Source organism: Roseivivax sp. THAF197b (assembly GCF_009363255.1).
Classification (GTDB): domain Bacteria; phylum Pseudomonadota; class Alphaproteobacteria; order Rhodobacterales; family Rhodobacteraceae; genus Roseivivax.
This window is the reverse complement of the sequence record NZ_CP045318.1, coordinates 3,284,404-3,396,371: the sequence shown is the minus strand read 5'-3', so window position 1 is coordinate 3,396,371 and position 111,968 is coordinate 3,284,404. Positions and strand designations below refer to the sequence as shown.

General features: G+C 65.8%; 108 protein-coding genes and 1 tRNA gene (1 of these 109 running past the window's edge). 57 read left to right on the top strand and 52 right to left on the bottom strand.

The window, feature by feature from the left end:
* Positions 1 to 126: 126 nt before the first annotated feature.
* Complete coding sequence (locus tag FIV09_RS16335) at positions 127 to 1,521, top strand: aspartate aminotransferase family protein (RefSeq protein ID WP_152451594.1); 1,395 nt, start codon at positions 127 to 129, stop codon at positions 1,519 to 1,521.
* A 222-nt stretch (positions 1,522 to 1,743) separates the two neighbouring features.
* Here the strand turns inward: FIV09_RS16335 and FIV09_RS16330 are convergent, their stop codons facing one another.
* Genes FIV09_RS16330 through recO form a run of 4 tightly spaced genes read right to left on the bottom strand, consistent with a single transcriptional unit; the run spans position 1,744 to position 3,878 of the window.
* Entirely contained in the window at positions 1,744 to 2,187 is a 444-nt protein-coding gene (locus FIV09_RS16330; RefSeq protein WP_152451592.1) for a molybdenum cofactor biosynthesis protein MoaE, read from the bottom strand.
* Positions 2,187 to 2,432 (bottom strand): molybdopterin converting factor subunit 1, encoded by a 246-nt coding sequence (gene moaD, locus FIV09_RS16325; protein WP_152451590.1) that lies wholly within the window; start codon positions 2,430 to 2,432, stop codon positions 2,187 to 2,189. Before moaD ends, FIV09_RS16330 begins: the two co-directional genes overlap by 1 nt.
* Positions 2,432 to 3,097, bottom strand: a complete 666-nt coding sequence (pgsA, locus tag FIV09_RS16320) for a CDP-diacylglycerol--glycerol-3-phosphate 3-phosphatidyltransferase (protein WP_152451588.1) — start codon at positions 3,095 to 3,097, stop codon at positions 2,432 to 2,434. The genes moaD and pgsA overlap by 1 nt, the downstream gene beginning before the upstream one ends.
* Before the next feature lie 43 nt (positions 3,098 to 3,140).
* The gene (gene recO / locus FIV09_RS16315; protein ID WP_152451586.1) at positions 3,141 to 3,878 is read right to left on the bottom strand and encodes a DNA repair protein RecO; all 738 of its coding nucleotides are present in this window, start codon (positions 3,876 to 3,878) and stop codon (positions 3,141 to 3,143) included.
* A 54-nt stretch (positions 3,879 to 3,932) separates the two neighbouring features.
* On the opposite strand from recO, the gene FIV09_RS16310 reads away from it, so the two are divergent.
* The gene (locus tag FIV09_RS16310) at positions 3,933 to 4,577 is read left to right on the top strand and encodes a Pr6Pr family membrane protein (protein WP_152451584.1); all 645 of its coding nucleotides are present in this window, start codon (positions 3,933 to 3,935) and stop codon (positions 4,575 to 4,577) included.
* On the opposite strand, the gene FIV09_RS16305 is transcribed toward FIV09_RS16310, so the two are convergent.
* The 5 genes from FIV09_RS16305 to FIV09_RS16285 all read right to left on the bottom strand — a co-directional run bounded on the left by FIV09_RS16305 (position 4,519) and on the right by FIV09_RS16285 (position 8,338).
* Positions 4,519 to 4,854, bottom strand: a complete 336-nt coding sequence (locus FIV09_RS16305) for a DUF1491 family protein (protein ID WP_152451582.1) — start codon at positions 4,852 to 4,854, stop codon at positions 4,519 to 4,521. The genes FIV09_RS16310 and FIV09_RS16305 overlap by 59 nt on opposite strands.
* Entirely contained in the window at positions 4,847 to 5,755 is a 909-nt protein-coding gene (gene era, locus FIV09_RS16300; protein WP_152451580.1) for a GTPase Era, read from the bottom strand. The genes FIV09_RS16305 and era overlap by 8 nt, the downstream gene beginning before the upstream one ends.
* A gap of 168 nt (positions 5,756 to 5,923) precedes the next feature.
* Positions 5,924 to 6,613, bottom strand: coding sequence for a ribonuclease III (gene rnc, locus FIV09_RS16295; RefSeq protein WP_152451578.1), 690 nt, complete (start codon positions 6,611 to 6,613; stop codon positions 5,924 to 5,926).
* Positions 6,610 to 7,443: a signal peptidase I gene (gene lepB / locus FIV09_RS16290; protein WP_152451576.1), complete on the bottom strand. Its 834-nt coding sequence runs from the start codon at positions 7,441 to 7,443 to the stop codon at positions 6,610 to 6,612. The genes rnc and lepB overlap by 4 nt, the downstream gene beginning before the upstream one ends.
* Before the next feature lie 175 nt (positions 7,444 to 7,618).
* A complete protein-coding gene (locus tag FIV09_RS16285) occupies positions 7,619 to 8,338 on the bottom strand; it encodes a YafY family protein (protein ID WP_152451574.1) in 720 nt (239 codons plus the stop codon).
* An 86-nt stretch (positions 8,339 to 8,424) separates the two neighbouring features.
* Here FIV09_RS16285 and FIV09_RS16280 point away from each other — a divergent pair, with 86 nt between their 5' ends.
* Positions 8,425 to 8,820: a RidA family protein gene (locus FIV09_RS16280; protein WP_152451572.1), complete on the top strand. Its 396-nt coding sequence runs from the start codon at positions 8,425 to 8,427 to the stop codon at positions 8,818 to 8,820.
* 140 nt (positions 8,821 to 8,960) lie between these two features.
* On the opposite strand, the gene acpS is transcribed toward FIV09_RS16280, so the two are convergent.
* From acpS to folK, 7 genes are all read right to left on the bottom strand, one after another.
* Entirely contained in the window at positions 8,961 to 9,362 is a 402-nt protein-coding gene (gene acpS, locus FIV09_RS16275; protein ID WP_152451570.1) for a holo-ACP synthase, read from the bottom strand.
* Entirely contained in the window at positions 9,359 to 9,820 is a 462-nt protein-coding gene (locus FIV09_RS16270) for a nucleoside deaminase (RefSeq protein ID WP_152451568.1), read from the bottom strand. Before FIV09_RS16270 ends, acpS begins: the two co-directional genes overlap by 4 nt.
* Positions 9,817 to 10,569 carry a pyridoxine 5'-phosphate synthase gene (locus FIV09_RS16265; protein WP_152451566.1) on the bottom strand — a complete coding sequence of 251 codons (753 nt, stop codon included), beginning with the start codon at positions 10,567 to 10,569 and terminating at the stop codon, positions 9,817 to 9,819. Before FIV09_RS16265 ends, FIV09_RS16270 begins: the two co-directional genes overlap by 4 nt.
* An 80-nt stretch (positions 10,570 to 10,649) precedes the next feature.
* Complete coding sequence (locus FIV09_RS16260; protein WP_152451564.1) at positions 10,650 to 11,309, bottom strand: DUF2062 domain-containing protein; 660 nt, start codon at positions 11,307 to 11,309, stop codon at positions 10,650 to 10,652.
* 23 nt (positions 11,310 to 11,332) lie between these two features.
* On the bottom strand, positions 11,333 to 13,480 hold the full coding sequence (locus FIV09_RS16255; RefSeq protein WP_152451562.1) for a bifunctional (p)ppGpp synthetase/guanosine-3',5'-bis(diphosphate) 3'-pyrophosphohydrolase: 2,148 nt from the start codon (positions 13,478 to 13,480) through the stop codon (positions 11,333 to 11,335).
* Between the two features lie 39 nt (positions 13,481 to 13,519).
* The gene (rpoZ, locus tag FIV09_RS16250; RefSeq protein ID WP_152451560.1) at positions 13,520 to 13,873 is read right to left on the bottom strand and encodes a DNA-directed RNA polymerase subunit omega; all 354 of its coding nucleotides are present in this window, start codon (positions 13,871 to 13,873) and stop codon (positions 13,520 to 13,522) included.
* A gap of 80 nt (positions 13,874 to 13,953) precedes the next feature.
* On the bottom strand, positions 13,954 to 14,526 hold the full coding sequence (folK, locus tag FIV09_RS16245) for a 2-amino-4-hydroxy-6-hydroxymethyldihydropteridine diphosphokinase (RefSeq protein WP_152451558.1): 573 nt from the start codon (positions 14,524 to 14,526) through the stop codon (positions 13,954 to 13,956).
* 180 nt (positions 14,527 to 14,706) lie between these two features.
* On the opposite strand from folK, the gene FIV09_RS16240 reads away from it, so the two are divergent.
* Together FIV09_RS16240 and FIV09_RS16235 are read left to right on the top strand one after the other, a co-directional pair.
* Positions 14,707 to 15,279, top strand: a complete 573-nt coding sequence (locus tag FIV09_RS16240; RefSeq protein WP_152451556.1) for an NYN domain-containing protein — start codon at positions 14,707 to 14,709, stop codon at positions 15,277 to 15,279.
* 15 nt (positions 15,280 to 15,294) lie between these two features.
* Positions 15,295 to 15,735, top strand: coding sequence for a YqaA family protein (locus FIV09_RS16235; protein WP_152451554.1), 441 nt, complete (start codon positions 15,295 to 15,297; stop codon positions 15,733 to 15,735).
* A gap of 4 nt (positions 15,736 to 15,739) precedes the next feature.
* On the opposite strand, the gene FIV09_RS16230 is transcribed toward FIV09_RS16235, so the two are convergent.
* Together FIV09_RS16230 and FIV09_RS16225 are read right to left on the bottom strand one after the other, a co-directional pair.
* Complete coding sequence (locus FIV09_RS16230; RefSeq protein ID WP_152451552.1) at positions 15,740 to 16,192, bottom strand: DUF3429 domain-containing protein; 453 nt, start codon at positions 16,190 to 16,192, stop codon at positions 15,740 to 15,742.
* 60 nt (positions 16,193 to 16,252) lie between these two features.
* Complete coding sequence (locus FIV09_RS16225; protein ID WP_152451550.1) at positions 16,253 to 16,870, bottom strand: LysE family translocator; 618 nt, start codon at positions 16,868 to 16,870, stop codon at positions 16,253 to 16,255.
* Positions 16,871 to 17,034: 164 nt separating this feature from the next.
* Between FIV09_RS16225 and FIV09_RS16220 the strand changes: the two genes are divergently transcribed.
* The 6 genes from FIV09_RS16220 (at position 17,035) to truB (ending at position 22,445) form a co-directional block, all read left to right on the top strand.
* Positions 17,035 to 17,823 (top strand): exodeoxyribonuclease III, encoded by a 789-nt coding sequence (locus FIV09_RS16220; RefSeq protein ID WP_152451548.1) that lies wholly within the window; start codon positions 17,035 to 17,037, stop codon positions 17,821 to 17,823.
* Positions 17,824 to 18,264: 441 nt separating this feature from the next.
* On the top strand, positions 18,265 to 19,176 hold the full coding sequence (trxA, locus tag FIV09_RS16215; RefSeq protein WP_152452683.1) for a thioredoxin: 912 nt from the start codon (positions 18,265 to 18,267) through the stop codon (positions 19,174 to 19,176).
* Between the two features lie 27 nt (positions 19,177 to 19,203).
* A complete protein-coding gene (locus tag FIV09_RS16210) occupies positions 19,204 to 19,854 on the top strand; it encodes an LON peptidase substrate-binding domain-containing protein (protein WP_152451546.1) in 651 nt (216 codons plus the stop codon).
* Positions 19,851 to 20,051 (top strand): Trm112 family protein, encoded by a 201-nt coding sequence (locus FIV09_RS16205; protein ID WP_152451544.1) that lies wholly within the window; start codon positions 19,851 to 19,853, stop codon positions 20,049 to 20,051. The genes FIV09_RS16210 and FIV09_RS16205 overlap by 4 nt, the downstream gene beginning before the upstream one ends.
* Positions 20,052 to 20,089: 38 nt before the next feature.
* Positions 20,090 to 21,481: an MATE family efflux transporter gene (locus FIV09_RS16200; RefSeq protein ID WP_254702439.1), complete on the top strand. Its 1,392-nt coding sequence runs from the start codon at positions 20,090 to 20,092 to the stop codon at positions 21,479 to 21,481.
* Between the two features lie 52 nt (positions 21,482 to 21,533).
* Positions 21,534 to 22,445, top strand: a complete 912-nt coding sequence (gene truB / locus FIV09_RS16195) for a tRNA pseudouridine(55) synthase TruB (RefSeq protein ID WP_152451542.1) — start codon at positions 21,534 to 21,536, stop codon at positions 22,443 to 22,445.
* A gap of 137 nt (positions 22,446 to 22,582) precedes the next feature.
* Here truB and FIV09_RS16190 read toward each other — a convergent pair whose 3' ends face one another.
* From FIV09_RS16190 to FIV09_RS16165, 6 genes are read right to left on the bottom strand one after another with little or no spacing between them, the layout of a single operon-like run.
* Positions 22,583 to 23,242, bottom strand: a complete 660-nt coding sequence (locus FIV09_RS16190) for an RluA family pseudouridine synthase (RefSeq protein ID WP_254702253.1) — start codon at positions 23,240 to 23,242, stop codon at positions 22,583 to 22,585.
* Positions 23,235 to 24,131, bottom strand: a complete 897-nt coding sequence (locus FIV09_RS16185) for a homocysteine S-methyltransferase family protein (protein ID WP_152451538.1) — start codon at positions 24,129 to 24,131, stop codon at positions 23,235 to 23,237. Before FIV09_RS16185 ends, FIV09_RS16190 begins: the two co-directional genes overlap by 8 nt.
* Positions 24,132 to 24,159: 28 nt before the next feature.
* Positions 24,160 to 24,771 (bottom strand): LysE family translocator, encoded by a 612-nt coding sequence (locus tag FIV09_RS16180; RefSeq protein ID WP_172975755.1) that lies wholly within the window; start codon positions 24,769 to 24,771, stop codon positions 24,160 to 24,162.
* Positions 24,768 to 25,139, bottom strand: a complete 372-nt coding sequence (locus FIV09_RS16175; RefSeq protein WP_152451536.1) for a GFA family protein — start codon at positions 25,137 to 25,139, stop codon at positions 24,768 to 24,770. The genes FIV09_RS16180 and FIV09_RS16175 overlap by 4 nt, the downstream gene beginning before the upstream one ends.
* Before the next feature lie 13 nt (positions 25,140 to 25,152).
* Positions 25,153 to 25,764: a LysE family translocator gene (locus FIV09_RS16170; RefSeq protein ID WP_152451534.1), complete on the bottom strand. Its 612-nt coding sequence runs from the start codon at positions 25,762 to 25,764 to the stop codon at positions 25,153 to 25,155.
* A complete protein-coding gene (locus FIV09_RS16165) occupies positions 25,761 to 26,219 on the bottom strand; it encodes a GAF domain-containing protein (RefSeq protein ID WP_152451532.1) in 459 nt (152 codons plus the stop codon). Before FIV09_RS16165 ends, FIV09_RS16170 begins: the two co-directional genes overlap by 4 nt.
* A gap of 95 nt (positions 26,220 to 26,314) precedes the next feature.
* On the opposite strand from FIV09_RS16165, the gene FIV09_RS16160 reads away from it, so the two are divergent.
* Positions 26,315 to 26,920, top strand: coding sequence for a LysE family translocator (locus tag FIV09_RS16160; RefSeq protein WP_152451530.1), 606 nt, complete (start codon positions 26,315 to 26,317; stop codon positions 26,918 to 26,920).
* Between the two features lie 71 nt (positions 26,921 to 26,991).
* Complete coding sequence (locus tag FIV09_RS16155) at positions 26,992 to 27,954, top strand: acetyl-CoA carboxylase carboxyltransferase subunit alpha (RefSeq protein ID WP_152451528.1); 963 nt, start codon at positions 26,992 to 26,994, stop codon at positions 27,952 to 27,954.
* A gap of 170 nt (positions 27,955 to 28,124) precedes the next feature.
* On the opposite strand, the gene FIV09_RS16150 is transcribed toward FIV09_RS16155, so the two are convergent.
* Genes FIV09_RS16150 through FIV09_RS16140 form a run of 3 tightly spaced genes read right to left on the bottom strand, consistent with a single transcriptional unit; the run spans position 28,125 to position 30,715 of the window.
* Positions 28,125 to 29,315: a cation:proton antiporter gene (locus FIV09_RS16150; protein ID WP_152451526.1), complete on the bottom strand. Its 1,191-nt coding sequence runs from the start codon at positions 29,313 to 29,315 to the stop codon at positions 28,125 to 28,127.
* 1 nt (position 29,316) lies between these two features.
* The gene (locus FIV09_RS16145) at positions 29,317 to 29,991 is read right to left on the bottom strand and encodes a GntR family transcriptional regulator (RefSeq protein WP_152451524.1); all 675 of its coding nucleotides are present in this window, start codon (positions 29,989 to 29,991) and stop codon (positions 29,317 to 29,319) included.
* A gap of 31 nt (positions 29,992 to 30,022) precedes the next feature.
* Complete coding sequence (locus tag FIV09_RS16140; RefSeq protein ID WP_152451522.1) at positions 30,023 to 30,715, bottom strand: M48 family metallopeptidase; 693 nt, start codon at positions 30,713 to 30,715, stop codon at positions 30,023 to 30,025.
* 117 nt (positions 30,716 to 30,832) lie between these two features.
* Here FIV09_RS16140 and FIV09_RS16135 point away from each other — a divergent pair, with 117 nt between their 5' ends.
* The 4 genes from FIV09_RS16135 (at position 30,833) to FIV09_RS16120 (ending at position 34,507) form a co-directional block, all read left to right on the top strand.
* A complete protein-coding gene (locus FIV09_RS16135; RefSeq protein WP_152451520.1) occupies positions 30,833 to 31,156 on the top strand; it encodes a TIGR02300 family protein in 324 nt (107 codons plus the stop codon).
* Positions 31,157 to 31,257: 101 nt separating this feature from the next.
* Positions 31,258 to 31,333, top strand: a tRNA-Ala gene (locus FIV09_RS16130).
* 264 nt (positions 31,334 to 31,597) lie between these two features.
* Positions 31,598 to 34,105: a mechanosensitive ion channel domain-containing protein gene (locus FIV09_RS16125; RefSeq protein ID WP_254702252.1), complete on the top strand. Its 2,508-nt coding sequence runs from the start codon at positions 31,598 to 31,600 to the stop codon at positions 34,103 to 34,105.
* A gap of 174 nt (positions 34,106 to 34,279) precedes the next feature.
* Complete coding sequence (locus tag FIV09_RS16120) at positions 34,280 to 34,507, top strand: hypothetical protein (RefSeq protein ID WP_152451519.1); 228 nt, start codon at positions 34,280 to 34,282, stop codon at positions 34,505 to 34,507.
* 93 nt (positions 34,508 to 34,600) lie between these two features.
* On the opposite strand, the gene FIV09_RS16115 is transcribed toward FIV09_RS16120, so the two are convergent.
* Together FIV09_RS16115 and FIV09_RS16110 are read right to left on the bottom strand one after the other, a co-directional pair.
* Positions 34,601 to 35,158 (bottom strand): histidine phosphatase family protein, encoded by a 558-nt coding sequence (locus tag FIV09_RS16115; protein WP_152451517.1) that lies wholly within the window; start codon positions 35,156 to 35,158, stop codon positions 34,601 to 34,603.
* Positions 35,158 to 35,910 (bottom strand): dienelactone hydrolase family protein, encoded by a 753-nt coding sequence (locus tag FIV09_RS16110; RefSeq protein ID WP_152451515.1) that lies wholly within the window; start codon positions 35,908 to 35,910, stop codon positions 35,158 to 35,160. Before FIV09_RS16110 ends, FIV09_RS16115 begins: the two co-directional genes overlap by 1 nt.
* Positions 35,911 to 36,194: 284 nt before the next feature.
* Between FIV09_RS16110 and FIV09_RS16105 the strand changes: the two genes are divergently transcribed.
* From FIV09_RS16105 to FIV09_RS16080, 6 genes are all read left to right on the top strand, one after another.
* Positions 36,195 to 36,728, top strand: coding sequence for a DUF1643 domain-containing protein (locus tag FIV09_RS16105; RefSeq protein ID WP_152451513.1), 534 nt, complete (start codon positions 36,195 to 36,197; stop codon positions 36,726 to 36,728).
* Between the two features lie 87 nt (positions 36,729 to 36,815).
* A complete protein-coding gene (locus FIV09_RS16100; protein ID WP_152451511.1) occupies positions 36,816 to 37,892 on the top strand; it encodes a calcium-binding protein in 1,077 nt (358 codons plus the stop codon).
* A gap of 230 nt (positions 37,893 to 38,122) precedes the next feature.
* Positions 38,123 to 38,392, top strand: a complete 270-nt coding sequence (gene rpsO, locus FIV09_RS16095; RefSeq protein ID WP_152451509.1) for a 30S ribosomal protein S15 — start codon at positions 38,123 to 38,125, stop codon at positions 38,390 to 38,392.
* 92 nt (positions 38,393 to 38,484) lie between these two features.
* Positions 38,485 to 39,594: a class I SAM-dependent RNA methyltransferase gene (locus FIV09_RS16090; protein ID WP_152451507.1), complete on the top strand. Its 1,110-nt coding sequence runs from the start codon at positions 38,485 to 38,487 to the stop codon at positions 39,592 to 39,594.
* 169 nt (positions 39,595 to 39,763) lie between these two features.
* Positions 39,764 to 41,905 (top strand): polyribonucleotide nucleotidyltransferase, encoded by a 2,142-nt coding sequence (gene pnp, locus FIV09_RS16085; RefSeq protein ID WP_152451505.1) that lies wholly within the window; start codon positions 39,764 to 39,766, stop codon positions 41,903 to 41,905.
* 134 nt (positions 41,906 to 42,039) lie between these two features.
* On the top strand, positions 42,040 to 43,251 hold the full coding sequence (locus FIV09_RS16080; RefSeq protein ID WP_152451503.1) for an MFS transporter: 1,212 nt from the start codon (positions 42,040 to 42,042) through the stop codon (positions 43,249 to 43,251).
* 206 nt (positions 43,252 to 43,457) lie between these two features.
* Here the strand turns inward: FIV09_RS16080 and FIV09_RS16075 are convergent, their stop codons facing one another.
* Entirely contained in the window at positions 43,458 to 44,144 is a 687-nt protein-coding gene (locus FIV09_RS16075; protein ID WP_152451501.1) for a response regulator transcription factor, read from the bottom strand.
* Between the two features lie 119 nt (positions 44,145 to 44,263).
* Here FIV09_RS16075 and ribA point away from each other — a divergent pair, with 119 nt between their 5' ends.
* The 7 genes from ribA (at position 44,264) to FIV09_RS16040 (ending at position 52,170) form a co-directional block, all read left to right on the top strand.
* Entirely contained in the window at positions 44,264 to 45,358 is a 1,095-nt protein-coding gene (ribA, locus tag FIV09_RS16070; protein WP_152451499.1) for a GTP cyclohydrolase II, read from the top strand.
* 215 nt (positions 45,359 to 45,573) lie between these two features.
* Positions 45,574 to 46,089, top strand: coding sequence for a L,D-transpeptidase (locus tag FIV09_RS16065; RefSeq protein WP_152451497.1), 516 nt, complete (start codon positions 45,574 to 45,576; stop codon positions 46,087 to 46,089).
* A 38-nt stretch (positions 46,090 to 46,127) separates the two neighbouring features.
* On the top strand, positions 46,128 to 46,709 hold the full coding sequence (locus tag FIV09_RS16060) for a uracil-DNA glycosylase family protein (protein WP_152451495.1): 582 nt from the start codon (positions 46,128 to 46,130) through the stop codon (positions 46,707 to 46,709).
* Positions 46,710 to 46,778: 69 nt separating this feature from the next.
* Positions 46,779 to 48,950: an AAA family ATPase gene (locus FIV09_RS16055; RefSeq protein ID WP_152451493.1), complete on the top strand. Its 2,172-nt coding sequence runs from the start codon at positions 46,779 to 46,781 to the stop codon at positions 48,948 to 48,950.
* The gene (locus FIV09_RS16050) at positions 48,950 to 49,924 is read left to right on the top strand and encodes an endonuclease (protein WP_152451491.1); all 975 of its coding nucleotides are present in this window, start codon (positions 48,950 to 48,952) and stop codon (positions 49,922 to 49,924) included. Before FIV09_RS16055 ends, FIV09_RS16050 begins: the two co-directional genes overlap by 1 nt.
* A gap of 16 nt (positions 49,925 to 49,940) precedes the next feature.
* Positions 49,941 to 51,134, top strand: coding sequence for a DUF2235 domain-containing protein (locus FIV09_RS16045; protein ID WP_152451489.1), 1,194 nt, complete (start codon positions 49,941 to 49,943; stop codon positions 51,132 to 51,134).
* 244 nt (positions 51,135 to 51,378) lie between these two features.
* Positions 51,379 to 52,170, top strand: a complete 792-nt coding sequence (locus tag FIV09_RS16040) for an SseB family protein (protein ID WP_152451487.1) — start codon at positions 51,379 to 51,381, stop codon at positions 52,168 to 52,170.
* A 210-nt stretch (positions 52,171 to 52,380) separates the two neighbouring features.
* On the opposite strand, the gene panC is transcribed toward FIV09_RS16040, so the two are convergent.
* The 3 genes from panC to FIV09_RS16025 form a co-directional block, all read right to left on the bottom strand.
* The gene (panC, locus tag FIV09_RS16035) at positions 52,381 to 53,223 is read right to left on the bottom strand and encodes a pantoate--beta-alanine ligase (RefSeq protein WP_371417780.1); all 843 of its coding nucleotides are present in this window, start codon (positions 53,221 to 53,223) and stop codon (positions 52,381 to 52,383) included.
* Positions 53,220 to 54,050, bottom strand: a complete 831-nt coding sequence (panB, locus tag FIV09_RS16030; RefSeq protein WP_152451483.1) for a 3-methyl-2-oxobutanoate hydroxymethyltransferase — start codon at positions 54,048 to 54,050, stop codon at positions 53,220 to 53,222. Before panB ends, panC begins: the two co-directional genes overlap by 4 nt.
* Positions 54,051 to 54,177: 127 nt before the next feature.
* Positions 54,178 to 55,674 carry an amidohydrolase family protein gene (locus FIV09_RS16025; protein WP_152451481.1) on the bottom strand — a complete coding sequence of 499 codons (1,497 nt, stop codon included), beginning with the start codon at positions 55,672 to 55,674 and terminating at the stop codon, positions 54,178 to 54,180.
* 136 nt (positions 55,675 to 55,810) lie between these two features.
* On the opposite strand from FIV09_RS16025, the gene FIV09_RS16020 reads away from it, so the two are divergent.
* The 12 genes from FIV09_RS16020 to FIV09_RS15965 all read left to right on the top strand — a co-directional run bounded on the left by FIV09_RS16020 (position 55,811) and on the right by FIV09_RS15965 (position 68,810).
* Complete coding sequence (locus tag FIV09_RS16020; RefSeq protein WP_254702251.1) at positions 55,811 to 56,134, top strand: helix-turn-helix domain-containing protein; 324 nt, start codon at positions 55,811 to 55,813, stop codon at positions 56,132 to 56,134.
* 224 nt (positions 56,135 to 56,358) lie between these two features.
* On the top strand, positions 56,359 to 57,036 hold the full coding sequence (locus tag FIV09_RS16015; RefSeq protein ID WP_152455840.1) for a hypothetical protein: 678 nt from the start codon (positions 56,359 to 56,361) through the stop codon (positions 57,034 to 57,036).
* 245 nt (positions 57,037 to 57,281) lie between these two features.
* Complete coding sequence (locus FIV09_RS16010; protein ID WP_152451475.1) at positions 57,282 to 58,748, top strand: ABC transporter substrate-binding protein; 1,467 nt, start codon at positions 57,282 to 57,284, stop codon at positions 58,746 to 58,748.
* A 241-nt stretch (positions 58,749 to 58,989) separates the two neighbouring features.
* Positions 58,990 to 59,307 (top strand): antibiotic biosynthesis monooxygenase, encoded by a 318-nt coding sequence (locus tag FIV09_RS16005; protein ID WP_152451473.1) that lies wholly within the window; start codon positions 58,990 to 58,992, stop codon positions 59,305 to 59,307.
* Positions 59,308 to 59,395: 88 nt separating this feature from the next.
* Positions 59,396 to 60,340: an ABC transporter permease gene (locus FIV09_RS16000; protein ID WP_152451471.1), complete on the top strand. Its 945-nt coding sequence runs from the start codon at positions 59,396 to 59,398 to the stop codon at positions 60,338 to 60,340.
* Positions 60,337 to 61,152: an ABC transporter permease gene (locus FIV09_RS15995; RefSeq protein ID WP_152451469.1), complete on the top strand. Its 816-nt coding sequence runs from the start codon at positions 60,337 to 60,339 to the stop codon at positions 61,150 to 61,152. The genes FIV09_RS16000 and FIV09_RS15995 overlap by 4 nt, the downstream gene beginning before the upstream one ends.
* On the top strand, positions 61,149 to 62,756 hold the full coding sequence (locus FIV09_RS15990) for an ABC transporter ATP-binding protein (protein ID WP_152451467.1): 1,608 nt from the start codon (positions 61,149 to 61,151) through the stop codon (positions 62,754 to 62,756). The genes FIV09_RS15995 and FIV09_RS15990 overlap by 4 nt, the downstream gene beginning before the upstream one ends.
* A gap of 14 nt (positions 62,757 to 62,770) precedes the next feature.
* Complete coding sequence (locus tag FIV09_RS15985) at positions 62,771 to 63,766, top strand: P1 family peptidase (protein ID WP_152452675.1); 996 nt, start codon at positions 62,771 to 62,773, stop codon at positions 63,764 to 63,766.
* An 82-nt stretch (positions 63,767 to 63,848) separates the two neighbouring features.
* Positions 63,849 to 66,770, top strand: coding sequence for an error-prone DNA polymerase (locus FIV09_RS15980; protein ID WP_152451465.1), 2,922 nt, complete (start codon positions 63,849 to 63,851; stop codon positions 66,768 to 66,770).
* Positions 66,771 to 66,887: 117 nt separating this feature from the next.
* Positions 66,888 to 67,076, top strand: coding sequence for a hypothetical protein (locus FIV09_RS15975; protein WP_152455836.1), 189 nt, complete (start codon positions 66,888 to 66,890; stop codon positions 67,074 to 67,076).
* Positions 67,073 to 68,347, top strand: a complete 1,275-nt coding sequence (locus tag FIV09_RS15970) for a DUF2254 domain-containing protein (protein WP_152451460.1) — start codon at positions 67,073 to 67,075, stop codon at positions 68,345 to 68,347. The genes FIV09_RS15975 and FIV09_RS15970 overlap by 4 nt, the downstream gene beginning before the upstream one ends.
* A 115-nt stretch (positions 68,348 to 68,462) precedes the next feature.
* Positions 68,463 to 68,810, top strand: a complete 348-nt coding sequence (locus FIV09_RS15965; RefSeq protein WP_152451459.1) for an antibiotic biosynthesis monooxygenase — start codon at positions 68,463 to 68,465, stop codon at positions 68,808 to 68,810.
* On the opposite strand, the gene FIV09_RS15960 is transcribed toward FIV09_RS15965, so the two are convergent.
* Entirely contained in the window at positions 68,801 to 69,604 is an 804-nt protein-coding gene (locus FIV09_RS15960) for an undecaprenyl-diphosphate phosphatase (RefSeq protein WP_152451457.1), read from the bottom strand. The two genes, FIV09_RS15965 and FIV09_RS15960, sit on opposite strands and share 10 nt — an antisense overlap.
* 227 nt (positions 69,605 to 69,831) lie before the next feature.
* Here FIV09_RS15960 and FIV09_RS15955 point away from each other — a divergent pair, with 227 nt between their 5' ends.
* The 9 genes from FIV09_RS15955 (at position 69,832) to radC (ending at position 81,953) form a co-directional block, all read left to right on the top strand.
* Positions 69,832 to 71,265 carry an NAD(P)-dependent oxidoreductase gene (locus FIV09_RS15955; protein ID WP_152451455.1) on the top strand — a complete coding sequence of 478 codons (1,434 nt, stop codon included), beginning with the start codon at positions 69,832 to 69,834 and terminating at the stop codon, positions 71,263 to 71,265.
* A gap of 91 nt (positions 71,266 to 71,356) precedes the next feature.
* A complete protein-coding gene (gene gltB, locus FIV09_RS15950) occupies positions 71,357 to 75,895 on the top strand; it encodes a glutamate synthase large subunit (protein ID WP_152451453.1) in 4,539 nt (1,512 codons plus the stop codon).
* 132 nt (positions 75,896 to 76,027) lie between these two features.
* Positions 76,028 to 77,188: a sialidase family protein gene (locus FIV09_RS15945; RefSeq protein WP_152451451.1), complete on the top strand. Its 1,161-nt coding sequence runs from the start codon at positions 76,028 to 76,030 to the stop codon at positions 77,186 to 77,188.
* Positions 77,189 to 77,403: 215 nt separating this feature from the next.
* Complete coding sequence (mtgA, locus tag FIV09_RS15940) at positions 77,404 to 78,123, top strand: monofunctional biosynthetic peptidoglycan transglycosylase (RefSeq protein WP_152451449.1); 720 nt, start codon at positions 77,404 to 77,406, stop codon at positions 78,121 to 78,123.
* A 98-nt stretch (positions 78,124 to 78,221) separates the two neighbouring features.
* Complete coding sequence (locus FIV09_RS15935; protein WP_152451447.1) at positions 78,222 to 78,887, top strand: glutathione S-transferase family protein; 666 nt, start codon at positions 78,222 to 78,224, stop codon at positions 78,885 to 78,887.
* 24 nt (positions 78,888 to 78,911) lie between these two features.
* Complete coding sequence (gene queG / locus FIV09_RS15930) at positions 78,912 to 79,964, top strand: tRNA epoxyqueuosine(34) reductase QueG (RefSeq protein WP_254702250.1); 1,053 nt, start codon at positions 78,912 to 78,914, stop codon at positions 79,962 to 79,964.
* A gap of 76 nt (positions 79,965 to 80,040) precedes the next feature.
* Positions 80,041 to 80,490, top strand: coding sequence for a peptide-methionine (R)-S-oxide reductase MsrB (gene msrB / locus FIV09_RS15925; protein ID WP_152451445.1), 450 nt, complete (start codon positions 80,041 to 80,043; stop codon positions 80,488 to 80,490).
* Positions 80,487 to 80,999, top strand: a complete 513-nt coding sequence (gene msrA, locus FIV09_RS15920) for a peptide-methionine (S)-S-oxide reductase MsrA (RefSeq protein WP_152451443.1) — start codon at positions 80,487 to 80,489, stop codon at positions 80,997 to 80,999. The genes msrB and msrA overlap by 4 nt, the downstream gene beginning before the upstream one ends.
* Before the next feature lie 204 nt (positions 81,000 to 81,203).
* Positions 81,204 to 81,953: a DNA repair protein RadC gene (gene radC / locus FIV09_RS15915; RefSeq protein WP_152451441.1), complete on the top strand. Its 750-nt coding sequence runs from the start codon at positions 81,204 to 81,206 to the stop codon at positions 81,951 to 81,953.
* Between the two features lie 16 nt (positions 81,954 to 81,969).
* Here radC and FIV09_RS15910 read toward each other — a convergent pair whose 3' ends face one another.
* The 4 genes from FIV09_RS15910 to secA form a co-directional block, all read right to left on the bottom strand.
* The gene (locus FIV09_RS15910) at positions 81,970 to 83,484 is read right to left on the bottom strand and encodes a phosphate ABC transporter substrate-binding/OmpA family protein (RefSeq protein WP_254702249.1); all 1,515 of its coding nucleotides are present in this window, start codon (positions 83,482 to 83,484) and stop codon (positions 81,970 to 81,972) included.
* A 144-nt stretch (positions 83,485 to 83,628) separates the two neighbouring features.
* Positions 83,629 to 84,648: a translocase gene (locus FIV09_RS15905; RefSeq protein WP_152451439.1), complete on the bottom strand. Its 1,020-nt coding sequence runs from the start codon at positions 84,646 to 84,648 to the stop codon at positions 83,629 to 83,631.
* Between the two features lie 214 nt (positions 84,649 to 84,862).
* Entirely contained in the window at positions 84,863 to 85,753 is an 891-nt protein-coding gene (locus FIV09_RS15900) for a hypothetical protein (RefSeq protein WP_152451437.1), read from the bottom strand.
* Positions 85,754 to 85,796: 43 nt separating this feature from the next.
* Complete coding sequence (gene secA / locus FIV09_RS15895; RefSeq protein WP_152451435.1) at positions 85,797 to 88,532, bottom strand: preprotein translocase subunit SecA; 2,736 nt, start codon at positions 88,530 to 88,532, stop codon at positions 85,797 to 85,799.
* A gap of 177 nt (positions 88,533 to 88,709) precedes the next feature.
* Between secA and FIV09_RS15890 the strand changes: the two genes are divergently transcribed.
* Both FIV09_RS15890 and argJ read left to right on the top strand, forming a co-directional pair.
* On the top strand, positions 88,710 to 89,555 hold the full coding sequence (locus FIV09_RS15890; RefSeq protein WP_152451433.1) for a peptidylprolyl isomerase: 846 nt from the start codon (positions 88,710 to 88,712) through the stop codon (positions 89,553 to 89,555).
* Position 89,556: 1 nt separating this feature from the next.
* Positions 89,557 to 90,792, top strand: coding sequence for a bifunctional glutamate N-acetyltransferase/amino-acid acetyltransferase ArgJ (gene argJ, locus FIV09_RS15885; protein WP_152451431.1), 1,236 nt, complete (start codon positions 89,557 to 89,559; stop codon positions 90,790 to 90,792).
* A gap of 327 nt (positions 90,793 to 91,119) precedes the next feature.
* On the opposite strand, the gene FIV09_RS15880 is transcribed toward argJ, so the two are convergent.
* Positions 91,120 to 92,565 (bottom strand): aldehyde dehydrogenase family protein, encoded by a 1,446-nt coding sequence (locus tag FIV09_RS15880; RefSeq protein ID WP_152451429.1) that lies wholly within the window; start codon positions 92,563 to 92,565, stop codon positions 91,120 to 91,122.
* Between the two features lie 153 nt (positions 92,566 to 92,718).
* Between FIV09_RS15880 and FIV09_RS15875 the strand changes: the two genes are divergently transcribed.
* The 3 genes from FIV09_RS15875 (at position 92,719) to FIV09_RS15865 (ending at position 95,918) form a co-directional block, all read left to right on the top strand.
* Positions 92,719 to 93,372, top strand: coding sequence for a peroxiredoxin (locus tag FIV09_RS15875; protein ID WP_152451427.1), 654 nt, complete (start codon positions 92,719 to 92,721; stop codon positions 93,370 to 93,372).
* Positions 93,373 to 93,535: 163 nt separating this feature from the next.
* Positions 93,536 to 94,810: a multidrug effflux MFS transporter gene (locus tag FIV09_RS15870; RefSeq protein ID WP_172975753.1), complete on the top strand. Its 1,275-nt coding sequence runs from the start codon at positions 93,536 to 93,538 to the stop codon at positions 94,808 to 94,810.
* A gap of 79 nt (positions 94,811 to 94,889) precedes the next feature.
* Positions 94,890 to 95,918, top strand: coding sequence for a succinylglutamate desuccinylase/aspartoacylase family protein (locus tag FIV09_RS15865; RefSeq protein ID WP_152451423.1), 1,029 nt, complete (start codon positions 94,890 to 94,892; stop codon positions 95,916 to 95,918).
* Between the two features lie 6 nt (positions 95,919 to 95,924).
* Here the strand turns inward: FIV09_RS15865 and rlmH are convergent, their stop codons facing one another.
* The 12 genes from rlmH to FIV09_RS15805 form a co-directional block, all read right to left on the bottom strand.
* Positions 95,925 to 96,395, bottom strand: a complete 471-nt coding sequence (gene rlmH, locus FIV09_RS15860; RefSeq protein WP_152451421.1) for a 23S rRNA (pseudouridine(1915)-N(3))-methyltransferase RlmH — start codon at positions 96,393 to 96,395, stop codon at positions 95,925 to 95,927.
* Positions 96,396 to 96,764, bottom strand: coding sequence for a ribosome silencing factor (gene rsfS, locus FIV09_RS15855; RefSeq protein ID WP_152451419.1), 369 nt, complete (start codon positions 96,762 to 96,764; stop codon positions 96,396 to 96,398).
* Positions 96,765 to 97,023: 259 nt separating this feature from the next.
* A complete protein-coding gene (locus tag FIV09_RS15850) occupies positions 97,024 to 99,360 on the bottom strand; it encodes an aldehyde dehydrogenase family protein (RefSeq protein WP_152451417.1) in 2,337 nt (778 codons plus the stop codon).
* A 9-nt stretch (positions 99,361 to 99,369) separates the two neighbouring features.
* Positions 99,370 to 100,359: a deoxyribose-phosphate aldolase gene (deoC, locus tag FIV09_RS15845; protein WP_152451415.1), complete on the bottom strand. Its 990-nt coding sequence runs from the start codon at positions 100,357 to 100,359 to the stop codon at positions 99,370 to 99,372.
* 482 nt (positions 100,360 to 100,841) lie between these two features.
* Positions 100,842 to 102,026 carry an amino acid aminotransferase gene (locus FIV09_RS15840; RefSeq protein ID WP_152451413.1) on the bottom strand — a complete coding sequence of 395 codons (1,185 nt, stop codon included), beginning with the start codon at positions 102,024 to 102,026 and terminating at the stop codon, positions 100,842 to 100,844.
* A complete protein-coding gene (gene sseA, locus FIV09_RS15835; protein ID WP_152451411.1) occupies positions 102,026 to 102,883 on the bottom strand; it encodes a 3-mercaptopyruvate sulfurtransferase in 858 nt (285 codons plus the stop codon). The genes FIV09_RS15840 and sseA overlap by 1 nt, the downstream gene beginning before the upstream one ends.
* Positions 102,884 to 102,951: 68 nt before the next feature.
* Positions 102,952 to 103,425, bottom strand: coding sequence for an SsrA-binding protein SmpB (gene smpB / locus FIV09_RS15830; protein ID WP_152451408.1), 474 nt, complete (start codon positions 103,423 to 103,425; stop codon positions 102,952 to 102,954).
* Between the two features lie 69 nt (positions 103,426 to 103,494).
* Positions 103,495 to 106,008 carry a cation:proton antiporter gene (locus FIV09_RS15825; RefSeq protein WP_152451406.1) on the bottom strand — a complete coding sequence of 838 codons (2,514 nt, stop codon included), beginning with the start codon at positions 106,006 to 106,008 and terminating at the stop codon, positions 103,495 to 103,497.
* 145 nt (positions 106,009 to 106,153) lie between these two features.
* Entirely contained in the window at positions 106,154 to 106,777 is a 624-nt protein-coding gene (locus FIV09_RS15820) for an EF-hand domain-containing protein (RefSeq protein WP_152451404.1), read from the bottom strand.
* Between the two features lie 215 nt (positions 106,778 to 106,992).
* Entirely contained in the window at positions 106,993 to 107,772 is a 780-nt protein-coding gene (locus tag FIV09_RS15815) for an ATP-binding cassette domain-containing protein (protein WP_172975752.1), read from the bottom strand.
* Between the two features lie 61 nt (positions 107,773 to 107,833).
* The gene (locus FIV09_RS15810) at positions 107,834 to 108,928 is read right to left on the bottom strand and encodes an ABC transporter permease (protein ID WP_152451400.1); all 1,095 of its coding nucleotides are present in this window, start codon (positions 108,926 to 108,928) and stop codon (positions 107,834 to 107,836) included.
* Between the two features lie 111 nt (positions 108,929 to 109,039).
* The gene (locus FIV09_RS15805; protein ID WP_152452669.1) at positions 109,040 to 110,071 is read right to left on the bottom strand and encodes a sugar ABC transporter substrate-binding protein; all 1,032 of its coding nucleotides are present in this window, start codon (positions 110,069 to 110,071) and stop codon (positions 109,040 to 109,042) included.
* A 206-nt stretch (positions 110,072 to 110,277) separates the two neighbouring features.
* Between FIV09_RS15805 and FIV09_RS15800 the strand changes: the two genes are divergently transcribed.
* Positions 110,278 to 111,507 (top strand): ROK family transcriptional regulator, encoded by a 1,230-nt coding sequence (locus tag FIV09_RS15800; protein WP_254702248.1) that lies wholly within the window; start codon positions 110,278 to 110,280, stop codon positions 111,505 to 111,507.
* A 130-nt stretch (positions 111,508 to 111,637) separates the two neighbouring features.
* Here FIV09_RS15800 and FIV09_RS15795 read toward each other — a convergent pair whose 3' ends face one another.
* Positions 111,638 to 111,968, bottom strand: the end of a protein-coding gene (locus FIV09_RS15795; protein ID WP_152451398.1) for an ammonium transporter. The gene runs 980 nt beyond the window's last position; only the last 331 of its 1,311 coding nucleotides appear in the window; its start codon lies beyond the right edge, outside the window; its stop codon occupies positions 111,638 to 111,640.

Sequence of the window (111,968 nt, the reverse complement as noted above, 5' to 3'; positions counted from 1 at the left end):
CCGCAAGGCGTGATCGCGGGCGGAATGCCCCCGCTGGCGCTTGGTCTCATTGACCCACGGATAATTTGATCATATTTGCGAAGTATACGACCCGAAGCCCGTCACCCCCTGTCGAAAGGTCCGCTCATGGCCCAGATTTCCAACCCGCTGCCCACGGCCGATCTGCAGGCGCTGGATGCCGCGCATCACATGCATCCCTTCACCCATGGGGCCGATCTGGGGCGCAAGGGCGCGCGGATCATCACCCGCGCCGAAGGCGTCTGGCTGACCGATTCGGACGGCAACCGCATCCTCGACGGCATGGCGGGGCTCTGGTGCGTGAACCTGGGCTACGGGCGGCAGGAACTGGTCGATGCGGCCACCCGCCAGATGTCCGAACTGCCCTTCTACAACACCTTCTTCCAGACCTCGCATACGCCCGCGATCCAGCTGGCCGCGCATCTCGCGGAGCTGGCGCCGGGCGATCTGAACCACGTCTTCTTCGCGGGTTCGGGCTCCGAGGCCAATGACACCAATCTGCGCATGGTACGCACCTATTGGGAGCTGAAGGGCCAGCCGCAGCGCAAGGCGGTGATCTCGCGTTGGAACGCTTATCACGGCTCGTCGGTGGGGTCGGGCTCGCTTGGCGGCATGAAGGGCATGCACGCACAGGGCGGCATGCCGATCCCGGACATTCATCACATCGACCAGCCCAATTGGTGGGCCGAAGGCGGCGATCTGAGCCCCGAGGAATTCGGCCTCGCCCGCGCCCGGCAGCTTGAGGAGAAGATCCTCGAACTTGGCCCCGAGCATGTCGCGGCCTTCATCGCGGAGCCTTTGCAGGGTGCGGGCGGCGTCATCATCCCGCCCGAGACCTACTGGCCCGAGATCATGCGCATCGTGCGCGAATACGGCATCCTGCTGATCGCGGACGAGGTGATCTGCGGCTTCGGGCGCACGGGCAACTGGTTCGGCAGCCAGACGCTTGGCATCCAGCCCGACATCATGACCATCGCGAAGGGCCTGTCCTCGGGCTATCTGCCCATCGGTGGCTCGATCGTGTCGTCGGAGATCGCGCAAGTGATCGGGGACGCGGAATTCAACCACGGCTACACCTATTCGGGCCATCCCGTGGCGGCGGCCGTCGCGCTGGAGAACCTGCGCATCCTCGACGAGGAGGGCATCGTCACCCGCGTGCGCGAGGAGATCGGGCCTTACCTGAAAGAGAAGTTCGAGAGCCTGACCGAGCATCCGATGGTGGGCGAGGCGAAGATCGTGGGCATGATGGGCTCCATCGCGCTGACGCCGCAGAAGGACACCCGTGCGCCCTTCAAGGGTGAGGAAGGCCAGATCGGCCTGATGACGCGGGAGCGGTGCTTCGCCAACAACCTCGTGATGCGTCATGTGGGCGACCGGATGATCATCTCGCCGCCGCTGGTGATCACGCAGGACGAGGTCGACGTGCTGATCGCGCGGGCCTGGAAGAGCCTCGACGAGGCCATGGCGCAGGCGAAATCCGAAGGTCTTTTCGTGCCTGCGTGATCGCTTGGTCTGGCGGTTGCGCAAGGCGGGGCCTTGCGCGGCATGTCATGTCGCTGGCGGCCTAGGGCCGCCATCTCCGGGTTTTTTGCGTTTTTCGGGAAAGGTGAAGGGCAAGGAGCGTCTGCGTTCTTGCCCGAAGGCGGCGCGAGCGCCTGATTGCGGGGTCCCCCGGTTCGAAACGAGGGCGCGTCGGGTCCAGCGATCCGCGTGGGGGATGTGGGCCTACCAGCGCTTGAGCGCGTCTTCGTCCTCGTCGCGGGCGGCGACCCATTCGGTGGCCTCGCCGCTGAATTCCTTCTTCCAGAATGGCGCACGGGATTTGAGGTAATCCATCAGGTATTCCGCGGCCTCGAACGCATCCTTGCGGTGCCGCGACGCGGTAGCGACCATCATGATCTTTTCGCCCGGTGTCAGCGGCCCGAAACGGTGAATCACCAGCACATCGCCCAGGGACCAGCGCGTCTGCGCCTCCTCGGCGATCTTGGTCAGGGCCTTTTCAGTCATGCCCGGGTAATGCTCGATCTCCATCCGGTCGCGGGCCGCATCGCCGGTGTCGCGCACAATGCCGGTGAAGGTCACGACCGCGCCGAGATCGCTGCGACCTGAGGCGAAGGCCTCGGCCTCGGCGCCGAAATCGAAGGGGGCTTCCTGGACGACGATCCGCATCAGCCGCCCGTCATCGGGGGGAAGAAGGCAACTTCCCGGGCGCCCGTGATGGAGGCGTCGAAATCGGTCAGTTCCTGGTCGACCGCCACGCGCAGGGCCGAGAGGTCGGCGAAGGCGGCCTCGTAGCGTTCCTCACGGGCCCGCAATTCGGCGACGAGGTCGTTCACCGTCGCGGCCTCGGTCTCGATGCGGTCCTTGGGGCGGCCGATCCGTTCGCGGACCCAGGCGAAATAGAGCACATCCATCAGCGATCCTCCGTCAGGTGGGGCCGGGCCTTGATAAAGTAGTCCCAGCCGGTGATTGCGGTCAGCAGGGCCGCGACCCATAGCAGCACGATACCCGCATTCCCGGTCCAGACCATGCCGATGCGTTTCCAGCCGAGGCCCAGATCGTCCTCGATATTGCCCGCCATGATATCGGCCACGATGCCCGCATCCATGCCGATGGTCGAGACCACGAGGAAATGTTCGAAAATGCCTTGCGCGAAGAGGACCGCGATGGCGACCATCTGCAGCGTCGTCTTCCACTTCGCAAGCCGCGTGACCTTGAGCGTGCCGGACAGGTGGCCGAGATATTCGCGCAGGCCCGAGACGAAAACCTCGCGGAAGAGGATCATCGTGGCGGGCAGGACGAGCCAGGGCGACATCGACGAATAGCCCACGATCACCATCAGCGCGATCACCACCATCGCCTTGTCGGCAATGGGGTCGAGCATCGCGCCGATCTTCGTCTCCTCGCCCCAGGCGCGGGCCAGGTAGCCATCGAACCAGTCGGTGATGGCCGCGCCGAGGAAGAGGATCAGCGCGCACCAATCGGCAAAGGGCCGCGAGAAATAGAGAAACATGACCGCAACGCCGGGGGCCGCCAGAAGGCGGATCAGGGTCAGGATATTGGGCAGGGTCCAGCGCATGTCGCATACCTAACGCGGGGCGGTGGCGGCGGAAAGCGCGATTTCACGCCCCGGCACGCGCCCGCCGCGCCAGCCGGTCGAGAAACAGCGCGCGGGCGGGGGGCAGGGGCTTGTCGCCCAGCGATGGCGCAAGATGCGAAGACATGAAATGCCCCGTCGTGCCGAGCGCCTCCAGAACCTCTGCATCCGCGCCTTCCCCGGCGCCCAGCATGACCTCGGGCAGGGGCAGGAGCCGGGGCGCCCAGTCGCCCGCGCCTGACCGCGACACCGCGCGGCCCGTCCGGGGCGAAACATAGGCCAGATCGTTGGCCTTGCCGGTCGCCGCACAGGTCGTCAGATCGAGGCCGAAGCCCATCTCCTCGAGGAGTGCCATCTCCCAGCGCAGATAGGCCAAGGGCCAGAGATCGGGTGCTTTGAGCAGCTCCAGAAGGGTCGTGGTGCGGGTATAGAGATCGGGATGCGCCTCCCGCTCGGGCAGGGTGAAGCCGAGGATCGCCACCAGCGCATTGAGCCCCGACAGGGCCACCCGGTCGGCCATGGCCTGCGCCGCGCGGGAGCGTTTCAGTTCGACCGTATAGGTGCCGATATGATCCTCGAGCCGCGCCCGCCAGGCCACGTCGAGCTCCGCACCCGGTTGCAGGAGCGGCGCCATCTTGCGGCTCGTGGCCCCGCGCAGCACGCCCGCATGGCGCCCGTGGCCTTCGGTGAAGACCTCGAGGATCGCCGAGGTTTCTCCGTGCCGCCTTGTGGACAGGAGGATGCCAGTATCGCGCCATTCCATTTCGTGACTATCGGGACGCTTGAAGCCATCCGCAAGGGCTGCACATTGGCCTCCATGACGACACATGCCCGCATCTTCGCCGCCCTGATCGCGGTCCTCGCCTTCGCCGCCGTCGCCCTGCAGCTTTACGTGGGGCTGGAGCGGCGTCCGGACCGGACCGTGCTTGAGGAAATGTGGCGCATGGCACGGTTCTTCACCATCCTCACGACGCTCATCGTCGTGGCGCGCTACGGGCGTATCGCGGTGCTGGGCCGGGCGAGCGCGGGATGGACCGGGGCGATCACGCTTTGGGCGGTCATCGTGGGTGCGGTCTATCACGGACTTCTGGCGCGCGACCTTGTCGGGTTGCGCATGGTCGCGGATCAGCTTCTGCACAGCGCGGTGCCGCTGGCCGTGGCGCTATGGTGGCTGGTCTTCGGGCCGAAAGCCGCGCTCAGGGCCGCCCACGCGGCATGGTGGCTCCTCTGGCCCGCGATCTACGCCGCCTATGCCCTGTGGCGGGGCACTTTCGTCGATCGCTACCCGTATTTCTTCGTCGATCCGACGCGGCAGGGCTGGGATGGCGTGGCGCTATGGCTCGCGGGGCTCGGCGCGGTGTTCTGGATTGCGGGGCTTGGACTCGTGGCGCTGGGCCGTTGGCTCAGCCGAGACCGTCCTCGTCCAGACAATGCCGCCCCTGGCGATCCTCGACCTCGATAACCCAGAGATCCGGGTCGAAACCGCGTTGCTTGGCGATGGAGGCGTCGACCTCTGCCTCGTCCCCCGCGGCAAGTTCCTGCCAGACACGGTCGCCGGTCTTGAGATCGAAACTGCGGGTGAAGGCGCGCGCCTGCCCGTCGAGCGTGGCGCATTTCACCAGCACCGCGCCTGCCGTGTCATCGCCGTGATGCACCACGAAACAGGGAATGTCGTACAGGGCGAGGCGCCGCCTGTAGGCATCGACCCAGAAACGGGCGGTCAGGCGGGGCTCACCCATCGCCGTCGCGGAAATCGAGGCCCATCTCGGAATAGCGCTCGGCCTCTTCAAGCCATTTCTCGCGGACCTTCACCTGCAGGAACAGATGGACCTTGCGGCCAAGGAATTCCGACAGCTCTTCACGCGCGGCCTTGGAGACGGCCTTGATCGTCTCGCCCTTGTGACCCAGCAGGATCCCCTTGTGCCCGTCGCGGGCGACATAGACGACCTGATCGACGCGGGCGGAGCCGTCCTTGCGCTCCTCCCAGTTCTCGGTCTCGACCGTCAGCTGGTAGGGCAGTTCCTGATGCAGGCGCAGGGTCAGCTTCTCGCGCGTCATCTCGGCGGCAATCATGCGCATGGGCAGATCGGCGATCTGATCCTCCGGATAAAGCCACGGACCTTCTGGCAGGGTATTCGCGAGCCACGCGCGCAGATCGTCGACGCCATACCCTTTCTCGGCGGAGATCATGAAGGTCTCGGCGAAGGTGAAGCGCGCGTTCATGTCCTCGGTCAGTTTCAGCAGCGTCTCGGCCTTCACGCGGTCGATCTTGTTGATGGCGAGTGCCACTGGGCGGCCATGGCCCACCGTATCGAGCTGCTCGAGGATCGATTCCACACCCTCGGTGATGCCGCGATGCGCCTCTATCAGGAGGACCACGACGTCGGCATCGGCAGCCCCGCCCCAGGCCGCGGCGACCATCGCGCGGTCAAGGCGGCGGCGCGGTTTGAAAAGGCCGGGCGTGTCCACGAAGACAAGCTGTGCATCGCCCTCCATCGCCACGCCCCGGATGCGCGCACGCGTGGTCTGCACCTTGTGCGTCACGATCGACACCTTGGCGCCCACCATGCGGTTGAGCAGTGTCGATTTTCCGGCATTGGGCTCGCCGATCAGGGCGATGAAACCTGCGCGTGTGGTCATGCTTTGGGTCCTTTGGGTCCGAACCGGGGCTTTACTGCAGAATGCGGGAAGGGGCCAGCTTTTCCGGTGCCGGGGTGGCGACCAGTCTGGTACCCCGGCGCTGTGCGGGCCGGGCGCGCTACAAAGCGTACCGAAAACCGGCGGATGTTTTTTGCGACGCGTCCGGGCCTACTCCACCGCCCCACTCACATCTGCGAGCAGCGCCTCCGCGGCCTTCTGCTCCGCCTGCCGCTTGGAGCCTGCTGCAGCCGAAGCCGTCTGGCCGCTTTCCAGCCGGGCCTCGATGGTGAAGACCGGCGCGTGATCCGGGCCGGAGCGCGCCGTCTCGACGTAGGCCGGGGGCGGCAGGCCGCGCGCCTGGGCCCATTCCTGCAGCGCTGTCTTGGCGTCGCGCGCATCCTTCTCGACCCCGTCGATCCGCGCGCCCCAGAGCCGCAGCACCATGGCCTTCGCGGTCTCGAAACCCTGGTCGACATAGACTGCGGCGATCACCGCTTCCATCGCGTCGCCCAGAAGCGCCATCTTGCGCCGTCCGCCCGACAGGCGCTCGGAGCGGCCAAGCTTCAGCGCGTCGCCGATCCCGGCCTCACGCGCCACGTCCGCGCAGGTCTCCTTGCGCACGAGCGCGTTGTAGCGCGGGGCAAGCTGCCCTTCGGAGGCCGCGCGATCCCGCTCCAGCAGCGCCTCGGACATCACGAGGCCCAGAACCCGGTCGCCCAGGAATTCCAGCCGCTGGTTGTCGTTGCGTGTCGGGCTCGACATCGAGGCGTGGGTCAGGGCCTCGCGCAGCAGGCCCGGATCGCGGAAGCGTATGCCAAGCCGCGTCTCGAGCTCTGCGATCTCGGCGGAGCGTTTCAATCCAGCGCCTCGAAGAACCGATCTCCCCGCCAGGTCCAGAAGAACAGCATCGAGCTGCCCGCGGAGGAGAAGATCACCCGGTCGGCGCGGCCCACGAGGTTCTCATAGGGCACGAAGCCCACGCCGCCCGCGACGCTCGGCACGCGGCTGTCGGAGGAATTGTCGCGGTTGTCGCCCATGAAGAAGAAATGCCCCTCAGGCACGGTATAGACGGGCGTGTTGTCCGCGCCCTGCATGCCGATATTGAGGATCGAGTGGCTGGTGCCGCCGGGCAGGGTCTCGACGAACTTTTCCTTGATGCAGGTGCCGCCATCGCCCACGGGACCGTTGGCGCAGCGCGGGCGAATGCCGTGCGGTCCCTGCGGTTCGGCCACTTCCTCGAACTGGCCATCGGGCGCGACCTCGACGGGGGTGTCGTTGATGATGACGCGACCCTCGCGGACCTGCACCGTGTCTCCGGGCAGGCCGATCACGCGCTTGATGAAGTCGGTGCCGTTGACCGGGTGACGGAAGACGGCGATGTCGCCGCGCTCGGGCTCCGCGCCGAGAAGGCGGGTATTGTCGCCATCTGCCCAGCCGCAGATATCGGCCGCGTCGATGTCGAGGCCCACGGCAGGAATACGCACCGAGGGGCAGGAGGCGTAGGAATAGCCGTAAGCCATCTTGTTGACGAACAGGAAGTCGCCGATCAGCAGCGTGTCCTTCATCGAGCCCGACGGAATCCAGAACGGCTGGAAGAACAGCGTGCGGAAAATGCCCGCGATCAGCAACGCGTAGACGACGGTCTTGATCGTGTCGAGAATGCCGCCGGAGCGCGCCTTGTCTGCCATGTCCTGCCTCTTTGCCTGCTGCCTGCTAAGTGCCGCCCGAGGATGGGCAAGTCAAGGCGCGCAGGTCGGCGCGACCGCTTGGCGCCCACGGCCGGGCCTGATCCGCGAGGGCCTGGCGGGGCGGCAATTGTCCCACACGGTCGCAGCACCCTATGGCTGATGCCCACGCGCGCGCTTATCGCACCAATTCCCGAAATGGGCAGACATCGTCTTCGAATGGCACATGGCGCCTGCGGAACGTGGCCTCCGGGATGATCTCGGGTGCGCTGATCCGGTCCATGCGGAAATGCCGGAAATCATCGCGCGCGGGATCCCAGGCGACGAGATACCACAAGGGCTGCAGGATCAGCATGGCCTGAGGCTCGACCACGCGGTGTGTCCGGTTGCCCTTCGCGTCGCGGTAATCGAACCGCAATTGCAGCGTTTGCAGGAACGCCGTCTCGAAGGCGGGCAAGAGCGCTGAAACCATCGGTCCGATATCCGAGATGTCCTGCAGCGGCGACAATTGCCCGATATGCAGACAATCGAGAAACCGACGCAAGTCGCGTACCTTGTCAGAGGGCAGGGCGCGCTCGATCTTGGCGAGCCCGGCATCCGCGAGATCCGAGAACGGCAGGCTCTGCGCCGCGCGCATGGCCGCCACGCTGATCAGCAGCGCGAAAACCTCCGCCACCGATAACCGCGCCGTGGTCTGCATCGATTGCGGATCCAGCTGCAGACCGCCGCCGCGCCCGCTTTCGGAATGGATGACAAAGCCCTCGTCGCGCAGGGTCGAGATGTCGCGCAGGATGGTCCGCCGCGAGGCTCCGACCTCCTGCGCAAGTTCGTCCACCGTGGCGGTGCCGTTGCGGCGCAAGGTGCGAACCAGTGTGTCGTGACGGGTGCGAATGTTCATTTTTTCATTCTGGCTTTTTCGGTGACAAAATTTGGCACCAATTAATCCTATCCCGATTTCAGACACATCAAACAGGAGAATTCACGATGGAACGCATAGCTGTAAATCCTTGGGACTGGTCGCTGAAACTTGGCTACAATCAGGCGGAAATCATCACGGGCACCACGCGTCAGCTCATCTGCGCCGGACAGACTGCCGTGGACAATGAGGGCAACCCGCAGCATCCGGGCGATATGCGCGCCCAGATCGGACTGGCGCTCGACAATCTGGAGGCGGTCCTGGCTGCCGCGAACATGGATCTGACCAACATCATCCGCCTTGGCGTCTACGCCACGGATGTCGACGAGGCGTTGAAGAATTTCGATCTGATGGGCATGCGGTTCGGACCGCTCCGTTGCGCGCCGCCAATGACGCTTCTGGGGGTCAGCCGTCTCGCCATCCCGGGTCTTCTGTTCGAGATTGAAGCCACTGCTGCGGCCTAGACCGGGCCGATGAAAACGTCGCCTTTCAGGTGCATGATCTGGAGGGCGATGTGCTTCAATCGCTGCAATCTAGACTATCTGCGTTTGAACGAACGGATGGATTTGACCCCGTGCGCCTTTTCGAAACGCGCGCCGGCACGTCAGCCGAGCGGACGCGCCTCGATCACGACGAAAGCCTGCGCCCAGGGGTGATCGTCGGTCAGGGTGACATGGATGATCGCCTCGTGGCCCGGCGGGGTCATGGCGTCGAGCCGGTCCTTGGCCCAGCCCGTGACCTCCATCACCGGCTGGCCGGTGCGCAGGTTCGAGACCGCCATGTCCTTCCAGGCGATGCCCATGCGCAGACCGGTGCCCAAGGCCTTGGAGCAGGCCTCCTTCGCGGCCCAGCGCTTGGCATAGGTGCCGGGCGTGTCCGCGCGCCGTTCGGCCTTTTGCTGTTCGACATCGGTGAAGACGCGGTTGCGGAAGCGGTCGCCGAACCGCTCCAGCGTGTTCGCGATCCGCTCGATATTCGCCAGATCCGTGCCGACGCCGAGGATCATCCCGCGCTCTCGTAGATATGGCGCACGGCGTCCATCTGCACCCCGCCCACCCAATCGAAGGCGCCGTCCGAGGCGCGGGCGTAATCGTCGATCCCGAGCTTCGGGAACTGGAAGAAGGCAGGCGCCTCTTCCTGCGTCATCGCGAAGATCAGCCGGTCGATCCCGGCCCAGCGCATCGCGGCGAGGCACATTTCGCAGGGCTGCATGGACGCGATCAGCGTGGCGCCGGACAGATCGCTGCCGCCCAGCGCCTCGGAGGCGCGAGCCATCGCCACGATCTCGGCGTGCCGCGACGGATCGCAGGCCGTAGCGACCTCGTTGTGTTCGAGCGCGATCATGCGTTCATCCTTGACGATGGCCGCGGTGAAGACTGGCCCCTCGCCGGTGTAGCGCTCGCAGGCCATCGCAACGACGCGGTCCAGCGCATCGGTCTCGGCGCGGCTCGGCGTGACGCTCATGTCCGGGCCTCGTCCATCAGGCGGCGCATTTCGGCCATGGCGCCGTCGAGCCCGCGGAAGATCGATTCCGAGATCAGGAAATGCCCGATATTCAGCTCCATCACCTCGGGAAAGACCGCGATCGGAGCGACGGTGTCATAGGTCAGCCCGTGGCCCGCATGCACTTCGAGGCCGAGGCCGTCCGCAAAGGCCGACATCTCGCGCAGGCGCTCAAGCTCGGCGTCGCGGGCGGCGAAATCCCCCTCGTAATGGAGATCGCAATAGGCGCCTGTATGCAGTTCGATCACCTCGGCGCCCACGGCCTTGGAGGCTTCGATCTGCGCCGCATCGGGCGCCACGAAGAGCGACACGCGGCAGCCCGCCTCACGCAGGGGTGCGATGTAGTCGGTCAGCCGCTGGGCATCGCCTGCCACTTCCAACCCGCCTTCGGTGGTCCGCTCCTCGCGCTTTTCCGGCACGATGCAGACCGCATGCGGTTTGTGACGCAGCGCGATCGCGTGCATTTCCGCCGTCGCGGCCATCTCGAAATTGAGCGGGACCGACAGGCTCGCCATCAGCGCGTCGATATCGGCGTCACGGATGTGGCGGCGGTCTTCGCGCAGATGTGCGGTGATGCCGTCGGCACCTGCCGCTTCGGCCATCTTCGCCGCGCGCAGCGGGTCGGGATAGGCGCTGCCGCGCGCGTTACGGACGGTGGCGACGTGATCGATGTTCACGCCCAGCCTGAGCCGTCCCTTGAAGTCTGCCATGGTCTGTCTCCGCATCGCTTGTTCGCGTCACAAGCTAGGGCTGGGCCCGCCCGGTGAAAACCTCTTGCGCGCAGATGAGATCAATCCGCCGATGCCTGGCTGTTCGCGCCCTTGGATTTCTTCTTGGCCTTGAGCAGGGCGAGTTTCGCCGCCAACCGGCCCTTGCGGCGGTTCTGATAGGCCCGGATCAGCGGCAGCGAGATGTAATAGCACACGAGCCCGGTGATGATGCCCGGGATGATCCCGCCGACGAGATAGGGATAGAAGACCTCCGCGTAGAACTCGGACAGGTTCTGCCAATCCGCCTCTGCCGGGGTGAATATGGCGACCATGTTGTCCCACAGATCACGCCCCGCCGCGGTGAATTTCTGCCCGACCCAGCGGTGATCCTCGGGATCGCTTTCGACGCCCAGAAGCCAGTTGCCGGTCTGCAGGGAGATGACGGCGATGGGCACGTAGGTCAGCGGGTTGCCGAAAAAGGTGCCCAGCAACGCGGCCACGATATTGCCGCGCAGGATCCAGGCCAGAAGGGCGGCCAGGAAGAAATGCAGTCCGTAGAGCGGCGTGAAGGTCATGAAGACGCCCGCGAAGATGCCGCGCGCGATCCGGTCCGGCGGGTCCGGCAGGCGCTGCAGCCTGTGGCGGATATATTGCGCCGCACGGCCCCAGCCGCCTTTGGGCCAGAGCGTGCGCAGCAGCCGTTTCCACAGCGGTTGTTGATCGCGACGCCTGAACACCACCCGCGGTCTACCTCATCCCGTTTCTATTCGGCCGCGGCCTGCGACGCCGATGGTCCATCGCTGTCGCCGTACCGCCACCTTGTGACCTGGGCCACATCGCTTTCCGCTTCAAGCGCCGAGATCACAGAATGCAACTGCTCCGCGTCGCTCAGATCCACATCGACCCGCAGCCGATAGAAATCCGGCTTGCGGTCCTTGAACTGCAGATCAGAGATATTGGCGTTCCGCTCCCCGATCAATGTGCAAACGCGCCCCAGCACGCCGGCATCGTTGCCGATCGTCAGATCGAGCGACACCGCATAGACAGCCGGGTGATGCCCCTCGGCCCAGTGCAGATCGAGCCAGCGGTCGGGCTCATCCTCAACATCGGCAAGACGGGGGCAGTCAATGGCATGAACGACGACCCCATGCCCGCGCCGGGCGATGCCGACGATTCGCTCTCCGGGCAGGGGCTGGCAGCAGCCCGCGCGCTCGAAGGCCTGATCATGTTCGAGGCCGATCACGGCGCGGGCGGTATCCACCTCCGCGCTGGGCCGCGGCGTGAGGTCAGGATAGACCGCGGAGACCACGTCACGCGCCGACATGTCCGCCGAGCCGAGCCGCGCAAGCAATGTCTCCGCATCGGCCACGCGCAGCGTTTTCGCCGCCTTCTCCAGCACCTTGTCGGAGGCTTTCTTGCCCACATGCTCGAAGGCCGAGCGCGCGATCTCGCGGCCCAATTTGACGAAACGTTCCTTTCGCGCCTCGCGCAGGGCGCGCCGAATGGCCGACTTTGCCTTGCCGGTCTTGGCGATGTCGAGCCAGGTTGCCTGCGGTGCCTGGCCTTCAGCGGTGATGATCTCCACCGATTGCCCGTTCTTGAGCCGGGTCCAGAGCGGCACGCGCAGCCCGTCCACCTTGGCACCCACGCAGGCCGAACCGATTCGGGTGTGGATCGCATAGCCGAAATCCAGAGGCGTCGCGCCCTTGGGCAGTTTCACCACCTCGCCCTTGGGCGTGAAGCAGAAGACCTGGTCGGAATACATCTCGAGCTTCACCGCTTCGAGGAATTCGTCGTGATCCTCCTCGGCGGTGAATTGCTCGGTCAGGGACGCGATCCACTTCGCGGGATCGACCGCGAACGGGTTCTGCGCGCGCACGCCGTCGCGATAGGACCAATGCGCGGCCACGCCCGTCTCGGCCACTTCATGCATCTGGCGGGTGCGGATCTGCACCTCCACGCGCTTGCCGTCGCGGCCCGACACGGTGGTGTGAATCGAGCGGTAGCCGTTGGTCTTGGGTTGGCTCACGTAATCCTTGAAACGGCCCGGAACCGCGCGCCAGCGATGGTGGATCGCCCCCATTGCGCGATAACAATCCATCTCGGAGCGGGTGATGATCCGGAAGCCGTAGATGTCCGACAGGCGCGAGAAGGACAGATCCTTCTCCTGCATCTTGCGCCAGATCGAGTAGGGTTTCTTGGCGCGCCCGAAGACTTCGGCCTCGATGCCCACGGCCTTCAGCTCGTGGCGCATGTCGGCGGTGATGCGCGGGATTACGTCGCCGGTTTCGCGCTGCAGCATGATGAAGCGGCGGATGATCGAATTGCGCGCCTCGGGATTGATGACGCGGAAGGCCAGATCCTCGAGCTCTTCGCGCATCCATTGCATACCCATCCGACCCGCGAGCGGGGCGTAGATATCCATGGTTTCGCGCGCTTTCTGCAACTGCTTGTCCGCGCGCATCGCCTTGATGGTGCGCATGTTGTGCAGCCGGTCGGCGAGCTTCACGAGGATCACCCGCAGATCCTTTGACATCGCCATGAAGAGCTTGCGGAAATTTTCGGCCTGCTTGGTCTCGTTCGAGGACAGCTGCAGATTCGTGAGCTTCGTGACCCCGTCCACGAGCATCGCCACCTCGTCGCCGAAGCGCTTCTGCACCTCGGAATAGGTGGACTTGGTGTCTTCGATCGTGTCGTGAAGGATGGCCGTGACGATGGTCGCATCGTCGAGCTGCTGCTCGGTCAGAAGCGCCGCGACGGCCACGGGATGCGTGAAATAGGGCTCGCCCGATTGCCGGGTCTGCCCTTCATGCATCTCGCGGCCATACTCGTAGGCGGCGCGGATCAGCGCTTCGTTCGTCTTCGGATTATAATTGCGGACGAGCGCAATCAGGTCTTCGGCGGCGATCATGCGCCTTTCCTTTCGGCGCGCGCCCGCGGCTTGGGCAGCTTAACGCTCGCCCTGAGCCTCCATCAGCGCGCGCAGCAGTTTCTCTTCGGACATGTCGTCTTCCTGCGGCTTGTCGGGCTCGGAACCCATGAGAAGCGCCATCGCGTCCTCTTCGGGCTCATCGACCTCGATCTGGGTCTGGTTCGCCTCGATGATGCGCTCGCGCAGCTCGTCTGCGGACTGTGTTTCCTCAGCGATCTCGCGCAGGGCGACGACGGGGTTCTTGTCGTTGTCGCGGTCCACGGTGATCGCCCCACCGGCAGAAATCTCACGAGCGCGATGGGCCGACAGCAGAACCAGCTCGAAGCGGTTCGGGACTTTGTCGACGCAATCTTCAACCGTCACGCGGGCCATTGGTATCTCCAGTCTTCGGTCTGACGTCAGAAGAGTCGTACGTAACGCGCGACAAGAGACTTGACAAGACGCGACTTTCCTTACAGCGGCCTGATTTCCGCAACGGCGTCCGGGTGCAGCGCGGCGCGCATCTGGTGCAGTGTCTTGCCGGTCAGCGGGTGCGTCCAATCGCCCGCGATCTCCGCAAGCGGGACAAGAACGAAGCCGCGATCCTGCACGCGGGGATGCGGCAGAATAAGTGTATCTGGCGCACAGGTTTTTTGCGTCTCCAGAGGCAGGTTTCGCCACCTGGTTTGCGTAACGTCATCCGGAACAATTTCGTCGCCCAGCGCGATGAGATCGATGTCCAGCGTGCGCATCCCCCAGCGCTGCAAACGCTCTCGGCCAAATTCCGCCTCCACCGCATGCAGTTCGCCTAGAACGGTATTCGATGGCATACCTTCCGGCACCGCAAAAGCGGCCGCCGTATTGACGTAATCCGGACCGGAATTCACAGGAAAACAAGGTGTTGAGAAAAACCGGCTGACCGCCTGCAAGCGCAGCGGCCCGGCGGCCAGCCGCGTTAACGCCGCCTTAAGCGTTTCTACTGGAAGTTGTTGCTTATTCGGAAGATTCGCGCCGAGTGCGATAAGCGCGACTTGCTTGAATGCCATCAGAGGCATATCCTTATGGATATAGAACCATGCTTTTTAGTACGCGACTCAGGGTTGCAGCGGTCGCTACGCTCACTAATTACGCTCCGGTAGAGGGGATCTCAATTCCTGTCGTTTAGAGTCGGACCGACGTCCAGAGACGTACCGACCCCGCGACACAAAGCATTGAAGAGGCAGTTTATGTTTTACAAAGACGAACGGTTGGCGCTGTTCATCGACGGGTCGAACCTCTACGCGGCGGCGAAGGCCCTTGGTTTTGATATAGATTACAAGCTGTTGCGACAGGAATTCGTACGCCGTGGGCGGATGATCCGGGCGTTCTACTATACCGCCCTTCTCGAAAATGACGACTACTCGCCGATCCGTCCGCTGGTCGATTGGCTGCACTATAACGGCTTCACCATGGTGACAAAGCCCGCCAAGGAATACACCGACAGCCAGGGCCGCCGGAAAGTGAAGGGCAACATGGATATCGAGCTTGCGGTCGATGCCATGGAGCTTGCGCCGCGGGTCGACCACATCGTGCTGTTCTCGGGCGATGGCGACTTCAAGCCGCTGGTGGAAAGCCTGCAGCGTCAGGGCGTTCGCGTCTCGGTCGTCTCGACGATCCGCTCGCAGCCGCCGATGATCGCCGACGAATTGCGCCGTCAGGCCGACAACTTCATTGAGCTCGATGAATTGCGCGACGTGATCGGGCGCCCCCCGCGCGAAGTCGGTGCCGAGGCCGAGGGACGGACGACCAACGTCGCCTGATCCCGGTCAGACCTTGTGGAGGTCAGTCTTCTAGCCCTTGCGGGATTGTTTGCGGCGGCCTTCGGTGCCGCGACCATCCTGCCGTTTCAATCCGAAGTGGTCTTCGTCGGCCTGCAGCTGAACGGATCGGCGGCCATCTGGCTGCTGATCGTCGTGGCCAGTATCGGCAATATCCTCGGCGCAGTGGTCAATTACGTGCTGGGCCTCTGGGCCGAACGGCTGCGCGGCACCCGCTGGTTTCCGGCCTCCGACAAGCAGATGGATCGGGCACAGGCGTGGTGGCAGCGCTACGGCGTCTGGACGCTGCTCCTGTCATGGGCGCCCTTGGGCGACGCGTTCACCGTCATTGCCGGGATCGCCAAGGTCCGGCTTTGGGTGTTTCTTGCTCTGGTCAGCATCGCGAAGACGGGCCGCTATGCGGCGCTCGCTTGGGCCACGGCAGCGGCCTCCGCGTAAGGCGTCAGTAGAAGACGCCCACCGCCAGGCAGATCACCACGAGCGCTGTCAGCAGCACCCGCAGCTGCATCCACCACCGGGGAGCGAGACCCCAGCGCCAGAAGGCGAAATCCAGCACGAGCAGACCGAGATAGCCGAAGATCAGGTTGGTGCCCGCCGAAACCGGCCCGCCCCCGGTCATGAAGAAGGCCCAGAGCGCGGGGATCACCGACAGCGCGTAGCCCGTGGCGGCGCGGGCATCCTCGGCCTTGGTGGCAAAGCCCCAGAGCACGCCCGACATGAAGCTCAGGATCACCGCGCCGTAATAGAGTTGCACGTAAGGTCCGATGAAGCGCGGCCCGAGCGTGTCGAGCCCCCATTGCGCAAGCTCCGGCGACAGGAGCGTCAGCGCCCCCCAGAAAAACGGGATCACGCCCGCAACTCCGAGGATCAATGCGGACCGGGGGATATCGTTCATCGGGCAGGCTCCGTCTTGGCGTGGTCTCGACCCGTCAGGTAGTGCGGTCCGCGCCGGAAGTCACCCGGCCCGTTCGAGCGCCAGTCGGCCCGCCAGGGCCGCAAAGAGCGCGGCAAAGGACCGGTTCAGCCAGCGCATGATCGCCGCACTGCCCAGGAGCCTGTCGCGCGCCGCGGCAGCCATCAGCCCGTAAAGGACGAAGATCCCGAAGGTCAGCACCATGAAGATCGCGCCCATCAACGTCATCTCGAAGGTGGCGCTCTCGGGATTGCCGCTCAGGAAAGGCGGCAGCAGGGCCAGGAAGAAGACCGACAGCTTTGGGTTGAGGATGTTGATCAGCGCCCCGCGCCGCGCGATGCGATGCCCGGGATCGGCGCGCTTTTCCGCCGTGACCGACAGCGCACCGCCTGCGCCCAAAGACTGCCACGCCAGCCACAGCAGATAGGCAACACCCGCCCATTTCACGGCCGTGAACAGCAGTGCGCTCGTATGCAGCACCGCCGCCAGCCCGAGGATCGCGGCCGCGAGATGCGGCACGATCCCGATGGTGCAGCCAAGGGCCGCCCAAAGCGCGGCGCGCCGCCCCTGACCCAGAGAGATGGCGAGGGTGTAGAGCACACCCGTGCCCGGCGCGATGACGACCACGAAGGCGGTGAGGAGGAACTGAAGCGATATCATGGAGTCATTGGCGCAGCGGGGCTGGCTGCTGTCAAAGGCTTTGTCGCGGCGTTGCTCTCTGCGGCGCGACTGTCGCGTCCCGCCTGCGGCGCTCCGACCCTTGCGCGTACAATCCCGATGGGCGAGAGGTCGAGCACCGCATCTTTACCCGCAGGAGATCCGCCATGCCCTTCACGCTTGCCACCTGGAACATCAACTCCGTGCGCCTGCGCGAAGGTCTCGTCGCGCGGCTGTTGCAGGAAGAGGGGCCGGATGTCCTCTGCCTCCAGGAGTGCAAGAGCCCGGTCGAGAAGATCCCGACAGAGGCCTTTGCGGAGCTGGGCTACAGGCACATGGTCGCACGCGGACAGAAGGGCTATAACGGCGTGGCGATCCTGTCGAAACTGCCGATCGAGGATGCGGGCGATCGCGATTTTGCCGCCTTGGGGCATGCGCGGCACGTGGCCGCCCGGCTCGAGAACGGCGTGACGATCCACAATTTCTACGTGCCCGCAGGCGGCGACAAACCCGACCGCGCGGTGAACGAGAAATTCGGCCAGAAGCTCGATTACCTGACCGAGATGCGCGACTGGTTCCATGCCGAACGGCCCGAGAAGTCGATCCTCGTAGGGGATCTGAACATCGCCCCGCGTGAGGATGACGTCTGGTCGCACAAGCAGCTTCTGAAGGTCGTCTCGCATACGCCTGTCGAGGTCGAGCATCTGGGGGCTGCGCAGGATGCAGGCGGCTGGGTCGACGTGACCCGCGCCGACATCCCCGAGGGACAGCTTTATTCCTGGTGGTCCTACCGGTCTCCGGATTGGGACGCGGCGGACAAGGGCCGCAGGCTCGATCACGTCTGGGCGACGCCCGACATCTCGAATGCCGCCCATGGCAGCCGGGTCCTGCGCCATGTGCGCGGATGGGAACAGCCCTCCGATCACGCACCGGTCTTTGCGTCTTTCGATCTTTGAGCGGGCAAGGCCGCGTGCCGCGGCCTGCGAGAGACGCTGTCTCTCGCGCTCTCTGGAGGTATTTCCGGTCCGGTCGTGACAGGGCGGGGCGCGCCATTCCGGCTTGGGACGCATGGTCGGTGAGGGTGTCGGCGCGCGGTGTTTGATGTGCCCTTCGGCGGCGTGATGGCGGGTGCCGGATCTGCGCGTGTCGGCATTGGGTGGGCGCATGGCAGCGGTCTTGAGCGCACGGCAACGTGTCCGGTAGATCCGAGCCGGACGATTGCGTCGTACCGCGGCCCGGCGACTTCACCGATTGTCCGAACGTGTTGGCCGGGCGTGGGCGCGCGCCGGGTTGCAGCCTCCTGCGCGGGCCCCCGGATGGCACTGCTGCCCTTGCATCACGGGTTCGTGCGCGCCATCTACACGTCAACATACGCCATTCGCCAGACGGAGCCCGCCATGATCGAGCTTGGACAATCGACCCCGAACGACGCCGATATCATCAAGGATGTCGCTGAACAGGACTTCATGACGGATGTCATCGAGGCCAGCCAGGAGGTTCCGGTCATCGTCGATTTCTGGGCGCCCTGGTGCGGGCCGTGCAAGACGCTGGGCCCCCAGCTCGAAGCGGCCGTGCGCGCGCAGAAGGGCGCTGTGAAGATGGCCAAGGTCAATGTCGACGAAGCCCAGCAGATCGCGGGTCAGCTCCGCATCCAGTCGATCCCGACGGTCTATGCCTTCCACAAGGGCCAGCCGGTCGATGGCTTCCAGGGGGCGGTGCCCGAAAGCCAGATCAAGCAGTTCGTCGAGCAACTCGCCAAGATGGGCGGCGGCGATGCGTCGGGTGGCCTCGATGACGCCGTGGCCGCGGCGGAAGAGATGCTCGAGGCCGGGCAGGCGCAGGATGCCGCGCAGATCTTTCAGGCCATCCTCGGCGAGGAGCCGAACCATGCGGGCGCCTATGCCGGTCTCATCCGCGCGACGCTCGCCGGCGGCGATGTGGACCAGGCCGAGGCCATCCTCAACGGGGCCCCGGCCGAGATCACAGACGCGCCCGAGCTCGAGGCCGCGCGTGCCCAGATCGCCCTGGCCCATCAGGCCGAACAGGCGGGCCCCATCGCCGAGCTCGAGGCCAAGGTCGCCGCCGATCCCGCCGACCAGCAGGCGCGTTTCGACCTGGCCCAGGCGCTTCATGCGGGCGGGCGCACCGAGGAGGCCGTGAACCAGCTTCTGGAGATGTTCCGCCAGGATCGCGAGTGGAATGACGGGGCCGCGAAGCAGCAGCTGTTCACGATTTTCGACGCGCTTAAGCCCAATGATCCGATCGTGCTGAACGGGCGTCGGAAACTTAGCTCGATGATATTTGCCTGAGACCGGGAAGGGGCTAACTCGCAGCTTATGGCAAGGTACAAAGACCTCCCCGACACGATCGCGATCTTCCCGCTGCCCGGCGCCCTGTTGCTGCCGCGCGCGCATTTGCCGCTGCATCTCTTCGAGCCGCGGTACCTGCAGATGTTCGACGATACGCTGAAGACCGATGCGCGGCTCATCGGGATGGTGCAACCGAACCCGAACCCGGGCAACGAAAAGGCCCTGCACAAGATCGGCTGCGCGGGCCGGATCACCCAATTCTCTGAAACGGAGGACGGGCGCTACATGATCACGCTGACCGGTCTCTCCCGGTTCCGGCTGGAGGCGGAGGAGGACGGCTTCACCCCATATCGCCGCGCCCGTGTCAGCTGGTCGGATTTCGAGGCGGATCGCAACGCGCGTTCGGAGCACGATGACGAATTCGACCGCTCTGCCTTCCTGTCCATCCTCAACCGCTTCTTCGCCGCGCGCGATCTGTCCGCGGATTGGTCGTCGCTGAAGGAGGCCGATGACGAGCTGTTGATCAACTCCCTGTCGATGCTGCTCGATTTCGAGCCCGAGGAGAAACAGGCGCTTCTGGAAGCCCCCCGTCTCGCCAGCCGCCGGGAAACGCTGGTCACGCTGCTGGAATACGCGCTGCGGTCGGGCGGTCCCGATGGTGAGGACATCATGCAATGAACGACGACACCCCTTCGACCCAGTTTGACCGCCGCATGCTGGAGGCGCTGATCTGCCCGGAGACCCAGGCCACGCTGTCCTACGATCCGGAGCGTCAGGAGCTGGTCAGTGCGCGCGCGGGCCTGGCCTATCCGATCCGCGATGGCATCCCGGTGATGCTGGTCTCCGAGGCGCGCGTGCTGGACGATTCCGCCTAGCCCGCTAACTCCCTGCCATTGCGAACAGGAGCAGGCGCGTGGCGGGAAAACTCGATCTCAACGAAAAATCGGTTCCGGCCGCCCTCTGGCAGGTCTCGGCCCCCATGGCGATCGGCATCCTCGGGGTGCTGTCCGTGGGTCTGGCCGACAGCTTCTTTCTCGCGCGCGCCGGGCAGGATGAACTCGCCGCGATCGGTTTCATCTACCCGGTGATCGTCGCGATCACGTCGCTCTCCATCGGGTTGTCGGCGGGCACCAGCGCGGTGGTCAGCCAGGCGCTCGGGGCCAATGGCGGCGATGACAGCACCTCGGCGCGCCTTGCGATGCACGCGCTCATCGTCGCGGCGAGCCTCGCAACGCTCGTCGCCATCCTGCTATATTTCGTCGCCCCCTGGCTCTTCGGCCTGATGGGGGCGGAGGGCGCGGTGCTCGAGGGCATCCGCGCCTACATGCCGTGGTGGTGCCTGGGCTTTCCCTTCATCGTGGCCGGGCAGGCGCTGAATTCCGTCTTTCGCGCAGGCGGCGAGGCGCGGATCGCGGCATCGGTGATGCTGAGCCAGGCCATCATCAACATCGTGCTCGATCCGATCTTCATCTTCGGGCTCGGCCCGATCCCCGAACTTTGCATCGAGGGCGCGGGGATTGCCACGGCAACGGCCCGCATCCTGGCCTTCGCGGGTTGCCTCGCCTTCGCGATCCGCACCCGGCGGATCGACATCTCGAACTGCTCGCTCTCGGGCTTTGGTGCCTCGGCGCTGCGTATCGGCAAGGTCGGCGGTCCGGCCTCGCTGTCGAACGCGATCAACCCGGCGGGCATGGCGGCCGTGACCGCGGCCGTCGCGATCATCGGGGAAAGCGCGGTGGGCGGCTTCGGGGCCGCGACCCGCGTTCAGAACCTCCTCTTCGTGCCGATGCTGGCGCTGTCTGCGGGGATCGGCCCGGTGGTGGGGCAGGCCTGGGGATCGGGAGACAAGGCGCGAGCGCAACAGACGGTGCGGCTGACCTTCCTGCTGTGCCTGGGCTACGGCATCGCGGTCTCCACGCTGCTCTGGCTCACCGCGGAACCGGTCGCGCGAGTGATGACCAACGGGCTCGAAGCGGTCCCCTATGCGGCGCAATACCTCCGCTGGGTCTCGATCAGCTTTTTCGGCTACGGCATCCTTGTCACCGCCAATGCCGCGATGAATGCCCGCGAGAAGCCCATGCTGTCCCTGACGCTCAGCCTGGGCCGGATCGGGCTGATCTACGTGCCGCTGGCCTGGGCCGGAGCCTATGCGCTGGGCTATTCGGGCATTCTTGCCGCTGCGGTCGCGGCCAATCTCGGCGCGGTTCTGGGCGCCCTCGTCCTGTGCCGCCGGGCGGGCGTTCTGGGCGGTCTCGACCTCGGGGACGCCGCCCGCTCGGCCGCCGCCACCGCCCGGCCGAATTGACAGCCCTTCCGGCATCGCCTATCAGCCGCGCCTCAGCTTCAAGGAGGCTTTCATGGGACGCGCACGCAAGGGTCGGGATGTGGCGGGCTGGCTCGTCGTCGACAAGCCCGCCGGGCTGACATCGACAGCCGTGGTCAACAAGGTGCGCTGGGCGCTGTCGGCGAAAAAGGCGGGCCATGCGGGCACGCTGGATCCGGATGCGACAGGCGTGCTGGCCGTGGCCCTTGGCGAGGCCACCAAGACCGTCCCCTACATCACCGATGCGCTGAAGGCCTACCGCTTCACCGTCCGGCTGGGCCAGGCGACCAACACCGACGATGCCGAGGGCGAGGTGATCGCGACCTCCGATCTGCGCCCCTCCGATGCCGAGATCAAGGAAGCCCTGCACGGTTTCGTGGGCGAGATCATGCAGATCCCGCCGCAATATTCCGCGGTGAAGATCGACGGCGAACGCGCCTATAAACGCGCCCGAGACGGCGAGACGATGGAGATTGCCGCCCGCCCGCTCTGGGTCGAGGAGCTGGTGATGACCGGGCGCGAGGACGCCGATCACGTCACGCTCGAAATGACCTGCGGCAAGGGCGGCTATGTGCGCTCCGTGGCGCGCGATCTGGGCGCGGCGCTGGGCTGTCGCGGCCATGTTCGCGAGCTGCGGCGCCTCTGGTCCGGGCCCTTCGATGCCGCGGACGGCATAAGCCTTGAGGAGATCGAGCGCCTGGCGAAAGATCCTGCCCTCGACGCGCATCTCCTGCCCATTGAGGCAGGCCTCACCGATCTGCCGGAACTGCGCTGCGCCGCGGCCGAGGCCAATCGCATCCGCAACGGCAATCCCGGCGCGGTGGCGGCCTCCGATCTCGACTACGGCGAGGAATGCTGGGCCTCCTGCGACGGCGTTCCCGTGGCTGTCGGGCGCTACCGGGCCGGGACTTTCCACCCCGACCGGGTCTTCGTCACCCCGACCTGAGCCGCCCGCGCGTCCCACCTGCGGACGGCGCGCCCGCCCTGTCACGACCGGACCGAAAATACCTCCAGAGAGCGCGAGAGACAGCGTCTCTCGCAGGCCGCGGCACGCGGCCTTGCCCGGCCTGCCAAACGGGATCCTCAGAAAGGTGGCTTGGCGCGAAACTGCATGCCCCGCCCGCCATCGGGATGGCGCAGGCGCAATTCCTCCGCATGCAGCATCATGCGCGGAAACTCCGCAGCACTTTCGGGCGCGTAAAGCGGATCGCCCAGAATCGGATGGCCGAGCGCCAGCATATGCACCCTGAGCTGGTGCGACCGGCCGGTCTTCGGAAACAGCCGCACCCGCGTCTCGTCCTCCTGCGCCTTCATCACCCGCCAATTGGTCAGCGCGGGCTTGCCCGTCTCGTGATCGACCTTCTGCAAGGGCCGGTTCGGCCAGTCGACGATCAGCGGTAAATCGATCTCGCCCGTCTTTTCAGCGATGCGCCCGGCCACCCGCGCAAGATAGGTCTTCTTCATCTGCCGCTTTTCGAATTGCAGCCCAAGATGGCGCTGGGCATGGGGTGTCAGCGCGAAGACCATCACGCCCGACGTGTCCCGGTCGAGCCTGTGCACCAGCAGCACCTCCGGAAAGGCGATCTGCAGCCGCGCGATCAGGCAATCTGCCAGGCCTTCGCCCTTGCCCGGCACCGACAGGAGCCCCGCGGGCTTGTCCACGACGAGGATCTCGTGATCGGCATGCAGGACGGGAATTTCGCCCTGGGGCGGGTCGTAATCGGTGCCGGGGCCGTCAGACAATCTCGTGCCCCGCATTGCGCAGCCGCTCGGCGATGGCGGCGATATGCTCGGGCCCCGTCTCGCAGCAGCCGCCGACGATGGTCGCGCCTTGCGCCACCCAATCCATCGCGAAGCCCGCATAGCGCTGGGGGCCCATGTCGCGCCGGGCGGCCAGTGCATTGACCGTGGCCTCGGCGTCAAGGAAGTCCTTGGTGATCTGGGTGAAGGCATTGGCATAGGCGCCGAGCCGCAGACCGGAGGGCGCCATTTCCGCCAGTGCCGGACCCATCGCCTCGGGGGCGGAGCAATTGGCCAGAAGTGCGGCGCATCCGCCCTCGGCGGCAAGGGCGGCGGCTTCGGCCACAGGCTCGCCCGAGCGCAGTCGGGTGCCGTCCTGATCGTCCACCGTGATCGCGATCCAGACCGGCTTCGAGGTTTCCTGCCCCGCCGTCAGCGCCGCGCGCAGCGTGTCGAGCGTGGCCAGCGTCTCGAAGGCGATGAGATCGACCTCGGGCGCCATCTTGCGCACGATCTCGGAATAGGTCGCGACGGCCTGTTCCATGCCGGGGAACATGTCCGTGCGGTAGGAGCCGCCAAGCGGGCCGATACAGCCCGCGATCCGGCCCTTGCCATGGGCATCGCGCGCCGATTGCGCCTCCGCAATGGCCGCCGCGCGGAAGGTGTCGATCTGATCGAGAAGCCCCGCCCGCTCCAGCCTGTCGGGCAGAAGCGCGTAGGTATTCGCCATCGCCACGCTGGCGCCTGCCGCGAAAAAGTCCCGGTGCACCTGCTCCACGAGGCCGGGCCGGTCGATCATCACGCGGGTCGCCCAAAGCGGTGTCGGCTCGTCGCCCGAGCGCTTGATCAGTTCCTGACCCATGCCGCCATCGAGCAGCGTTATCTTGGCCATGAGGGCCCCCCATTCTTCCTGCGAAACGTCATCCCCAAGCCAACCTAACCGCCAGGGCGGCAAAGACCAGCGCCGCAACCCGGTTCATCGCGCGCGCCCGTGCGCGCAGCACCTCCGCCAGCGCGCCCGCCGCGGCACCGTAAGCCGCCGTGATGACGAAGCCGGTGGTCATGAACACGGCACCCAGCGCAAGAAGCTGGCTCCAGACCGGGCCACGGGCGGGATCGGCGAATTGCGGCAGGAAGGCCAGCACGAAAAGCGCCACCTTGGGATTGAGCAGGTTGGTCACGAAGCCCCGGCGGAAGGCGCCCGGCAGATCCGCCATGCCGCGTTCGCGGCTCGCAGGCGGCGCGCGCCACGTGCTGACCGCGAGATAGAGAAGGTACCCCGCTCCCGCCCACCGGATCACGTCAAAAGCGCCGGGCAGTGCGCGCAGCGCCGCCGCGACCCCGAAGGCCGTCAGCGCCACATGCACGAACGCCCCGGCGGCGATCCCGGCCGCTGCGGCAATGCCTGCGCGTCTGCCGCCCCGCGCGCCCGAGGCCAGCGCGAACATCACGTCCGATCCGGGCGTCAGGTTGAGCAGAATGCCTGCGCCCAGAAAAGCCAGGAAACTTGCCGGATCGGGCAGCGCGATCATGGCGTGCAGGGCACGTCATCCGGCAGATCGTAATAATCGCCGCGGCTGTCGGTGAAGATATGCTTGACGATACTCAGGTCGGTCGGCCCGTCGATCGCGCCCATGGCGAAGCTCATCGTGTCCTCGTCATGCGCCTTCCAGAACAGGAACGAGCCGCAGCGCGGGCAGAAGCCGCGCTTGGCGTTGTCGCTTGCCGCGAACCACTGCACCGGTCCGTCGATGGCGATATCGCCCTCGGGCACGTAGGAGGAGGACCACAGATGCCCCGACATCTTGCGGCATTGCGTGCAATGACAGACCGCAGCGCCCTTGGGCGTGCCCGAAACGGTGAAGGTGATATCGCCGCAGCAACAGCTTCCGGTCAGCATGGTCCTATCCTCCTCAGGCGAAAATGCTCGCACCCAGCGCCAGACCATAAAACACGAAACAGCCCGCGAGAACACGGCGCACGCGTCTGTCCGCCACAGCCCCCAGTGCCGCGCGTCCAAGCGCCGTGCCAAGGACCGTGTAGCCGATGTAGCTCATCGCGGTGATGCTCAGCGCCGTGGGCACGATCACCCCCATCTGCGAAAGGATCGGCACGTTCGGATCGACGAATTGCGAGAACGCCGCGAGGTAGCCCGCGACGCTCTTGGGATTGATCGTCGCGATCGCGAAGGCGCGCAGATAGATCGAGCCCGGTGCCGCCGCGACCTCGGTCAAGGGCTGGCCTGCGCGCCGCCAGCCGCGGATGCCGAGCCAGATCAGCACCGCAGCCCCGGCGATTTTCGCGGCAAGGAACGCCGTCGGCGCCGTGGTCAGAAGGGCGGTGATCCCCAAGGCCGAGAGCGTCAGAAACAACAGCGCCTGCGTCAGGATCGCGGCGACGCCCCAAAGCGCGCGCCAGAAGCCGTGCGTCATGCCGTTCTGGATGCAGTTGACCGCATTCGGTCCCGGCGATGTGACGAAGAGAACCCAGAAGCCCGCGAAGATCAGCCAGGCCTGTCCGCTCACGCGGCATGCTCGAAACTGCGGGCGAGGATCGCGGAGAGCGCCTCGGCATCTGCCTCATCGAAAGCCGCAGGCCGGTCGCTGTCGATGTCGAGCACACCCAGCAGCACGCCCGCGCCGTTCCAGACCGGCAGCACGATCTCGGACCGGGTGGAGGTCGCGCAGGCGATATGGCCCGGAAAGGCCTCCACATCGTCGACGAGCTGAACCTCGCCCGTACGCGCCGCCGCACCGCAGACCCCGCGCGCAAACGGAATGACGAGGCAGCCATGTCCGCCCTGATAGGGCCCGATCTTCAGCGTCTCGGGGGCCGTCACGCGGTAAAAGCCCGTCCAGTCGAAGCGATCATCGGCGTGGTGCAGCTCGCACACGATCGTGGCCATGAGGGCGACCGCGTCGGTCTCGCCCTCGGTGAGGGCCGCGATGGTCTTGGCAAGGTCGTCGTAATTCGCGCGCATGGGGCCTCCTGTCGATTGTCTGCCGTGTAATGCGGCAGGTGCCGCGCGACAAACGCATTTCCCATTCGGTTTCCGCGCGTTTAAAGCTCCGTCCCATGACACCTGATCTCTTCACAGCGCTCATCGCGTTTGCCTTCGTCACCGTGATGACGCCCGGCCCCAACAACTTCATGTTGATGGCTTCGGGGGCGAATTTCGGCTTCCGCCGGACGCTGCCGCATATGGCGGGCGTGGGTCTGGGCTTTCCGGCGATGTGTTTCTGCGTGGGGCTCGGGGTGATGCGGCTCTTCGATCTCTGGCCGCCGGCCTATGCGATCCTGACGGTGCTGTCGGTGGCCTACATGCTGTACCTGGCCTGGAAGATCGCCAATGCCGCCGCGCCTGCGCGGGGCGAGGAGGATGTGAGCGTTGATGGCACGCCCTTGTCCTTCCTGCAGGCGGCCGCCTTCCAATGGGTCAATCCGAAGGCCTGGTCGATGGCGCTGTCGGCGATCACGCTCTATGCGCCGGGCAAATCGCTGGGCGCTGTGCTGTGGGTGGTGGGCGCCTATATCGCCTGTTCCATGGTCTCCACCACAAGCTGGACCAGCATCGGCACGACCCTTCGGCGCTTTCTGCAGGAGCCGCGCCGCTTGCGGCTCTTCAACTGGACGATGGCGGGCCTTCTGGTGGCCTCGCTCATCCCGGTGATCCTCGGCTGATCTGGTCCGGTTCTGTTGCAACTGGCGCCGCGCGGCGGCATATAACCCGAAGCGAACAGGCAGGGGCGTCCATGACCCATTATCTCGATTTCGAAAAACCGCTGGCCGAGATTGAAGGCAAGGCGGAAGAGCTGCGCGCGATGGCCCGCAGCAACGAAGAGATGGATATCGAGGCCGAGGCCCGCGCGCTCGACAAGAAGGCCGCGGACATGCTGCGGGACCTCTACGGCAAGCTGACGCCCTGGCGGAAATGCCAGGTGGCGCGGCATCCGACCCGGCCGCATTGCCGCGATTATATCGAGGCGCTGTTCTCGGAATACACGCCGCTCGCGGGCGACCGGGCCTTCGGCGAAGACGACGCGGTGATGGGCGGGCTCGCGCGCTTTGGCGACCGGCCCGTCGTGGTGATCGGCCACGAGAAGGGCAACGACACGCAGTCGCGCCTGCACCACAATTTCGGCATGGCCCGGCCCGAGGGTTACCGCAAGGCGATCCGCCTGATGGACATGGCCGACCGCTTCGGCCTGCCGGTCATCACACTGGTGGACACGCCCGGCGCCTATCCCGGCAAGGGTGCCGAGGAGCGGGGCCAGTCCGAGGCCATCGCGCGCGCCACCGAGAAATGCCTGCAGATCGGCGTGCCGCTTCTGTCCGTCATCATCGGCGAAGGCGGATCGGGCGGGGCCGTGGCCTTCGCCAGCGCGAACCGCGTGGCGATGCTGGAGCATTCGGTCTATTCGGTGATCTCGCCCGAAGGCTGCGCGTCGATCCTGTGGAAGGATGCCGAGAAGATGCGCGAGGCGGCGGAAGCGCTGCGGCTCACGGCGCAAGACCTGCAGAAGTTGGGTGTCTGCGACCGAATCATCCCCGAACCCCTGGGCGGCGCGCATCGCGATGCGGACGCCACTATCGCCGCGGTAGGAGAGGCGATCTCCGCCATGCTGGGCGAGATGGGCGAGAGCGACCGCGCCGGATATATCGCGGCACGGCGGAAAAAGTTCCTCAGCATCGGCTCCAAGGGCCTCGCCGCCTGAGCGGGGCTGCCTGATCCGGCGGTCGCGCGGGGCAAAGCCCCACGCGGCATGATATCTCGAAAATGGCTTTGGCCATTTCCTCGGGATTGTGCGTTTTTCTGGAAAGGTGAAGGGCTGGCGGTGGCGCATGGCGCGGCGGTGTGGCCCAGGTCGCGACGGGGGCGCTGCGGTCAGCGTGGGGTTTCGGCATCCGGCACAGCACCCGCGCGCCGCAGGGCGAGTGTGGTCAGCAAAGGTCCCAGAAGTTCGAACAGGACCGTCGTGCCGATGGTCAGGCTCAGGATCGTCTCGCCGTGTTCGGGTAGCCGCTCCGCCGCGATCAGGCCCATGCCCACGGCCACGCCCGCCTGCGGCAGCAACGCAATGCCGATCCAGCGCCGTTCCATCGCGGGCAGGCCGCCTGCAAGCCCGCCGATCCAGCCGCCCAGCATCCGTGCCGCTACTCGCAGAGCCACGAAGCCCGCGCCCAGAAGTCCGAGCTCCGCAAGGCTCGACAGTTCCAGCGTCGCGCCCGCGAGCAGGAAAAACAGGATCAGGAACGGCCATTCGATATGCTCGATCTCGTGGAAGGCGTAATCGTGATGCCGGGCGCGGTTCACGATCACAGCACCCACGGTCATGCCTGTCAGCAGGAAGGACAGATCGAGCCAGAGCGCCAGCCCCGCCACCAGGAAGACGAGGCCCAGCGCCTCGGTCTGGAGCGGCTCTCCGGGGCTGAGCCGCCCGGTCAGATGCGCCGCGGGCAGCCCGATCGCGAGCCCCAGCGCGATGGAACCGCCGATCTCGTACGACGCGCCGAAGAGCGCCGCGGCCCCGCCCGATGTCGCGCCGCCTGCGAGGATCTGCGCGCCGACCATCGCCAAGGCGAAGGCCACCATGCCCCAGGCATCGTCGATGGCCACGACGCCTTCGACCGTTTCGGCGAAAGGGCCGGTCGCGCCGGTATCGTGCAGCACTGCCCGCGTCGTGGCGGGGGCCGTGGCGCAGGCGATGGCCCCAAGCAGCAGCGACACCGCAAGGGGCGCGCCCATGGCCCACAGCCCCATTGCCACAATGGTCTGCGTCACGAGCACGATGGACAGCGACACCGCAAGGATCGCGCGCCCGCGCCGCCGCAGCGTCTCGAGCCGGAGCGCGCCGCCCAGAAGGAAGGCCACCATGGTCAGCGCGACGATGGAGACAGGCTCGTAGAGGGCTGTGATCTCGGCGGGGACCAGATCCAGCCCGGAGCCGCCGATCAGGATCCCGAAGATCAGCAGGATCGTCACGCGGGGCAGGCGGGTGCGCCGCCCGAGCATATCCGCCGCGAGGCCGGTCAGGAACAGCGCTCCGATGGCGATCAGCGCGATGTCGCGGGACATTTCAGGTGGCCAGCATCTTCAGGCCCTGCGTCACGTCCGAGCGCACCGCGAGCCTGAGCGAGGGCTCGTCGCCCGCCTTGAGCGCGGCCACGATCAAGCGGTGGTATTGTGGGGCCTCCGACCTGCGCAGGCGGGCATAGAGCGCGCCCATGGTCGGGCCAAGCTGCAGCCAGACCGTTTCGGCCATGGCCAGCATCGCGGGCGCCTGGGCGCGCAGATAGAGCGTGCGGTGAAATTCGAGGTTTGTGCGGATATAGCCCACCGCGTCGCGGTTGGAGACGACGTCGGTCATCGCGCTGTTGATGCTTTGCAACCGTTCGATCAGCGCCATGTGGGCGCGCGGCAGGGCGCGCGAAGCCAGCTCCACCTCGATGAGAGCGCGCAGGGCGGCCAGCTCCTCGATCCGGTCGGGGGACAGTTCCGGCGTGGCCACGCGGCCCGAGGCGGACATCGACAGCGCCCCTTCGGCGACAAGGCGCTGCACCGCTTCGCGTGCGGGTGTCATGGAGACGCCGAATTCCCGGCCGATCCCGCGCAGGGTCAGTGCGGCGCCGGGGGCCATCTGGCCGAACATGATGCGCGACCTGAGGCCTCGGTACACCTTGTCATGCGCCGATGGCGTGACCTCGGCCACGCGGGGGGCAGTCACGGGGGCAGGGCGCGGTGGTGTCAACATGACCCGAATGTGATCACATGCATGTGCCGCGTCAATCGTCGAAGCGGTAGCGGTGCAATTCGGACCCGTTTTCGCGCAGCCAGCGGCGCGGTGTGCGCCAATCGCCGTAAAGCTGCGTGACCTGCCGCCAGAACCGATCGGAATGATCCATATGCGCCAAATGCGCGACCTCGTGCGCGGCCACGTAATCGAGGATCTCGGGCGGGGCGAGGATGAGCCGCCAGGAATAGCTCAGCCCGCCCTGGCTGGAACACGACCCCCAGCGCGAGCGGGTATCGCGCAGGGTGATCCGCGCGTAAGGACGCCCCAGCGCCGCGGCATAGCGGTCGGATGCCGCGGCAAGGCGGTCCCGCGCCAACCCCTTCAGATGGGCCTGAAGCCGGGCCGCGATGCGAGGCTCGGGGCCGGGCACTGCGATCCGGTCGGCCTCGAGAAGGAGCCTGCGCCCTGGTGCTGCCTCCACCCGGCGGGGCACGCCCTCCACCGGCAGCACGGCGCCTGCCGCCACCGACACGGGCTCTGCCCTGCGGTCCAGGTGATCGCGCAGCCAGGCTTCCTTTTCGCGCAGGAAGGCCAGGCCTTCGCGCTCAGGCACGAATCGGGGCAGGGTGAGCGTCACGCGCCCGTCGATTCCGGACATCCGCAGCGATATCCGCTTGGCCCGTGCGGAGCGGCGCAAGGTGACCGGGATCGGCGGGTTGCCATGCAGTTCGATGATGCCCATGTAGCCTCGTAACGGAGCGCGCGCGCATACCCGGCGTCAAAGGCTTTGACACCGCCCGGACCTTATGGCAGGTGCCCCGAATTGTCCGCAAGTGTGACCAGATGGAAAGGACCTCCCATGGCCAAGGAAGAATGGGGCGTCAAAAGGCTGTGCCCGACCACGGGCAAGCGATTCTACGACATGAACCGCGATCCGGTCGTCAGCCCCTATACGGGCGAAGTCGTCGAGATCGAGACCGGCAAGCGTTCGATGATCGCTGCTGACGCTGCCGACGGCGCCAGCCGCAAGGCCAAGAAGGCCGATACCGAGGAGACGGATGTCGTCGAAGATGACGATGTCGATGTGGATCTCGGTGATGATGACGTGCTCGATGACGACGATGACGATGAAAACGTCTCGCTCGACGAGATCGCGGACGTCGCGGACGACAGCGACGATTGATACGATGCACAAAGCGGGCGGGGTGAAGATTTTTGCCTTGAACCCGCTTTGGGCTTTGCGTATCTGACGCCGCACAACGCAGCCTTCGGGCTGCGCGGAACGGGGCCTTAGCTCAGCTGGGAGAGCGCTTGCATGGCATGCAAGAGGTCAGGGGTTCGATCCCCCTAGGCTCCACCATTCCCCTTTCCCAAGATCACCCGATCAACCCGGTACTGCCTCCGGGCCGCCGAGTGAGACGTCGGCCGAGACTGCGCGCCACACGACTCGACCGGGCGTTAGTTCGGTGCAGCAACCATTTCGGCAGCGACGAAATTCCAAATTTCGGAACAATTGCGCTCCGCGGTTGGTTTCCCTTCGGAATTGCGGCATGGGATCGCGCGCCTAGATGGGCGACGCGGTCCATTTTTGCATCGCAGGATATAAAAAACGAGGGGACAGGGCATGACGAGCACCCGCACCGCAATCCACGCGCGCCTATTCAGTTGGATGGCGATTTGCCTGATCGGGCTTGTTGCGATCTTCGGCGCCGACCGCGCGGCCGCACAGATGCTTCCCGGCATGGGCGGCAGCTCAAGCAGCTCCGGTGGATCGCAAGACAGCGGCCAATCCGGCGAAGGCGGATCGTCAGCCCCCCTTGAGAGTCTGCTGGAAGTCTTGCGCGACGATCAGGCCCGCCAGACGCTGATCGACGAGTTGGAGCAGGTCGTCTCTGGCGAGGGCTCCGGTGAAGGCTCGGGCGAGAACTCCGGCGGGGGCGAAAGCTCCGGCTCGGAAGGCGGCAACGGGTCGGGTGAAGGCTCCGGCAGCGAAGAGGGCGGTCAAAGCGCCGCCGATGCGGTGCAGGCGGTCGAAGCCTTCGGCACGCGTATCGCCCGCTTCACGCAGGAGACCGCCCAGGGCGCCGCCACCAGCGTGATCGGCTTCGCCGAACGGCTCATGTCCGGCGATACCGTGCTGAGCGGGCTGTCCGGCGACGAATTGGGCGTGATCCTCGAGGCTCTGAAGAACCTCGCCATCGTGATCGCGATCACCGTCGCCGTGTACGTGACCTTGCGCACGGTCATGCGCCCGGTCTTTCACAAGGCGAGCCAGCGCGCGGCGGAGGCGAATGCGCTGCGCACGCTCTTCGTCTTCCTGTCCTGCATCCTCATCGACGTGGCGATCGTCGTCACGGCCTGGGGTCTGGGCTATGCGATCACGCTCCTCGCCGTCGGCGATTCCGGACAGATCGGGCTGCGCCAGGCGCTCTATCTCAACGCCTTCCTGCTGGTGGGCCTGATCCGCGTGGCCTTCCGCGTGATCCTGTCGCCCCATGCGCGCAATCTGCGCCTCATCAACGTTTCCGACAGCGCGGCGAAACGGCTGACGCGCCACATGAGCGTTGTCGTCGGTGTGCTGGGCTACGGCTATCTTCTGGTCGTCCCGCTGATGGAGCGGGGCGTGTCGCAGGCGGCAGGTACGGCCGTTGCGGCGATCCTGTCGATCTTCGTGCTGACTTATCTTCTCGTGCTCGTGATGCGCTTCCATGAGCCCGTGGCCAACTGGATCGCGAGGCGCCTGATGTCCCGCGACAGCGCGCCCGAGGAAGACGAGACCCGCATGCCCAGCAAGCGGCTGGGCGGCCTTCTCGGCACCCTCACACGCACATGGCACTGGTTCGTTCTCATCTACCTGGCCTTCATGGTGACGGTGGTGCTGACGCAATCCAACGATGTCGTGCTCGATTACGTCATCGGTTCGGCCAAGGTGTTCGGCGCGATCCTTCTGGGCTCCGTCATCGTCGGAACGATTGGCGGCTGGCTGCGCTCCGGCGTGGTGCTGCCCGACAGCCTCAATGAGCGCCTGCCGCTCCTGCAGACACGTCTCAATCGGATCGTGCCGAAGATCCTGATCGGTCTGCGGCTCTTGGTCGGCGCTGCCGTTGTGCTCTTTGCCATCGACACGATGGGCCTGATCGATTTCGGTGCCTGGTTCGGCACCGATTTCGGGTCCGAAGCCTCGGGCCGCGTCATCACCGTGGCGTTGATCCTGCTCGTTGCCGGGCTGATCTGGCTCGCGCTCAATTCCTGGATCGATTACCGCCTCAGCCCGGATATCGGCGCGGTGCCCACATCGCGCGAAAAGACCCTTCTGTCGCTGCTGCGCAATGCCGCGACGATCCTTCTCATCATCCTGACGCTGATGTTCGCCCTGTCCGAGATCGGCATCAACATCGGCCCGCTTCTGGCCTCCGCCGGTGTGCTGGGCCTCGCCATCGGTTTCGGTGCGCAGAAGCTGGTGCAGGACATCATCACCGGTGTCTTCATCCAGTTCGAGAACGCGATGAATGTGGGCGACGTGGTCACCGTGGGCGGCACGACGGGCGTCGTGGAGAAACTGACCGTGCGCTCCGTGAGCCTGCGCGACCTGCAGGGTACCTTCCACATCATCCCGTTCTCCTCGGTGGACATGGTGTCGAACTTCATGCGCGATTTCTCCTACTTCGTCTGCGACATGGGCATCGCCTACCGCGAGGATATCGCCGAGGCGAAACAGGCCATGTTCGACGGGTTCGAGCAGCTGAAACAGGACGAGACGCAGGCCAAAGAAATCATCGGCGATCTGGAATGGTTCGGCCTGAACTCCTTCGGCGACAGCGCCATCGTGCTGCGCGCCCGGATCAAGACCGTGCCGGGCAGCCAATGGGGCGTCGGGCGGGCCTATAACGCCATCCTGAAGGAGCTCTTCGACGAGCGCGGGATCGAGATCCCGTTCCCGCACCAGACCATCTTCTTCGGCGAGGCCAAGGACGGTCGCACGCAGGCGTTGCGTCTGGCCAATGTCACCGAGGAGGTCGAAGGCCAGGCACACGAGGTCGAGGAGACACCCTCCGCCGACAGCGATGCGGGCCGCAAACCCACGCAGGACGCGCCGCCCGACGAGGAAGGTCCCGACGCGGCGGAGCGCTGATCGCGGGGCCGGGGTCCGAAAGGTGATGCGAGAAGCGGCGTCCGGCACATTCCGGGCGCCGTTTTCATGTGTGGACTGCCCGCCTGTCCATGCTCCGTCTTTTCCTACGGCGGCAAAGCGGGCATCCTGCGCTGCAGCGCGACAGGGCGCAGGGTTTCCCAAAAGGAGAAGGCAATGGGATTAGGCGACATGCTGGGCAAGGCGGTGGACGCGTTCGGCGGCACCGATGAGATCATGGCGAAGATCAGCGAAAGCGGCATCGACCTGACCGCCTTGGCAGATCTGGATGCCGAAGCGGTCACGGCGATGCTCGAGGAAAAAGGGATCGACCTGTCGATGCTCGAGGGTTTCGGTCTCTCGGTCGAAGACGTGCTGGCCAAGGCCAAGGAACACTTCGCCTGAGCAAGAATGCGCGACGCGAGGCGTGCTCCCGCGTCTCCGTCTGCTAAAGGACTGTGGCGGTCTGCGCATGATAGCGGCGCAGACCGCCACAGCTCACGCGTCGATCAGCAGACTGCCCAGCACGTCCAACCGCGCGGGCCCGGCCGTGGCGATCAACACCTCACCCGACCGCGTCGACTGCCCGGTCAGCGCCCGGATATTCACTTGGTGCGAGACGATCATCGGCGGACGCGCCAGCCCCGCGATCAATTCGAGGGCCGCCGCTGTCTGTGCAGGCGCATCGCCGCGCCCCGCGAAGAAGGAATTGAACGGCGGCGCATCCTCGACCGGCCCCACATCCAGAAGCTCCGCGGTCTCGCGGCAGCGGCACCATTGGCTCGTCAGAACCCGCTCGAAGCCGATCCCCTCGCTCCGCAAAGCCGCGCCGATGCGGCGCGCCTGATCGCGCCCCGCCGCGTCGAGATTGCGCTGCGTGCTGCAATCGCCGATCTCGAAGTCGTCCGGATCGCCGATGCCCGGCGCCAGGGCGTGGCGCATGATCGCCAGCGCCTCGCCGCGCGCAAGCCGCGACAGCGCCGCATCCTGCGCCCCGGCAGGGCCGACCCAGGCAAGGGCCAGCCCGCCGAGCATCACATGCCTGCGGGTCAGCATCAGAGCTGGGCGTCGAGGAAGTCCATGAAGCCGTCCCAGGACCCCTCATCCGCGGCCAGATCGTAATCGTCCGACCCCCAGACGGTGAAGCTGTGCCGCGCACCGCCGAAGATGCGCGCGTCATGGGTAACACCCGCCTCCTGCATTTGGCTCAGCGCCGCAGCCATTTCATCCATGCCCGAGACAGGATCGGCCGAGCCGTGGAACAGGACGATAGGCGCGGTGGTGGCGCTGTAATCCTGCCCTTCGGGCGTGCCGAGCCCCGCATGGAAGGCCGCGAAGCCATCGATCTCGGCGCCTGCGCGGGCGGCTTCCAGAACCGCCGCCCCGCCGAAGCAATATCCAGCGATCACGATGTTCCCGGTCGCGCCGGGGATGTTCGCGGCCTCGGCGATGGAGCCCATGAGCCGCTCGCGGAACAGCTCCCGATCCTGGTAGAGAGCGCCGGACAGGGCGCGGTTTTCATCGACGCTCTGCGGGTTTTCATCCGCGCCGTAGACATCGATCGCGAAGGCCGTGTAGCCCGCCGCGGCCAGCATCTCCGCGCGGCGTTCCTCATAGGCGGTCATGCCGTCCCAATCATGCACGATCAGCACCGTGCCCTTGGTCTCTTCCAGATCGCTGTTGCGCGCGACATAGCCCTCGAACTCGGTGCCGCCGACGCTGTAGCGATAGCTTTCCCCGGTGATCTCGGCCCCGGCCAGCCCGGCGCTTGCGATGAGCGGTAATGCGATGAATGCAGTGCGGATCATGATGAACCCCCTTGGATTGAACAGCGATAGAGGGGGAGATAGGGCGATTTTCCCCAAGACGAGGGCCGAGCCGCCCCGGGACCCGCCCCCCGATCATCCGTGTGTCCCACGCCCCGATCGAAGCGCCGACCCCCTGTCACGACCGGACCGGAAATACCTCTCGGGGGAGCGCGAGGGGGCAGACAGCCCCATCGCTCCCGCCGCCGGATCATGTGCCGCGTCCGGAATGGCAGCACGGCATGCCCGACTTGCATCGCAGCAGGAGCCGGGTCAAAGACGGACCCATGATCCGGCGTACCCATACCGAGAGCGGCACCTTTTCAGAGGCGCTCTATTCGCCCTGCGAGGCGTATCGCTACGGCCTGTCGCGCCGCTGGTCCGAGGCGCCACCTGTGCTCTTCATCATGCTCAACCCCTCCACCGCGACGGAGCGCGCCAACGATCCGACCATTCACCGCTGCGAGACGCGGGCGCGGGCGATGGGGGCGGGTGGTGTGCAGATCGCCAATCTGTTCGGGTTTCGCGCGACGCGGCCCGCCGATCTCAGGCGCGCCCCGGATCCGGTCGGGCCCGACAATGACGCGCTGGTTCTGGACTGGCACGCGGCCGCCACGATGACCATTGCCGCCTGGGGCGTGCATGGTGCGTATCAGGGCCGGGCGGGGGATCTGGCCGCGCGCATGGGGCCGCTTTGGCATCTGGGTCTGACCAAGGCCGGGCATCCGCGCCATCCGCTCTACGTGCCCTATGCCCGTGCGCCGCAAGCCTGGCCCGCTGCGGCGCGCTATCCCGCGACGTCGATCTTGACCGCGCCTTAACCATCCTCTCCGAGAAGCTTTGCTTCGACGCCTCCGGCGCGGCATAGTCCGGGCCAGCCCGTCGGGGCAATGATGTTGGAGGGCGCGATGCTCTTTCTTGCAGGTCTCGTGGGCGCGATGGTCGTCGGATCGGTGGCGATCCTGTCGGTCGTGCCGGAGGAGTCGAGCTCCGAGGACGCAGAGGCGGACGAAATCGCGGCCTCCGATGAGACCCCGGCCGACGCGGTTTCCCCGGATACAACCAGCCCCGCCAGTTCCCAGATCCTCGACGCGGCAGCACAGAGCCTGACCATGTCGCCCGAGGGCGGATTGATCACCGCGGGCTCGGCCGATGCCGATGCGATCACCGGCACGGATGTCACCGATCAGATCTCGGGCGGAGCCGGACAGGACAGTGTGCAGGGCCTTGGCGGGGATGACGAATTGCGCGGCGGTGCAGATGCGGATGACCTCTCGGGCGGGGCCGGTCAGGACAGCCTGCATGGCGAGGCCGGTGCGGATCTCCTCGATGGCGGCAGCGGCGCGGATGTGCTGTTCGGCCATGACGGGAACGATACGCTGCTGGGGGGCGATGGCGCGGACAGCGTTGAGGGCGGGTTGGGCGATGACCTTCTCTCCGGTGGCGCTGGCGCGGATGCGCTCCATGGCCGCGAGGGGGCCGATACGATCCGGGGCGATGCCGGTGCCGATACGCTCTTCGGGGGCGATGGCGATGACCTCGTCCAAGGCGTCAACGTGCGTGCCATCAACGGCGGGCCCGATCTGTCACCTGAGGAAGGTGCGCAGGCAGACGAGGAGACCGCTGCTGATCCCGATTTCGTCAATGGCGGTGCCGGTGACGACATATTGCTCCTGGGCGATGGCGATACCGGTGATGGCGGGGCAGGGGCGGACAGCTTCGTCACCGGATATTGGATGGGTGCCGATGGCGCTGCCCTTGCCGATTTCTCTCCGTCCGAGGACCGGATGATCGTGGTCTATGACGATGCGCTCGGCCCGCCCGCGGATCTCGCTTTCCAGACCGACCCGGATGCCCCGGATCAGGTCCAGCTGACCTCCGGCGACCAGCTCTTGGCGACCTTGCCCGTCGCGGATGCCCCGCCGCTTGGCGATATCATCCTCATCGCGGCCAGCGAAGCGACGTCGATCCTCAACCCGGCCTGATCGCGGCGCGCCCCCTGAGCGCGGGCCGCTCCCGAAGCCCGGCCGCCGCCGACAGCGCGGAGCGTCGTTGCAGCGCAGGCCCACCCCCGCAGCTTTGGTCTTTCCAAAGCCGGTGAATCACCCTATACGCCCGCAATCCGCGCCGCTCCCGGCGCAGATACACCTCCAACGGCCTTGCTGGACGACATCCCGGCTCGTGCCTTCACACCAAGTTTCAAAAGGAGACCCCGATGTCGATCACTGCCGAGACGAAACAGCAAATCATGAAGGAATACGCGACGGCCGACGGCGATACCGGTTCGCCGGAAGTCCAGGTTGCGATCCTGACCACGCGCATTACCGCGCTGACCGAGCATTTCAAGACCCACAAGAAGGACAACCACTCCCGTCGTGGCCTCCTGAAGCTCGTTGCACAGCGCCGCAAACTGCTCGACTACCTCAAGTCGCGCGACGAAGAGCGTTACAAGACCCTGATCGGCAAGCTGGGCATCCGCCGCTGAGCCGCAGGACACCGAATTCGGAAAGGCCGTCTTCCCCGCGAAGGCGGCCTTTTTCGTTGCGCCTTGCCCACGGCCCGGACTAAGCCCGCGCCATGGCAGACCCCCTCGACATCTTTCTGATCACCGCCCCCGGGCTTGAGCATTTCCTGGGCGAGGAGGCGCGCGCGGCGGGCTTTGTCGTCACGCAGATCATCCCGGGCGGCGTGTCGCTGAAAGGCGGCTGGGACGAGGTCTGGCGTGCCAATCTGGAACTGCGCGGGGCGACGCGCGTGCTGGTGCGGCTCGCAGCCTTCCATGCCCACCACCTGAGCCAGCTCGACAAACGCGCGCGCAAGCTGCCCTGGTCCGATTGGCTGCGCGCCGACGTGCCGGTCCGGGTGGAGGCCACCAGCCGCAAGTCGAAGATCTACCATGCGGGCGCGGCGAAGGAGCGGATCGAAAAGGCCCTCGCTGCGGCGCTCGGCGCGCCGATCTCGGACGACGCGCCCGTGACGATCAAACTGCGGGTCGAGGACGATCTCTGCACGCTCTCGGTCGATACGTCCGGGGCGTCCCTGCACAAGCGCGGCCTGAAGGAGCAGGTCAACAAGGCCCCCATGCGCGAGACGCTGGCGAGCCTCTTTCTGCGCGCGGCAGGCTTTGACGGTGCGGAGCCCGTGGTCGACCCGATGTGCGGCTCGGGCACCTTCGTGATCGAGGCGGCGGAGCGGGCGGCAGGGCTGATGCCGGGCCGGGCGCGCAGCTTTGCCTTCGAGCACCTCACCAGTTTCGATCCTGCAGGCTGGGAGGCCGCGCGGTCCGCGCGAACGACCATGGCGCCGCCCGCGGCCCGCTTTGCAGGCTCCGACCGCGATCAGGGCGCCATTGCCATGAGCCGGGCCAATGCCCTTCGCGCAGACGTTGCCGAGCATTGCGACTTCGCCTGCCATCCGGTGACCGAGGCGCGCCCGCCGGACGGCGCGCCCGGCCTCGTGATCGTGAACCCGCCCTACGGGCTCCGGATCGGCGCGAAATCCCCGCTCTTCGGGCTTTACGCGGCCTTCGGTGCCCGGATGCAGGCGGCCTTCCCGGGCTGGCGCGTGGCCATGATCACCTCCGAGGCCAAGCTCGCCCGAGCAGCAGGTCTGCCCTGGCGCAAACCCGGGCCGATCGTCGATCACGGCGGCACGAAGGTGCGGTTGTGGCAAACCGGCCCACTCTGAGCGGAAGACTTTCCAAATCGCCAATTCTCGTGTAGGGGCGACGCTATCTGAGACGTGACGCCCAGAGCCCCCGGGCCATGCAATAGGATAGGGGGCGGCGGCAATGGGGCCGCCAATCAAATCGGAGACCCGGGATACGCCTGGGAGTGCTCCGCCATAGGATACGATGATGTTCAATACGACGACGAAAAGCATGCAGTGGGGCGAGGAAACGCTCACACTGGAAACGGGCAAGGTTGCCCGTCAGGCCGACGGTTCGGTGATCGCCACGCTGGGCGAAACCTCCGTCATGGCCAACGTGACCTTCGCCAAGAAAGCGAAGGAAGGGCAGGATTTCTTCCCGCTCACCGTCCATTACCAGGAAAAATACTACGCCGCCGGCAAGGTGCCGGGTGGCTTCTTTAAGCGCGAGGCGCGTCCGACCGAGAAAGAGACGCTGACCGCGCGCCTGATCGACCGTCCGATCCGCCCGCTCTTCGTGCCGGGCTTCAAGAACGAAGTGCTCGTGATGTGCACCGTTCTGTCCCACGATCTGGTCAACGATCCCGATATCGTGGCGATGATCGCGGCCTCCGCGGCACTGACCATCTCGGGCGCGCCCTTTATGGGGCCGATCGCGGGCTGCCGCGTGGGCTATGAGGGTGGTGAATACATCCTCAACCCCGAGGTCGAGGATATGCAGAATCTGCGCAACAATCCCGACCAGCGCCTCGATCTCGTGGTCGCGGGCACCCGCGATGCGGTGATGATGGTCGAGTCGGAAGCCTACGAGTTGACCGAAGAGGAAATGCTGGGCGCGGTCACCTTCGCCCATGAGCAACTCAAGCCCGTGGTCGACCTGATCGTGTCGCTGGCCGAGGATGCCGCGAAAGAACCTTTCGACTTCCAGCCGCCGGATTACGCAGCGCTCTATGACCGCGTGAAAAGCCTGGGCGAGACGCAGATGCGCGACGCCTATGCGATCACCGACAAGCAGGAGCGCACCGCAGCCGTTTCCGCGGCGAAGGAAGCGATCATCGCGGAGCTCTCCGAGGAAGAGCAGGCCGATGCCAATCTCGGCGCCGCGCTGAAAAAGCTCGAATCGACCGTTCTGCGCGCCGACGTGGTGAAGAACTCGCGCCGCATCGATGGCCGTGCTCTCGACGAGGTGCGCTCCATCGTGTCCGAAACGGGCGTTCTGCCCCGGACGCACGGCTCCGCGCTCTTTACCCGCGGCGAGACGCAGGCGCTTGTGGTCAGCACGCTGGGCACCGGCGATGATGAGCAGATGATCGATGCGCTGCACGGCACGTATCGGTCGAACTTCCTGCTGCATTACAACTTCCCGCCCTATTCGGTCGGTGAAGCCGGTCGCGTGGGCCCTCCGGGACGCCGCGAAATCGGCCACGGCAAGCTCGCATGGCGCGCGCTTCAGGCCGTGCTGCCCGCCGCGACGGACTTCCCCTACACGATCCGTCTCGTCTCCGAGATCACCGAGTCCAACGGCTCGTCCTCGATGGCGTCGGTCTGCGGTGGCTCGCTGTCGATGATGGATGCGGGTGTTCCGCTGAAATCCGCGGTTGCAGGCGTGGCCATGGGCCTCGTGCTGGAAGAGGACGGTGACTACGCGATCCTGACCGACATCCTGGGCGACGAGGATCACCTCGGCGACATGGACTTCAAGGTCGCAGGCACCGAGAACGGCATCACCTCGCTGCAGATGGACATCAAGGTTGCAGGCATCACCCCGGAGATCATGCAGAAGGCCCTCGCCCAGGCGAAGGATGGCCGGATGCATATCCTCGGCGAGATGAACAAGGCCCTGTCCTCGGCAGGCGAGTTCTCCGAACACGCGCCGCGCATCGAGACGATGCAGGTTCCGACCGACAAGATCCGTGAAGTGATCGGCTCGGGCGGCAAGGTCATCCGCGAGATCGTGGAAGTGTCGGGTGCCAAGGTCGACATCAACGACGAAGGCATCATCAAGATCGCATCGCCCAACGCCGAGGCCATCCAGAAGGCCTATGACATGATCTACTCGATCGTGGCGGAGCCGGAAGAGGGCAAGATCTACAAGGGCAAGGTCGTGAAGATCGTCGATTTCGGCGCCTTCGTGAACTTCTTCGGCAAGCGCGACGGCCTCGTGCATGTCAGCCAGATCGAGAACCGCCGCCTGAACCATCCTTCCGACGTGCTGAAGGAAGGCCAGGAGGTCTGGGTCAAGCTTCTGGGCTTCGATGATCGCGGCAAGGTGCGCCTGTCGATGAAGGTCGTCGACCAGGAGACCGGCGAGGAAGCCGCGCCCGAGAAGAAGACCGAAGACGCGGAGTAATCCCGCTGTCATGAAAGATCGAAAGGCCCCGGCATCGCGTCCGGGGCCTTTTTTTGTGGCTGCGGCCGCGCAGTACAGACCGCCTGCGACATACTGATCCGGCACGGAACGGCGCGGCGACTTTTGCATTCGCAATGCAAAGGAGACACGCCATCACGTATTTTCAGACCCTCTCAGCGGCCGGGTTTGCCGCAACCGCGATCAGCTACGGGCCCGCCCGGATCGGCTTCGGCCTGTTCGTGCCGGAGTTTCGCGCCGCGTTCGATCTGTCGAGCTCGGCCATCGGCTTCATTTCGAGCCTCGGTTTCGCGGGCTTTTTCGTGGGCCTCGTGATCGCGCAGGCCCTGCTCATGCGGCGCGGTCCCGAAAGTCCGGTCCTGCTGGGCATGGTGGCAGCCACCCTGGGCATCGCGCTGGTGGCCATGGCGACCGGCGTTCCGATGCTGGCGCTCGGCGTCTTCATCGCCGCATCGAGCGCGGGCTTCGCCTGGACACCCTATAACGACGCGGTGCACCGCAAGATCAATGACGAAGATCGCCCGACCGTCCTGTCGCGCATCAGCACAGGCACCAGCATCGGCATCGTCCTGTCTGGCGCCGCCGCCCTCGCCATGGTGCTGACCGGCATCGACTGGCGCATCTGCTGGGCGGCTTTCGCCATCGCAAGTCTGGGCGTTCTGGCGATCAATCGCCGCGCCCTGCATCCCATCGAGAAGGCACCGGATCGCGGCGACGGCAAGCGCTGGCGCGAATTGCTGACCTCCGCCGCGATGCCGATGTATGCCGTGGCCTTCATCTACGGCACGACCGCGGCGATCTACGTCTCCTTCGCGGCGGATTGGTTCACCGAAACCGGCGGCGTGCCCGGATTGCCCGCGACGGCGGCACCGGCGATGATCTTCATGATCCTGGGCGCGTTCGGATTGTCGGGCTTTCTCACCGAAGATGCGCGCAAATCCCTAGGCCTGACATGGCTTTTGCGGGTGATGATGCTCACGGGCGCCGGGTCGCTCGCCGCCGTGTCCCTCTGGGCAGGCAGTTGGGCCGCGCTTGCCGTGTCGGCGGCCCTTCAGGGGATCAACGTGATGATGACGAGCGCGGTCCTCGCCTTCTGGTCGGAGCGGCTGTTCCCGACGCTGCCTTCCATGAGCTTCACCGCCGCATTGCTCGCCACCGCGGCAGGCAGCATCATCGGACCGGCACTCGCGGGATTGGCGGCCGATGCCTACGGCACGCCCGCCATGTTCCTCGGCGCGGCGCTTCTGCCGCTGGCAGGGGCAGTGCTTTTGCGGACGTCACTGGTGCGCGAACGCCCGGTGACGCCGTTCAACGCGATGCCGACCTGACACGTTCGACCCGGAGGGCGCGGGGCAGATCCCGCGCCTGTTTTCATGCGCGCACAGAGGTCGCGCCAAAGCCTCGGCCAAAAAAAAAAACCCGGGCTCAAAGGCCCGGGCTAGTCCAACAGGGAGGTGCATGTGAGGGTCCGCACATGCGACGGCTGTGAAGGAAACACGCATCGCGCGATGGCGTTCCCGGTGGTTCGAAAAAATTACGACATGAGCCGATAACCGCCGCTTTCGGTCACCAGCAGCTGGGCGTTCGAGGGATCCGGCTCGATCTTCTGGCGCAGCCGGTAGATATGCGTCTCGAGCGTGTGGGTGGTGACCCCGGCATTGTAGCCCCAGACCTCGTGCAACAGCACGTCGCGCGGCACCACGCCATCGGGCGCACGGTAGAGGAACTTGAGAATGTTGGTTTCCTTCTCGGTCAGGCGGATCTTCTTTTCGGCCTCGTCGACCAGCACCTTCATCGAGGGACGGAAGGAATAGGGCCCAAGCTGGAAGACCGCGTCTTCGGATTGCTCGTGCTGGCGCAATTGCGCGCGGATCCGGGCCAAAAGGACCGGGAATTTGAACGGCTTGGTGACGTAATCATTGGCGCCGGAATCGAGGCCGAGGATGGTATCGGCGTCGCTGTCATGGCCGGTCAGCATCATCACCGGCGCCTTCACGCCCTGCTTGCGCATCAGCTTGCAAAGCTCGCGGCCATCGGTATCCGGCAGGCCCACATCGAGGATCACCAGGTCATGGTGCTGTTCCTTGACCTTCTGCATCGCCTGCGCGCCGCTTTCGGCCTCGAACACCTCGAAATCCTCTGTCAGGACGAGCTGCTCCGCCAATGCCTCGCGGAGGTCCTCGTCGTCGTCCACGAGCAGGATATTCTTGAGTTGAGCCATGTCGCGATCTCCTTTTATCGTGACAGAAATGTGAGCGGCCGGGAGGTCCGGCAAGTTTTGCTGCAACTCTCTCACGGCGTCGTGTAAACCGCCCAGAATTGTTACAGAATTGTATGCCGATGACCTCCAGCACCGCCTTTTCGCCCGACCTGACAGAGACGATTGCCCGCGCGCGCGGCGATCTGCGCATGGGCGTGCCCGTCCTGTTGGAAGGCGCATCCGGGGCGGCGCTCGTTCTGGCCGCCGAAACGCTGACGCCGGAGCGTCTGCGCGCGGTGCAGGCCCTGTCGCTGCCGGTCGATCTGACCCTGACCGGACGGCGGGCCGCGACCTTACGCGCCCGGGCCTATGACGGCGATGTCGCGCGGGTCATCCTGCCTGACGCGGCCGATCTGCCTTGGGTTCAGGGCGTGGCCGATCCGGCGGATGACCTCGATCAGCCGATGAAGGGCCCGCTCCAGACCCGGCGGGAGGGCAGCGCGGATCTGCACCGCCTCGCCGTGACGCTGGTGAAATCCGCGCGGCTTCTGCCCGCAGCCCTCGTCGTGCCGCTTGGGCGCGCGCCCGCGCCGCAGGGTCTGACCCGGATCGACGCGGATATCGCAGCACCGCATCTGTCGGTGCTCGCACCCCTGTCGCGCGTGGTGTCGGCCCGCGTGCCGCTTCGCCATGCCGAACAGGCTCGGCTCCATATCTTCCGTCCCGATGACGGGTCGGAGGAACATTACGCCGTCGAGATCGGCCGCCCGGATCGCGACGCGCCGGTTCTGGCGCGGTTGCACTCGGCCTGCTTCACGGGCGATCTTCTGGGCTCGCTCAAATGCGATTGCGGCCCGCAACTCAATGCCGCCCTGGCCCAGATGGGGGCCGAAGGGCAGGGCGTGCTACTCTATCTCAACCAGGAGGGGCGCGGCATCGGGCTCGCCAACAAGATGCGCGCCTATGCCCTGCAGGATCAGGGCTTCGACACGGTCGAGGCCAATCATCGCCTGGGCTTCGAGGATGACGAACGCGACTTCCGCCTCGGCGCGCAGATCCTTCAGACGCTGGGCTTCGGCGCGGTGCGGCTTCTGACCAACAACCCCGCCAAGATCGCGCGGATGGAGGATGAGGGCATCACCGTCACCGAACGCGTGGCGCTGAAGGTCGGCGAGACCCGGTTCAACGCGCATTACCTCGCGACCAAAGCCAAGAAGTCCGGCCATCTGCTCTAGCGGCCACATATCCGCGCGCCCGCTTTCCGCCAACGCGGCCCACCTTTGGGGGATGTCCCGTCCACCTGTCACGACCGGACCAGAAATACCTCCGGGGAGCGCGAGGGGCTGGCCCCTCGCTCCGCCGCCCGGGCCAGGCGGGGCACGCAGAGAGGGGCGCCACCCCCTCCAAAGCGCGCATTGACCCGGGCGTCGCCTGCGGTATCACTCGTGCCATGATCGCACGTTCCCACGACATGGTCCTGACCCCGACCGCGCTGCGGTTTCTCGGCCGCCGCTTCCCGGTCACGATCGGGCGGGGCGGGGTGCGCGCCGAGAAGCGCGAAGGCGATGGTGCGACGCCCGTGGGCGTGCACCGCATCGTCGGCATGCTCTACCGTCCCGACCGGCTGGCGCGGCCCGCGGATTGGGCGCTGCCGATCCGGCCCGGCGACCTCTGGTCCGACGATCCAGAGGACGAGGATTATAACCTCATGGTCCGCGCGCCCTATCCGCACAGCCATGAGCATCTGCGCCGCGCCGATCCGCTTTACGACATCGTGATCCTGACGGATTGGAACTGGCCGCGGGCGGAATATGCCCGGGGCTCCGCGATCTTTCTGCACGCACAGCGTCGGCCGGGTTTTCCCACCGCAGGCTGCGTGGCTTTCCGCCCCGCGGATCTGCGCTGGATCGCGCCGCGCATCCGCTATGAGACCCGCCTAATCGTCCCCGAGACGCTCGCCCGGTGACGATTGCCCAGTGAAGGTCTCCCCGTGAAGCTAACCCCGTGAAGATCGCCAGGGATATCCGCGCCTGCCGCCTCTGCGCGGATCGCTTCGCCGCCACGAAAACCGCCCATGCGCCGCGCCCCGTGACCTGGTTCGCGCCCGAAGCGCGCATCCTGATCGCGGGCCAGGCACCGGGCGCGCGCGTACACGCCTCGGGCAAGCCCTTCGACGATCCGTCCGGGGTGCGTCTGCGGGACTGGCTCGGCATCGATGCGGCCAGCTTCTATGACACGTCCCGGATCGCCATCGTGCCCATGGCCTTCTGCTTTCCCGGTTATGACGCGAAAGGCTCCGATCTGCCGCCCCCGCCCGTCTGCCGCGCGACCTGGCATGATGCGGTCATGGCGGCACTGCCCGCGATCCGGCTGCGCATCGTGATCGGCGGCTATGCGCATCGCTACCACCTGGGCACGAAGGCCGGCGTGACCGAGACCGTCGCCGCCTGGCGCGATCATGCGCCGGACACCATTCCCCTGCCGCATCCTTCCTGGCGCAACACCGCCTGGCTGAAGAAGAACCCCTGGTTCGAGGCCGACCTCCTGCCCGAATTGCGCGCCCGCGTGGCGGAGGCGCTGGGGTAAGGTTTCCCGCGCTTGCCTGAAATCGGGCGCCGTGCCAGCATCGTCGCATTGTTTCGAGACCGTATTTCAATGCGTTTTGTTGACCGATCCCGCGTCCCCGCGCCCAAGCTCCTGTCCTCTGCACCGTTCCAGAATGCAGGCCGGGAAATGCTGAATTATCTCGCGCTCGATGAGAAAGAGCGCGCCCAGACCCGTGTGCCGGATCGCACCCTGCCGGAAAAGCCGCCCATCCTGCCGGAGCTTCTGACCCTCTTCGATGGCAAATGCGCCTTCTGCGAGGAGGCCCGGCCGGATCTCGTGCCGTTCCGCTTCCGGCCGCCCAACGGCATCGATGATCCTGACCTGCCCGATGCGCATATCTATTACGGCTGGATGGCGCAGTTCTGGCAGAACCTCTATCCGATCTGTCGCGAGTGTCATCCCGGCGAAAGGCAGAGCTTCCCCATTACCGGGACACGCATGCCTGTGCCAACGCCCGAAGACTACGAGATCCAGCTCAAGTACGGCGCTGTCCCCGACGCCTGGATCGAGGCAGAGGAGGCGCTTCTTCTCGACCCCTGCATCGATGACGATATCTTCGAGACCCATTTCGAAGCGCGCCCCATGGCCGGACAAGCGCTGGCAACCGGCCTTTTCTATCCGATCAGCGAACGCGGGCGGGCGACAGCGCTTCACTTCAATCTCAACCGTCCCGATCTGGTCGCGCGCCGCAATCAGGCGATCGCGGATGCGCTGAACAACCTAATTGTAAACCCGCTATGGTCTCCCTTCCCGACGGAGCCGTTTTCCGGGCTTCTCACCTTTCTGAAACCCTTCCTTTTTGAGCAGAGGCCAGGTCGTGAGGCCTTTATCGAGGCCTTGAAAGTCGGCAGCGCCGCACCGTCCCCCGAGGCTGTCTCAACCCAGACGCCGCCCCATCGCCTGACCGAGATCCGCATCACGAACTTTAAGGCCCTCTCCGAAATCACGCTCACCCTGCCGGACGCGCCCGATCCCGACACGGCGGCCGCACTTTTGATCCTGGGCGAGAATGCCACCGGGAAAAGCTCGCTGCTCGAAGGGGTCACGCTTGCGGCGCTGTCCGATGCCGGACGCGACAAGCTGGGGGAGACGGCGCAGCAATATCTGCTCGATCCGCGCTATATGGGCGTCGAATGGATGAAGCCGCGCGAGGCCGCCGAGGTCCGCCTGACCTACCGCGCGGGCGACACCACCTCCGAGCGGGTCTTGACCGTTACGCCGGAGGGCTTTGCCACAAGCGGCCCCGAGATCTCGAATCTGCCGATCTTCGCCTATGGCGCCTACCGCCACTACCAGTCCGCGCAGCGCAATTGGCGGGCGGACCGGCCCGTACGGTCGCTCTTTCATTCCGATGATCTTCTGTCCAACCCCGAACGATGGCTGCTGGAGCTCGATGAGGCCCCTTTCGACATGGTCGTGCGCGCGTTGCGGGTCGTCATGGGCGGCGGGTTCCGCATCATCCAGCGCGAGGAGGAGCGCTGCCTCGTCGTCGTCGAGGAGGATGGCGTGTCGCTGCGCACGCCTCTGGCGACGGTGTCGTCGGGTTTTCGCACGATCCTTGCGCTCACTTGCGACATGATGCGCTGGATCATGGCGCGGGACGACTTCACCACGCTCGAAGCCGCGCGCGCCCTCGTGCTCATCGACGAGGTCGAGGCGCATCTGCATCCGCGCTGGAAGGTGTCGATCATGGACGGGCTGCGCCGCGCCTTCCCGTCGATGACCTTCATCGTCACCACCCACGACCCCCTCTGCCTGCGCGGCATGCGCGACGGCGAGGTCATGGTGCTGCAGCGGGTGCCGGGGCAGTCGCGCGACACCGATCTGCCGGTCTTCGTCGACACGCTGCGCGAGCTGCCGGATGTCACGAAGCTCACGATCGAGCAGCTTCTGACCTCGGATCTGTTCGATCTCTTCGATACCGACGATCCGCGGACGGGCCATGCGATGGCGGATCTGGCCGACGCGCTGGCCGTGGGACGCGCCGCGGGCGAGGTTGAGACGCCCCTGCCTGCCGATGTGCAATCCACCCTCGCGCGGTTTCGCGCCGAGGTGCAGGGCGCGCTGCCCGTGGGCTCCACCGAAGTGGCCCGCATCGTCGAGGAGGCGGTCGCGGAATATGTGATCGAGGCTCGCAATGCGCGGACCGAGACGCGCCGCGAATTGCGCGAAGAAACCAAGGCCCGGATCAAGCGCGCGCTCTCGCAGGAGGCGGGGTGATGCGCCAGGTCAATCGCCGCGACATCCCCGCCCCGAAGGCGCTGACGGAAGACGGACGCCCCGGTCGCAACGAGCTGGAGCGCGTCCGCGCCCATCGCGCAGATCCCGCCACGCGCGACAAGAGCTTCTCCTTCAAGGCCTACAAACATGATGAGGTGAAGGCCGCGCTCGAACATCTGTTCCATGGCAAATGCGCCTATTGCGAGACGTTCTATTCGGCCCAGGCCCCCGTCGATGTCGAGCATTACCGCCCGAAGGGGGCGGTGGCGGACGATCCCGAACATCCGGGCTATTGGTGGATCGCGATGGATTGGGACAATCTCCTGCCGTCCTGCATCGACTGCAATCGCCGCCGCAAGCAGCAGGCGCCCGATCCCTCCGCCTCTCTGGCAGAGCTCGTCGCAGGCGCGATGACCGACGCCAAGTCCGGCAAGAAGGATGTCTTTCCCGTGGGTGGCACGCGGGCTGCGCGCGACACCGATGCGCTGGAGCGCGAGGAGGCCTTCCTGCTCGATCCCTGCCGCGACGACCCGATGGAGCATATCGCCTTTCACCTCGATCCGGGCGACCTTTGGCCGCTGGCCCTGCCCAAACGTGCGCCGGGGGCTGCTCCCGCCGTGGCGGCGCTGGGCGATGGTGCGGCGATTGCCGATCATGCCGCCGCGCTCGATCTGTCGCAGCGTGGGGCGGTGTCGATCCAGGTCTACGGGCTCAATCGGCTGGGCCTCGTGCAGGATCGCGCGCGGGTGCTGAAGCACCTCGAATTCCTGCGCGGTCTCATCTTCGAGATCGACGCCATGGCCGCGGATCTCGAATCCCATGCCGACCCGGCGGTGCGGCGGGTCGGACGCACGCTCTCGGCGCTGAGCGACCGGATCGTCGAAGAGCTGCGCGAGATGTCCGACCCTGCCGCCCCCTATTCCGCAATGGTCCGCCAATGGTGCGACCGGTTTCTCGAAGATCTGTCCGCCTGAGTGAAGGAGCGCACGCATGCCAAAGAAGATCATTCTCCTGCTTGATGGCACGTCGAACCAGATCGACGCCAAGCAGCGCACCAATGTCCTGCGCTTCTATCAATGCCTGCTCAAACGCGACGACCAGGTTGTCTATTACGATCCGGGCGTCGGGACGATCGGCGACGAAAACGCCTGGCTTTCTGCGTGGCGCAAGGTTCAGGAGGTCTGGGGCATGGCCACGGGCTGGGGCCTCGACCGGAACGTGAAGGACGCCTACCGCTTCCTCGTGGAGCATTACGATCCGGGCGGCGAGGATGCAGAGGGCAACAAGATCCCGCCGGATGAAATCTACCTCTTCGGTTTTTCGCGCGGGGCCTATTCGGCGCGGGTGCTCGCGGGCTTCCTGCACGCCTTCGGCATCATCGAGGCGCGCAATCTCAACCTGCTCGACTACGCCTACCGGGCCTACAAGCGCATCGGCGAGGGCGGCGGCGCGCATGCCTTCGAGGAGATCCGCCTTTACGAGAACATCCTCGATCCGCACCGCCCGACGATCCGGTTCATGGGGCTCTTCGATACGGTCGCGTCGGTCATCGAATGGGGCCGCTTCGGACCGCGTCTGAAATCCCATGCCTTCACGAAAACCAATTCCTCGGTGCAGGCCGTTGCCCATGCCGTCGCCATCCATGAGCGGCGCACGATGTTTCGCGGCAAGCTCTGGCCCGAGGGCCAGCCGTACAAGCCGAACCGCTTCATGAAGACCGAGGACGCGCCCCCGCAACATGCCCGCGAAGTGTGGTTCTGGGGCGTGCACGGCGATATCGGCGGGGGCTACGGCGAGGCGGAATCGGGTCTCGCGAAGCTGCCGCTCGTCTGGATGATCGAGGAGGCCCAAGCGCAGGGCGCGGAGTTCTGGACGCCGACCGTGAACAAGCTGGCCCGCGGTGCGCGCGAGGGTGACGCGTACGTGAAGCCAAACCCGCTGGGCAAAGCGCACGATTCGATGACGATCTGGTGGTGGCCGGTGGAGATCCTGCCGCGCCGGAAGCCCGAGGATTCGAAGAAGGCGTCGATCTTCGGCTGGTACCTGCCCCTGTCGGACCCGCGCACGATCCCGGAAGATGCCCGCATCCACTGGTCGGTGAAGGTCCGTGCCGAACATGAGGGCCGCTGGCCCGTCAACATGCCCGAAACCTACCGGATCGAAGGCACGCCGCCGGAGGAGTGAGGGGGCTGTTTGCCTCGCCGTGCTTTTGCTTGAGAAATGGCGCACCAAAAGAGCGAGGGGGCTGTCTGCCCCCTCGCGCTCCCCCGAGAGGTATTTCTGGTCCGGTCGTGACAGGGGGGGCGCACTCTTTTCTGATGCGTGGGGCACGCGGGCGGCGAGGGGGGGGCGCGGCGTTGATGGCGCGGGCGACCTTGGGCCGGGCTGCGACTTGCCACCGGGCGCCGGCACCTCTACCTGACAGCGGATGGATCATGAAACTCCCCTTGATGCGGCCTTTGCCGCGATGGAGGCCGCGCCCGAGGATGACGCGGCGCGCCTGCGGTTTTACGAACGGCTGGCCGATACCGAACTGCATCTGCTGCTGGCCAAGGAGATGGAGGGCGAAACGCTCGATCCCGAGATCTTCGAGGTCGAGGATGCGTCCTTCGTGCTGGTCTTCGACAGCGATGCGCGCATCGCGCGCTTTGTCGGCAAGCCGGCACCCTATGCGGCGCTGCCGGGGCGCGTGATCGCGAACATGCTGGCGGGGCAGGGCGTGGGGCTCGCGCTGAATATCGAGGTGGCGCCTTCGGCCTACCTGGTGCCGCCCGAAGCGGTGGCGTGGCTTTCCGAGACGCTGGGCCATGGCCCGCAGGAAGCCGCCGCGCGGCCGCAGGAACTGCATCCGCCGCGGGGTCTGCCCGAGGATCTTCTCTCGGCACTCGATGCCAAGCTCGGTCGGGCGGCGGGGCTGGCGCGGAAGGCCTATCTGGCGGCCGTGACCTATGACGATGGCAGCCGCGGGCATCTTCTGGGCATCACCGGTGCCAAGGAGGGCGCGGAGGGGCCGCTGGCCCGGGCCGTGAACGAGGCGCTGGTGTTTTCGGGCATCGAAGCGGGCGCGCTCGACGTGGTATTCCTCGCCGATAGCGACGCCTTCACGGCGCGGATCGCGCGGGTCGGCTTGCGCTTCGATCTGCCCGAGCCCGAAAGCCGCGCGCGCGTGGTGCCTGCGCCCCCGGGTAGCGATCCGGACAAGCCGCCGCGTTTGAAGTGAGCTTGCGAGGCCCGAGCCGGACCTTCGTAAACTCTGTTAGAGGTTGCGTGCGCGGCATGGTCGGAGCGAGGGGGCTGTCCGCCTCCTCGGTCGCCATTGTCTCTCGGACCAATGGCGCGACAATGCCGACCCCCGAGAGGTATTTGTAGTCCGGTCGTGACAGGGGCGCGCGCCCTTGGCTGATGCGCGGGGTGCGCGGATGTCGGCGGGTCAAATCGCGATGTTGTCGATCAGGCGAACGCCATCCAGCCACGCCGCCGCGAAGAGGCGCGCGGGGGCGTCGAGGCGGGTGACCAGCGAGAGGTCCGAGACCGCGCGTGCCTCCAGATATTCGACGCGCTCGAACCCGGCCGCGATCAGGGCGTTCGTGGCGCGCGCGATCTCGGGGGACGCCTCGGCGCCACCGCGCATGGCAGAAGCGATCTGGCGCATCTCGCGATGCAGCGTGGGGGCGATCAGGCGCGCCTCGGGTGAGAGACGGGTGTTCCGCGACGAAAGCGCCAGCCCGTCCGCGTCGCGGATCGTCGGGCAGCCCGTGACCTCGATGTCGATGTCGAGATCGGTCGCCATGCGGCGCACCACCTGCAATTGCTGGAAATCCTTCTCGCCGAAGAAGGCGCGGTCGGCGCCCGTTTGCAAAAAGAGCTTCGCCACCACGGTCGCCACCCCGTCGAAATGGCCGGGCCGGTGCGCGCCGCACAGCACATCCGTCATCGCGGCGACGGAGACATTGGTGACAAAGCCCTCAGGGTAGATCTGATCGGGGTCCGGCACGTAGATCGCATCGACGTCGAACGGGGCGAGCTTTGCCGCATCGCTGTCTTCGGTCCGGGGATAGGCGGCCAGATCGCCCGCATTGTTGAACTGCTTGGGGTTCACGAAGATCGTCACGATCACGCGCCGGGTCGCGTCCTTCGCGGCGGCGACAAGGCTGAGATGCCCGTCATGGAGCGCGCCCATCGTGGGCACCACGCCGATCGTCTCGCCCGCCGCGCGCCAGCCTGCCACGACTTGGCGCAATTCGGCCCTGGTCCGGAGGATCCGCGTCATCAGCCGCGCCCCGGCGCCGTGTCGCCGAAGACATGTTCGGGGCCGGGGAAGCGGCGCGCGCGGACCTCTTCGGCATAGGCGGCCACGGCGGCAGCCGCATCGTCGCCGAGATGCGCATAGCGCTTGACGAATTTCGCCTTGAACGCGGTGAAGAGCCCCAGCATGTCATCTACGACCAGCACCTGGCCGTCGCAACCTGCGGAGGCCCCGATGCCGATCGTCGGGATCGCGACATTCTCTGTGATCCGGTCGGCCAACGCCTCGGGCACCTTCTCGAGGACCACCGCGAAGGCGCCTGCCTCGGCCACGGCGCGGGCATCGCGGAGAAGCATATCCCCCGCATCGCCGCGGCCCTGCACCTTGTAGCCGCCCAGCGTGTTGATCGATTGCGGCGTGAGCCCGATATGCGCCATCACGGGCACGCCGCGCGAGGTCAGGAATGCGATCGTGTCGGCCATGCCGGTCCCGCCTTCAAGCTTCACCGCGCCCGCGCCGGTCTCAGCCATGATGCGGGCGGTGTTGCGAAAGGCCTGTTCAGGGCTTTCCTCGTAGGAGCCGAACGGCATGTCGACGACCATCATCGCGGAGGCGAGGCCGCGGCGCACCGCCTGACCGTGCAGGATCATCATCTCCATCGTCACGCCCAGGGTCGAGGGCAGGCCGTGCAGCACCATGCCGACGCTGTCGCCCACCAGCACGAAGTCGCAATGCGCGTCCATCAGCTCTGCCATGGGCGTCGTATAGGCCGTGAGGCTGACGATGGGCGTGCCGCCCTTCATCGCGCGAATATCGTCGGGAAGGGGCGCGGTCTTGCGGGCGGTGGCGCTCATGGGCTGTCTCCTGCGTCCGGTGTCGCAGGGGCCTGTAACACCCGCAGGCAGGCCGCGCCACAAAAACGAAAGCGGCGCCCCGCTCCGGGACGCCGCGGCATTTCGTTCGGGACAAGCGCCCCGGCAATCAGCGGAAGAGGTCCTGCTCCACCCCGGCCGCCGCGAAGAGACGGTCGCGCGAGGCCACGATGCGGCTGCGCAGCGCTGCGATATCATGGCCCAGAAGCTGGCCCTGCCACTTGCGGAACTGCCCCGCGACCATCACGCTTTCGACATTCGAGCGCTCCATCAGGCTCACCACCGCGCCCGGCACGTTGTTGAGCGGGGCGACGTTGATCGCGGTCGCGTCGAGCAGGATGATGTCGGCCTCCTTGCCGGGGGTCAGGCTGCCCACCTTGCGCGACAGGCCAAGGCCGGTGGCGCCGTTCACCGTCGCGTATTCCAGCACGTCGCGGGCCCGCAGCAGGGGCGGGCGATCCTCGATGCCCTGCAGGGCCATCTCGTTCACTGCCATGCGCTGCATGGTCATCGCGCCGCGCATCTGCGTGAAGAAATCCGCCGTCATCGTGCATTCCACATCCACCGAGAGCGAGGGCGCCATGCCCATCTCCTGGAGCTTCAGCATGGGCGGTGTGCCGTGGCGCATGTTCATCTCGATGGGCACCGCGAGCGAGACATGCGCGCCCGCATCGCGCGCCGCGCGCCAGACATCGTCGGGCATGCCGGTCATGTGAATGAGGATCTGGTCGCCCGCGATCCGGCCCTCGGCGGCCAGCGCCGACATCGGTTCGGCCATGCCGAGGCTGCCCACGACGTGATAGGCGACCGGCAGGTCGAGATCGCGCCCGATGCGCCACAGCTCGTTGTAATCCACGTCCTGCAGGTAGATCTCGCCGCCCATGCTCATGGTGACGAGCTGGTCGTCCGAGGCGAAGTAGCGTTCGCGGATGCGCGGCGCATCGGTCGGGTAGCGCGCGGCCTCGCCATAGCCTTCGAAATAGCCGAAGACGGCGCGTCGCCCGGTATCGAAGAGCGCCTCGATGGCGGCATCGGAATGCTCGGGCGAATGGTGGATCTGCGAGACGTCATGCACCGTGGTCACGCCCGCATCGAGCTGGCTGAGCCCGCCATATAGCTCCGAGATATAGACGTCCTCGGGGGTGTATTGCATCGCGAAGCGGCCCAGGATGTCGTCGAGGTAATTGGGCGATCCGGCCTCGGTGCCGTCATTGTACATGATGCCGTCAGCGAGCCAGCCACGCAGGGCGGTCTCGAACTGGTGGTGGTGCGTGTCTATGAAGCCCGGCATCACGACGCGGCCCGTGGCATCCACGACCTCGGCATCGGGCGCGTCGATCTGGGCCGCAACCTCCACGATGCGATTGCCTTCGATCAGCACATCGCCCGTCTCGAAATTGCCGACCTCGGGGTCCATCGACATGACATGCCCGCCGCGCAGCAGGATGCGGCGGCCGTCCTGGCCCGGCACGGTCGCGTTCGCGGGTGCGGTCGATTGTTGTGCCGCGGCGGCCGTCGCGAAGGGGGCGGCGGCAAGCGCGGTGCTGCCCGCGAGGAAACGACGGCGGGACGGAGAATGGCTGAGATCGCCACAGGCCTTGCACATGGTATGGGTTCCTTCTTAAGTTACTGTTAGTGCGTTACGTCGGATCAGATATCGCACCCTGAAAATCGGACAAGAAGGCACGTCGATGCGCTTAGGTCACATGAGTGTTCCCGGGGATTGCGAACGGATCTCCCCGATGCTGTCCCGGGTCGGGAACAAATGGGCAGCCCTCCTCATCCTCGTGATGTCGGAGCGACCCAAACGGTTCAACGACCTGCGCCGCGAGGTGGAAAGCATCTCGCAGCGGATGCTGACGCAGACCCTGCGCGGGCTGGAACGCGACGGGCTGGTGAGCCGCACGGTGGTGCCGACAACGCCGCCGCAGGTCACCTACGCGCTGACGCCCCTGGGCGAGACGCTGATCGAGCCGCTTTATGCGCTGTGCCTCTGGTCGGCGGAAAACGTCGATGCGGTCGAGGCACATCAGCGTGATTTCGACGCGCGGGGCGGGCCCGCCTGACGAAAGGGCCGAGGGCGTTCCGCCCTATGGTCCGGATATCGCCCGAAAGGGGGGCTGCCTTCCGGCGGTGCGGCGCACGGGTGGTATCCTGCTTTGTCGCGTCGTGGAGGACACGCCGTACTCCGCACTGGCGGTCAAGCCAGGTCCGAAAAGGCCAAAATACCGCCACTTTGCGTTGGTAAGTCTTCTTCTGTGCAAAGTGACGAGTGGGAAAAGCACCCGATATGTTCGACGAGGGTTCAAAGATCACCCTGTTCGCGATTGCGATGGGATTGTGGGCGCTCTCTTTGGGCGTCGAACAGAGTGCACCTCGGGCCGAAGTGGAAACGGCGGTGAACCTCGCGCGCCTTCCGCCTTTACCACATGCCGCGGCACCGGACGGCTCACCCGCGCAAACGTCCGTGCCCGCAAGGCGTGTTGAACTGGGCAATGGGTTCAAGGCGGAGCTCCTCTACGGCTACGTGATCGAGGGGCGTGTCGTGACCCGTCGCAGGTACCGCTTCACTCGGATGGGCGAGATCGCGCCCTTGGACCTCGGCATCGTCTGGGGTGAGCTTGCCGAACCCGGTGGCACCGACGCGATCCGGTTCGGAACGGGACACAGAAGCCTTCGGTGGAATTCTCCGCCCGGCGCCACCTTGCCCGACAATGTGAGAGAGCAGATCACGAACAACCATCTCATCCCGGCAAACCAGGCCGTGTACGATGCGCTCCGTGCTATCGATGTCGGATCGCATGTCAGGATCAGCGGATATCTGGTGGAGGTCACCGGCGATGGGATATCGCCTTGGCGCTCCTCGACAATACGCGACGACGCGTTTTCGCTCACAGGATGCGAGATCATCTTCGTGACCAAGGTGCACAGGATGCCGAGCCGGGCAAAGCCCAAGGAATGGTCTTGACCGCGCACGGTTCTGCACATGGTTTCTGCCGAACGCGCTGACCGTGAATCCCTGCTGTTCTGGCGGCCTTGCGGATGTCCGACTTGGTGGACAGCCCGGTCCGGCCACGGGGCTCAGGGCTGCGCACGCCTTCTGGGCCGCGCTCTTTCGTTGATGCCCCTGGTTCGAGGCGCGCTTTCCAACAACCTTGATCCCGACTTCGATCCGCCCGACACTGGTCCGAACCGCCAAGGAGGGCCTGTTTTATGTTCCGTCGTACCCTGACCGCGCTTGCGCTTTGCGCGAGCCCCGCGCTTGCGCAACAGACCGACCTGACGCTCGCGTTGCAGCTCGAGCCGCCGCATCTTGACCCGACCTCGGCAGCGGCGGGCGCCATCGACAGCGTGCTCTATTCCAACGTCTTCGAGGGGCTCACGCGCTTTGCCGCCGATGGCAGTGTCGAGCCCGCGCTGGCGGAAAGCTGGGAGATCTCGGAGGACGGCACGGTCTACACCTTCACCCTGCGCGAGGGCGTAACCTTCCATGACGGCTCCGCGATGGATGCGGAGGATGTGAAATTCTCGCTCGACCGCGCGCGGGCCGAGGACAGCGTGAACGCGCAGAAGGCTTTGTTCGAGGGCATCGCGGAGGTCACGGTGGTCGATCCGCAAACCGTCGAGGTGACGCTTTCGCAGCCCGACGGAAATTTCCTGTTCAACATGGCCTGGGGCGATGCGGTGATCGTCGCACCCGAAACCATCGAAGGGATCAAGCAGACGCCCATCGGCACCGGGCCCTTCACCTTCACCGAATGGGTGCAGGGCGACCGGATCGAGCTTGCGCGCAATGCGGAGTATTGGGGCGAGGCCCCGGCGCTGGAGACCGCGACGTTCAAGTTCATCTCCGATCCGACGGCGGCCTTTGCCGCGATGATGGCGCAGGATATCGACGCCTTCGCGGGCTACCCCGCGCCCGAGAACCTGCCGCAATTCGAGGTCGATCCGCGCTTCCAGGTCATCGTGGGCTCCACCGAGGGCGAGACGATCCTAGCGATGAACAACGCAGAGCCGCCCTTCGACGACCCGGAGGTGCGCGAAGCGGTGGCCCATGCCATCGACCGTCAGGCGATCATCGATGGGGCGATGTTCGGGCAGGGCACGCCCATCGGCACGCATTTCGCCCCGCACAATCCCGATTACGTCGATCTCACGGGCCTGTCTGCTTATGACCCGGACCTCGCGCGCCAGCTTCTGGCCGATGCGGGCCATGGCGAGGGGATCACCACGACGCTGAAACTGCCGCCCCCGTCCTATGCCCGGCGCGGCGGAGAGATCATCGCAGCGCAGTTGCGGGAGGTCGGGATCGAGACGCAGATCACCAATCTCGAATGGGCGCAGTGGCTCGAGGAAGTCTTCCGGGGCAAGGATTTCGGCCTGACCATCGTCAGCCATACCGAGCCCTTCGATATCGGCATCTATGCGCGGCCGGATTACTATTTCCAGTACGACAATCCCGAGTTCCAGTCCTTGATGGAAGAGCTGACGGCCACCACCGATCCCGCCACGCGCTCCGAGATGATCGCCACGGCGCAGACCACGATCTCGGAGGATTTCGTCAACGCCTATCTGTTCCAGCTGGCCTATCCCACCGTGGCCGATGCGCGGTTGACGGGTCTGTGGGAAAACCAGCCGACGCAGGCGAACCCGCTGGCGGGGGTGTCCTGGACCGAGTGACGCGCCGGGCCCGAACCTTTCGCATGCGAAAGGTAATGTATTAACAGATAGTTAACCTCTTATCGCCGGGCGGCGCTGTGATCGCCCGGCGGTAATGCGGCCCCGTGGCCCGTTCTTGCATGTGCACCCTTGTGAACCGGCAGGATCCGGCGCTTCCGGCCGCGTCCCATGCGCAGAAAGCGGGCTACAGGACGCGTGCGGGCGTGAGTTTCGTGCTATGCTGCGTCCGGGAGGATTTGCCATGCTCGATATCCGGACCGACACCCAGCATCAGACGGTCATCACCACGTTCGAATGCTCGCCCGGCACCTGCGGGGATCTCTTGGCGCTGTTGCAGGCGGCCTATGCGGAGTTCATCTCGGACCAGCCGGGGTTCCTCGCGGCGGGTCTGCATGTGAACGACGCCGAGACGCGGATTGCCAATTACTCGCAATGGCGCAGCCGGGACGATTTCAAGGCGATGCTGCGCTCGGACGAGATGCGCCGCCGCAACCGCGAGATCGCCGCTTTGTGCAGCCGGTTCGAGCCGGTCATGTACGAGGTCGCGGCGCTGTATTGACGCCGCGGGGCCGCATCCCGCGGACTGCCCTGCGCCGGGGGCATGTCGGCGCTGGACCGCCGGGATCGCGCGCCCTACCGTGGCCCACATGCTGCGCTACGCCCTCCGCCGATTGATCTCGCTTGGCCTGTCCCTGCTGGTGGCCTCGCTCGTCATCTTTCTGGTGGTCGAGGTGGCACCCGGCGATCCGGCGAGCTTCATGCTGGGCATCAATGCGCAGCCCGATACGGTGGCGGCCTTGCGCACCGAGCTGGGCCTCGATGTGCCGAAATGGCAGCGCTACGTGGATTGGCTGGGCGGCATGGTGACGGGCGATTTCGGCACCTCCTACACCTATCGCACGCCCGTTGCGGAGATGGTCGCGGACCGGCTCTGGATCTCGTTGCCGCTGGCGCTTTATGCGCTTTTGCTGTCGACCGCTCTGGCTTTTCCGGCAGGATTGTACGCCGCTTCGCGCCGGGGGGCGCCCGGTGACATGGCGTTGATGGGGGCGACGCAGCTCGGCATCGCGGTGCCCAACTTCTGGTTCGCGATGCTCCTGGTGCTGTTCTTCGCGATCAATCTCGGCTGGTTTTCAGCGGGCGGCTTTCCGGGTTGGTCCGATCCCTTGGCGGCGATCAAGGCGCTGACCTTGCCTGCCGTGGCGCTGGCCCTGCCGCAAGCCGCGATCCTCGCGCGGGTCATGCGCTCCGCGCTCATTGACATTCTGGGCGAGGATTTCATGCGCACCGCGCGCGCCAAGGGCCTGACGCGCGGCCAGGCGCTCTGGCGGCACGGGCTCAGGAACGCGCTGATCCCCGTGCTGACCATCATCGGGCTGCAGTTTTCCTTCCTCCTCGCAGGCGCAATCATCATCGAACAGGTCTTCTTCCTGCCGGGGCTCGGGCGGCTGATCTTCCAGGCGATTTCGCAGCGGGATCTGATCGTGGTCGAGTCGGTGGTGATGCTCCTGGTCTTTGCGGTGATCGTCGTGACCTTCCTGACCGATCTGGCCTATGCGGCGGTCGATCCGCGGTTGAGGCGGCGGGCATGAGCCGTACGCTTGTCATCGGCGCTGTGCTATCGGCGATTGTGCTGCTGGGCGCTGGGCTGTCCTTTGTCTGGACGCCCTACGCGGTCGACGGCATGGCGATCCCGAACCGGCTGCAGCCGCCCTCGGCCGCGCATCTTCTGGGCACCGATCATTTCGGACGCGATATCCTGTCGATGCTGATGGTGGGTGCGCGCACCTCCATTGCGGTGGCACTCGTAGCCGTCGGCATCGGCATGGGCGTGGGCGTGCCGCTGGGGCTCGCGGCAGCCGCGCGTCATGGTGGCTGGCTCGACGAGGTCATCATGCGCGGCAACGATCTGGTCTTCGCCTTCCCGAGCCTTGTCATCGCGATCCTGATCACCGCCATTGCGGGGCCTTCGGCGGTGAATGCGATCATCGCCATCGGCATCTTCAACATCCCGGTCTTCGCGCGGCTCACACGCGGTGCCGCGCTGTCGATCTGGGCGCGGGAATTCATCATGGCGGCGCGCGTCGCGGGCAAGGGACGCGCGCGCATCTCGGTCGAGCATATCCTGCCCAACGTGGTGAACCTCCTGATCGTGCAGGGGACGATCCAGTTCTCGCTGGGGATCCTCGCGGAGGCGGGGCTGAGCTATGTGGGCCTTGGCGCGCAGCCGCCGGTGCCGTCCTGGGGGCGGATGCTGGCGGATGCGCAGACCATGGTGGCGCTGGCGCCGCATGTGGCGCTGATGCCAGGGCTCGCCATCGTGGGGACGGTTCTGGGGCTGAACCTTCTGGGCGACGGGCTGCGCGATGCGCTCGATCCCCGCCTGAAGACGGTGCGGGCATGAGCGTGCTGGAGGTCGCAGGGTTGAGCGTGCGCTTCGGCGATGCGGCCGTGGTAGAGGATGTGTCCTTCTCCATCGGCGCGGGCGAGATCGTCGCGCTGACCGGTGAAAGCGGGTCGGGCAAGTCGATGACGGCGCTGGCGGCGATGGGGCTCTTGCCGCGCGCGGCGGAGGCAGAAGGCGCCGTTCGGCTGAATAGCCAGGACCTGATGGCGCTGTCGGAGCCTGCCCTCTGCGCCTGGCGCGGGGCCGAGATGGGGATGGTCTTCCAGGAGCCGATGACCGCGCTCAACCCCGTTCAAAGCATCGGGCGGCAGGTGGCCGAGACCGTGCGTCTGCATCAGGCGACGACGCCCGCCCGGGCGGAGGAGGTGGCCCGCGCCGCGCTCGACCGCGTGGGACTCGAGGAAATCCCGCTCACGCGCTACCCGCACGAATTGTCCGGCGGGCAGCGTCAGCGCGTGGTCATCGCCATGGCGACCGCCTTGCGGCCAAAGCTTCTGATCGCGGACGAGCCGACCACGGCCCTCGATGTCACCACGCAGGCGCGTATTCTGGGTCTCCTCAAAAGCCTCGCCCGCGAGGACGGTATGGCGCTTCTGCTCATCACCCACGATCTGGCCGTGGTCCACGGGCTGGCCGACCGGATCGCGGTGATGAACAAGGGCCGGATCGTCGAGTCGGGCCCCACGGCGGAGGTCTTCAGGGCGCAGGCGCATGACTATACCCGCGCGCTTTTTGCCGCCTCGCGCCACCGCGCGCATCTGATGCCGCGCAAGGCCGATACGCCGCTCCTCGAGGTTGCGGGCGTCAGCCAGAGCTTCGCCCTGCCGCGCAGGCGCCTTTTCGGCACGCGCCCGCATTTCGATGCGCTGCGCGACGTGACCTTCTCGATCCGGTCGGGGGAACGGGTGGGGCTCGTGGGGGAATCGGGGTCCGGCAAATCCACCCTGACCCGGGCGATCCTCGGGCTGGAGGCCGCTCGCGCGGGGCTGGTGACGCTGGACGGCATCACGATCGCGCCAGGGCGCACGCCGTCTGCCGCGCAGGCCAAGATGCAGGTCGTCTTCCAGGATCCTTACGGCTCGTTCAATCCGCGCCACCGGGTCTCGCGACTGATCACGGAGCCATTTCACCTCATGGCCGATCCGCCGCGCGGTGCCGAACGGCAGGCCGCCATCGCGGAGGCGCTGCGCGCGGTGGGCCTGTCGCCCGAGGATGCGCATCGGCATATTCACGCCTTTTCGGGCGGGCAGCGCCAACGGATCGCCATCGCGCGCGCGCTCATCACCAAACCCGAATTCATCATTTTCGACGAGGCGGTCTCCGCGCTCGATGTGCGGGTGCGGGCGCGGATCCTCGACCTGATCGCGGATCTCTCCGAACGGTACAATCTGGCCTATCTCTTCATCAGCCACGATCTGTCCGTGGTGCGCGGGATCACCAGCCGGGTGCTGGTCCTGAAAGCGGGCCGGATCGTCGAGGAAGGGCCCACCGAAGACGTGCTGACCCGGCCGCGCCATGCCTATACGCGCGCGCTGATCGACGCGGCCCCCGTCCTGCCCGAGACATTTTCCGAAGCCGAGCCAACCCGAGGGGCCTCATGAGCGATCAAGATCCGATGCGTCCCGGTGCGCGCAACCTGATTACCGACGTGGCGGGGCTGCGCGTCGGCCATGCGGAGGACCGGGCACTGAAATCCGGCACGACCGTTCTCGTGGGCGACGCGCCGTTCACGGCGTCGGTCGCGGTGATGGGCGGCGCGCCCGGCACGCGGGAGACGGACCTTCTGGCACCCGACAAGACCGCACCCGGCGCCGACGCGCTGGTCCTGTCGGGCGGATCGGCCTTCGGCCTCGCCGCGGCGCAGGGGGTGATGGATGCGCTGGCTGAGGCGGGGCGCGGCTTTCCCGTCCTGTCGGCGCGGGTGCCCATCGTGCCTGCGGCGATTCTGTTCGATCTCTTGAATGGCGGTGACAAGGAATGGGGCGAGAACCCCTATCCCGCGCTGGGCCGGTCCGCGCTCAGCGCCGCGTGCGCGGACTTTTCGCTGGGATCCTGTGGCGCCGGGACCGGCGCGCAGACGGCGCAGGTGAAAGGCGGGCTTGGCTCGGCCTCGCTGGTGCTGCCCTCGGGCGTGACCGTGGGCGCGCTGGTGGCGGTCAATCCGATGGGCTGCGTCACGACGCCCTCGGGGCGGCATTTCTGGGCGGCGCCTTACGAGGTCGACGATGAATTCGGCGGGCTGGGGCCGGACCTGGCGCATGGGCTGCAGCCGCTGCCCGCCTCGAAGAAGCTCGCCGCGATGGCCGCGCTCGGCAACACCACGATCGGGATCGTCGCCACCGATGCCGCGCTCGACAAGGGGCAGTGTCACCGGATGGCGGTGGCCGCGCATGACGGGATTGGCCGCGCCATCCAGCCCGCGCATTCGCCGATGGACGGCGATCTGATCTTCGCCGCCGCGACAGGCGCGCGGACGCTTGACGCGCCCGGCATGGAACTGGCGGGTCTGGGGCATGCAGGGGCGATCTGCATGGCTCGCGCCATCGCGCGCGCCGTCTGGGAGGCCACGCCCGAGGATGGTGATACGCTGCCTGCCTTCCGCGCGCGCTGATGTCGCGGGGGCGGATCGGGGACTCAACAAGAGAACAAAAATAGAACATACTGGGCGCCCATCCCCGATTCCCCTTTGTGGCATGTCCGTCGAACTCAGCATCACGTCGAATTTCACCTTCCTGCGGGGCGCGTCGCACCCCGAGGAGTTCATGGAGCGGGCCGCGCTGTCGGGGCTCGACGCGATTGCCGTGGCCGATGAGAACTCGGTCGCGGGGATCGTGCGGGCCTATCAGCGCGCAAAGGAGATCGCCCGTGTGGTCGGGGAACGCGCGGAGGCCGAGGCGGCGAATGGTCCCATCGGCCCGCCCGCGCCAGAGGGCGCCCCGCGCGCGCCGTCACTGGCCATCGCCAACGTGCCGCGGCTGATCCCGGCGGCGCGGCTGACCTTCGCGGAAGGGGTGGAGATCACGGCACTCGCGGCCACGCGGACGGGCTGGGCGCGGCTGTGTCGGCTGTTGTCGAAGGGGCGGCTCAGGGCGCCCAAGGGCGATTGCGACCTGCGGCTCGACGACCTGATCGAGGATGCCGAGGGGCTGGAGCTGATCCTGTCGGGGCCCGAGCCCGACGACGCGGCGCGCTGGACGCCGCAGGCGCGCAGGCTGGTCGCGCGGTTCCCCTGCCAGGTGCATCTGGCGCTCAGCCCGCGCTATGACGGCGGCGATGCGGCGCGCTTCAACCGCTTGGCGCGACTGGCCGTGCAGCTTGGCATCGAGACGGTGGCGACCGCGCGGCCGCTCATGCATCACGGGCGGCGGCGCAAGATGGCCGATGTGCTGAGTGCGGTGCGGCTCGGTTGCCGGGTCGACGATCTGGGCCGGGCGGCGCTGGCCAATGGCGAACAGCGATTGCGCTCGGGCCCCGAGATGCGGCGCATCCTGGGCCGTCACGAAGATGCGCTGGACCGGGCCGCGGCGCTGGCCGCGCGCTGCACCTTCGATCTGGGCACGCTCAAATACGAGTATCCGTCGGAGATCACGGGCGACGAGACCGCCGATCAGCGGCTTGCCCGGCTGGCGCGCGAAGGGCTCGACTGGCGCTACCCGATGGGCGCGCCCGAGAAGGTGCGTGGGCTGCTGGAACATGAGCTGGCGCTTATCGCGCAGCTGTCCTACGCGCCCTATTTCCTGACCGTGCGCGATATCGTGGCCTTCGCCCGCGAACGCGGAATCCTTTGCCAGGGGCGTGGATCGGCGGCCAATTCGGTGGTGTGCTACTGCCTTGGCGTGACCTCCGTCAGCCCCGAGATCGGCACGATGGTCTTCGAGCGGTTCGTCTCCGAGGCGCGCGACGAGCCGCCCGATATCGACGTCGATTTCGAACATGAGCGCCGCGAGGAGGTGATCCAGCACATCTATGCGCGCTACGGGCGGCACCGCGCGGGGCTGTGTGCCACGGTCATCCATTATCGCGGCAAGCGGGCGGTGCGCGAGGTGGGCAAGGCGATGGGCCTGTCCGAGGACACGATCGGCGCGCTCTCCTCGCAGCTTTGGGGGTTCTTCTCCACCAACGGGCTGGAGGCGGACCGCATGCGCGAGATCGGGCTTGATCCGAACGACGCGCGGCTGCGCCTGACCATGGAGCTCATTTTCGAGATCATCGGCTTCCCGCGGCACCTGAGCCAGCATGTGGGCGGGTTCATCGTCACCGAAGGGCGGCTTGATGAGCTGGTGCCCATCGAGAATGCCTCGATGGAAGAGCGCACGGTGATCTGCTGGGACAAGGACGATATCGACACTTTGGGCATCCTGAAGGTCGATGTGCTGAGCCTTGGCATGCTGACCTGCATCCGCAAGGCCTTCGATCTTTTGCGCCAGCATCACGGCGAGCGGCACAGCCTCGCGACGCTGCCGCCCGAGGATCCGAAGGTCTACGACATGCTCTGCCGGGCCGACAGCATCGGCGTCTTCCAGGTGGAGAGCCGCGCGCAGATGAACTTCCTGCCGCGCATGCGTCCGCGCAGCTTCTACGATCTGGTGATCGAGGTGGCGATCATCCGGCCCGGCCCCATCCAGGGCGACATGGTGCATCCCTATATCCGGCGGCGCAACGGCGAGGAGGAGGTGCATTTCCCCTCGGACGCGCTGGGCGAGGTTCTGGGCAAGACGCTGGGCGTGCCGCTGTTCCAGGAGCAGGCTATGCAGATCGCCATCATCGGCGCGGGCTTCTCGCCGTCCGAGGCCGACCGCCTGCGCCGCGCGCTGGCCACGTTCAAGAAGAACGGCAACGTGTCGGAGATGCGCGACCGGTTCCTGCGCGGCATGCGCAAGAACGGCTATGACGCGGAATTCGCGGAGCGGTGTTTCAGCCAGATCGAGGGCTTTGGCTCCTACGGCTTCCCCGAAAGCCACGCGGCGAGCTTCGCGCTCTTGGTCTATGCCTCGGCCTGGATCAAGTGCCACCATCCCGGCATCTTCGCCTGTTCGCTTCTGAACGCGCAGCCCATGGGGTTCTATGCGCCGGCACAGATCGTGCGGGATGCGCGGGAACACGGCGTCGAGGTGCGGCCCATCGACATCAACGAAAGCTATTGGGACAACGTGATGGAGCCGGACGGGCGGGGCGGGCTCGCGCTGCGGTTGGGGTTCCGGCAGATCAAGGGGCTGTCCGAGGAGGATGCGGCCTGGATGTGTGCCGCGCGCGGCAACGGCTATCGCTCGGTCCGCGATGTCTGGCGGCGCGCGGGGATCGGGCCGCGGGTCGTGGCGCGGCTGGCCGAGGCCGACGTGTTCGCGGCATTGGGCCTTACCCGGCGGGAGGCGCTGTGGGAGGCCAAGGCGCTGGCGGGCGACAAGCCGCTGCCGCTTTTTGCGGGCGACATGGAGGGCGAAGGCATCGTCGAGCCTGCCGCCCACCTGCCGCAGATGAGCGAGGGCGAGGAGATCGTGGAGGATTACGTCGCGATGCGCCTCACGCTCAGGCGGCATCCGGTGGCGCTGCTGCGGCCCTTGCTGACACCGCCGCCAGAGACAGGACGGCAGACAGAGCGGCGCGGATCAGGTTAAGATCATTGCGGCGCCCCGGAATTTTCGCGGCGCAAGATGGAATGGTCGCGGTGCAGGCAGCGGCGCCTCCGTGGTCGGTTGCATGCTTGCCTTTGCGGCCCCATGACGGCTGCGATGATGGGTGAGACGCCCCGGCGCGTCCCGGCGGCGCGCTTGAAAGGTGATCGGGTCAGTCCACTTGTGAACCTCCTACACAAGGTCCGGATGCTGCGCGCCGAGGGCGGGGTTTCGGGCGATGCGGGCCGCGCATCGAAAGCGGACGTGGATTTCGACATCGGCAAGAACGGAATGGAACTGACCCTATGATCTCGTCGAAATACCTGTGGTTGCTCGTGCAGCAGCTTCGCAAGATCTGGGTCCGCGTGGTCAGCTTCGCGGTGCTTGCGATCGTGACGCTGATCGCGGCGCAGCTTCTGGGCGATGTCATACCGGAGGCGTGGACCGATCAGGTCGGCCCCGACGCGGTCGATCAGGTTCTGGGGATCCTGACCTCCTCGATGCTGGCGGTGACGACGTTTTCGCTGTCCATCGCGGTCTCGGCCTTTGCCGCGGCCGCAGGCTCGGCCACGCCGCGCGCGACGGCGCTGTTGCAGGAAGACCCGACGACGCAAAACGTGCTCGCGACCTTTCTGGGCACGTTCCTGTTCAGCCTTCTCGGGATCATCGCGCTCAAGGCGGGCTATTACAGCGAGGCGGGGTTGCTCGTCCTTTATATCGCGACCGTGGGCGTCATCATCTTCGTGGTTGTCGCGTTGCTGCGCTGGATCAGTCACCTGATGAGCTTCGGGCGGATCGAGGACACGCTCGACCGGGTGGAGGCGGCGGCGGACAACGCGATCAAGAAACGCATGGCGCGGCCCTGGCTCGGGGGCACGCCGCAGACCGGCCCGCCATCGCCGGGCGAGAAGAAGGTCTTTCCGGAGGCCATCGGCCATGTGCAGCATGTCGACATGCAGGAATTGTCCAAATGCGCCGAGGCCATGAAGGCGCGCGTCCGGCTTCTGGTGCTACCGGGCAGCTTTGCCCACCGCACGACGCCGATCCTCTCGGTGGAGGGTGGACCACCCAGCGAGGCGCAACTGACGGCGCTGCGCGCAACCATCACCATCGGACGCCGCCGCGACTTCGATCAGGACCCGCGCTACGGCATCGTGGTGCTGGCCGAGATCGCATCGCGGGCCCTGTCGCCCGCCGTCAACGATCCGGGCACCGCGATCTGGGTGATTGGCCATCTCGTGCGGGTGCTGTCCCAGTGGCATTCCGATGTGACGCCCGAGGTCGATTACCCCAACGTGATCGTGCCCACCCTTCGGGCTGCCGATCTGATCGAAGACGGCTTCCGCCCGATCGCCCGCGACGGGGCGGGCTTCATCGAGGTGCAGATGGGCCTGCATGGGGCGCTGTCGGCCCTGCGCAACCTGCATCCGCAGACCTATGACGAAATAGGCCGCGACATGGCGCGCGACGCGCTGCAACGCTCCATGAATGCCGGGTTGCCCGAACGGGAGCTTGCAAAGCTGCGGGATATCTCCGGGATCGCGCCCGAGGAAGCGGAGGAAGGACGCGCGGCGGTCTGATCCGGTTGGCCGGGCCGGACGGGCACGAGGCGGAGACCCCATTCGCGGCGAGGACCGCGCCGCTTTTCCCGAGTGCCGGTTTGTCCTATCACGCGCAGAGGAAGGGAGGGCCAACATGATCGCGATCATCTTCGAAGTGATCCCCGCAGAGGGGAAGAAGGACGCCTATCTCGATATTGCGGCCGAGATGCGGCCCATGGTTCACGACATCGAGGGCTTCATCAGCGTGGAGCGGTTCCAGAGCCTGACCAATCCCGAGAAGCTGCTGTCGATCTCGTTCTTCGAGGATGAGGACGCAGTGCAGCGCTGGCGCCAGCTCGCCGCGCATCGGGGGGCACAGTCCAAGGGGCGCAAGGGCATCTTTGCCGATTACCGGCTCAAGGTGTGCCACGTCCTGCGCGATTACGGCATGTTCGACCGCGATGAGGCGCCAGGGGACAGCCGCGCCGCGCATCACGCATAGGCATAGACCAGAAGGGCCGCGCCGAGGATCAGCCGGTAGATCACGTAAGGCGTGAAGCTGACAGAGCGCAGGAGCCGCATCATCAGCGCAAGGGCCGCCAGCGCCGCGACGAAGGCCATGGCCGCCCCGATGGCGCAATCGCGGAGCGGCAGCGCTTCGGTGCCGGTGACGGCCTCAAGCCCCAGAAGCCCGCCCGAGGCCAGGATCGTCGGGATCGACATCAGCATCGCGAGTTTCGCCGCCGAATGCCGGTCATAGCCCAGTTGCCGCCCGCCGGTGATCGTGATGCCTGACCGGGACGTGCCGGGAATGAGCGCCAGCACCTGCCACAACCCCATGATCGCGGCATGCTTCAGCGTCCATCCGCCCGCCTGCCGCGTCTCGCCGCCGGTCTTGTCGGCCCAGTACAGAACCACGCCGAAGATGATCATCGCCCAGCCGATGACAGCGACGGAGCGCATCATCTCATCAAGGCCGGTGAGCCGCAGCGCCAGCCCCGCCGCCATGACGGGGATCGTCGCGATCAGCAGGCAGAGGGCGAGGAACGCGCCCGGCGTGTCGATCTTGCCGCGCAGGAGCCGCAGCGTGCCGCCAAGGGCCACGCGCACATCCGCCCAGAAATAGAGGATGACCGCGAAGAGCGTGCCCACATGCACCGCGACATCCAGCGCAAGACCCTGATCCGCAGCGCCCGTCACCTGCGGCAAAAGGATCAGATGTCCCGAGGAGGAGACCGGAAGAAACTCGGTGATGCCCTGGATGAGCGCCAGAATGAGCAGGTGGAAGAGCGTCATGAAGGTGTCACCGCGAAAAGGGAGAAGGGACGTATCCTGCTATAAAGCGCTGATTCTCAGAGGGAAGCGGGAATATGGGTCGCAAAGCGGACCTAATTTTCTGCAGGACAGCATGACGCAGTTGCCTTTGCAGGCAAATTTCTTCGATATAGGACAGCTTTGCTGACTTTTATTTTCCGCGCGTGCTGTATATCAGACGGGAACACCTAGAATTCGAGGGAAGATTCATGGCGAAACAGCCGATGCTGAAGTTCGTGTCCGTTGACCGGGACATGCCCGATAAACGTACCGCGGAAGAGCGCCGCCGGGACTTTCAGGAAATCTATGGCGAGTTCGCCGAGGAGAAGGCGGCCGAGCAGGCCAGCCGCTGCTCGCAATGCGGCGTGCCCTACTGCCAGTCACATTGCCCCTTGCACAACAACATCCCCGACTGGCTGCGCCTGACAGCCGAGGGTCGCCTGCAGGAGGCCTATGAGGTCAGCCAGGCCACCAACACCTTCCCGGAAATCTGCGGCCGCATCTGCCCGCAGGACCGTCTCTGCGAAGGCAATTGCGTGATCGAGCAATCGGGCCACGGCACCGTCACCATCGGCGCGGTGGAAAAGTACATCACCGACACGGCCTGGGAAGAAGGCTGGGTCAAGGACATCGTGCCCGCCGAGGAGCGCGCTGAGAGCGTCGGCATCATCGGCGCGGGCCCCGGTGGTCTGGCGGCAGCGGATGTGCTGCGACGCGCGGGCGTGCAGGTCACGATCTATGATCGCTACGACCGCTCGGGCGGGCTGCTGACCTATGGTATTCCGGGCTTCAAGCTCGAGAAGGACGTGGTCATGCGCCGCAACGAACAGCTCGAGCGCGCGGGCGTTGAGTTCGTTCTGAATTGCAACGTGGGCGAGGACATCACCTTCGCCGAAATCCACGAAAAGCATGACGCGGTCATCATCGCGACCGGTGTCTACAAGACGCGCGATCTGCAGGGCCCGGGCTCGGGCGCCGACGGCATCGTGCGCGCGATCGACTTCCTGACCGCGTCCAATCGCAAGAGCTTCGGCGATGCCGTGCCCGAGTTCGAATCGGGTGAGCTGAACGCTGAAGGCAAGCGCGTCGTCGTGATCGGCGGCGGCGATACCGCGATGGATTGCGTGCGCACCGCGATCCGCCAGGGTGCGACCAGCGTGAAGTGCCTCTATCGCCGCGACCGCGCGAACATGCCGGGCTCGCAGCGCGAGGTGCAGAACGCCGAGGAAGAGGGCGTGCAGTTCGAGTGGCTGACCGCGCCCAAGGGCTTCAAGGGCGAGCCGGTCAATGCCGTGATCGTCGAGAAGATGCGCCTCGGCGCGCCGGATGCCACGGGCCGTCAGAGCCCCGAGGTGATCGAGGGATCGGATTACGACGAGCCTGCGGATCTGGTGATCAAGGCGCTGGGTTTCGAGCCCGAGGCGCTGCCCACGCTCTGGGATCAGCCAGAGCTGGAAGTGACCCGCTGGGGCACCGTGAAGGCCGATTTCACCACCGGCAAGACTAGCCTCGATGGCGTCTACGCGGTGGGTGACATCGTGCGCGGTGCCAGCCTCGTCGTCTGGGCGATCCGCGACGGGCGCGACTGCGCCGATGCAATCCTCGCTCAGCTGAACGGCGCCAGCGCCATCGCGGCGGAGTAATGCGCCCCTTGAGACAGAAGGCGGAGCGGCCCTGACGGGCCCCGCCTGTTCCCGACACCGGCCGCACGCGGCCCTCGCATGGAGAAACGCCATGACCAAGTATGATGCAAACTGGGCCGCCGAGATGGAGGCCAAGCGCCAGTGGCTTGAAGAGAACGGGCTCTATTCCGAAGCGGAGGAGCATTCCTCCTGCGGTGTGGGCCTCGTCGTGTCCATCGACGGCAAGAAAAGCCGCAAGGTGGTTGAATCGGGCATCGCGGCGCTGAAGGCGATCTGGCACCGCGGCGCGGTCGATGCCGATGGCAAGACCGGTGATGGCGCGGGCATCCATGTGCAGATCCCGGTGTCGTTCTTCTACGACCAGATCGAGCGCACGGGCCACACGCCAAAGAAGGATCAGTTGATGGCCGTGGGGCAGGTTTTCCTGCCACGGACGGATTTCGGCGCACAGGAAACCTGCCGGACCATCGTGGAGACCGAAGTCCTGCGCATGGGCTATTACATCTACGGCTGGCGCCACGTTCCCGTGAACATCGAGTGCCTGGGCGAGAAGGCCAACGCGACCCGTCCCGAGATCGAGCAGATCCTGATCTCGAACTCCAAGGGCGTGGATGAAGAGACGTTCGAGCGCGAACTCTATGTGATCCGCCGCCGGATCGAGAAGGCGGCTGCCGCGGCCTCGATCAACCAGCTCTACATCGCCTCGCTCAGCTGCCGGTCGATCATCTACAAGGGCATGATGCTGGCGCAGGATGTCGCGGAATTCTATCCCGACCTTCAGGACGAGCGTTTTGAGTCGGCCTTCGCGATCTATCACCAGCGCTATTCCACCAACACCTTCCCGCAATGGTGGCTGGCGCAGCCCTTCCGCATGCTCGCCCATAACGGCGAGATCAACACGCTCAAGGGCAACATCAACTGGATGAAGAGCCACGAGATCCGCATGGCCTCGGCCACGTTCGGCGACATGGCGGGCGACATCAAGCCGATCATCGCGAGCGGTGCGTCGGACTCGGCGGCGCTTGATGCCGTGTTCGAAGTGCTCGTGCGCGCGGGCCGGAATGCGCCCATGGCCAAGACCATGCTGGTGCCCGAATCCTGGTCCAAGCAGGCCGAGGAGCTGCCGCAGGCTTGGCGCGACATGTATTCCTACTGCAACTCGGTGATGGAGCCGTGGGACGGCCCCGCAGCCCTGGCCATGACCGATGGCCGCTGGGTCTGCGGCGGGCTTGACCGGAACGGCCTGCGCCCGATGCGCTACGTCGTGACGGGGGACAATCTGCTGATCGCGGGCTCCGAGGCGGGCATGGTCCCCACCGACGAGGCGACGGTGCGCGAAAAGGGCGCGCTTGGCCCCGGCCAGATGATCGCCGTGGACATGCAGGAGGGCCTGCTGTTCCACGATGTGGAGATCAAGGACCGCCTTGCCGCTGCACGGCCCTTCGGCGAATGGGTCGGCAAGATTACCGAGCTTGACGAGCCGCTGTCGGATGTGACCGAGACGCCGCTGTTCGAGGGCGGTGAGCTGCGTCGCCGCCAGATCGCTGCAGGCTACTCGATCGAGGAGATCGAGCAGATCCTCATGCCGATGGCCGAGGACGGGAAGGAAACCGTCGTCTCCATGGGCGACGACACGCCGTCGGCGGTGCTGTCCAAGCGCTACCGCCCGCTGTCGCATTACTTCCGTCAGAACTTCAGCCAGGTCACCAACCCGCCCATCGACAGCTTGCGCGAATTCCGCGTCATGTCGCTGAAGACACGGTTCGGCAACCTCAAGAACGTGCTCGACGAAAGCTCGTCGCAGACCGAGATCCTGGTGCTCGACACGCCCTTCGTCGGCAATGCCCAGTTCGAAGCGCTGAAGGGCCATTTCAACGCCGAGATGGTCGAGATCGACTGCACCTTCCCGGCGGGCGGCAAGCCCAATGTGCTGCGCGAGAACCTCGAACGGATCCGCGCGGAGGCCGAGGACGCGGTGCGTTCGGGCGCGGGGCATATCACGCTGTCCGATCACACGGCGAGCGAGGACCGCGTCGGCATGCCGATGATCCTTGCGACGAGTGCCGTGCACAGCCACCTGACGCGCAAGGGTCTGCGGACCTTCTGTTCGCTCAACGTGCGCTCGGCGGAATGTATCGACCCGCATTACTTCGCGGTGCTGATCGGTGCCGGTGCCACGGTGGTGAACCCGTATCTGGCGGAAGACACCATCGCCGATCGCATCCGGCGCGGCCTGATGGATGGCACGCTGACCGAAGCGATGAAGCGTTTCCGCGATGCGATCGATCTCGGCATCCTGAAGATCATGTCGAAGATGGGGATCTCGGTCGTGTCGTCCTATCGCGGCGGTCTCAACTTCGAGGCGGTGGGCCTGAGCCGCGCCATGTGTGCGGAGTTCTTCCCGGGCATGATCTCCCGTATCTCCGGCATCGGCGTCTCGGGCATCCAGAAGAAGGTCGAGGAAATCCACGCGCTGGGCTTCCGAGGCGGGCAGGACGTGATGCCCATCGGCGGCTTCTACAAGGCGCGCAAGTCGGGCGAGACCCATGCCTGGGGCGCGCAGTCCATGCATCTGCTGCAGGCGGCCTGCAACAAGGCGTCCTACGAGATGTGGAAATCCTATTCCAAGGCGATGCAGGCCAACCCGCCCATTCATCTGCGGGACCTTCTGGCGATCAAGCCGCTGGGCAAGTCGATCCCCATCGAGGAGGTCGAGAGCATCACCTCGATCCGCAAGCGTTTCGTGACGCCGGGCATGTCGCTGGGCGCGCTGTCGCCCGAAGCGCACCGGACGCTGTCCATCGCGATGAACCGGATCGGTGCGAAGTCCGACTCGGGCGAGGGCGGCGAGGATCCCAAGGATTTCACGCCCGATGCGAACGGCGACAACCGCTCCGCCAAGATCAAGCAGGTGGCCTCGGGCCGCTTCGGCGTGACCGCGGAATACCTGCTCAATTGCGAAGAGCTGGAGATCAAGGTCGCGCAGGGCGCCAAGCCCGGCGAGGGCGGTCAGCTTCCGGGGATGAAGGTTACCGATCTCATTGCCAAGCTGCGCCATTCGACGAAGGGCGTGACGCTGATCTCGCCGCCGCCGCATCACGACATCTACTCGATCGAGGATCTGGCGCAGCTGATCTACGACCTGAAGCAGATCAACCCCAAGGCCAAGGTGACCGTGAAGCTGGTGGCCTCCTCGGGCGTCGGCACGATCGCGGCGGGTGTCGCGAAGGCCAAGGCCGACGTCATCCTGATCTCGGGCCATAATGGCGGCACGGGGGCGAGCCCCGCGACCTCGATCAAGTATGCGGGTCTGCCCTGGGAAATGGGCCTCACCGAGGCGCATCAGGTCCTGTCGATGAACAACCTGCGCTCGCGCATCACGCTGCGCACGGATGGCGGTCTGCGCACGGGCCGCGACATCGTCATGGCAGCGATGATGGGCGCCGAGGAATACGGCATCGGCACCGCAGCACTCATCGCGATGGGCTGCATCATGGTGCGCCAGTGCCAGTCCAACACCTGCCCGGTGGGTGTGTGTACCCAGGATGACGCGCTGCGCGCCAAGTTCACCGGCAATGCGGACAAGGTGGTGAACCTCATCACCTTCTACGCCCAGGAAGTGCGCGAGATCCTCGCCTCCATCGGCGCGCGGTCGCTCGATGAGGTTGTCGGCCGGGCGGATCTTCTGAACCAGGTCAGCCGTGGTTCGGACCACCTGGACGATCTGGACCTGAACCCGCTTCTGATCCGCGTCGACGGCTCGGAGGAGACGACGTACAGCCGCACCGGCCCGCGCAACGAGGTGGATGACACGCTCGATGCGGAGATCGTCAAGGATGCCGCGCGCTTCCTCGATGACGGCGAGAAGATGCAGCTGTCTTACGCGGTGCAGAACACCGACCGCACCGTGGGCACCCGTACCTCGAGCCACATCGTTCAGCGCTTCGGCATGCGCAACGCGCTGCAGCCGGATCACCTGACGGTCAAGCTGACGGGCTCCGCCGGTCAGTCGCTGGGCGCCTTCGCGGCACCGGGCCTCAAGATTGAGGTGTCGGGCGATGCCAACGATTATGTCGGCAAGGGCCTGTCGGGTGGCATCGTGGTGGTTCGGCCGCCGATGCATTCGCCGCTCAAGGCGTCGGAGAACACCATCGTCGGCAATACCGTCCTTTACGGTGCGACCGATGGCCATCTCTTCGCGGCAGGCCGCGCGGGCGAGCGGTTCGCCGTGCGCAATTCCGGCGCGAAGGTCGTGGTCGAGGGCTGCGGCTCCAACGGGTGTGAATACATGACCGGCGGCGTCGCGGTGATCCTGGGCACGATCGGGGCCAATTTCGGCGCGGGCATGACCGGCGGCATGGCCTATCTCTACGATCCCGAGGGACAGGCGGATGCGCTGATCAACCGTGAAAGCCTCGTGACCTGCCCGGTCACCGTGGCGCATTGGGAGAACGAGCTGAAGCGCCTGATCGAAGCCCATGCGGAGGAGACGCGCAGCGTGAAAGCCGCCGACATCCTGCAGCATTGGGATGAGGAGAAGGGCAAGTTCCTGCAGGTCTGCCCGATCGAGATGCTCGACAAGCTGCCGCATCCCGTGGGTGTCGAGAACGAGGCGGTTCCGGCGGAGTAACCGTCCGCCGACCGAAAGACATGACACCGCGCGAGGCCCCGGTCTCGCGCGGTTTTTTCTGCCCAGCCGCATCCCGTAGGGAAATGCGGTATTTTGCTGTATCCTCTGCAGCAGAATCCGAGGGAGGGCGTCATGGCATCGGATGGTCTGACCGTGCTCGTCGGCACGACGAAAGGGGCCTTTCTGCTCAGGGGCGATGCCGCGCGCCGAGACTGGGAGGTCGAGGGGCCCCATTGCGACGGCTGGGCCATCAACCACTTCGCCTCCGATCCCGAGACCGGTACGCTCTGGGCGGGGGGCGGTGGCGAATGGACCGGCGCGGGGGTCTGGCGCTCCGAGGATGGCGGCGCCACTTGGGAACTTACCCGACTGACCCGCGGCATGACCGACGACTGGGCCGAGAACGATCCCGACTTTGCCGCGATGATCGGCTGGGAGAATGTGCCGCTGCCCTTCGGCACCGATTTCGCGCAGGTCTGGTCCCTGGGTTATGCCCATGGCGCTTTATATGCCGGGACGAAGCCCGCGACCTTGCTGGTCAGCCGGGACCGTAGCGTCACCTGGGAGCGGATCGAGGCGCTGACCGATCATCCCTCCGCGGAAAGCTGGGCGCCCGGAGCGGCCGGGCTGACGCTGCACACGATCGTCAGCGATCCGGGCAATGCGGATGCGTTGTGGGTCGGCATTTCCGCCGCCGGGGTCTTCGCGACCGAGGATGGTGGCAAGACATGGCAACGGCGCAACCGGCTGTCCAATGCAGAGGCTTGCGGCGATCATCCCCATCCGGCGGCCCCGCGCGACGGCGAGACCGGGCATTGCGTGCACAACATGATGAAAGCGCCGGGACCGGGCGCCGTGCTGTATCAGCAGAACCATCACGGGGTCTGGCGGTCTGCCGATGGCGGGCGGTCCTGGGACGACATCACCCAAGGCCTGCCCTCGACCTTCGGCTTTCCGATCCGAGTCCATCCGCGCGATCCCGAGACGATCTGGACGCTGCCGCTCAACGGCGACAGCCTGGGGCGCTACCCGCCCGAGGCCGCTGCGGCGGTATGGCGGTCGAGCGATGGCGGGAAAAGCTGGGAGGCCCAACGCGAAGGCCTGCCGCAGAAGGCGTGTTTCTTCACCGTGCTGCGTCAGGCGATGGCGGGCGATCGGCAGGAGCCGGCCGGAATTTACTTCGGTACCAATTCCGGGTCGGTCTTCGCCACCCGCGACGAGGGCGCGGAATGGCACGAGATCGCGCGGCATTTGCCCACGATCCTGTCTGTCGAAGTGGCCGCGCCCGCCTGACGTTGCGCGCGCGGGGCCGGTCCGGCGGTGTCCAACTCTTGCCACGATTGGACCGTAATCCCGTCCAAAACCCGCAATAGAAAGGTATTGTCCGTAAATCGTGGACAATTCTCCCACGGTTCAGCACCCGGCATCGTGGCTATTATCACCCCCCACATAACGGTCGTGATGCCGGGACCCTTTCCGATGCGATGCCCCGAGGCTAAGACGCAGACATGGCCGCCAAATCCCGCACGACCAAAAAGACCAAGCCGCGCATCCGCCCCGTGCGGTTCATGCTGAAATGGAGCTTTCGCGCGGTGTTGGCGGTCATTGTGCTGATCGGGCTGGGCGTCGGGCTCTACCGCGTCGTGAACCCGCCCACGACGCCCTACATCATGGCCGAGGCGCGCCGCCTTGACGGAGTGCAGCGCGACTGGGTCGATGCGGACCGGATCGCGCCGGTGATGTTCCGCTCTGCCGTGGCGGCGGAGGATGCAAATTTCTGCACCCATTGGGGCTTCGACATGAACGCGATCCGCACCGCCATCGAAGAGGGGGGCAATCGCGGCGCCTCGACGATCAGCCAGCAGGTGGTGAAGAACGTCTATCTCTGGCACGGGCGGTCCTGGCCGCGAAAGGCGCTGGAGGCGGTCATCACGCCCGCGATGGAGGCCGCATGGCCCAAGCGGCGCATCCTCGAGGTCTACCTGAACATAGCGGAGTTCGATGAAGGCGTCTTCGGCGTGGAGGCCGCAGCGCGGCATTATTTCGGCACCACCGCGCTGGATCTGACGCCCGTGCAGGCCGCCCGGCTGGCCGCGATCCTGCCCGATCCCAAGGGTCGCTCGGCCAGTGATCCGTCGCGTTTCGTGCGCAATCGCGCGGCCTCGATCCGGGACGGGGCGGCCACGATCGAGCGCGATGGACGCGCGGATTGCTTCGAGCGCGCATAAGCCTGCGCAGCGCCGCCGGGCCTCGCGACGAGGTGTTGTAACCGACCCGCCGGCAGGAGTATGACCGACGGGTATTCTCAAAGAAAACGTGTTCCCGAATGGCCAAGCTTTACCACGTGCCCCTCTCCCCGTTCTGCCGCAAGGTCCGTCTCAGCCTTGCCGAGAAGAGGATCGAGTGCGAACTGATCGAGGAACGGTACTGGGAAAAGGATCCGGATTTCATCCGGCGCAATCCCGCCGCGAAGGTCCCGGTCCTGAAGATCGACGGCAAGACCATGGCCGAGTCGGCCGCGATCTGCGAATGGATCGAGGAGGCCTATCCCGAGCCGTCGCTAATGCCCAAGAACGCCGATGCGCGCTATGAAGTGCGCCGCCTGATCGGCTGGTTCGACGACAAGTTCCACGCCGAAGTGACGTCGAAACTGCTTTACGAGCGGGTGAACAAGAAGGTCATGAAGGCGGGCTTTCCGGACAGTTCCAACGTCAAGGCGGGCGCCAAGGCGATCAAGTATCACCTCGATTACATGGCCTGGCTACTGGATCACCGCCGCTGGCTCGCGGGCGACGTGATGACGCTGGCGGATTTCGCCGCCGCCGCGCATCTGTCGTCGCTCGACTACATCTCGGACGTGGACTGGAACCGGCAGGCGACGGTCAAGGACTGGTACGCCAAGATCAAGTCGCGGCCCGCCTTCCGCCGCATCCTGACAGACCAGGTGCCGGGCTTCCCGCCGCCCAAGCATTATGCCGATCTCGACTTTTGAGCGCCACCTGCGCCGGGGGCCGTTTTGGACCTGACGGAGCGCCTGAAGGATGAGGCGCAGGCGGTGGGCTTCACCCGCTGTCGTATCACGGGGCCCGATGCGATCCCGGACGTGCCGGAGCGGCTGCGCGCCTTTCTCGACGAGGGCTATCACGGGCAGATGGGCTGGCTCGAGGATCGCGCGCATTGGCGGGGCGATCCGCAGACGCTCTGGCCCGAGGCGCGGTCGATCATCATGCTGGGCGAGGCCTACACGCCCGATCACGACCCGCTTGAGATTCTGGAGCAGCCCGAGCGTGCAGCGATTTCTGTCTATGCGCAGAACCGCGATTATCACGACGTGGTCAAGAAGCGGCTGAAGCGGCTCGGACGCTGGCTGATCGATGCCGCCGAGGGGGCGCCGGAAATCAAGGTCTTCGTGGATACCGCGCCGGTCGCGGAAAAGCCGCTCGGGCAGGCCGCGGGGCTGGGCTGGCAGGGCAAGCACACCAACCTCGTCAGCCGCGAGATGGGGTCGTGGTTCTTTCTGGGCGCGATCTTCACCACGCTCGATCTGACCCGCGACGCGCCCGAGACGGATCATTGCGGATCCTGCCGCGCCTGCCTCGATATCTGTCCGACCGATGCCTTCCCGGCCCCCTACAGGCTCGATGCGCGGCGCTGCATTTCCTACCTGACGATCGAGCACAAGGGCCCGGTGCCCGAGGATCTGCGCGCGCAAATGGGCAACCGCATCTATGGATGCGACGATTGCCTGGCGGTCTGCCCGTGGAACAAGTTCGCCGCCGAGGCGCGGGAGGTGAAGTACCACGCGCGCGACGATCTTCTGGCGCCGGATCTTGCGGAATTGGCAGCACTTGACGATGCGGGGTTCCGTGCGCGGTTCTCCGGCTCGCCCATCAAGCGGATCGGGCGGGACCGTTTCGTGCGCAACGTGCTTTACGCCATCGGGAATTCCGGATCGTCCCGGCTGCGCGCCGTCGCGGCACGGCTTCTGGAGGATCCCGACGAGACGGTGCGCGATGCGGCAGAATGGGCGGTCGGGCGGCTGTCCGGCCCGGATGTCGCGCGCGCGTGAGGCGTTCTGTCATACCGCTTTGTTTTTGCCCGCCGCGCACCCACATTAGGCGGGACCAGGAAAGAAAGGGAACTTCATGGCAGAGTACCGCAAAGACCCTGACGTGATCGCCACGCTCGATCCCGAAAGCTACCGGGTGACGCAGGAAAACGGCACCGAACGGCCGGGCACGGGCGCCTATCTCGGCAACAAGGAGCCGGGCATTTATGTCGATATCGTTTCGGGCGAGCCGCTTTTCGCGTCGTCGTCGAAATATGAATCCGGCTGCGGATGGCCGAGCTTCGTGAAGCCCATCGCGCCCGAGAACATCACCGAGCTGCGCGACACCACCCACGGGATGATCCGCACCGAGGTCCGCTCCAAGCATGGCGACAGCCATCTTGGGCACGTCTTCCCGGACGGGCCGCAGGACCGGGGCGGTCTGCGCTATTGCATCAATTCCGCGGCGCTCCGCTTCGTCCATCGCGACGACATGGAGGCCGAGGGCTACGGCAAATACCTTGATCAAGTGGAGGAACGGGCATGAGTAATCTTGAGCGCGCCGTCCTGGCGGGCGGCTGTTTCTGGGGCATGCAGGACCTGATCCGGAAGATGGACGGCGTCGAGAAGACGCGCGTCGGCTACACGGGCGGCGACGTGCCGAACGCGACCTATCGCAATCATGGCACCCATGCGGAAGGGATCGAGATCTGGTTCGATCCCGCGCGCATCTCGTACCGGCGGATCCTGGAATATTTCTTCCAGATCCATGACCCGACCACCCGTAACCGACAGGGCAACGATATCGGCATGTCCTACCGGTCGGCGATCTACTACGTCGATGAGGCACAGAAGGCCGTGGCTCAGGACACGATCGCGGATGTGGAGGCCTCGGGCCTCTGGCCGGGTCGCGTGGTGACCGAGGTGGAGCCCGTGGGCGATTTCTGGGAAGCCGAGCCCGAGCACCAGGATTACCTGGAGCGGATTCCCAATGGCTATACCTGCCACTTTCCGCGGCCCGACTGGGTGCTGCCGCGGCGCGACGCGGCTGAATAAAGGGCTCGCCATCGCCCTGAGAAAAACCCGCCCGGCAGAGAATTTCCGGGCGGGTTTCGCGCTGTCAGGGGAAACGAGCGTCTGGACCTGGAGGGTCCGACCCAACCTGAGCGAGAAACCCTTTCGCATTGGTTAATGGCGCGCCGGAAAAACGCGAAAAGGCGATTAACGCCGCATTAACGTCCCGTGCGCTAGTCAGACCCCATGACATATTCAGGCTTTTCAGACGCGCAGGGCACCCTGTTCGAGGCGCCGCGCCGGGATGCGGGCGGGCCGATTCTGCCGTCCTATATCCGGGATCATCGCCAGCGGCTGCGCGAGCGGTTTACCAATGGCGGGGCAGACGCGGTGCCCGATTACGAAATGCTGGAACTGGTGCTGTTCCGTGCCATCCCGCGACGGGACGTGAAGCCGCTGGCGCGCCTTCTGATCGACACGTTCGGCGATTTCGCGCGGGTCCTCTCGGCGCCGCGGGCGCGGCTTCTCGAGGTGGCGGGGATCGGCGAGGCGGTGATCTGCGAGTTGAAGATCGTCGAGGCGGCAGCGCAGCGGCTGGCCCGTGGCCGCGTTCTGAACCGGCCGGTGGTCTCAAGCTGGGACGCGCTTCTGGAGTATTGCCACGCCGCATTGTCCCACAAGGATATCGAGGAATTCCGCGTGCTGTTCCTTGATCGCAAGAACGTTCTCATTGCCGACGAGGCACAGGCGCGGGGCACGGTCGATCACGTGCCGGTCTACCCGCGCGAGGTCATCAAGCGCGCGCTCGAGATCAACGCCTCGGCGCTGATCCTCGTGCATAATCACCCGTCGGGGGATCCGTCGCCGTCTCAGGCCGACATCGCCATGACCGAAGAAATCGCACGAGCGGGCACGGCGCTGGGTGTGACGTTGCACGACCACCTTGTCATCGGCAAAAGCCGGGAGCTGAGTTTCCGCGCCGAAGGCCTGATCTGAGCCGCGGGGTGCGGGCTCAGTCGAGCCAGATCTCGACCCGACGGTTCGCGCCGCGGCCCCAGGTGGTGTCATCGCAAGCCATGGGCATCGCCTCTCCGAAAGCGTCGGCACTGGTGGACAGGCGCGTGGGATCGGCAGCCTCCGCGGCATCGAGGACGGCCTGCCGCACTGCCTCTGCCCGTTTACGGGCAATGGCGCGGTTGGCGCTGGCCGGTCCGACCCCATCGGAAAAGCCCGCGAACAGGATATCCCGCGTGTCGTAGACCCCGGCTTCGATGGCGGCGGCCAGCGTTTCCACATTGGCCCGCGATTGCGCATCAAGCCGGGCCGATCCCGGCTCGAACCGGAACGAGGTGGTCAGGCGGCGGCGCGGGCCCAGCGTGCTCTGCAGGCGCTTGAGTTCGGCCAGCCCGGCCTCGCCGTCGGCCACGGCAATCGCATTGGCAAGCCGCGCGCCCTGATCGGCCACCGGCACCTCTTCGGCCGCCTGATCGGTAAAGCCCACGCGGCGGATCACGTTCTGCGCGGGCGCAGAGGCCGAATAGGCGAGGAAATCGCGGGCGATCTTTGGTAGGCGCCGGGCGGGCAGGTAGAGGAACATGGGCGCGGTGAGCGGCCAATCCTCGGTCTTGATGGTCCGACGGGTCGCGCGCAGGCTGAACCCGCATGCGCCCGTGAGCGCAAGCGGCCGGGCCAACCCGGTCTCGGAGAAGCTGGCAATGCCCAGGCCGAACGGGTCGATCGCAACCGCGCCGGCCAGCACGTCCTGTGCGCCATGCCGGATCACGCTGCCCGCAACGCCATCCGCGCGGGCATCGAGCAGCCGTCGTTCGATGGTCTGCGCCAGACCCGAGGTCGCGGCGGGCAGGTGCAGGGTGATCGGCGCGTCGGGCCCGCCGAGATCGGCCCAATTGTCGATCCGTCCGGCCAGAATGCCCTCGAGGGCCGCGATGGATATCGCCTCCACGGGGTTCGTCCCCGACACGACGGGCACCAGCGCATCGAGGGCCAGGACCCGGCTCCACTTCGCCTGCCGCAGATCGCCGAGACCCGCCTCCGCGGCACGGGCAGCCTCGTCGGGGCGGATCTCGCGCAGGGCCATGACCATGTCCGCCTCATCCGCTAACAGATCGGCGAAGCCTTCATCGGTGTTGGAGTTCGTCAGGTAGAAGCGCGCAAGCCGTTTGCCCGTGGCGCCATCGCTCAGCGTGTAGATCGTCTGGCTGTCGGAGGGGGCTTCGCGCGTGCTCTCCAGTCCTTCGCGCAGCGCAAAGCCTTCGATGAGGGCGGGCAGCAGAACGCGGCCGATGGTGCCCGATCCGGACAGGCGCAGCTCCGCGACGAAATCGGTCAGCGACGGGCACGCCACGCCTTCGCAGCGCACGCCCGAGCTGTCGACCGTCAGCTCGCCATATTGCGAGGCGATGCGGTAGAATTCGCCATCGAAGCCCAGCAGCGTGCCGGTGATCGACACGCCGCCATCCTGGCTGCGCAGCACCACGTCATCGGCCTGCGCTGCGGCCGCGGACAACCATGCCGCCCATGCCAGTGCGATGCACAAACCATGGCGGATCAGTCTGACGAAATGCGGGATGACCGCCCCTCCCAAAAGCCTGGACCGGGCGCGAGTGTCCGCGTCCGGTCCGGGAAGATCAAGTGGCTGGGCGTGCGAAGATCAGCGTGCTGCGACCTCGATGTCGCGCACCACGTCGTCGAGCACGAGGAAATCGCCGACCGCGTCGCATTCGGGCATCGCAAGCGCCAGCTCACGGGTGGCGAGCGCGCCTTCGGATTGCCAGTGCAGGGTCTGTGCGGCGATGTCGCGGGCGCAATTTGCAGAGGTGATCTCGGCCTCGACGCTGAGCGACACGTCACCGTTGGTCTGCGCGGTGCCTGCGGGGAAGGAATAGACCTCCGCCAGGAGCGGCTCCGGGGCCGCGGCATCGCCGAGACGGGTCAGAAAACCACCTTCGCCGCGCGCGGCCGCTTCGACGGAGCCCTGCGCACCGGACCAGATATGGCCGTCGGCGAAGTATTCGGCGCCCATTTCGCGGGCATGGAGCTGCAAGCCGCTTTCGCCGCGCCATTGCAGGGCCGTGCGGTCATAGAAGGCGAGGGATGGCACTTCGGCCTGTGCGATGGCGCCATCGCCCGAGGCATAGGACAGGATGAACACGGCCCGTTCGGACAGAGCCGGCACATCGAGCGACAAGGTGCCGTCGGGCTGCATCGTCGCGGTAAACATCAGGCCCGAATGGTGCACGGTCAGGCGTTCGGAGCCATGGCAGGGCGCCGTCACGCTGAGGGCGACCATCGCGCCTGCGATGGCCTCCGCATCGGCGGTGATGTCGCAGTCGAATCCGGCCTCGGGCGCCTCATCCGGCAAGGTCGCATCGGAGAGGGTCGCGCTGTCGATGGCCGCCATCTCGACGGGTTTCGCCGGCAGCGTGGCCGGGGCGGCGTCCTGGCTGGGCAGTTGCGGCAGGGCCGATGCACCGGTGATGGGCATCATCTCCGCCGGTTGCGCCGCATCCGTGTTTTCCGCCGTGGGAGCGGAGGTGTCGGTAATGCCGGTCACTTCGACGGGGCCGGTTTCGGAGCCCGTGAAGGGCATGCCGAATTGCATCACATAGCCGATTGCAAAGGCACAAGTTGCAGTGCCGATCGCGAGGGCACGGGTCTTGGGATTGGCCATCGGAACCTCCGGAGGGCGGCTTCATTCGAGAGTAACGTGCCCGCCCATCGTGGCGGCGATGAGGCGATGCGATGCCATCTGTAGGACATTATGGTGACTGCGTGTCCCGCGCGCCTGAGCGCATTTCGAACGGGCTGCAGGGGCGGCCTGATCTCGTTCGCGCCACGTCAGCCGCGGCTGTCACGTGTGCCGCGACTTTCTGAGCGTGGTCGGCTCAGGCGGTGGGAGCGGTCGGCGCCACGGAGCCGATCTCCACCTTGGTTTTCTTCTTCGGGGCGAGCGTGAGAATGCTGTCATAGCTCTGGGCGATGATATCGAAGGAGAGCTGGCACTCGATCCCGCATTCGCAGATGGCCTCGTACCAACGCTCCGCGATCCGGACGGTCTCGGGGTGGGTTTGGTCCCGGACCGAATAGTCGGTCAGAAACAGTTCCTGATCGCTCAATTCCGCACCGTTGCGGATGCTTCTATCGACAAACGGCACGAATTTGTTGACCTGGAGTCGATAGCGTTCCTGCATCATCGTCGCTGCGAATTCCCAAAGGATCGTGCCCGAGATATGCGGCGCGCGGCGCATGGCGATGGCTTTGCCCTCGCTGTCCAGAAGGGCAATATCGGTTTTTACCTTCTCGTGATCGATGCGTTGCTTGTCGTCGGAATAGACCACGAAGCGGTGCTTCTTCAGATCCGGAAAGAGATGCGGCAGGGCTTTCGCGATTTTCGCCTGATGGGCGGATTCCACCGGGTTGTTGCTGACCGGAAGGTTCAACAGGATCGGTTTCCAACCGAACTTCGCGACGATCTTCAGGACGCGCGGATTGTTGGAAATGAAGTAATGCGGGACGTTCTTCGGCTTGTTGTTCTTGTCGAAGGTGAAGGACAGCAACGGGCCGCAAAAGGTCGAATAGACGGCCACGTCGCCGGAGGTCTCATGTTGCGGCGCGCTGTCGATGGCGTGGGGAATTGCCGCCAATCTCAGTTTATCGACGTCGTAATCATCGCTGATCGGATAGAAATAGTGCCCCAGCTTTCGGTTCGCATCCCGGATCGCCCGGCGCGTCTTCCTGTACCTGCGTACAAGCTTCAACGTGGCTATTTCGAACATCTGGGCATTTCTCCGACGTCGATTTGAACTGAGAGAAGCTGCGTCAGGTCAGCCGCCCGTGACAATGCTTGAACTTGTTGCCCGAACCGCAGGGGCAGGGGCTGTTGCGGGCCGGATTGCCCCAGGTATCGGGATTGGTCTCGTCGAAGCCTTCGACCAGCGGGGTCCTTGCTGCCACGGCCGGGCCCGCCGCCTCGGCATCGGGTTCGGCGGCGCCCGCGGGCGCCTGGGCCGCGGCCATCTGAGCCTGCGCCTGCTGGCGGCGCATCTCATCCAGAAGCTGCTGGCGCTGCTCTTCGGACATGGGCTGGATCTGTGACAGCTTCTGCGTGACCTCAGCGCGCAGGCTGTCGAGCATCGCTTCGAAGAGCTGGAAGCTTTCGGTCTTGTACTCGTTCAGCGGATCGCGCTGGGCATATCCACGGAAGCCGACGACGGAGCGCAGATGCTCCAGCGTCAGGAGATGCTCGCGCCACTTGGCGTCGATGGTCTGCAGCAGAAGCTGCTTTTCGATCTGGCGCATGGCCTCGGGGCCGAACTTCTCGGCCTTCTCGGTCATCATCTGCGACGCGGCCTTCTCGATCCGCTCCCGCAGCTCGTCCTGATCGACGCCGTCTTCCTCGGTCCAGGCCTCGATGGGCAGGTCAAGCATCAGCGTCTCCTTCAGGGCCTTGTCGAGCCCCTCGGCATTCCACTGATCGGCGTAGCTTTTGGGCGGCGCGTAGGTATCCACGAGATCGTCGATCACCTCTTCGCGCATGTCGTCGGTGACCTCCGACAGATCCTCCGCTTCCATGATCTCGCGGCGCTGGCCGAAGATCACCTTGCGCTGATCGTTCATCACGTCGTCGAATTTCAGCAGCTGCTTGCGGATGTCGAAGTTGCGGCCCTCGACCTTGGATTGCGCGCGCTCCAGCGACTTGTTCACCCAAGGGTGCACGATCGCCTCGCCTTCCTTCATGCCGAGCGAGGACAGAACCTTGTCGAGACGGTCGGAGCCGAAGATGCGCATCAGGTCGTCATCGAGCGACAGGAAGAACGAGGACCGGCCGGGATCCCCCTGACGGCCGGACCGGCCGCGCAGCTGGTTGTCGATGCGGCGGCTTTCGTGGCGTTCGGTGGCAAGGACGAAGAGCCCGCCCGATTCCTTGACCTTCGCCTCGTCATCGGCCTGTTCGGCCTCGATGCGGGCGCGGATCTCGTCGGGGTTGCCCTCGGGATCGGCGGCCAGCGCCTCCTGCACCTTCATCTCGAAATTGCCGCCGAGTTTGATGTCGGTGCCGCGGCCCGCCATGTTCGTGGCGATGGTGATGGCGCCGGGCAGGCCCGCATCGCCGACGATCTGCGCTTCCTGTTCGTGCTGGCGCGCGTTCAGGACGTTATGCGGCAGATCGGCCTTCTTCAGCAGGTCCGACAGCATCTCCGACTTCTCGATCGAGGTGGTGCCGACGAGGACCGGCTGGCCATTGTCATGCGCCTTGCGGATCTCCTCGACGATGGCGTCGTACTTTTCGCGGGCCGTGCGATAGACGCGGTCATCCTCGTCGATCCGGGCGATGGGCTTGTTGGTGGGTACTTCAACGACGCCTAGCCCGTAGATCTCGGCGAATTCCTCGGCCTCGGTGGAGGCGGTGCCGGTCATGCCCGACAGCTTGTTGTAGAGGCGGAAGTAGTTCTGGAACGTGACGCTTGCGAGGGTGACGTTCTCGGGCTGGATATTGGCGCCTTCCTTGGCCTCGATGGCCTGGTGCAGACCGTCGGAGAGCCGGCGGCCCGCCATCATGCGACCGGTAAACTCGTCGATCAGCACCACTTCGCCGTCGCGGACGATGTAATCCTTGTCGCGCTGGAACAGCTTGTGCGCGCGCAGGCCCTGGCTGAGATGGTGGATGATCGTGGTCGATTCCGGATCGTAAAGCGACTGGCCCTCGGGCACGAAGCCCGCCTCGACGAGCCGCGCTTCGAGAAACTCGTTGCCCTCGTCGGTGAAGGTCACGTTGCGGGTCTTCTCGTCGATCTCGTAGTGATCTTCGGTAAGCTCGGGGATCAGCTTGTCGATGCCCACGTAAAGCTCGGAGCGGTCCTGGCTCGGCCCGGAAATGATGAGCGGCGTGCGCGCCTCATCGATCAGGATCGAGTCCACCTCGTCGACCACGGCGTAGTTGTGGCCGCGCTGGTACATCTGGTCCAACTCGGACTTCATGTTGTCGCGCAGATAGTCGAAGCCCAGCTCGTTGTTCGTGGCGTAGGTGATGTCCGACTGGTAGGCGGCCTTCTTCTCTTCCTCGGGCTGGCGGGGGTAGACGACGCCGGTGGTGAGCCCCAGCGCGCCGTAGACCTTCGACATCCAGTCCGCGTCGCGGCGGGCGAGGTAATCGTTCACGGTGACGATATGCACGCCCTTGCCCGACAGCGCATTCAGGTAGGCCGGGAAGGTCGCGACCAGCGTCTTGCCCTCGCCGGTCTTCATCTCCGAGATATTGCCCTGATGCAGGAAGATGCCCCCCATGAGCTGCACGTCAAAGGCCCGCAGACCCAGCGCGCGCTTGGCGGCTTCACGGCAATTGGCGAAGGCTTCGGGCAGAAGCGCATCGAGGGTTTCCCCCTCGGCGTGGCGCTTTTTCAGCTCCTCGGTCTTGGCCTTGAGGCCGTCATCGTCCAGGGCCTCGAAGTCGGGCTCCAGGGCGTTGATCCGATCGACCAGGGGCCGGGTCGCCTTGATTTTCCGGTCATTCGGGGTGCCGAAGACCTTCTTCGCGATTGTTCCGAACCCTAGCATACGCTCTCTTCCGCCTGTCACTATCTCGTGTGCCGACATCTGCTTGCCCGTCTCGCACCGAGCTCATACACAAACGGGGAGAAAAGACCGGCTTCGCAGAGCCATGTGGCGATGTAAGGGCCGGTCTTCTGACTGTCAACGCTGCCCCAGAGCCGGGCCGCAGAAAGAGGTGTATACATGCCCCGATCGAGCCTGAAAATCGTCACTGCCGCACTGATCGCGCTCGCGCCGCCGGCATTCGCGCAGGAAGAGGTGGCCCTCGACACCGTGATGGCGACGGTCAATGGCGAGGAAATCACCCTGGGCCACATGCTGATGCTGCGCACCACGCTGCCCGAGCAGTACCAACAGCTGCCCGCGAACGTGCTGTTCGAAGGCATCCTCGACCAGATGATCCAGCAGGAAGCGCTGGCGCAATCGGACGATGCCGAGGAGACCGAGGTCGTGCGTCTGGCCATCGAGAACCAGCGCCGCGCGATGATGTCCTCGCAGGCGATGGATGTTCTCGCACCGGACGAGATCCCGGATGCCGACATCCAGGCCGCTTATGAGGCGCAGTTCGGCGGCGATGGGGGCACTGAGTACAACGCCTCGCACATCCTCGTGGAGACCGAGGAAGAGGCCGCTTCCCTCGTGACCGAGCTTGAGAATGGCGCGGATTTCGCAGAGCTCGCGCGCGAGAAATCGACCGGGCCTTCGGGACCGAGCGGCGGCAGCCTCGGCTGGTTCGAGGCGGGCCAGATGGTCGCGCCGTTCCAGGACGCGGTCGAAACGCTGGAGGCGGGCGAGGTGTCCGGCCCCGTGCAGACGCAGTTCGGCTGGCATGTCGTGAAGCTCAACGAGACGCGCATCAAGGAAGCGCCCGCGCTTGAGACCGTGCGCGACCAGATCGTTCAGACCCTCTCCGAGGAGGCCATGCAGACGGCCATCGAAGATGTCGTGGCCGGTGCCGAAGTGACGCGCCCCGGGGCTGAGCTGAGCCCCGAAGTGCTGAACCGGCTGGACCTTCTGGGTATGCAGTAACATGGCCAAGATCACCGCGCGTTCGCCGCTGGCACCCGAAGCCTTCCCGGAACTGCCGGTGATCAAGGGCGTCCGTTTCGCCAGCGCGGCGGCGGGCGTCCGCTATGCCGGTCGGCAGGACGTGATGCTCGCGCATCTGGCACCGGGCTCGACCGTGGCGGGGGTGTTCACACGCTCCGCCACGCGCTCGGCGCCGGTGCTCGATTGTCAGGCGAAGATCGGGCAGGACCCCAAGGAAGGGGACGGCGCCGCGATCCTCGTGAATTCCGGCAATTCCAACGCCTTCACGGGCCGCGCGGGCGAAGCATCCGTGCAGGCGCTGTGCGACGCGGTGTCGGTGGCGATGGACCTGCCTGCGGGCCGGGTCTTCACCTCCTCGACCGGGGTGATCGGCGAACGGCTGCCGCATGACCGGATCACCGCGAAGGTCGCCGATCTGGTCGCGGATCTGAGCGAGGACGGCATCGCGGGCGCGGCCCAGGCGATCATGACCACGGACACCTTCCCCAAGGGAGCAGCCGCCGAGGTGGAGATCGACGGCGCACCCGTGAAGATCGCGGGCATCGCCAAGGGCTCGGGCATGATCGCGCCCGACATGGCGACGATGCTGGTCTACATCTTCACCGATGCGGCCATCGACCGCGAGGACCTGCAGGCGCTTGTCTCGGGCATCAATGACCGGACCTTCAACTGCATCACCGTGGACAGCGACACCTCGACCTCGGACACGCTCCTCATGGGAGCGACGGGGGCTTCGGGGGTGCGTGTGGGCCGCGACACCGCCGTCTTCGCCGAGGCACTGGAGCGGGTCTTTCTGGACCTCGCCCATCAGGTCGTGCGCGACGGGGAAGGGGCCACGAAATTCGTGACCGTCTCGGTCACCGGGGCTGCGAGCGACGCCGATGCGCGGATGCACGCCCTGTCGATCGCCAATTCGCCGCTGGTGAAGACCGCGATTGCGGGGGAAGATCCGAACTGGGGCCGCGTGGTCATGGCCATCGGCAAATCAGGGGCGGCGGCAGATCGCGACCTGCTGACCATCCGTTTCGGAGACGTCCTGGTGGCCGAGAAAGGTTGGGTCTCGCCCGATTATCGCGAGGAGATGGGGGCTGCGGTGATGAAACAGCCCGAGATCGAGATCGCGGTGGATCTTGGACTGGGCGCGGGTTCGGCCACGGTGTGGACCTGCGACCTGACGCATGGCTACATCTCGATCAATGCGGATTACCGGTCTTAAATTGACCGTGTTGGCCTGAAATCGATTGAACGAAGACCCTGAGCGCGGAATCAAGGTTGCCTTGGCAACCGCCGCGCTAGCGCCTGCCCGCCACGGTGGGCTGGCGCTTTGGTGCCGACGGCGCGACGCTCGATCTTGGGAGGGGCTTGGCTGACATAAAGCGCCTGCGTTCCACTGTTGCAGCGCCATCCCGCGGGCAGGCGCACCAGCGGGGGTCTGTTTGATGAGGCATGGAGGGTGAAAACGGAAGGAAGGAGAAACGCCATCTTCGCGCTTGCCCCTAGGATGACGTCTGTTCGCTCCCGTGTAGCGCGATTTGAAAACCGCTCACTCCGCCTCTGGATCCCAGCCGGACACCGCCTTGACCTCGACGAAGTCATGGATGCCCCACGATCCGCCCTCGCGGCCATTGCCGGACATCTTCATGCCGCCGAAGGGCGAGCCTGCCGCGCGGTCCTGGCCGTTCATCTCGACCATGCCCGAGCGCAGCGCGCGTGCCAGCCGGTTGCGCCGCGCGCCATCGGCGGTCTGCACGTAGTTGGTCAACCCGTAGGGCGTGTCATTGGCCACGCGCAGGGCCTCCTCCTCGGTCTCGAAGCGCATGATCGACAGGACGGGGCCGAAGATTTCCTCCTGCGCGATGGTCATGTCGGGCGTCACGTCGGCAAAGACGGTGGGCCGCACGAAGAAGCCCTTGTTCACACCCTCGGGCAGGCCCGGACCGCCCGCGACAAGCCGCGCGCCTTCGTCGATGCCCTGCTGGATCAGGCCCTGGATCTTGTCCCACTGGGTGCGGTTCACCACCGGGCCGATATGGCGGCCTTCTTCCGAGGCGGGACCAACGCCCACCTTGCCCGCGACCTCGGCGGCCTCGTCCACGACGCGGTCATAGACCTGTGCCTCGACCATCATGCGCGAGGGGGCGTTACAGCTTTGGCCCGAGTTCTGCATCATGTGCAACACGCCGCGCTTCACGGCCTTCTCATCCGCATCGGCGAAGATCAGGTTGGCGCCCTTGCCGCCCAGTTCCAGATGCACGCGCTTGAGCGTGTCGGCGGCGGCCTTGGAGATCAGCTTGCCCGCACGGGTGGAGCCGGTGAAGGACACCATGTCCACATCCGGATGCGCCGAAAGCTGCGAGCCTGCGCCCGCGCCATCGCCGTTGACGAGGTTGAAGACGCCTTTGGGCCAGCCCGCCGCCTCCACGCATTCGGCGAAGATGATCGCCGAAAGCGGACTTTCCTCGGAGGGTTTCAGAACCATCGTGTTGCCCGCGACAGCCGCTGCGCCAACCTTCAGGGTGATCTGGTTCATCGGCCAGTTCCACGGCGTGATGAGCGCGCAGACGCCCACCGCCTCGTGGATGATGCGGTCATTGGGCGCGTGATCGCCCAGAGGCGCTTCCCAGGGGAAATCGCGGGCGGCGCGGATGAAGTTCTTGAGGTGGAAGGCACCCGCGCCGAACTGGTTGCGCGAGGCCAGATCCATGGGCGCGCCCATCTCGCGGCTCATGGCTTCGGCCATGTCGGCCGCACGCGCCTTGTAGGCCTCGAGCAGACGCTCGACGGCTGCGATCCGCTCCTCGACAGGGGTTGCCATCCAGCCGGGCAGGGCGGCCTTGGCCGCGGCGACGGCGGCGTTGGTATCGGCCTCGCCGCCCAGCGAAATGGTCGCGAAGGCCTCTTCGGTGGAGGGGTCGATCACCGCGTGATCCGTGCCCGCCTGCGGTGCGACCCAGGCACCGTCGATGTAGAAGTCGCGTTTCTCGATCATCGCTGTCTCCTGTCGCCGGGGATCGGCGCCGGGCCGATCCGCGATATTTGATCAAATTTGCAAAGGCACCATGCCGCTGCATCTCGGGGGATGCAATGGGGCGGGCGACGGCCTAGGTACATCCCCAGACCCATATTCGCACGGAGGCTCAACATGGCTTTGCGCATCAACGATACCATCCCCGATCTGACCGTCGAGACCGATCACGGCCCGATTTCGCTGCACGATTACGTGGGCGACAGCTGGACGGTGATCTTCTCGCATCCCAAGGATTTCACCCCGGTCTGCACCACTGAATTCGGGGCAGTCGCCCAGCTCAAGGATGAGTGGGAAAAGCGCGGCGTGAAGGTGCTTGGCGTGTCCGTGGACAGCGCCGAGGATCACAAGCGCTGGAAGGAGGACATCCAGACCGCGGGCGGCGCCGAGGCGACCTTCCCGATCGTCGCGGATAGTGACCTCGCGCTGTCCAAGGCCTTCGACATGCTGCCCGCCGAGGCGTATCTGCCCGATGGCCGCACGTCCAATGACACCGCCACGGTGCGCGCGGTCTTCGTGATCGGCCCGGACATGCAGCTCAAGCTGTCGATGACCTATCCGATGAATGTGGGCCGCAACTTCGCCGAGGTCCTGCGCGCCATCGACGGGCTGCAGACCGCGGCACAGCACACCATCGCCACGCCCGCCAACTGGGCCGTGGGCGAGGATGTGGTGATCCCCGCGACCGTCTCCGAGGAAGACGCGCGCGAAAAGTTCGGCCAGTACCAGACCGTGCTGCCCTATCTGCGCATGGCCAAGCTGCCGGAATAACTTCCAGCGCGGGGCAAAGGCGCACAGGCCGTGTGCGCCATGCGCCTGCGCGGAACGGTGCCGCCCCGGTTGGCGGGTCATGCAAGGCATTCTATATCAGGGTGAGACCCGGCGCGGCCTTCGCGCCGGGTTTTCCGTTCTCACGATGTTTTTTGGAAATACCATGTCCGTCATTCCCGACCGTCCCGCCGCCGCCCCCACCGAAGCGCCAACCCGGCCCGAAGGCGCTGCCGCGGCACTACCTTACTGGGAATTCATCGCGATCGTGGCGTTTCTCATGGCGTTGAACGCCGCCGCGATCGACGTCTACATCCCCGCCGTGACCGATATCACCAACGCCTTTGCGGTGGTCGACGCCAATGCGGGGCAATTCGTGATCGGCTCCTACGTGATCGGGTTCGGGGCAAGCCAGGTCGTCTACGGCCCCTTGTCGGACCGGTTCGGGCGCAGGCCTGTGCTGTTCTTCGGCCTCGGCGTCTATTGCGTCGCGGCCATCGCGGCGGCGTTCTCGACCTCGTTCGAGATGCTCCTTGCGATGCGCTTCATCCAGGGTGTGGGTGCGGGCGCGACACGGGTCGTGGCGCTGTCCGTGGTGCGCGACCGCTTCAAGGGGGAGGCGATGGCGCAGGCCATGTCGCTTGTCATGATGGTCTTCATGGTGATGCCGGTGATCGCGCCCAATCTCGGCTCGGCGGTGCTGATCTTTGGCGATTGGCGGCTTCTGGCGGGGGCGATGTTCGCCATCGGGGCGGCGGCCTTCCTGTGGAGCTTTATGCGCCTGCCCGAGACGCTGCGCCCGGAAGATCGGCGCGAGTTGAACGGCGCTCGCATCCTGGAGGCCTTCAAGATCATCTTCACCAACCGGCGGGCCTTTGGCTACACGCTGGCGACGGGCGCCTTCTTCGGGGTTCTGTTCTCCTTCGTCAGCCAGGCCGAGCAGATCTACACCGAGGTCTACGGCATCGGGCCGGAATTCACCCTCTATTTCGCGTTGGTGGCCTGTTTCATGGCGGCGTCGAATTTCGCCAATTCGCGGCTCGTGCGGATCTTCGGCACAAGGCGGCTAAGCCATGGCGCGCTTTTGGGCTTCGCGATTCTCGCCACGGTGCATCTTGCGCTGGCGGCGGCCTGGGGCGGCGCCTTGCCGTTCCTGTGGTTCCTGATCCTGTCGATCCCGCAATTCAGCTTCTTCGGCTTCATCCCGGCGAATTTCAACGCGCTCGCGATGGAGGAGCTCGGCCATGTCGCGGGCACGGCCTCGGCGGTTCTGGGCACGGTGCAGACGCTGGGCGGTGGGCTCATCGGAGCGGCTTTGGGCTACCTCTACGACGGGACGGTCTTGCCGATGTTCCTGGGCTTCGCGGCGCTGGGCTTCGTGTCGCTGACGCTTGCGGCTTATGCCGAAAACTGGGGCCTTTTTCAGCGCCGCAGAGCGTGACACGCGGCCCCGGTGCCCGCAGCCATTGGCACCGGCCGCCCTATGGCGTATCGCGCGGTAACCCCTCCGCGAGGACCGCATGACGTCTAAAGCCTTCGAGATTGGTGAAATGACCGTGGCACCGGGCACGCGCGCCAGCGTGGATCTGCCGGTATCCGTCCTGTCCGATCACACGCCCGTGCACCTGTCGGCCGAGGTCATCCACGGGCGCAGGCCTGGCCCTGTCGTGTTCGTCTCGGCGGCGGTGCATGGCGACGAGGTGATCGGCGTCGAGATCGTGCGCCGCCTCCTGCGTGCGCGACCGCTGGAGCGGTTGTCGGGAACGCTGATCGCGGTGCCCGTGGTCAACACCTTCGGCTTTCTGAACCAATCGCGCTACCTGCCGGATCGGCGCGATCTGAACCGGTCCTTTCCGGGCTCGGCGCATGGGTCGCTGGCCGCGCGGCTGGCGGATATCTTCATCACCGAAATCGTGCAGCGCTGCGACGTGGGTATCGATCTGCATTCCGCCGCCGTGGGCCGGACGAACCTGCCGCAGATCCGGCTGACCCCCGGCGACAAGCGACTGGCCGAGCTGGGCGCGGCCTTCGCCGCCCCCGTGACCATGACAAGCCGCGTGCGTGACGGATCGCTGCGCGAGGCCGCCGACAAGGCCGGGGTCGATGTGCTGCTGTATGAGGCAGGCGAGGGGCTGCGCTTTGACGAGACCGCCGCGCGGGCGGGCGTCGCGGGCATTCTGCGCGTGCTGCAGCATCTGGGCATGATCGGCGGGCGGGGCGTGCCGCGGGCGCGGGGCGCCTCGGTGTTCTGCGATGGCTCGTCCTGGGTGCGGGCGCCCTCGGGCGGGCTTCTGCGCACGCTCAAGGCCGCGGGCGATTACGTGGAGGAGGGCGCGGTGCTCGGGATCGTGTCCGATCCGTTCGGCGTGGTCGATCACGAGATCACAGCCGCCGAGGCCGGCATCGTGATCGGCCGGACCAACCTGCCGGTGGTCAACGAGGGCGACGCCTGTTTTCACATCGCAACGCCCGCAAAGCCCGTCGCGCCGGATGCGATGTCGGATCATCTGGAACTGCCCGCGCTTTACGACGAGGACGAGATCATCTGATCCGTCTCAGGCGCGGTGATAGGGCGTGCCCGCCAGGATCGAGGCCGCCCGATAAAGCTGTTCGGCCAGCATCACGCGCACCAGCATGTGCGGCCAGACCATTTCGCCGAAGCTGAGACTGAAATCGGCCTCCGCGCGCAGGGCCGGATCGATGCCGTCCGCGCCGCCAATGACGAAGGCCACGTCCTGCCGACCGGTATCGCGCCACTTGGCGAGCTGATCCGCGAAGCCCGGCGAGGACAGGCGCTGTCCGCGCTCATCCATCGTGCAAAGAAGCGCGCCCGAAGGCAGGGCGCGGCGCAGGAGCGCGGCCTCGGTGGCCATGCCCCCGCCCTTCTTGTCCTCGACCTCAACGACAGAAACCGGGCCGAGGCCCATGGCCCGCCCGGTTTTTTCCGTACGGTCGAGATAATCATCGACAAGCGCCTTCTCGGGCCCCTTTCGGAGCCGACCCACGACGCAAAGATGCAGCCGCACCTACTGGGCTTTGGCCGCCGTGGGTGCTGGCGCCCACATCTTCTCGATCTGGTAGAAGTCCCGCACTTCGGGGCGGAAGACATGCACGATCACATCGCCGGTATCGATCAGGATCCAGTCACCGGTTTCCTTGCCCTCCATCTTGGACAGGATCCCGTACCGGGTCTTCAGATCGTCGGCGATCTTCTCCGCGATGGCGCCCACCTGGCGCGAGGACCGGCCGGAGCAGACGATCATATGATCGCCCATGGCAGATTTCCCGCGCAGGTCGATCTGCACGACATCTTCGGCCTTCATGTCATCGAGGGTTTCGAGAATAGCCGCGAGGGATTTATCGCTCGACGGCGTCATTGGGGTCTGGCCCGTCATAGGGCCCCCGAGTTCAGCGACATCGGTCGCGGAAGCGTTGGGCAACAGGACATCGTCCTCCTTGGGTTGTCGCGCCGGTATCGCCCCCGACGCGTTGGGATAGTTTCAAGATAGCATCGGGGATGTGAAATCTCAATGACGGGCGTCGTCCTGCGACATGGCGTGCCGTTTGGGTCCTCGAAAGAAGCCGCCGCGTGAGCCGTCCGGGGCGGGGTGGAGGCGCGTTCCGATGCCCATCTCACCACGTCCCTCGGAGCCATCACGCGCCGTAGGGCACCCACACTGTCTTCACCTCGGTCGCGGCATCGAGGAAGGTGCGCGCCGCGCCCTCTGCTCCGGCCCAGTCGCGGGCATGGCCGTCATTGACCCATGTGCGTTTGAGGTTGCCGGCAGACCGCCGCTCGATCTCTGCGGAGATATCCGCGCCCGAGAAGGACCAGACCGCGTCCACATCGGCGTGATCGGCCAGCGTCTTGGCCAGGTCCTCATGCGGTCCGGTCAGCAGGTTCACCGCACCGCCCGGCACGTCCGAGGTCTCAAGCAGTTGCGTCAACTCCTGCGCGATGAGCGGCGCGGCTTCCGAGGCCACCAGGACGAGCCGGTTGCCCATGGCAAGCGCCGGCGCCATCACCGATACGAGTCCCACAAGCGGCATCTCGTCAGGGCAAAGCGCACCGATCACACCCACAGGCTCGCGCAGCGCCATGGCCAGACCGCGCATCGGCACGGCGCGCGCCTCCCCGGCGAACTTGTCGGCCCAGGCGGCGGCCTCGAAAAGCCGCGTCGTGGCCAATGCGACCTCGGCCTTGCCGTCCTTCTTGCCGGTCATGGCATCGAGCCGCGCGGCGAGCTCGCTTTCGCGGGCAGAAAGGTTCTCGCCCAGGTAATAGAGCACCTGCGCGCGGTTATGCGCGGTGGCACCGGCCCAGCCTGACGCGCCGCGCGCCGCTTCGACCGCGTTGCGCACATCCTTGCGGTTGGCGATGGGCGCCTGTCCCAGAAGACGGCCTTTCGCATCGAAGACCGCCTGCGCATAGCCGCCATCAGGCCGCGCCTGCTTGCCGCCGATATAGAGCTTCGCGGTGCGGTCCACGGGCTGCGGCTCTGCCGTGTCGCCGGTGAAGGCCGCGATACGCTTCAGCGCCTTGGGTTTTCCGGCGGGCTTGGTGTAGGCCATCAGTCCCTCGGGTCCGCCTTCGCGCCCGAAGCCCGATTCGCGCACGCCGCCGAAGGGGGCCGCCGCGTCGAACATGTTGGTGCCGTTGACCCAGACCACGCCGGAGGCCAGTTTCGGCGCGATGTCGAGCGCGACGTTGATGTTCTCCGACCAGACGGTGGCCGCGAGGCCGTAGCGCGTGTTGTTCGCAAGCTGCACCGCCTCCGAAGGCGTGCGGAAGGTGGTGGAGACGAGGACGGGGCCGAAGATTTCCTCCTGCATCAGGGGGGATGCGGGCGAGAGGTCGGAGATCAGCGTGGGCGGGTAGAAACAGCCCTCGGGCACCGGGCCCGCGGCGCGGTAGACCTCGCCATCGGCCTGATCGACAAGGGCCGCGATCCGCGCGCATTGCTCAGGGTGCACGATGGCGCCCACGTCGATGGACTTGTCCAAGGGGTCGCCCATGCGCAGCTTGTCCATCCGCGCGCGCAGCTTCGCGTGGAATCGCTCGGCGATGCCCTCCTGCACCAGGAGGCGGGAGCCCGCGCAGCAAACCTGCCCGCCATTGAACCAGATCGCATCGACGAGGCCCTCGATGGCGCTGTCGAGATCGGCATCCTCGAAGACGATATAGGGCGACTTGCCCCCGAGCTCGAGCGTGAGCGCCTTGCCTTGCCCGGCCGTGGCGGCGCGGATCTTGCGGCCCACCTCGGTTGAGCCGGTGAAGGCGATCTTGTCCACGTCGGCGGCGACCAGCGCGGCACCCGTGTCGCCATCACCCGTGACAATGTTCACCACGCCCTTGGGCAGGCCCGCCTGACGGCAGATATCGGCGAAACACAGGGCGGTCAGCGATGTCCATTCGGCGGGCTTCAGCACGACCGTGTTGCCCATGGCAAGCGCGGGCGCGATCTTCCAGGCAAGCATCAGCAGCGGGAAGTTCCACGGCACGATCTGGCCGCAGACACCGTGCGCCACGCGGCCCGGGACGTGATCCTCCATCAACTGCGCGCAGCCCGCATGATAGTAGAAATGCCGCGCGGCAAGCGGGATATCGATGTCGCGCGCCTCGCGGATGGGCTTGCCGTTATCGAGCGTCTCGAGCACGGCGAAAAGCCGGGAATGTTTCTGCAAGAGCCGCGCCAGCGCATAGAGATAGCGCGCGCGTGCGGGGCCGCCGAGCTTCTCCCACTTGCCCTGTGCGGCGCGGGCCGCCGCCACGGCGGCGGCCACGTCGGCCTCGGTGCCTTGGGTGATGTCGGCCAGCACCTCGCCCGTGGCGGGATTGGTGGTCTCGAATGTCGTGCCCGGCTGCGTGAAGGCGCCGTCCACGAAATGACCGAACCGCGCGCCCTGATCGGTGATCCAGGCCAGCGCATCGCCCGCGGCCTCGGGGGCGGGGCCGTATTCCATGCTCTCGAAGATATCCTTGACGCTCATATCCGTGCCTTACGCCATCGCGTGCCGCCAGCTGGCCGAATAGGCGCCGGTGACATGGTGTTCCAATTGCCGCTCGATATCGCCCAGGAGACTGGAGGCGCCGAAGCGGAAGAGATGCGGGGAAAGCCAGTCGCGGCCAAGTTCTTCGCGGATGAGCGCGAGATAGGTGATCGCGTCCTTGGCCTTGGAGATACCGCCCGCGGGCTTGTAGCCGATCCGGAAGCCTGTCGCCTCATGGTAGTCGCGGATCGCCCGGATCATCACGAGGCTGACGGGCAGGGTGGCATTGACGCTTTCCTTGCCGGTCGAGGTCTTGATGAAATCCGCGCCCGCCATCATCGCGACAAGGCTCGCGCGCGCCACGTTCTGGAGCGTGCCGAGCTCGCCCGTGGCGAGGATCGCCTTCACATGGGCAGGCCCGCAGGCTTCGCGGAAGGCGCGCATCTCGTCGTAGAGCGCCTGCCAATTGCCGGTCAAAACATGGCGACGGGAGATAACGATGTCGATCTCCGCCGCACCCGCCGCGACGCTCTCGCCGATCTCGGCCACGCGCAGGTGAAAATGCGACAGGCCCGCGGGAAAGCCCGTGGAAACCGCGGCCACGGGAATCCCCGATCCGTCGAGAAAGCGGGCCGCGGGCGCGATCATGTCGTGATAGACGCAGACGGCGCCCACGGTCAGATCGGGCAGGCCGAGGGCCTTGAGGAGATCCGCGCGCACCGGCTGGCGCGCCTTGGCGCAGAGGCGGCGCACCCGACCTTCGGTATCGTCGCCCGCAAGCGTCGTGAGGTCGATGCAGGAAATGGCACGCGCAAGCCAGGCGGCCTGGTGGTCCTTCTTGACGCTGCGCCGGGTGGGCAGCTGCGCCGCGCGGCGTTCGATGGCCGAGCGATTTGCAGTGGCGCGCATCACCCAGTCGAGATCGAGCGGCAGGCCGGGATTCCGGGGCTCTGTCGTCTGCGGCAGATGGGTCTGGGCGGCTGGTGTGGCGGTCTGCATGATGCATCCCTCCTCGGATCAGGTTCGGCGCGACGCTCGCATGCGGGCTGGCCGAGGGCAAGATGTGCCGCGCCGTCACGAAGCGTGGCGACGGGGGCAAGGACCGATCCCGGCATCGAGCCGGGACCGGCCCTGCGAGAGGTTCTACCTCTCGCGCTCTCCGGAGGTATTTATGGTCCGGTCGTGACAGGGGCGGGGCGCCAACACTGGGGCGTGGGACACGCGGATGACAGGAGAGGGCAGAGTGCGGCACAGAAAAACCCCGCCCTCGCGTGAAGGACGGGGTCGGCGCGACAAGGTCACGTCCGGACGCGGTCATCGGCGCTCCCGCCTGTACCGCAGGCCCTTCGTCTCACATCTTGCTTAACCAAGTGTTACGACCGGACCGGAAATACCTCCCGCCGGAGGCAACCCGGAGATCGAGGCCCCAAGGCCTCGAACGACATGACATGGGCAGGCGCCGTGGCGCCTGCTCCGCTGGATCAGCAGCCGACGTCGATGATCGCGCGAGCCAGTTTCGGCACCGTCTCGGCGTTGAGACCCGCAATGTTCATGCGGCTGTCGCCCACCATGTAGATGCCGTGCTTTTCGCGCAGCGCCTCGACCTTGTCGGGACCGACGCCCAGACGCGAGAACATGCCGCGATGCTGGGCGAGAAAGCCGAACCGATCGGAACCCGACAGATCGCGCAGTTCGCCCGCCAGCTGTTCGCGCAGCTTCAGCATGCCGAGCCGCACGTCCTCGAGTTCCGCCTGCCAATCGGCGCGGAGCGCGTCGTCGCCCAGCACCATCAGCACCAGCCGCGCGCCGTGATCGGGCGGGAAGGAATAGTTCTGGCGGTTCAGATAGGCCAGCGTGCCCTGGTTCAGCTTGTGGCGGCCCTCTTCGTGCGCCACGGCCATCAGGCAGCCGGTGCGCTCGCGGTAGATGCCGAAATTCTTCGAGCAGGAGGCTGCGATCAGCGTCTCGGGGCAATGCGCCGCGATCAGGCGGGTGGCTGCCGCGTCATCGTCGAGCCCGTCGCCAAAGCCCTGGTAGGCGATGTCGATCATCGGCACCGCGCCCTGCTTGTTCAGCAGGTCCGCAACCGCCTGCCATTCCGACATGTTCAGATTGGCGCCGGTGGGGTTGTGGCAGCAGCCATGCAGCAGAACCACGTCGCCCTTCCTCACCTGGGCGAGGTCCTCCATCATGCCGTCGAAATCGACGCCACCCGTCACACCATCGAAATAGCGGTAGGTGGTAAAGGGGATCTCCATGTGCTTGAGGATCGACAGGTGGTTGGGCCAGGTCGGATCCGACACGAAAACGCGCGCCTCGGGGTTGGCCATGCGGATGAGATCGAAGGCCTGCCGCACGGCGCCGGTGCCGCCGGGAGTCGCCACTTTCGCGACCTTGCCCATGTCGACCGCGTCGCCGAGCACGAGCTGCGCCATCCGTTCGCCGAACAGGGGATCGCCCGCAAGGCCGGTATAGGCCTTCGTGGTCTCTTCTTCCCAAAGCTGCTTCTCGGCGGATTTGATCGCCCGCATGATCGGGGTCTTGCCCTGGGCATCCTTGTAGACGCCGACGCCGAGGTCGATCTTGTCCTCGCGCGGGTCCTCCTTGAAGGCCTGCATCAGCGCCAGGATCTTGTCGGCGGGTTGCTCTTTGAGCTGTTCGAACATCAATCGTCTCCGGTTGCGACGGGCAGGGTGGGGAACTGGCCCCATTCGGTCCATGAGCCGTCATAAAGGGAATGGTCGCTCTTGCCGAAACGCTCCATGGCAAGCGACAGGATCGCGGCGGTCACGCCCGATCCGCAGGTGGTGATGGCAGGCTTCGCGAGGTCCACGCCCGCGGCCTCGAACACCGCCTTGAGTTCAGCGGGCTCCTTCATCGTGCCATCGGCGTTCAGAAGGGTCGCGTAATGCACGTTCCGCGAGCCGGGGATGTGGCCCGCGCGCATGCCGGGGCGCGGCTCGGGCTCCTCGCCCCGGAACCGTCCCGGAGAGCGGGCGTCGATCACCTCGTGATCGCCGAGCTTGGCAGCCGAGGAAACCTGCGTGACATCGCGCACCATATGCGCCTGCCGCCGCACGGTCATGTGCCGGTCGCGGATCATGGGAGGCATATCCTCCACGGGTTGGCCCTCGGCCTGCCATTTCGGGAAGCCGCCATCCAGAACGGCGATATCGGCATGACCCATCAGGCGGAAGAGCCACCAGATGCGCGCGGCGGAAAACATCCCCGCCCCGTCATAGACCACGACCTGATGGCCATCGCCCACGCCCATGGCGCGCATCCGCGACATGAATTTCTCGGGCGGCGGCGCCATGTGGGGCAGGTCCGAACGCGCATCGCTGATATCGTCGATGTCGATGTAGCGGGCGCCCGGAATATGGGCCGCATCGTATTCGGCGCGGCCATCTCGCCCCATATCGGGCAGGTACCAGCTGGCATCCAGCACGCGCAGATCGGGGTCTTTCAGATGCGCGGCCAGCCAGTCTGTGGATACCAGTGTCCGGGGATCTTCGTCAGCCATGGCCACCTCGGTTTGCGTCGCTTGCGGGTCATCCTTTGGCTTAGTGCCAAGCAGCCGCAGAGGCAAGTTCAGCCATGCTCCTTGAGAAGCCGCGCCTTCTGGCGGTTCCAGTCGCGCTTGGCGGCGGTCTCGCGCTTGTCGACGGTCTTCTTGCCCTTGCCGAGCGCGATCTTGATCTTCGCGATGCCGCGATGATTGAAATAGAGGACCAGCGGCACGAGCGTCATGCCCTTGCGGTTGGTCTCGCTCCAGAACTTGGCCAATTCGCGCTTGGACACCAAAAGCTTGCGCGGGCGGCGATCCTCATGGCCGAACATCGCCTGCTCGTAGGGCGCGATATAGGAGTTGATGAGCCAGAGCTCGCCATCCTTCACCTCGGCATAGCTTTCGGCGATATTGGCCGAGCCGGTCCGGAGCGATTTGACCTCGGAGCCCTGCAGGACGATGCCGCATTCGACATCCTCCTCGATCGCGTAATCGAAGCGGGCGCGCCGGTTCTCGGCGATCACCTTGTAATTCGGATTGTCCGGTTTCTTGGCCATGGATGCGGGGGCTACCGTGTTGCGATCGATCTGTCCATGCCCGCCATATAGGGCGGGAGAGGCTCGGAATCAGCCCTGCGCGGCGCGAATTTCATCGAGATAGGGCACGGTGATGCCCCGTTTCTCGGCACTCTGGGCGACCGCCTCCTGCATCGCCTTCGACCGACGCAAGAGCCTGCGGAAGCGTTGTTCGTCCAGCGCCAGAAGCGTGCAGGGCGCAATCGCGCGCACCTCTGCGCGGCGGGCGGATTGCGTCAGCATCGCCAATTGCCCGAAAAGCTCGCCCCGGCCCAGCCGGTAGGCAATCCCGCGCGAGCGCAACTCGACCGCGCCCGAGGCGATGAAATAGACCGTGTCGGCCGCGGTATTGCGGCTGACGATCACATCGCCCTCGGCGGCATAGCGCGTGACCAGCGCTTTCGACAGACGGCGCAGCGTAGCCTCGTCCAGTTCGGAGAAGAGCGGGAATTGCCGCGCAATCTCGGCCTTTTGCAGGACGATATCGAGGGCGGGGCGCTTTTCCTCCTGGGCAGCACGGCGGTTGAGCCGCTCCATCAGGTCGGTGTGCAATTCGACGCCGATCAGGCCCTCTTCCAGCAGATCGTCATATTCGCGCTTCTCGAGGCGCAGGGCCGTGCGGCGGATGAAGCGGCGCTCCAACTCCTCGGCATAGCCCGGATATTGCAGGCGCAGACCGTCGAGGGCCTGATCGACCATCTCGATCCGGCGGGCGAGTAGCTCGTGCAGAAGGTCCGCCACGCGCTTGCCGTGGATGCGGCGAATGCGACGATCGATGAACCCGTCGAGATCGCGCAGAACGAGGCCCTGCAGAAGCAGCACCTCGAAGCGGTCGGCGGTCAGGCGCGACAGGGGCCGCGTGATCTTCAGCCGGTTGAACAGCCACACGGCGGCCCGGAACGACGTATTCAGGCCGACAGCTTCGCGGGCGGCGCGCCTGTAGCCCGTACGGCCCGATTGGCGCGCAGCTTCGACGAGCCGGTCGATATCGCTCAGCACCCGGTCGGCGAGCCGGGTCGAGACGGCGCGTTCGCGGAACCGCTCGATCACGATATCCCGCTCGGCGGAGGCCAGGGCCACGAGACCCAGCGTGATGCGGTCGCGGTCGAGGACATCCTCGGAGGTCTCGGCAGCCTTCACCGCGCCATCGAGCCGTTCGCCGAAGGCCTTGGCCTCGGAGCGCACCGTTTCATGGCTCAGGTCGTAGTTCTTGGTGGTCTCGGCCACATCCTCGCGCACGGTCTGGAGGGCCACCGCGATGACCTGCTTGGCGAGTGCTGCATCCAAGGCAGACAGCCGATCCAGCCCCAGCCGTCCGATCACCCAGCGCAAGGTGGAGCCCTGCACCACCAGCGTGAAGAGCGTGTACCCGGTGGCGAGAATGCCGACCATGCGCCGCGTCTCGGGCGGCACGCGCAGGCTTTCGGTGACCGCGAGCGCCAGGACCAGCGTGACGGCCCCGCGCAGCCCACCCCAGAGGATCGCCGCCCGGTAGGGGCGTTCGACCTTCGGCGACAGGCGCAGGAAGCTGAGCGTCGGCAGAAGCCCGAACAGGATCACCGCGCGGGCCATCAGGGCGGCCACAGCCAGGAACAGGATCAGGCCGATATCGGCGAGGGTCACGTCGCTCAGAAGGCGCGGGATCAGGAGCGCGGCCAGAACGAAGATCAACGCCCCGGCCCAATGCGCGAGAAGGCCCCAGACCTCGCGCATGTTGGCCCAGCTCGTGGGGCTGATCGAACCGGGGGCCGTCACGGTCACGGTCATGCCCGCCGCGACGACGGCAATCACGCCCGACGCGCCCAGAAGCTGCTCCGCCGCGATATAGGCGAGATAGGGCAGCGCCACCGACAGCGAGATCTGCGCGGCCTCGTGCCGGTCGAGGAAGGACATCAGGAAGACCATGGCGCGGGCCAGCACCATCCCCACCGCGACGCCGCCCAGGATCAGGACCGGAAAGCGCAGGATCGCATTTTGCCAGGACGGATCCGGCACGCCACGCATCACGAAGCCCATCAGAAGGCCGAAGAGTGCGATGGCCGCGGCGTCGTTCATCAGGCTTTCGCCTTCGATGATGCGCGCGAGGCGGCGCGGTGCCGCGATGGAGCGGAAGATCGAGACCACCGCCGACGGATCCGTCGTTGAGATGATCGCGGCCAAGAGCAGGCAGGCCACAAGGTCGATGCCGCTGACCCAGGACAGGGACCAGCCGACGAAGATCGTCGAGAAGAACACCGCGACCACCGCGAGGACGAGGATCGGCACCCAATCGTCGGCCATCCGCCGCAGGTTCATGCCCAGCGTCACCTGGAACAGCAGCGTCGGCAGGAAGACATAAAGGAAGACGTTGGAGCGGATCGGGAAGTTCAGGATCGCATTGGCAACGGGGTTCAGCGCATCGGTGATCTCCGTGCGCAGAAAGAACGAGGCGGAAACGGCGATCACGATGCCCAAGCCCGCGAGGATCACGGTATAGGGCAGCCTCACGCGCGCCGCGAGCGGCTCGGCGATGCCAAGAACGAAGAACAGGCCCGCGATGATCGCGGTAATGACAACCACATCCATGCTCCTCAGCTAGCGCCAAGACGGGCCGAGCAACATATCAAAAATGTGCGAGAGGGGCCGTGGAGGCGCGTCTTGGCATGAAAAAGCCACCCCGTGTGTGGCTTGCCAGGGTGGCTTTGGTCAGGGTTCGTTCAGGTATGTGGTGTCAGCCGTTTCGGCCGTTGCCTTTACCACCACTATTTCCGCCGCCATTGCCATTTCCGCCGCCAGAATTGCCGCCGCTGTTCCCGCCTCCGGAATTACCGTTGCCGCCGCCTTTATTGCCGCCGGAGTTGCCTTTGGACGAAGCGGTCTCGGTATCATCGCTGCCTTTGCCGCTGTTGCCGGGCCCGGCCTCGCCCCACTTGGCGTTGCCGCGTTCGCCCATCGGGTCATCGGAGGAGCGGACCTCGTCCTTGGTCACGTAGCCATCGCCGTTCTGGTCGAACTTGACCAGTGCCACATTGGCGTTGCCGCCGAAAACATTGGCCAGCTCGCTTTCGTCGAGCACGCCGTCCTGGTTCACGTCGAGATCCTCGAAGGTGATCGCTTCTCCGGTCTCGGGGGTTCCGGCGTTTTTGACTTCGTCGGCGGTCACGAAACCGTCGTCATCGCTATCATAGCTTGCAAAGGCGGACACGCCGGCCTCTCCGAAGACTTCGACAAATTCGGCCTCGGTCAGGGTCCCGCTCCCGTCGATGTCGATGTCGGTGAAGCTCGTTCCCTGGGCGGAGGCCACAGAGGCGAGAGCGACCAGACTGGCCGAAAGGGTAAGGGTGATGCGGTTCATGTCTGCTCTCCTTTGTCGATTGTTGCGGCAGACTGTGTTGCAGGAGACACGCGCTCTCAAACACGTCGGTGCAAGACCTGCATCCTGCGCAAGAACCTGCCGGTTCGGCAGGAAGAGATAGGCAGCGATTGTGCCAGAAGTTTGGCTCGACGGGTGAACAGCAAACGGCCCGCCGGGAGGGGCGGGCCGGGCGTTGTAGATAGGACGGGGCGGGTTCAGGCCGCCTGCGCCTCGTCGGGCACCTTGGCGCCGGTCATGTAGGCCACCGCGTCGTTCATCGTGTGCTCCTTCGGATCGATCACGCAGAGCCGCTTGCCCAGCCGATGGACGTGGATGCGGTCCGCGATCTCGAAGACATGGGGCATGTTGTGGCTGATCAGCACGATCGGGATGCCGCGCGAGCGCACGTCCTGGATGAGCTCCAGCACCTTGCGGCTTTCCTTCACGCCCAGGGCCGCTGTCGGCTCGTCGAGGATGATGACCTTCGATCCGAACGCCGCCGCGCGGGCCACCGACACACCCTGGCGCTGACCACCCGACAGGGTCTCCACCGCCTGGTTGATGTTCTGGATCGTCATCAGGCCGAGCTCGCTGAGCTTCTCGCGGGCGAAAGCCTCCATCGCCTTGTTGTCGAGCATCTTGAAGTACTTGCCCATGAAGCCTTTCTTGCGGATTTCGCGGCCCACGAACATGTTGTCGACGATGGAGAGCGCAGGCGACAGGGCGAGCGTCTGGTAGACGGTCTCGATGCCCGCATTGCGCGCGCCCAGGGGCGAGGTGAAGGTGATGGGTTTGCCTTCAAGCTCGATGGAGCCTTCGTCGACCTGCACCGCGCCTGAAAGCGCCTTGATGAGGGAGGATTTCCCGGCGCCGTTATCGCCGATCACCGCGAGGATCTCGCCCGGGTAGAGGTCGAAGTCGGCGCTGTCGAGGGCGGTCACGCGGCCATAGCGCTTGACCAGACCGCGGGCCTTGAGGATGGGCTGCTCTGTCATTGCGATGCCTTTCCGAACGGGTGCGGACCTGCCGCGGTTGTGTGGGGATGCTTTGCGATGCTCATGCCGACACCTTCCGGATCCATTGGTCGATGGCTACCGCGAGGATGATCAGCCAGCCGATGGCGAAGACCTGCCATTGCACATCAAGACCGGCGAGGCGCAGACCGGATTCGAACACGCCCACGATGAGCGCCCCGAAGAGCGGCCCGAGGATCGAACCGCGTCCGCCGAAGAGGGAGATGCCCCCGATCACCACGGCGGTGATGCTTTGCAGGTTGGCCTCCGCGAAGGCGTTGGGCGAAATCGATCCGACCCGACCGATGGAGGCCCAGGCGGCGATGCCCACGACCAGACCGGCCATCATGTAAACGCTGAGCAGCATCCGGTCGGTCTTGATCCCGGCGAGTTCCGCGGCTTCCTTGTCATCGCCGATGGCATAGACATGGCGACCCCAGGCGGTCTTGTTGAGCATGTACCACAGGACCGCGAAGACGAGGATCATCAGGATCACGCCGAAGGTGATCCGGGCCGAGCCGATCGAGATGAAGGAGCCGAAGATCTTCAGGAATGGCGCAGAGGCGTCGAGATCCTGGCTGCGGATGGATTGCGATCCGGTCAGAAGGCGCAGGATCGACAGGAAGATGTACCAGGTGCCGAGCGTCACGATGAAGGGCGGCAGTTTCACCCGCGTGACGAACAGCCCGTTCATCAGGCCGCCGCCGATGGAGACGATGAAACCCAGGATCAGCGCGATGCCGCTGGGCAGGCCGAGATTGACACCGGTCAGGCCCATGATGACCGCCGAGAAGATCATCAGCGCGCCCACCGACAGGTCGATGCCCGCGGTCAGGATGATCAGCGATTGCGCGGCGGCGAGGATGCCGATGATCGACACCTGCTGCATCACGAGGCTGAGGTTGAACATGGTCAGGAACTTGCCCTCGGTGACCATGGGCAGGCTGAAGATCAGCACGCTCGCCACCAGCACCATGACGGGCACGAGCGTGGGATTGAGGTGCAGAATATGCTGCACGGTGTCCATCACTCCCCGGTGGCGCCGCTCGAACGAAGCCACGTTGGTGTCGCTGGAACTGAGTGAGCTTTCGAAGTCCTGCCCCGACGATTTGCGCGGCTCCGGCGGTGTGTCAGACATGATACGTCCTCCCTCGGTCAAGCGTGACCGAAACGGCATTCTGCGTCAAAGATTTGATGAGTGTGGGGTGGAAAGGGGCGCGCGGCCCCTTTCCGATTGGAAGGTGCGGGCTCAGCCCCAGCACTTCTCCAGCGCTTCGTCGGAGGTGATCGACGGGATGCCCTCGACGGGGGCATCGGTCACCAGCTCAACGCCGGTATTGTAGAAGTCGAGGCCTTCGGTGTTTTCGGGCATGGTGCCGTCCGCCGCGAATGCGGCGATCGCTTCCACGCCGAGGGAGGCCATGAGCAGCGGGAACTGCATGGAGGTCGCGCCGATCACGCCTTCCTTGACGTTCTGCACGCCGGGGCAGCCGCCATCGACGGACACGATCAGCGCCTGATCTTCCATCCCGAAGGAGCGCAGCGCCTCGTAGGCACCGGCCGCCGCGGGTTCGTTGATGGTGTAGACGACGTTGATCTCGTTATCGACCTGCATGAGGTTTTCCATCGCCGTGCGGCCACCTTCCTCGTTGCCGTTGGTCACGTCGTTGCCGACGATGCGCGGGTCGTCTTCGTCGCCGATGTCGGTCGGGTCCTTGATGTCGATGCCGAAGCCCTGAAGGAAGCCGTTGTTGCGCAGGTAATCGACCGAAACCTCACTGGCATTGAGGTCCAAGAGCGCGATCTTGGCGTTGGCGGGGTCTTCGAGCGTGGCTGCGGCCCACTGGCCGATCAGCTCACCGGCCTTGAAATTGTCGGTGGCGAAGGTCGCGTCGGCCACATCCGCGGGCTCGAAGGGTGTGTCGAGCGCGATGACGAGTGCGCCGGATTCGCGGGCCTGGGTGATGATCGGCGTCAGGGCAGGGCCGTCCGACGGGGTGATCAGGATGCCCTTGGCGCCTGCGGCGATGCAGCTCTCCACGGCGGCGATCTGGGTCTCGACGTCGCCGTCGATCTTGCCCGCATAGGAGTTCAGCTCGATGCCCAGCTCCTCGGACTTGGCTTCGGCGCCTTCCTTCATCTTCACGAAGAACGGGTTGGTGTCCGTCTTGGTGATCAGGCAGGCGCTGATGGCCTCATGCTCTGCGGCGAAGGCGGGGGCTGCGAGCAGCGAACCCAGCGCGGCGGCGCCGAGAAGCCGTGCGGTACGGGTCAATTTCATGGTCATGATGTTCCTCCCAGTGTATGTTGACGCAACGGCACCTCAGCCGTTGCGAAGGTAAGCCGGGCAAGCGCCAAGCATCCTGGTCCTAGGAAAACCGCATTTCTGCGCAGCTGTCAATAATAGATAAATCAATGTGATTTATTATTGACAATCGGTTGTTTTTCTTGGTTAATCGGGCCACTTCCTATCGCAGGAGACATCCCTTGTCCGTATCGGCCAAGACCCCGCAAGCGCCTGAGCGCATCGAGATCGTGCCGGAATTGCGCGGTTCGAATCAGTCCGGATTGCGGGCGCATAACGAACGACTGGTTCTGTCCCTGGTGCGTCGTCACGGGGAGCTGGCAAAGGCCGATATCGCCCGCCGGACGGGGCTGTCCGCGCAGACAGTGTCCGTGATCATGCGCAAGCTCGAGGCCGAGGGGCTGCTGAGCAAGGGCGATCCCATTCGCGGAAAGGTGGGCCAGCCGTTGGTGCCCATGCACCTCGCGCCGGACGGGGCCTATTTCCTCGGGCTGAAGATCGGCAGACGCAGCGCCGAGATGGTGCTGATCGATTTTCTGGGCAAGGTCCTCAACCGCACCATGAGCGTGCATCATTTCCCGACGCCCGATGGCATGGTCGCGTTTGCGCGCGACAGCATCGAGACGCTGACAGCCGATCTTTCCATGGGGCAGCGCGGGCGCATCGCGGGGCTTGGCATCGCGATGCCCTACCAGATCTGGGAATGGGGCGACCTCATCGGGCTCGACCCCGCCGAGATGGCCGAGTGGCGGCATCGCGATATCCGTGCGGAGATCGCAGACATGATCGACCTGCCGGTTTTCCTGCAGAACGATGCAAGTGCCGCCTGCGGGGCGGAGCTGACCTTTGGCGCGCCGCATGTGGCGAGCTCCTATCTCTATTTCTATTTCGGGTATTTCGTCGGCGGCGGCGTGGTCCTGAACGGCTCCCTGTTCACGGGGCTGTCGGACAATGCCGGGGCGACGGGTCCGATGCCGGTGCCCGACAGGCAGGGCGGGCTCACGCATCTGATGGATGTCGCCTCGCTGTCGACGCTTGAGAACATGCTGAAGGCGCAGGGGGTGGAGACCGCCCCGATGTGGCTCAGCCCGACCGACTGGCCTTTCGACGACGCCGCTTGTGCGGCCTGGATCGAACAGGCGGGGCATGCCCTTGCGCATGCCATCGCCTCGGCGATCTGCGTGCTGGATTTCCCGTGCATCGTGGTCGATGGCTGGATGCCGCCCGCCTTGCGCGACCAGCTTGTGGCCGAGGCGGACCGGGTTCTGAGCAATCTCGACACGGTCGGGCTCGTGCAGCCGGTGATCGAGCCGGGCCGGGTCGGCCCCGATGCGCGGGCGCTGGGGGCTGCCAGCCTGCCGCTGTCGGAGCGCTTCCTTCTGGATACGAGCGCCATCCTCGGCGCGTATTAGGCGTTCCTGTCACGCCAGCGCGGCGCGTGGTCTTCGGGCTGCGCGCTTTTTCGTGTCGCGTCACGGCCTTGCGGGCAGAAAAAAACCCGGGCGTTGCCGCCCGGGTCAGAAGGTCCAAGAGGAGGGAGGATTACCCCTTGGTGAAGTCCGGATAGGCTTCCATGCCCAGCTCCGACATATCGAGGCCGTTGATCTCGGCTTCCTCGGAGACACGGATGCCCATGATCGCCTTCAGGATGAACCACACGATGGCGGAGACCACGAAGGTGAAGATGCCGATGGACACGATGCCCAGAACCTGCGCGCCCCAGTTGCCGGTGTAGAAGGCCACGGCGAGCGTGCCCCAGATGCCGGCGAAGAGGTGCACCGGGATGGCGCCGACGACGTCGTCGATCTTCAGCTTGTCGAGCAGCGGAACGGTGAAGACCACGATCAGGCCACCCACGGCGCCGGTCAGCAGC

What these genes read in the sequence shown, in the direction of transcription:
- FIV09_RS16105 (WP_152451513.1), top strand. Translation starts at nt 36,195, where the DNA reads ATGATCCGGCGTACCCATACCGAGAGCGGCACCTTTTCAGAGGCGCTC.
- moaD (WP_152451590.1), bottom strand. Translation starts at nt 2,432, where the DNA reads ATGGATGTGCTCTATTTCGCCTGGGTCCGCGAACGGATCGGCCGCCCC.
- ribA (WP_152451499.1), top strand. Translation starts at nt 44,264, where the DNA reads ATGACCTCCAGCACCGCCTTTTCGCCCGACCTGACAGAGACGATTGCC.
- msrB (WP_152451445.1), top strand. Translation starts at nt 80,041, where the DNA reads ATGGCAGAGTACCGCAAAGACCCTGACGTGATCGCCACGCTCGATCCC.
- FIV09_RS16330 (WP_152451592.1), bottom strand. Translation starts at nt 2,187, where the DNA reads ATGCGGATCGTCGTCCAGGAAGCCCCCTTCGATTTCGGCGCCGAGGCC.
- FIV09_RS16065 (WP_152451497.1), top strand. Translation starts at nt 45,574, where the DNA reads ATGATCGCACGTTCCCACGACATGGTCCTGACCCCGACCGCGCTGCGG.
- FIV09_RS15875 (WP_152451427.1), top strand. Translation starts at nt 92,719, where the DNA reads ATGGCTTTGCGCATCAACGATACCATCCCCGATCTGACCGTCGAGACC.
- FIV09_RS15905 (WP_152451439.1), bottom strand. Translation starts at nt 84,648, where the DNA reads ATGGCCAATCCCAAGACCCGTGCCCTCGCGATCGGCACTGCAACTTGT.
- FIV09_RS16305 (WP_152451582.1), bottom strand. Translation starts at nt 4,854, where the DNA reads ATGGGTGAGCCCCGCCTGACCGCCCGTTTCTGGGTCGATGCCTACAGG.
- FIV09_RS15985 (WP_152452675.1), top strand. Translation starts at nt 62,771, where the DNA reads ATGCGTCCCGGTGCGCGCAACCTGATTACCGACGTGGCGGGGCTGCGC.
- FIV09_RS16090 (WP_152451507.1), top strand. Translation starts at nt 38,485, where the DNA reads ATGGCAGACCCCCTCGACATCTTTCTGATCACCGCCCCCGGGCTTGAG.
- FIV09_RS16100 (WP_152451511.1), top strand. Translation starts at nt 36,816, where the DNA reads ATGCTCTTTCTTGCAGGTCTCGTGGGCGCGATGGTCGTCGGATCGGTG.
- FIV09_RS16125 (WP_254702252.1), top strand. Translation starts at nt 31,598, where the DNA reads ATGACGAGCACCCGCACCGCAATCCACGCGCGCCTATTCAGTTGGATG.
- FIV09_RS15945 (WP_152451451.1), top strand. Translation starts at nt 76,028, where the DNA reads ATGGCATCGGATGGTCTGACCGTGCTCGTCGGCACGACGAAAGGGGCC.
- FIV09_RS16230 (WP_152451552.1), bottom strand. Translation starts at nt 16,192, where the DNA reads ATGAACGATATCCCCCGGTCCGCATTGATCCTCGGAGTTGCGGGCGTG.
- truB (WP_152451542.1), top strand. Translation starts at nt 21,534, where the DNA reads ATGGGACGCGCACGCAAGGGTCGGGATGTGGCGGGCTGGCTCGTCGTC.
- secA (WP_152451435.1), bottom strand. Translation starts at nt 88,532, where the DNA reads ATGCTAGGGTTCGGAACAATCGCGAAGAAGGTCTTCGGCACCCCGAAT.
- rpsO (WP_152451509.1), top strand. Translation starts at nt 38,123, where the DNA reads ATGTCGATCACTGCCGAGACGAAACAGCAAATCATGAAGGAATACGCG.
- FIV09_RS16010 (WP_152451475.1), top strand. Translation starts at nt 57,282, where the DNA reads ATGTTCCGTCGTACCCTGACCGCGCTTGCGCTTTGCGCGAGCCCCGCG.
- FIV09_RS16335 (WP_152451594.1), top strand. Translation starts at nt 127, where the DNA reads ATGGCCCAGATTTCCAACCCGCTGCCCACGGCCGATCTGCAGGCGCTG.
- FIV09_RS16080 (WP_152451503.1), top strand. Translation starts at nt 42,040, where the DNA reads ATGCAAAGGAGACACGCCATCACGTATTTTCAGACCCTCTCAGCGGCC.
- FIV09_RS15935 (WP_152451447.1), top strand. Translation starts at nt 78,222, where the DNA reads ATGGCCAAGCTTTACCACGTGCCCCTCTCCCCGTTCTGCCGCAAGGTC.
- FIV09_RS15960 (WP_152451457.1), bottom strand. Translation starts at nt 69,604, where the DNA reads ATGACGCTCTTCCACCTGCTCATTCTGGCGCTCATCCAGGGCATCACC.
- FIV09_RS16310 (WP_152451584.1), top strand. Translation starts at nt 3,933, where the DNA reads ATGACGACACATGCCCGCATCTTCGCCGCCCTGATCGCGGTCCTCGCC.
- FIV09_RS16225 (WP_152451550.1), bottom strand. Translation starts at nt 16,870, where the DNA reads ATGATATCGCTTCAGTTCCTCCTCACCGCCTTCGTGGTCGTCATCGCG.
- trxA (WP_152452683.1), top strand. Translation starts at nt 18,265, where the DNA reads ATGATCGAGCTTGGACAATCGACCCCGAACGACGCCGATATCATCAAG.
- FIV09_RS16005 (WP_152451473.1), top strand. Translation starts at nt 58,990, where the DNA reads ATGCTCGATATCCGGACCGACACCCAGCATCAGACGGTCATCACCACG.
- FIV09_RS15980 (WP_152451465.1), top strand. Translation starts at nt 63,849, where the DNA reads ATGTCCGTCGAACTCAGCATCACGTCGAATTTCACCTTCCTGCGGGGC.
- sseA (WP_152451411.1), bottom strand. Translation starts at nt 102,883, where the DNA reads ATGGCTGACGAAGATCCCCGGACACTGGTATCCACAGACTGGCTGGCC.
- FIV09_RS15810 (WP_152451400.1), bottom strand. Translation starts at nt 108,928, where the DNA reads ATGTCTGACACACCGCCGGAGCCGCGCAAATCGTCGGGGCAGGACTTC.
- FIV09_RS16185 (WP_152451538.1), bottom strand. Translation starts at nt 24,131, where the DNA reads ATGGCCAAGATAACGCTGCTCGATGGCGGCATGGGTCAGGAACTGATC.
- FIV09_RS15955 (WP_152451455.1), top strand. Translation starts at nt 69,832, where the DNA reads ATGGCGAAACAGCCGATGCTGAAGTTCGTGTCCGTTGACCGGGACATG.
- FIV09_RS16000 (WP_152451471.1), top strand. Translation starts at nt 59,396, where the DNA reads ATGCTGCGCTACGCCCTCCGCCGATTGATCTCGCTTGGCCTGTCCCTG.
- folK (WP_152451558.1), bottom strand. Translation starts at nt 14,526, where the DNA reads ATGGCATTCAAGCAAGTCGCGCTTATCGCACTCGGCGCGAATCTTCCG.
- FIV09_RS16050 (WP_152451491.1), top strand. Translation starts at nt 48,950, where the DNA reads ATGCGCCAGGTCAATCGCCGCGACATCCCCGCCCCGAAGGCGCTGACG.
- FIV09_RS16075 (WP_152451501.1), bottom strand. Translation starts at nt 44,144, where the DNA reads ATGGCTCAACTCAAGAATATCCTGCTCGTGGACGACGACGAGGACCTC.
- FIV09_RS15965 (WP_152451459.1), top strand. Translation starts at nt 68,463, where the DNA reads ATGATCGCGATCATCTTCGAAGTGATCCCCGCAGAGGGGAAGAAGGAC.
- FIV09_RS16145 (WP_152451524.1), bottom strand. Translation starts at nt 29,991, where the DNA reads ATGTTGACACCACCGCGCCCTGCCCCCGTGACTGCCCCCCGCGTGGCC.
- FIV09_RS16040 (WP_152451487.1), top strand. Translation starts at nt 51,379, where the DNA reads ATGGATCATGAAACTCCCCTTGATGCGGCCTTTGCCGCGATGGAGGCC.
- deoC (WP_152451415.1), bottom strand. Translation starts at nt 100,359, where the DNA reads ATGCAGACCGCCACACCAGCCGCCCAGACCCATCTGCCGCAGACGACA.
- FIV09_RS16150 (WP_152451526.1), bottom strand. Translation starts at nt 29,315, where the DNA reads ATGTCCCGCGACATCGCGCTGATCGCCATCGGAGCGCTGTTCCTGACC.
- FIV09_RS16175 (WP_152451536.1), bottom strand. Translation starts at nt 25,139, where the DNA reads ATGCTGACCGGAAGCTGTTGCTGCGGCGATATCACCTTCACCGTTTCG.
- FIV09_RS16285 (WP_152451574.1), bottom strand. Translation starts at nt 8,338, where the DNA reads ATGAACATTCGCACCCGTCACGACACACTGGTTCGCACCTTGCGCCGC.
- FIV09_RS16055 (WP_152451493.1), top strand. Translation starts at nt 46,779, where the DNA reads ATGCGTTTTGTTGACCGATCCCGCGTCCCCGCGCCCAAGCTCCTGTCC.
- rpoZ (WP_152451560.1), bottom strand. Translation starts at nt 13,873, where the DNA reads ATGGCCCGCGTGACGGTTGAAGATTGCGTCGACAAAGTCCCGAACCGC.
- radC (WP_152451441.1), top strand. Translation starts at nt 81,204, where the DNA reads ATGACATATTCAGGCTTTTCAGACGCGCAGGGCACCCTGTTCGAGGCG.
- acpS (WP_152451570.1), bottom strand. Translation starts at nt 9,362, where the DNA reads ATGATCCTCGGCGTCGGCACGGATCTGGCGAATATCGAGCGGATCGCG.
- FIV09_RS16115 (WP_152451517.1), bottom strand. Translation starts at nt 35,158, where the DNA reads ATGCTGACCCGCAGGCATGTGATGCTCGGCGGGCTGGCCCTTGCCTGG.
- FIV09_RS16165 (WP_152451532.1), bottom strand. Translation starts at nt 26,219, where the DNA reads ATGCGCGCGAATTACGACGACCTTGCCAAGACCATCGCGGCCCTCACC.
- FIV09_RS16160 (WP_152451530.1), top strand. Translation starts at nt 26,315, where the DNA reads ATGACACCTGATCTCTTCACAGCGCTCATCGCGTTTGCCTTCGTCACC.
- pnp (WP_152451505.1), top strand. Translation starts at nt 39,764, where the DNA reads ATGTTCAATACGACGACGAAAAGCATGCAGTGGGGCGAGGAAACGCTC.
- FIV09_RS16255 (WP_152451562.1), bottom strand. Translation starts at nt 13,480, where the DNA reads ATGATCGCCGCCGAAGACCTGATTGCGCTCGTCCGCAATTATAATCCG.
- FIV09_RS16155 (WP_152451528.1), top strand. Translation starts at nt 26,992, where the DNA reads ATGACCCATTATCTCGATTTCGAAAAACCGCTGGCCGAGATTGAAGGC.
- smpB (WP_152451408.1), bottom strand. Translation starts at nt 103,425, where the DNA reads ATGGCCAAGAAACCGGACAATCCGAATTACAAGGTGATCGCCGAGAAC.
- FIV09_RS15990 (WP_152451467.1), top strand. Translation starts at nt 61,149, where the DNA reads ATGAGCGTGCTGGAGGTCGCAGGGTTGAGCGTGCGCTTCGGCGATGCG.
- mtgA (WP_152451449.1), top strand. Translation starts at nt 77,404, where the DNA reads ATGGCCGCCAAATCCCGCACGACCAAAAAGACCAAGCCGCGCATCCGC.
- recO (WP_152451586.1), bottom strand. Translation starts at nt 3,878, where the DNA reads ATGGAATGGCGCGATACTGGCATCCTCCTGTCCACAAGGCGGCACGGA.
- FIV09_RS15850 (WP_152451417.1), bottom strand. Translation starts at nt 99,360, where the DNA reads ATGAGCGTCAAGGATATCTTCGAGAGCATGGAATACGGCCCCGCCCCC.
- gltB (WP_152451453.1), top strand. Translation starts at nt 71,357, where the DNA reads ATGACCAAGTATGATGCAAACTGGGCCGCCGAGATGGAGGCCAAGCGC.
- rsfS (WP_152451419.1), bottom strand. Translation starts at nt 96,764, where the DNA reads ATGACGGGCCAGACCCCAATGACGCCGTCGAGCGATAAATCCCTCGCG.
- FIV09_RS16220 (WP_152451548.1), top strand. Translation starts at nt 17,035, where the DNA reads ATGCCCTTCACGCTTGCCACCTGGAACATCAACTCCGTGCGCCTGCGC.
- FIV09_RS15805 (WP_152452669.1), bottom strand. Translation starts at nt 110,071, where the DNA reads ATGAAATTGACCCGTACCGCACGGCTTCTCGGCGCCGCCGCGCTGGGT.
- FIV09_RS16140 (WP_152451522.1), bottom strand. Translation starts at nt 30,715, where the DNA reads ATGGGCATCATCGAACTGCATGGCAACCCGCCGATCCCGGTCACCTTG.
- FIV09_RS15870 (WP_172975753.1), top strand. Translation starts at nt 93,536, where the DNA reads ATGTCCGTCATTCCCGACCGTCCCGCCGCCGCCCCCACCGAAGCGCCA.
- FIV09_RS16210 (WP_152451546.1), top strand. Translation starts at nt 19,204, where the DNA reads ATGGCAAGGTACAAAGACCTCCCCGACACGATCGCGATCTTCCCGCTG.
- FIV09_RS16180 (WP_172975755.1), bottom strand. Translation starts at nt 24,771, where the DNA reads ATGATCGCGCTGCCCGATCCGGCAAGTTTCCTGGCTTTTCTGGGCGCA.
- FIV09_RS15880 (WP_152451429.1), bottom strand. Translation starts at nt 92,565, where the DNA reads ATGATCGAGAAACGCGACTTCTACATCGACGGTGCCTGGGTCGCACCG.
- FIV09_RS15840 (WP_152451413.1), bottom strand. Translation starts at nt 102,026, where the DNA reads ATGTTCGAACAGCTCAAAGAGCAACCCGCCGACAAGATCCTGGCGCTG.
- FIV09_RS16110 (WP_152451515.1), bottom strand. Translation starts at nt 35,910, where the DNA reads ATGATCCGCACTGCATTCATCGCATTACCGCTCATCGCAAGCGCCGGG.
- FIV09_RS15970 (WP_152451460.1), top strand. Translation starts at nt 67,073, where the DNA reads ATGATCTCGTCGAAATACCTGTGGTTGCTCGTGCAGCAGCTTCGCAAG.
- FIV09_RS16240 (WP_152451556.1), top strand. Translation starts at nt 14,707, where the DNA reads ATGTTTTACAAAGACGAACGGTTGGCGCTGTTCATCGACGGGTCGAAC.
- FIV09_RS15825 (WP_152451406.1), bottom strand. Translation starts at nt 106,008, where the DNA reads ATGGATGTGGTTGTCATTACCGCGATCATCGCGGGCCTGTTCTTCGTT.
- FIV09_RS16205 (WP_152451544.1), top strand. Translation starts at nt 19,851, where the DNA reads ATGAACGACGACACCCCTTCGACCCAGTTTGACCGCCGCATGCTGGAG.
- FIV09_RS15995 (WP_152451469.1), top strand. Translation starts at nt 60,337, where the DNA reads ATGAGCCGTACGCTTGTCATCGGCGCTGTGCTATCGGCGATTGTGCTG.
- FIV09_RS15900 (WP_152451437.1), bottom strand. Translation starts at nt 85,753, where the DNA reads ATGTTCGAAATAGCCACGTTGAAGCTTGTACGCAGGTACAGGAAGACG.
- FIV09_RS15890 (WP_152451433.1), top strand. Translation starts at nt 88,710, where the DNA reads ATGCCCCGATCGAGCCTGAAAATCGTCACTGCCGCACTGATCGCGCTC.
- FIV09_RS16270 (WP_152451568.1), bottom strand. Translation starts at nt 9,820, where the DNA reads ATGAGCGTCACGCCGAGCCGCGCCGAGACCGATGCGCTGGACCGCGTC.
- FIV09_RS16045 (WP_152451489.1), top strand. Translation starts at nt 49,941, where the DNA reads ATGCCAAAGAAGATCATTCTCCTGCTTGATGGCACGTCGAACCAGATC.
- era (WP_152451580.1), bottom strand. Translation starts at nt 5,755, where the DNA reads ATGACCACACGCGCAGGTTTCATCGCCCTGATCGGCGAGCCCAATGCC.
- FIV09_RS16025 (WP_152451481.1), bottom strand. Translation starts at nt 55,674, where the DNA reads ATGTGCAAGGCCTGTGGCGATCTCAGCCATTCTCCGTCCCGCCGTCGT.
- FIV09_RS16280 (WP_152451572.1), top strand. Translation starts at nt 8,425, where the DNA reads ATGGAACGCATAGCTGTAAATCCTTGGGACTGGTCGCTGAAACTTGGC.
- FIV09_RS16120 (WP_152451519.1), top strand. Translation starts at nt 34,280, where the DNA reads ATGGGATTAGGCGACATGCTGGGCAAGGCGGTGGACGCGTTCGGCGGC.
- lepB (WP_152451576.1), bottom strand. Translation starts at nt 7,443, where the DNA reads ATGGCAGACAAGGCGCGCTCCGGCGGCATTCTCGACACGATCAAGACC.
- pgsA (WP_152451588.1), bottom strand. Translation starts at nt 3,097, where the DNA reads ATGCGCTGGACCCTGCCCAATATCCTGACCCTGATCCGCCTTCTGGCG.
- argJ (WP_152451431.1), top strand. Translation starts at nt 89,557, where the DNA reads ATGGCCAAGATCACCGCGCGTTCGCCGCTGGCACCCGAAGCCTTCCCG.
- FIV09_RS16015 (WP_152455840.1), top strand. Translation starts at nt 56,359, where the DNA reads ATGTTCGACGAGGGTTCAAAGATCACCCTGTTCGCGATTGCGATGGGA.
- msrA (WP_152451443.1), top strand. Translation starts at nt 80,487, where the DNA reads ATGAGTAATCTTGAGCGCGCCGTCCTGGCGGGCGGCTGTTTCTGGGGC.
- FIV09_RS15865 (WP_152451423.1), top strand. Translation starts at nt 94,890, where the DNA reads ATGACGTCTAAAGCCTTCGAGATTGGTGAAATGACCGTGGCACCGGGC.
- FIV09_RS15815 (WP_172975752.1), bottom strand. Translation starts at nt 107,772, where the DNA reads ATGACAGAGCAGCCCATCCTCAAGGCCCGCGGTCTGGTCAAGCGCTAT.
- FIV09_RS16135 (WP_152451520.1), top strand. Translation starts at nt 30,833, where the DNA reads ATGGCCAAGGAAGAATGGGGCGTCAAAAGGCTGTGCCCGACCACGGGC.
- FIV09_RS16020 (WP_254702251.1), top strand. Translation starts at nt 55,811, where the DNA reads ATGCTGTCCCGGGTCGGGAACAAATGGGCAGCCCTCCTCATCCTCGTG.
- FIV09_RS15975 (WP_152455836.1), top strand. Translation starts at nt 66,888, where the DNA reads ATGGGTGAGACGCCCCGGCGCGTCCCGGCGGCGCGCTTGAAAGGTGAT.
- FIV09_RS15820 (WP_152451404.1), bottom strand. Translation starts at nt 106,777, where the DNA reads ATGAACCGCATCACCCTTACCCTTTCGGCCAGTCTGGTCGCTCTCGCC.
- FIV09_RS16265 (WP_152451566.1), bottom strand. Translation starts at nt 10,569, where the DNA reads ATGGCAGACTTCAAGGGACGGCTCAGGCTGGGCGTGAACATCGATCAC.
- panB (WP_152451483.1), bottom strand. Translation starts at nt 54,050, where the DNA reads ATGAGCGCCACCGCCCGCAAGACCGCGCCCCTTCCCGACGATATTCGC.